At 52.2% G+C, this 115,343-nt stretch carries 99 protein-coding genes and 2 riboswitches (2 of these 101 only partly in view); of the genes, 55 read left to right on the top strand and 44 right to left on the bottom strand.

All coding sequences use genetic code 11. From position 1 onward, the window contains the following. The 4 genes from speE to G006_RS0114205 all read left to right on the top strand — a co-directional run. Positions 1–654: the 3' portion of a polyamine aminopropyltransferase gene (speE, locus tag G006_RS0114220; RefSeq protein WP_020483871.1), read on the top strand. 192 nt of this gene lie to the left of the window's left edge; the window shows 654 of its 846 coding nt (coding positions 193–846); its start codon lies beyond the left edge, outside the window; the stop codon is at positions 652–654. Positions 655–912: 258 nt separating this feature from the next. Next, positions 913–1,827 carry a GGDEF domain-containing protein gene (locus tag G006_RS0114215; protein ID WP_020483870.1) on the top strand — a complete coding sequence of 305 codons (915 nt, stop codon included), beginning with the start codon at positions 913–915 and terminating at the stop codon, positions 1,825–1,827. 161 nt (positions 1,828–1,988) lie between these two features. After that, positions 1,989–2,426 (top strand): exosortase system-associated protein, TIGR04073 family, encoded by a 438-nt coding sequence (locus G006_RS0114210; protein ID WP_020483869.1) that lies wholly within the window; start codon positions 1,989–1,991, stop codon positions 2,424–2,426. 35 nt (positions 2,427–2,461) lie between these two features. Then, positions 2,462–3,157, top strand: a complete 696-nt coding sequence (locus G006_RS0114205) for an OmpA family protein (RefSeq protein ID WP_020483868.1) — start codon at positions 2,462–2,464, stop codon at positions 3,155–3,157. Between the two features lie 82 nt (positions 3,158–3,239). Here the strand turns inward: G006_RS0114205 and G006_RS0114200 are convergent, their stop codons facing one another. From G006_RS0114200 to G006_RS0114175, 6 genes are all read right to left on the bottom strand, one after another. After that, positions 3,240–3,443 carry a hypothetical protein gene (locus G006_RS0114200; RefSeq protein WP_020483867.1) on the bottom strand — a complete coding sequence of 68 codons (204 nt, stop codon included), beginning with the start codon at positions 3,441–3,443 and terminating at the stop codon, positions 3,240–3,242. A 42-nt stretch (positions 3,444–3,485) separates the two neighbouring features. Next, on the bottom strand, positions 3,486–3,761 hold the full coding sequence (locus G006_RS0114195; protein ID WP_020483866.1) for a late competence development ComFB family protein: 276 nt from the start codon (positions 3,759–3,761) through the stop codon (positions 3,486–3,488). Positions 3,762–3,877: 116 nt separating this feature from the next. After that, on the bottom strand, positions 3,878–5,077 hold the full coding sequence (locus G006_RS0114190; protein WP_020483865.1) for an ABC transporter permease: 1,200 nt from the start codon (positions 5,075–5,077) through the stop codon (positions 3,878–3,880). Between the two features lies 1 nt (position 5,078). Continuing rightward, complete coding sequence (locus G006_RS0114185; RefSeq protein WP_020483864.1) at positions 5,079–6,284, bottom strand: ABC transporter permease; 1,206 nt, start codon at positions 6,282–6,284, stop codon at positions 5,079–5,081. 149 nt (positions 6,285–6,433) lie between these two features. Further along, on the bottom strand, positions 6,434–7,648 hold the full coding sequence (locus G006_RS0114180) for an amidohydrolase family protein (protein ID WP_051067717.1): 1,215 nt from the start codon (positions 7,646–7,648) through the stop codon (positions 6,434–6,436). A gap of 65 nt (positions 7,649–7,713) precedes the next feature. After that, positions 7,714–9,705 carry a TonB-dependent receptor gene (locus tag G006_RS0114175; protein ID WP_020483862.1) on the bottom strand — a complete coding sequence of 664 codons (1,992 nt, stop codon included), beginning with the start codon at positions 9,703–9,705 and terminating at the stop codon, positions 7,714–7,716. 298 nt (positions 9,706–10,003) lie between these two features. Here G006_RS0114175 and G006_RS0114170 point away from each other — a divergent pair, with 298 nt between their 5' ends. Next, positions 10,004–10,969: a helix-turn-helix transcriptional regulator gene (locus tag G006_RS0114170; protein ID WP_020483861.1), complete on the top strand. Its 966-nt coding sequence runs from the start codon at positions 10,004–10,006 to the stop codon at positions 10,967–10,969. A 148-nt stretch (positions 10,970–11,117) separates the two neighbouring features. Then, complete coding sequence (locus G006_RS0114165) at positions 11,118–12,032, top strand: DMT family transporter (protein ID WP_033193936.1); 915 nt, start codon at positions 11,118–11,120, stop codon at positions 12,030–12,032. 109 nt (positions 12,033–12,141) lie between these two features. Here the strand turns inward: G006_RS0114165 and G006_RS0114160 are convergent, their stop codons facing one another. The 6 genes from G006_RS0114160 to G006_RS0114135 form a co-directional block, all read right to left on the bottom strand. After that, entirely contained in the window at positions 12,142–13,041 is a 900-nt protein-coding gene (locus tag G006_RS0114160; protein WP_020483859.1) for a hypothetical protein, read from the bottom strand. Between the two features lie 65 nt (positions 13,042–13,106). Then, positions 13,107–13,517 carry a hypothetical protein gene (locus G006_RS25585; protein WP_020483858.1) on the bottom strand — a complete coding sequence of 137 codons (411 nt, stop codon included), beginning with the start codon at positions 13,515–13,517 and terminating at the stop codon, positions 13,107–13,109. A 114-nt stretch (positions 13,518–13,631) separates the two neighbouring features. Then, complete coding sequence (locus G006_RS0114150) at positions 13,632–14,303, bottom strand: ABC transporter ATP-binding protein (protein WP_020483857.1); 672 nt, start codon at positions 14,301–14,303, stop codon at positions 13,632–13,634. After that, entirely contained in the window at positions 14,300–15,436 is a 1,137-nt protein-coding gene (locus G006_RS0114145; RefSeq protein WP_020483856.1) for an efflux RND transporter periplasmic adaptor subunit, read from the bottom strand. Before G006_RS0114145 ends, G006_RS0114150 begins: the two co-directional genes overlap by 4 nt. A 239-nt stretch (positions 15,437–15,675) precedes the next feature. Further along, positions 15,676–16,131, bottom strand: coding sequence for a DNA polymerase III subunit chi (locus G006_RS0114140; protein ID WP_020483855.1), 456 nt, complete (start codon positions 16,129–16,131; stop codon positions 15,676–15,678). A 165-nt stretch (positions 16,132–16,296) separates the two neighbouring features. Further along, on the bottom strand, positions 16,297–17,781 hold the full coding sequence (locus tag G006_RS0114135) for a leucyl aminopeptidase (RefSeq protein ID WP_020483854.1): 1,485 nt from the start codon (positions 17,779–17,781) through the stop codon (positions 16,297–16,299). 91 nt (positions 17,782–17,872) lie between these two features. On the opposite strand from G006_RS0114135, the gene lptF reads away from it, so the two are divergent. Beyond that, a complete protein-coding gene (lptF, locus tag G006_RS0114130; protein WP_020483853.1) occupies positions 17,873–19,006 on the top strand; it encodes an LPS export ABC transporter permease LptF in 1,134 nt (377 codons plus the stop codon). Continuing rightward, a complete protein-coding gene (gene lptG, locus G006_RS0114125) occupies positions 19,006–20,073 on the top strand; it encodes an LPS export ABC transporter permease LptG (protein ID WP_026147061.1) in 1,068 nt (355 codons plus the stop codon). The genes lptF and lptG overlap by 1 nt, the downstream gene beginning before the upstream one ends. 78 nt (positions 20,074–20,151) lie before the next feature. Here lptG and G006_RS0114120 read toward each other — a convergent pair whose 3' ends face one another. From G006_RS0114120 to G006_RS0114110, 3 genes are read right to left on the bottom strand one after another with little or no spacing between them, the layout of a single operon-like run. Next, positions 20,152–20,538, bottom strand: a complete 387-nt coding sequence (locus tag G006_RS0114120) for a hypothetical protein (RefSeq protein WP_020483851.1) — start codon at positions 20,536–20,538, stop codon at positions 20,152–20,154. A 59-nt stretch (positions 20,539–20,597) separates the two neighbouring features. Beyond that, positions 20,598–21,062: an RDD family protein gene (locus tag G006_RS0114115; protein ID WP_020483850.1), complete on the bottom strand. Its 465-nt coding sequence runs from the start codon at positions 21,060–21,062 to the stop codon at positions 20,598–20,600. Then, a complete protein-coding gene (locus G006_RS0114110) occupies positions 21,063–21,242 on the bottom strand; it encodes a hypothetical protein (RefSeq protein ID WP_020483849.1) in 180 nt (59 codons plus the stop codon). 387 nt (positions 21,243–21,629) lie between these two features. On the opposite strand from G006_RS0114110, the gene pcnB reads away from it, so the two are divergent. The 5 genes from pcnB (at position 21,630) to panD (ending at position 25,511) form a co-directional block, all read left to right on the top strand. Continuing rightward, positions 21,630–22,880 (top strand): polynucleotide adenylyltransferase PcnB, encoded by a 1,251-nt coding sequence (pcnB, locus tag G006_RS0114105; protein ID WP_442785765.1) that lies wholly within the window; start codon positions 21,630–21,632, stop codon positions 22,878–22,880. Beyond that, positions 22,867–23,370, top strand: coding sequence for a 2-amino-4-hydroxy-6-hydroxymethyldihydropteridine diphosphokinase (gene folK, locus G006_RS0114100; protein ID WP_020483847.1), 504 nt, complete (start codon positions 22,867–22,869; stop codon positions 23,368–23,370). The genes pcnB and folK overlap by 14 nt, the downstream gene beginning before the upstream one ends. After that, complete coding sequence (gene panB / locus G006_RS0114095) at positions 23,367–24,176, top strand: 3-methyl-2-oxobutanoate hydroxymethyltransferase (protein ID WP_020483846.1); 810 nt, start codon at positions 23,367–23,369, stop codon at positions 24,174–24,176. Before folK ends, panB begins: the two co-directional genes overlap by 4 nt. 4 nt (positions 24,177–24,180) lie before the next feature. Next, positions 24,181–25,032, top strand: a complete 852-nt coding sequence (panC, locus tag G006_RS0114090; protein WP_020483845.1) for a pantoate--beta-alanine ligase — start codon at positions 24,181–24,183, stop codon at positions 25,030–25,032. A gap of 98 nt (positions 25,033–25,130) precedes the next feature. Further along, positions 25,131–25,511: an aspartate 1-decarboxylase gene (panD, locus tag G006_RS0114085; protein WP_020483844.1), complete on the top strand. Its 381-nt coding sequence runs from the start codon at positions 25,131–25,133 to the stop codon at positions 25,509–25,511. A 46-nt stretch (positions 25,512–25,557) separates the two neighbouring features. Here panD and fliW read toward each other — a convergent pair whose 3' ends face one another. Then, on the bottom strand, positions 25,558–26,016 hold the full coding sequence (fliW, locus tag G006_RS0114080; RefSeq protein ID WP_020483843.1) for a flagellar assembly protein FliW: 459 nt from the start codon (positions 26,014–26,016) through the stop codon (positions 25,558–25,560). Positions 26,017–26,154: 138 nt separating this feature from the next. Further along, positions 26,155–26,370, top strand: a riboswitch (cobalamin riboswitch). Between the two features lie 119 nt (positions 26,371–26,489). Between fliW and G006_RS0114070 the strand changes: the two genes are divergently transcribed. The 4 genes from G006_RS0114070 to cobD all read left to right on the top strand — a co-directional run bounded on the left by G006_RS0114070 (position 26,490) and on the right by cobD (position 30,949). Then, on the top strand, positions 26,490–28,313 hold the full coding sequence (locus tag G006_RS0114070) for a TonB-dependent receptor domain-containing protein (protein WP_020483841.1): 1,824 nt from the start codon (positions 26,490–26,492) through the stop codon (positions 28,311–28,313). Between the two features lie 19 nt (positions 28,314–28,332). Then, positions 28,333–28,908 carry a hypothetical protein gene (locus G006_RS0114065; protein ID WP_020483840.1) on the top strand — a complete coding sequence of 192 codons (576 nt, stop codon included), beginning with the start codon at positions 28,333–28,335 and terminating at the stop codon, positions 28,906–28,908. Positions 28,909–29,019: 111 nt separating this feature from the next. Then, positions 29,020–29,937, top strand: coding sequence for an adenosylcobinamide-phosphate synthase CbiB (gene cbiB / locus G006_RS0114060; RefSeq protein WP_020483839.1), 918 nt, complete (start codon positions 29,020–29,022; stop codon positions 29,935–29,937). Further along, the gene (gene cobD / locus G006_RS0114055; protein WP_020483838.1) at positions 29,930–30,949 is read left to right on the top strand and encodes a threonine-phosphate decarboxylase CobD; all 1,020 of its coding nucleotides are present in this window, start codon (positions 29,930–29,932) and stop codon (positions 30,947–30,949) included. The genes cbiB and cobD overlap by 8 nt, the downstream gene beginning before the upstream one ends. On the opposite strand, the gene G006_RS0114050 is transcribed toward cobD, so the two are convergent. Both G006_RS0114050 and G006_RS0114045 read right to left on the bottom strand, forming a co-directional pair. After that, positions 30,920–31,645 (bottom strand): hypothetical protein, encoded by a 726-nt coding sequence (locus tag G006_RS0114050; protein ID WP_020483837.1) that lies wholly within the window; start codon positions 31,643–31,645, stop codon positions 30,920–30,922. The genes cobD and G006_RS0114050 overlap by 30 nt on opposite strands. A 216-nt stretch (positions 31,646–31,861) precedes the next feature. Beyond that, positions 31,862–32,656, bottom strand: coding sequence for an RMD1 family protein (locus G006_RS0114045; protein WP_020483836.1), 795 nt, complete (start codon positions 32,654–32,656; stop codon positions 31,862–31,864). A 106-nt stretch (positions 32,657–32,762) separates the two neighbouring features. Here G006_RS0114045 and aroG point away from each other — a divergent pair, with 106 nt between their 5' ends. The 6 genes from aroG (at position 32,763) to trmB (ending at position 37,479) form a co-directional block, all read left to right on the top strand. Then, positions 32,763–33,842: a 3-deoxy-7-phosphoheptulonate synthase AroG gene (gene aroG, locus G006_RS0114040; protein ID WP_020483835.1), complete on the top strand. Its 1,080-nt coding sequence runs from the start codon at positions 32,763–32,765 to the stop codon at positions 33,840–33,842. A gap of 3 nt (positions 33,843–33,845) precedes the next feature. Beyond that, positions 33,846–34,823 carry a sulfur carrier protein ThiS gene (thiS, locus tag G006_RS0114035; RefSeq protein WP_020483834.1) on the top strand — a complete coding sequence of 326 codons (978 nt, stop codon included), beginning with the start codon at positions 33,846–33,848 and terminating at the stop codon, positions 34,821–34,823. Between the two features lie 511 nt (positions 34,824–35,334). After that, positions 35,335–35,526: a (2Fe-2S)-binding protein gene (locus tag G006_RS0114030; protein ID WP_020483833.1), complete on the top strand. Its 192-nt coding sequence runs from the start codon at positions 35,335–35,337 to the stop codon at positions 35,524–35,526. A gap of 13 nt (positions 35,527–35,539) precedes the next feature. Next, a complete protein-coding gene (locus G006_RS0114025; RefSeq protein WP_020483832.1) occupies positions 35,540–35,857 on the top strand; it encodes a hypothetical protein in 318 nt (105 codons plus the stop codon). A gap of 188 nt (positions 35,858–36,045) precedes the next feature. After that, complete coding sequence (locus G006_RS0114020) at positions 36,046–36,567, top strand: hypothetical protein (protein WP_020483831.1); 522 nt, start codon at positions 36,046–36,048, stop codon at positions 36,565–36,567. 222 nt (positions 36,568–36,789) lie between these two features. Continuing rightward, positions 36,790–37,479 carry a tRNA (guanosine(46)-N7)-methyltransferase TrmB gene (trmB, locus tag G006_RS0114015; protein ID WP_020483830.1) on the top strand — a complete coding sequence of 230 codons (690 nt, stop codon included), beginning with the start codon at positions 36,790–36,792 and terminating at the stop codon, positions 37,477–37,479. A gap of 4 nt (positions 37,480–37,483) precedes the next feature. Here trmB and G006_RS0114010 read toward each other — a convergent pair whose 3' ends face one another. From G006_RS0114010 to G006_RS0114000, 3 genes are read right to left on the bottom strand one after another with little or no spacing between them, the layout of a single operon-like run. Next, entirely contained in the window at positions 37,484–38,038 is a 555-nt protein-coding gene (locus G006_RS0114010) for a DUF2058 domain-containing protein (protein WP_020483829.1), read from the bottom strand. Between the two features lie 54 nt (positions 38,039–38,092). Further along, positions 38,093–39,271, bottom strand: coding sequence for a hypothetical protein (locus G006_RS0114005; RefSeq protein ID WP_235048859.1), 1,179 nt, complete (start codon positions 39,269–39,271; stop codon positions 38,093–38,095). Between the two features lie 45 nt (positions 39,272–39,316). Next, positions 39,317–40,162, bottom strand: coding sequence for an outer membrane protein assembly factor BamD (locus G006_RS0114000; RefSeq protein ID WP_020483827.1), 846 nt, complete (start codon positions 40,160–40,162; stop codon positions 39,317–39,319). 83 nt (positions 40,163–40,245) lie between these two features. Here G006_RS0114000 and rluD point away from each other — a divergent pair, with 83 nt between their 5' ends. The 3 genes from rluD to G006_RS0113985 are packed head-to-tail and all read left to right on the top strand — an operon-like array spanning position 40,246 to position 42,782. After that, a complete protein-coding gene (gene rluD, locus G006_RS0113995) occupies positions 40,246–41,199 on the top strand; it encodes a 23S rRNA pseudouridine(1911/1915/1917) synthase RluD (RefSeq protein WP_026147059.1) in 954 nt (317 codons plus the stop codon). Further along, entirely contained in the window at positions 41,180–41,905 is a 726-nt protein-coding gene (pgeF, locus tag G006_RS0113990; RefSeq protein WP_020483825.1) for a peptidoglycan editing factor PgeF, read from the top strand. The genes rluD and pgeF overlap by 20 nt, the downstream gene beginning before the upstream one ends. A gap of 1 nt (position 41,906) precedes the next feature. After that, positions 41,907–42,782 carry a ZIP family metal transporter gene (locus G006_RS0113985; RefSeq protein WP_020483824.1) on the top strand — a complete coding sequence of 292 codons (876 nt, stop codon included), beginning with the start codon at positions 41,907–41,909 and terminating at the stop codon, positions 42,780–42,782. 74 nt (positions 42,783–42,856) lie between these two features. On the opposite strand, the gene G006_RS25580 is transcribed toward G006_RS0113985, so the two are convergent. Further along, positions 42,857–43,489, bottom strand: coding sequence for a hypothetical protein (locus tag G006_RS25580; protein WP_152428865.1), 633 nt, complete (start codon positions 43,487–43,489; stop codon positions 42,857–42,859). A gap of 704 nt (positions 43,490–44,193) precedes the next feature. Between G006_RS25580 and G006_RS0113975 the strand changes: the two genes are divergently transcribed. The 3 genes from G006_RS0113975 (at position 44,194) to glgC (ending at position 48,230) form a co-directional block, all read left to right on the top strand. Further along, positions 44,194–46,086 (top strand): transketolase C-terminal domain-containing protein, encoded by a 1,893-nt coding sequence (locus G006_RS0113975; protein ID WP_020483822.1) that lies wholly within the window; start codon positions 44,194–44,196, stop codon positions 46,084–46,086. 303 nt (positions 46,087–46,389) lie between these two features. After that, positions 46,390–46,863 carry a hypothetical protein gene (locus G006_RS0113970; RefSeq protein WP_020483821.1) on the top strand — a complete coding sequence of 158 codons (474 nt, stop codon included), beginning with the start codon at positions 46,390–46,392 and terminating at the stop codon, positions 46,861–46,863. Between the two features lie 101 nt (positions 46,864–46,964). Then, positions 46,965–48,230, top strand: coding sequence for a glucose-1-phosphate adenylyltransferase (gene glgC, locus G006_RS0113965; protein ID WP_020483820.1), 1,266 nt, complete (start codon positions 46,965–46,967; stop codon positions 48,228–48,230). Positions 48,231–48,285: 55 nt separating this feature from the next. Here the strand turns inward: glgC and G006_RS0113960 are convergent, their stop codons facing one another. The 3 genes from G006_RS0113960 to G006_RS0113950 are packed head-to-tail and all read right to left on the bottom strand — an operon-like array spanning position 48,286 to position 51,069. Next, positions 48,286–48,873 carry a phosphoheptose isomerase gene (locus tag G006_RS0113960; RefSeq protein ID WP_020483819.1) on the bottom strand — a complete coding sequence of 196 codons (588 nt, stop codon included), beginning with the start codon at positions 48,871–48,873 and terminating at the stop codon, positions 48,286–48,288. Between the two features lie 5 nt (positions 48,874–48,878). Next, positions 48,879–49,247: a YraN family protein gene (locus G006_RS0113955; protein ID WP_020483818.1), complete on the bottom strand. Its 369-nt coding sequence runs from the start codon at positions 49,245–49,247 to the stop codon at positions 48,879–48,881. A gap of 1 nt (position 49,248) precedes the next feature. Then, the gene (locus G006_RS0113950; protein ID WP_020483817.1) at positions 49,249–51,069 is read right to left on the bottom strand and encodes a penicillin-binding protein activator; all 1,821 of its coding nucleotides are present in this window, start codon (positions 51,067–51,069) and stop codon (positions 49,249–49,251) included. Between the two features lie 21 nt (positions 51,070–51,090). On the opposite strand from G006_RS0113950, the gene rsmI reads away from it, so the two are divergent. Continuing rightward, positions 51,091–51,942, top strand: a complete 852-nt coding sequence (rsmI, locus tag G006_RS0113945; protein ID WP_033193935.1) for a 16S rRNA (cytidine(1402)-2'-O)-methyltransferase — start codon at positions 51,091–51,093, stop codon at positions 51,940–51,942. Positions 51,943–51,963: 21 nt separating this feature from the next. Here the strand turns inward: rsmI and G006_RS0113940 are convergent, their stop codons facing one another. Further along, positions 51,964–52,149, bottom strand: a complete 186-nt coding sequence (locus tag G006_RS0113940) for a YjfB family protein (RefSeq protein WP_020483815.1) — start codon at positions 52,147–52,149, stop codon at positions 51,964–51,966. A 363-nt stretch (positions 52,150–52,512) separates the two neighbouring features. Here G006_RS0113940 and G006_RS29175 point away from each other — a divergent pair, with 363 nt between their 5' ends. Continuing rightward, positions 52,513–53,538 (top strand): HD domain-containing phosphohydrolase, encoded by a 1,026-nt coding sequence (locus tag G006_RS29175; RefSeq protein WP_020483813.1) that lies wholly within the window; start codon positions 52,513–52,515, stop codon positions 53,536–53,538. Between the two features lie 117 nt (positions 53,539–53,655). After that, positions 53,656–57,783, top strand: coding sequence for a PAS domain-containing protein (locus G006_RS27145; protein WP_020483812.1), 4,128 nt, complete (start codon positions 53,656–53,658; stop codon positions 57,781–57,783). 85 nt (positions 57,784–57,868) lie between these two features. Here G006_RS27145 and G006_RS0113920 read toward each other — a convergent pair whose 3' ends face one another. After that, positions 57,869–58,114, bottom strand: coding sequence for a glutaredoxin family protein (locus tag G006_RS0113920; protein WP_020483811.1), 246 nt, complete (start codon positions 58,112–58,114; stop codon positions 57,869–57,871). Between the two features lie 11 nt (positions 58,115–58,125). Further along, a complete protein-coding gene (gene metH / locus G006_RS0113915) occupies positions 58,126–61,797 on the bottom strand; it encodes a methionine synthase (RefSeq protein ID WP_020483810.1) in 3,672 nt (1,223 codons plus the stop codon). A gap of 77 nt (positions 61,798–61,874) precedes the next feature. Between metH and G006_RS0113910 the strand changes: the two genes are divergently transcribed. Then, on the top strand, positions 61,875–62,066 hold the full coding sequence (locus tag G006_RS0113910; RefSeq protein WP_020483809.1) for a DUF2970 domain-containing protein: 192 nt from the start codon (positions 61,875–61,877) through the stop codon (positions 62,064–62,066). 54 nt (positions 62,067–62,120) lie between these two features. Here G006_RS0113910 and G006_RS0113905 read toward each other — a convergent pair whose 3' ends face one another. Then, positions 62,121–62,522: a hypothetical protein gene (locus tag G006_RS0113905; RefSeq protein ID WP_020483808.1), complete on the bottom strand. Its 402-nt coding sequence runs from the start codon at positions 62,520–62,522 to the stop codon at positions 62,121–62,123. 235 nt (positions 62,523–62,757) lie between these two features. Here G006_RS0113905 and G006_RS29375 point away from each other — a divergent pair, with 235 nt between their 5' ends. The 3 genes from G006_RS29375 (at position 62,758) to G006_RS28875 (ending at position 65,168) form a co-directional block, all read left to right on the top strand. Beyond that, the gene (locus G006_RS29375) at positions 62,758–62,886 is read left to right on the top strand and encodes a hypothetical protein (RefSeq protein ID WP_020483807.1); all 129 of its coding nucleotides are present in this window, start codon (positions 62,758–62,760) and stop codon (positions 62,884–62,886) included. A gap of 135 nt (positions 62,887–63,021) precedes the next feature. After that, positions 63,022–64,929 carry a DCC1-like thiol-disulfide oxidoreductase family protein gene (locus G006_RS0113895; protein WP_020483806.1) on the top strand — a complete coding sequence of 636 codons (1,908 nt, stop codon included), beginning with the start codon at positions 63,022–63,024 and terminating at the stop codon, positions 64,927–64,929. A 101-nt stretch (positions 64,930–65,030) separates the two neighbouring features. Next, positions 65,031–65,168 (top strand): hypothetical protein, encoded by a 138-nt coding sequence (locus G006_RS28875; protein WP_020483805.1) that lies wholly within the window; start codon positions 65,031–65,033, stop codon positions 65,166–65,168. 384 nt (positions 65,169–65,552) lie between these two features. Here the strand turns inward: G006_RS28875 and G006_RS0113885 are convergent, their stop codons facing one another. The 4 genes from G006_RS0113885 to glyQ are packed head-to-tail and all read right to left on the bottom strand — an operon-like array spanning position 65,553 to position 69,807. Then, positions 65,553–66,317 carry a lysophospholipid acyltransferase family protein gene (locus G006_RS0113885; RefSeq protein WP_033193934.1) on the bottom strand — a complete coding sequence of 255 codons (765 nt, stop codon included), beginning with the start codon at positions 66,315–66,317 and terminating at the stop codon, positions 65,553–65,555. Continuing rightward, on the bottom strand, positions 66,283–66,825 hold the full coding sequence (gene gmhB / locus G006_RS0113880; RefSeq protein ID WP_020483803.1) for a D-glycero-beta-D-manno-heptose 1,7-bisphosphate 7-phosphatase: 543 nt from the start codon (positions 66,823–66,825) through the stop codon (positions 66,283–66,285). Before gmhB ends, G006_RS0113885 begins: the two co-directional genes overlap by 35 nt. Further along, a complete protein-coding gene (gene glyS, locus G006_RS0113875; RefSeq protein ID WP_020483802.1) occupies positions 66,822–68,891 on the bottom strand; it encodes a glycine--tRNA ligase subunit beta in 2,070 nt (689 codons plus the stop codon). The genes gmhB and glyS overlap by 4 nt, the downstream gene beginning before the upstream one ends. A 1-nt stretch (position 68,892) precedes the next feature. Further along, entirely contained in the window at positions 68,893–69,807 is a 915-nt protein-coding gene (glyQ, locus tag G006_RS0113870) for a glycine--tRNA ligase subunit alpha (protein WP_020483801.1), read from the bottom strand. Positions 69,808–70,131: 324 nt separating this feature from the next. Here glyQ and G006_RS0113855 point away from each other — a divergent pair, with 324 nt between their 5' ends. The 16 genes from G006_RS0113855 to G006_RS0113775 all read left to right on the top strand — a co-directional run bounded on the left by G006_RS0113855 (position 70,132) and on the right by G006_RS0113775 (position 98,669). Continuing rightward, the gene (locus tag G006_RS0113855; RefSeq protein ID WP_020483798.1) at positions 70,132–72,297 is read left to right on the top strand and encodes a zeta toxin family protein; all 2,166 of its coding nucleotides are present in this window, start codon (positions 70,132–70,134) and stop codon (positions 72,295–72,297) included. A 132-nt stretch (positions 72,298–72,429) separates the two neighbouring features. Beyond that, on the top strand, positions 72,430–74,202 hold the full coding sequence (locus G006_RS29170) for a DUF1175 family protein (RefSeq protein WP_020483797.1): 1,773 nt from the start codon (positions 72,430–72,432) through the stop codon (positions 74,200–74,202). Continuing rightward, positions 74,172–75,851: a hypothetical protein gene (locus tag G006_RS0113845; protein WP_020483796.1), complete on the top strand. Its 1,680-nt coding sequence runs from the start codon at positions 74,172–74,174 to the stop codon at positions 75,849–75,851. Before G006_RS29170 ends, G006_RS0113845 begins: the two co-directional genes overlap by 31 nt. Positions 75,852–76,104: 253 nt before the next feature. Beyond that, positions 76,105–76,248, top strand: a complete 144-nt coding sequence (locus G006_RS28870) for a hypothetical protein (protein ID WP_200860436.1) — start codon at positions 76,105–76,107, stop codon at positions 76,246–76,248. A 26-nt stretch (positions 76,249–76,274) separates the two neighbouring features. Continuing rightward, positions 76,275–77,048, top strand: a complete 774-nt coding sequence (locus tag G006_RS27135) for a hypothetical protein (protein WP_020483794.1) — start codon at positions 76,275–76,277, stop codon at positions 77,046–77,048. 2 nt (positions 77,049–77,050) lie between these two features. After that, on the top strand, positions 77,051–80,380 hold the full coding sequence (locus G006_RS0113830) for a DEAD/DEAH box helicase (protein ID WP_020483793.1): 3,330 nt from the start codon (positions 77,051–77,053) through the stop codon (positions 80,378–80,380). After that, a complete protein-coding gene (locus G006_RS0113825; protein WP_020483792.1) occupies positions 80,381–81,418 on the top strand; it encodes a PDDEXK nuclease domain-containing protein in 1,038 nt (345 codons plus the stop codon). It abuts the gene before it with no gap. A gap of 201 nt (positions 81,419–81,619) precedes the next feature. Then, positions 81,620–86,503, top strand: coding sequence for an MG2 domain-containing protein (locus tag G006_RS0113820; RefSeq protein ID WP_020483791.1), 4,884 nt, complete (start codon positions 81,620–81,622; stop codon positions 86,501–86,503). 171 nt (positions 86,504–86,674) lie between these two features. Next, positions 86,675–87,502 carry a hypothetical protein gene (locus G006_RS0113815; RefSeq protein ID WP_020483790.1) on the top strand — a complete coding sequence of 276 codons (828 nt, stop codon included), beginning with the start codon at positions 86,675–86,677 and terminating at the stop codon, positions 87,500–87,502. A gap of 136 nt (positions 87,503–87,638) precedes the next feature. Continuing rightward, positions 87,639–88,889: a dicarboxylate/amino acid:cation symporter gene (locus G006_RS0113810; protein WP_020483789.1), complete on the top strand. Its 1,251-nt coding sequence runs from the start codon at positions 87,639–87,641 to the stop codon at positions 88,887–88,889. 161 nt (positions 88,890–89,050) lie between these two features. Further along, positions 89,051–89,566: an RNA polymerase sigma factor gene (locus G006_RS0113805; RefSeq protein WP_020483788.1), complete on the top strand. Its 516-nt coding sequence runs from the start codon at positions 89,051–89,053 to the stop codon at positions 89,564–89,566. 121 nt (positions 89,567–89,687) lie between these two features. Beyond that, positions 89,688–90,686, top strand: coding sequence for a FecR family protein (locus G006_RS0113795; protein ID WP_327036690.1), 999 nt, complete (start codon positions 89,688–89,690; stop codon positions 90,684–90,686). Positions 90,687–90,901: 215 nt separating this feature from the next. Beyond that, complete coding sequence (locus G006_RS0113790; RefSeq protein WP_020483785.1) at positions 90,902–93,418, top strand: TonB-dependent siderophore receptor; 2,517 nt, start codon at positions 90,902–90,904, stop codon at positions 93,416–93,418. A 144-nt stretch (positions 93,419–93,562) separates the two neighbouring features. Further along, positions 93,563–94,795 (top strand): PepSY-associated TM helix domain-containing protein, encoded by a 1,233-nt coding sequence (locus tag G006_RS0113785; protein ID WP_020483784.1) that lies wholly within the window; start codon positions 93,563–93,565, stop codon positions 94,793–94,795. A gap of 174 nt (positions 94,796–94,969) precedes the next feature. Further along, on the top strand, positions 94,970–97,747 hold the full coding sequence (gene polA, locus G006_RS0113780; RefSeq protein WP_020483783.1) for a DNA polymerase I: 2,778 nt from the start codon (positions 94,970–94,972) through the stop codon (positions 97,745–97,747). Between the two features lie 22 nt (positions 97,748–97,769). After that, on the top strand, positions 97,770–98,669 hold the full coding sequence (locus G006_RS0113775; RefSeq protein ID WP_020483782.1) for an MBL fold metallo-hydrolase: 900 nt from the start codon (positions 97,770–97,772) through the stop codon (positions 98,667–98,669). Between the two features lie 121 nt (positions 98,670–98,790). Here the strand turns inward: G006_RS0113775 and G006_RS0113770 are convergent, their stop codons facing one another. The 3 genes from G006_RS0113770 to G006_RS0113760 all read right to left on the bottom strand — a co-directional run bounded on the left by G006_RS0113770 (position 98,791) and on the right by G006_RS0113760 (position 102,808). Further along, positions 98,791–100,185 carry an amino acid permease gene (locus G006_RS0113770; protein WP_020483781.1) on the bottom strand — a complete coding sequence of 465 codons (1,395 nt, stop codon included), beginning with the start codon at positions 100,183–100,185 and terminating at the stop codon, positions 98,791–98,793. 13 nt (positions 100,186–100,198) lie between these two features. Continuing rightward, positions 100,199–100,957 (bottom strand): pentapeptide repeat-containing protein, encoded by a 759-nt coding sequence (locus G006_RS25560; RefSeq protein WP_020483780.1) that lies wholly within the window; start codon positions 100,955–100,957, stop codon positions 100,199–100,201. A 150-nt stretch (positions 100,958–101,107) separates the two neighbouring features. Beyond that, complete coding sequence (locus G006_RS0113760) at positions 101,108–102,808, bottom strand: hypothetical protein (RefSeq protein ID WP_020483779.1); 1,701 nt, start codon at positions 102,806–102,808, stop codon at positions 101,108–101,110. Between the two features lie 272 nt (positions 102,809–103,080). Here G006_RS0113760 and G006_RS0113755 point away from each other — a divergent pair, with 272 nt between their 5' ends. After that, positions 103,081–104,001 carry a glycosyltransferase family 2 protein gene (locus G006_RS0113755; protein ID WP_020483778.1) on the top strand — a complete coding sequence of 307 codons (921 nt, stop codon included), beginning with the start codon at positions 103,081–103,083 and terminating at the stop codon, positions 103,999–104,001. A 3-nt stretch (positions 104,002–104,004) separates the two neighbouring features. After that, entirely contained in the window at positions 104,005–104,730 is a 726-nt protein-coding gene (locus tag G006_RS0113750; protein ID WP_020483777.1) for a class I SAM-dependent methyltransferase, read from the top strand. A gap of 2 nt (positions 104,731–104,732) precedes the next feature. On the opposite strand, the gene G006_RS0113745 is transcribed toward G006_RS0113750, so the two are convergent. Then, the gene (locus tag G006_RS0113745) at positions 104,733–105,224 is read right to left on the bottom strand and encodes a GtrA family protein (RefSeq protein ID WP_020483776.1); all 492 of its coding nucleotides are present in this window, start codon (positions 105,222–105,224) and stop codon (positions 104,733–104,735) included. 304 nt (positions 105,225–105,528) lie between these two features. On the opposite strand from G006_RS0113745, the gene G006_RS0113740 reads away from it, so the two are divergent. Further along, on the top strand, positions 105,529–106,002 hold the full coding sequence (locus tag G006_RS0113740; protein ID WP_020483775.1) for a DciA family protein: 474 nt from the start codon (positions 105,529–105,531) through the stop codon (positions 106,000–106,002). 247 nt (positions 106,003–106,249) lie between these two features. Here G006_RS0113740 and G006_RS0113735 read toward each other — a convergent pair whose 3' ends face one another. From G006_RS0113735 to G006_RS0113705, 7 genes are all read right to left on the bottom strand, one after another. After that, positions 106,250–108,451, bottom strand: a complete 2,202-nt coding sequence (locus tag G006_RS0113735; protein ID WP_020483774.1) for a cytochrome-c peroxidase — start codon at positions 108,449–108,451, stop codon at positions 106,250–106,252. A gap of 215 nt (positions 108,452–108,666) precedes the next feature. Further along, on the bottom strand, positions 108,667–109,503 hold the full coding sequence (locus G006_RS28865; RefSeq protein WP_020483773.1) for a hypothetical protein: 837 nt from the start codon (positions 109,501–109,503) through the stop codon (positions 108,667–108,669). 195 nt (positions 109,504–109,698) lie between these two features. Further along, complete coding sequence (locus tag G006_RS28860) at positions 109,699–110,448, bottom strand: VPLPA-CTERM sorting domain-containing protein (RefSeq protein WP_020483772.1); 750 nt, start codon at positions 110,446–110,448, stop codon at positions 109,699–109,701. Between the two features lie 445 nt (positions 110,449–110,893). Next, positions 110,894–110,968: riboswitch (cyclic di-GMP riboswitch) on the bottom strand. Between the two features lie 421 nt (positions 110,969–111,389). Beyond that, positions 111,390–112,316 (bottom strand): UDP-3-O-acyl-N-acetylglucosamine deacetylase, encoded by a 927-nt coding sequence (gene lpxC / locus G006_RS0113720; RefSeq protein WP_020483771.1) that lies wholly within the window; start codon positions 112,314–112,316, stop codon positions 111,390–111,392. Between the two features lie 108 nt (positions 112,317–112,424). Next, positions 112,425–113,585 (bottom strand): cell division protein FtsZ, encoded by a 1,161-nt coding sequence (ftsZ, locus tag G006_RS0113715; protein WP_020483770.1) that lies wholly within the window; start codon positions 113,583–113,585, stop codon positions 112,425–112,427. A gap of 23 nt (positions 113,586–113,608) precedes the next feature. Next, on the bottom strand, positions 113,609–114,835 hold the full coding sequence (gene ftsA, locus G006_RS0113710) for a cell division protein FtsA (RefSeq protein ID WP_020483769.1): 1,227 nt from the start codon (positions 114,833–114,835) through the stop codon (positions 113,609–113,611). Positions 114,836–114,855: 20 nt separating this feature from the next. Further along, positions 114,856–115,343, bottom strand: partial view of a cell division protein FtsQ/DivIB gene (locus tag G006_RS0113705; protein ID WP_020483768.1) — the 3' portion only. It continues 256 nt past the right edge of the window; 488 of the gene's 744 nt are visible here — the last part of the coding sequence; its start codon lies off the right edge, out of view; it ends in the stop codon at positions 114,856–114,858.

The following is a 115,343-nucleotide window of genomic DNA, read 5'->3' as shown; positions in this document are numbered from 1 at the left end:
CACGAGATGATCAGCCACCCGGTGTTGTTCACCCATCCCAACCCGAAAAACGTGCTGATCATCGGCGGCGGCGACTGCGGCACCTTGCGCGAGGTGTTGAAACATCCCGGCGTTGAATCAGCTGTGCAAATCGACATCGACGAGCGCGTCACCCGCTTGGCGGAAATCTACTTTCCGGAATTGTGCGAGTCCAACAACGATCCGCGCGCCGACCTGAAATTCATCGACGGCATCAAATGGGTAAAAGACGCCGCGCCGAACAGCGTGGACATCATCATCGTCGACAGCACCGACCCGGTCGGCCCGGCCGAAGGCCTGTTCAGCGCCGATTTTTACAGAGATTGCTATAAAGCCTTGAGCGAAAACGGCATCGTGGTACAACAAAGCGAATCGGCCTTGCTGCATATGAAAATCCTGAAGGAAATGCGCGCAGAAATGCGGGCCGCCGGCTTTGAACACCAGCAGACCGTCTTCTTCCCGCAATGCATTTATCCGTCCGGCTGGTGGAGCGCGACGATGGCCAGTAAAACCGACCTGTCTTCGTTCCGCGAACAGGACGCGGCCAACAAGGGCTTCGAGACCGTTTATTACAACAGCGACATCCACAAAGCCAGTTTGGCGATGCCGGAGTTTTTCAAAAAAGCCTTCGTTTAAACCACAAGCGAGCCGAAGCGGATCCGCGCTTCGGCTACCGCCGAGCAACATTCCACGCCGCACACTACCCTCAAATCGCTTTTCTACCTTCAGCTCGACATCGCTAACCTTGATAGCTGTCCGACTATCTGAGACACTACATTTTGTAGGGTTGCGCCTACAGCCCTTACCCGCTCGACCACATAATCTTGCGGCTAGTCGAACAATCTAAAAAGCTTATTTCATTAATCACGCCAGGAGATGATTAGGAATCAACCGATGACCACGCCTCCTGACAAAACCCAGGTAATCTTGTCCAACACCTTAGTCGGCAAACTATCCGAAAACGGCCGCGACCTTTCGGAGCTCGAGCCGTATTTGGTGGTTTTATCCGGTAGCGAACAAGGCAAGCAATTCAAATTACACAATCATCAGCATGTGTTGGGCCGCGAACCGTCCGTGGATATTCTGATTCCCGATCCTAAGGTCTCCCGGCGCCACGGCAGGCTTTGGGTGCAAAGCCAGCATATCCTGCTCGAAGACTTAAACTCCACCAACGGCACTTACGTCAACGGCAAGCGCGTCGCAAAACATAAACTCGAATTACTCGACAGAATCCTGTTGGGCGACACCTACCTTAAAATCGATTACAAACGTTTCAACGAAGCCAAATCCGAACAGGCGCTTTACGCGGCAGCGAATCTGGATGCGATGACCAACATCCTTAACCGCAACGCCTTCATGCTGCGCGCGCAACAGGAGTTGTCTTTTTGTAAACGCAACGAAACCCGCTTGACGGTGATGATGTGCGACGCCGATCATTTCAAACGCACCAACGACAATTTCGGCCACCTCGCCGGCGATCAGGTACTGAAAGAATTGGCGAAAATTCTGAATGCGGAAATGCGCCAAGAGGACTTTCTGGCCCGTTATGGCGGCGAAGAATTCATCATGTTATTGCGGGATATTTCCAGCGATGCCGCAGCCACGTTGGCGGAACGCATCAGACATACGGTGATGCGGCATACGTTTCAATACCAAAATCAGCACATAGCTGCCACCATTTCGATTGGCGTCTGCTCGCGCCGGGTAGTCGCAGACACATCCCTGGAAGGGATTATTCAAGCGGCCGACGACGCCCTTTACCGCGCCAAGAAAAACGGCCGCAATCGCGTAGAAATCGACGCCCGATAAATTTGGCCTGCCAACCTGGCAATACAAACACCAAGCCTCATAAGGTATTTGCATTTATCCGCGCCGTGCGTTACTGTCCAACTTCCAGTGTTTTCGGCGTTCTGCTGCTATGCTTAGCACGTCAGTAGAATCAAATTTGTAACACCACGGGAGTATCCAACATGAATAAAAATAAATTCCTCACCACCTGTTTGCTGTCAGGTGCATTGTTAGCAAGCCAAACGGCAATTGCGGACGAAAACCACACGGGTTATTTGGCGGGTTTCACTTCCAGAGTTAGCCAAGGCTTTGCTAACACCGCCTTCAGTTTTATCGAAATCCCTAAAAACGTGACCAACATTACTCACGACCAAAACTTCCTGCTTGGCTCGACTTGGGGCGTGTTACGTGGCGTGGCGCACACCGTCAGCCGCACCGTGATAGGCGTGGCGGAGCTGATTACCTCGCCGATACCCACCGATGAATTTATCTCTCCGCCATACGTCTGGGACCGTTTTAGCGAGGATACCCGTTACTTCGGCCTGCATTTCCCCGGCTACTGGACCCATTTCGGCCCGCTGGATCACGGCTATTCCGACACGCTGGATCATGGCAAGTAACGCGGACGATACCGCTCGATTTAGAGGATAAGATCATGAAAAAAAAATACGTATACATCCCGCTTGCCGTTCTGGCCCTATCGTTAACTGCCTGCTCCACTCCGAAAAAAGACGTAGCAGGACTTAGTGCGGAAATTGATGCTGCATCCAAAGGTCATTACGGTCAAGCCTTGCTCCACGCGTCAGCGGCTGAACAAGACTTAAAAACGGCCAACCATGTGCTGAAACACTGGCAAAACGATTACTACTGGAACATCGACGAGAGTCTAAAAGCGCAAGAGGCTGCAAAATCAGCCGCTGCACACATTTTGGCCTCGGAAAAAGAGTATTGCCAATGGCTAACCGAGGTGCATTCACAAAATCACCACAACGTGGAAACCATTCATGAAACCGTAGCCTACTTCAAAACCGGTAGCCACGTGCCGTTCAAAACCAAGGAAGACACCATCGGCCACATTGGTCACTTTTTACACGACCACCCCGATGCCACAGCGACTGTAACAGCTTCGACCGACACAGTGGGCAAACCTGCTGCTAACCAAGCCTTATCGGAAAGACGAGCTAAATCCGTTAGCGAACTGCTGATTAAAAATGGCGCCAGAGCCTCGCAACTGGTCTCTAAAGCTATCGGCGAAGCTCACGGCCCCGATAATACGGCTGATCAAAGTCACCGCGTTGCCGTGGTTATTTCCGCGCACCCTGACTATCTCGACTGCCCTAAACTGAAGTAAGTCCAGCCCGCCCTGCACGCGCCAGCGGCAGGGTACTGGCGGCAGAGATTCAATAACATCGCTTATCGAATCTCTGCCCACCTTACATCTCATCTGCCTGCCGTTTCTGCCGGTCCGCACTTTCAAGAATCTGCTTTTCCGCGTCCCGGGCCTGATCCATGGGCTGCTTGATTGCATCCACAAGCGGCGGCTGGACTGCTTTAGGCGGGTTGGGTTTATCGGCCGGAGCCGAGTCGCAAGCCTGCAAACCGCAAGCCACTAGTAAAAAAATCAAAGCGTTTTTCATGGTTTTACAGAATCGGCGGATTCAGTGGCTAATGGCAAAAACTCAATCATTCCGGTGCTCGCGAGGCCGGCGCAAAACCTGCTGTATCGCCTGCTCCACCGCCATATCGACAGCACCGGCCATCTCCTGATATTGCTGCTCGCTGACATTAATACCTTTATCGATGGTGTTCCGCACATAACACGGCGGTAATTTATTCAGCGCCAGACAAGCCACGTCTTCCTGAAATGCTTGACTGAATGGCTCGTCGGCCTGCTCAGCAAGCTTCCAAAGCCGGTCTATCACCAATCGCTCGTAATAATTACTAATATTCAGCATAAAGGCCTCTTGAAAAACGTTGGCTACAAATGCTGATAAGCATAGCCCAGAATCCTTCGCGGCCTAGCCCATTCTCATGTTGACAGACTCAGGAAGAGCGGACGGGCTTTATGCGATCACTCCGCTCTCAACGCTTCCAGCGGATTCAATCTAGCGGCCTTGATGGCCGGCACCACGCCTGCCGCGATGCCGATAAACAAGGAAATCGCAAAGGCCGCAACGATGTAATTCCAGGCCAATTGCACCGGTAGCGCGGGAACGAAAGCGGCGGCGAGCTTTACCAGCGCCACGCCCAACAAAACACCTCCAGCCCCGCCGACCAAACTCAGCAACATCGCTTCGCCGAGAAACAGCTTAAACACCATCCCGCGCTCGGCGCCGATGGCCCGCAACAAACCTATCTCTGACACCCGTTCCGATACCGCAATGGTCATGATAGTGAGAATGCCGACCGAGCCCACCAGCAGCGAGATACTACCCAGCGCCGCCACCGCCAAGGTCAAGACACTCAATACCGAATCCATTTTTTCCAGCATCTGGTTCTGGGTAACAATCGTAAAATCTTCAGCACCGTGTCTGGCGATCAAGCGGCGTTTGATGGCTTGCTCCACCGTTTCCGCACTGGTCTCGCTGCTGTATAGCAAGTCGATTTCCATCAAACTCTGCCGATCGAACATCTCCATGGCCTTGCCGCTGGCGATGAACACCGTGTCGTCCAGGTCAAACCCCAACATCTGACCTTTGGCCTGCATCACGCCGATCACCCGAAACCGGTCACTGCCGATACGGATGCGCTGCCCCAAGGGGCTAGCGTTAGCAAATAATTCGGTGCGCATCTTACTGCCCAGCACCGCGAAAGCGCGCGGATTATCCAGGCCATCATTGGGCAGAAAGCGGCCGCTATCGACTTTCAACTGCCATACCTGCGGCAACGCGGCACCGACACCAAACACATTGGCCCGGCGCTGTTTAGCGCCGGCCTCGATCCTGGCATTGCCTTGTACCATGGGCATCGCCGCCAATACATGATCCAGATTTTCCAGACTCGCAGCGTCGGCGGTGGATAAAGGCCGCACCGTGCTGATGGTGGCGCCGGACAAACCGAAGGTAGTGGTTTTACCGGGATAGACCGCGATCAGATGCGTGCCGAATTGGGTAAATTCCGCCAACACGAAACTATGAATACCGCGGCCGATGGAGGTCAAAATCACCACGGCCGCAATGCCGATAATCAAACCCAACGCCGTCAGCAGGGAGCGTTGTTTATGGCTGCTGATGCTGCGCAGCGCCAGTTTCGATAAATCCAGCCAATTCATCTTAGCGCCTCGCCAAAGCCGCGACCGGGTCCAGCCGCGCCGCCTTACGGGCCGGCATTACCCCGAAAATCAAACCGGTGACCAGCGCCACCGCCAAGGCGGACAATCGGGCCCAAAGCGGCAAAGCGACCGGAAAATTCGGATACAGCCACTGCAATACCAAGATACCGAACTGGCCTATCACGCTGCCGACCACTGCGCCAGCCAGGGATAGCAGGGCCGCTTCGCATAAAAACCAGCGTTGCAACTGGCCTTGGGTGGCGCCCAAGGCTTTCAGCAAACCAATTTCCGCGGTGCGTTGGCTAACGCTGACCAGCATCACATTCATCACCAACACGCCCGCCACCGCCAGACTGACCGCTGCAATACCGGCCACGGTAAAAGTCAACGCGGTCAGGATTTTGTCGAAGGTATTCACCACGCTGTCCTGGGTAATCACCGTCACATCGTCCTCGCCTTCGTGGCGCAGCTTGATGATAGTGCGAACCTCTTCGACAGCCTTATACATCGCCGCTTCCGAATGCGCCTCAATTAAAATCCGAAACAAGGAATGGCTGTCGAACAAGGCTTGCGCGGACGCCACCGGCACGATGATTAATTCGTCAAAACCGGTGCCTATCGATTGGCCTTCCTTGGCTAACACGCCAATCACTCGAAACCGGCGGTCGTTGATGCGCAGCCACTGCCCCACCGCTTGCTGGTGCGCAAACAATTCCTCACTGATGGTTTTGCCGATCACGCACACCGAAATTTCCTTATCGGCGTCGGCTTCCGGCAGAAATTGGCCTTGGGCCATCGTCAAGTGCCGCACGCGCAACAAAGCGCGCGTAGAGCCCATCACATTGGTTTCCCGCTCCAGACCGCCGACCGACACCGGCGCCGAGCCGATGCTGACAGGCGCAATGGCCGCGACGTGCCGGCTGCGGAACAAGGCGGCAGCATCGTCCAGCGTCAAATCGCGCGGCGTTTCGCCGAATAGGGGTGGGTGACCGCCGGTGGTCTCGGTGCGGCCGGGCAGGACGATGACCAGATGCGTACCCAACGATTCGAATTCGTGGACCACATAATTGCGGGCGCTGTCGCCCAACGCAGTCAACACATTCACGGCAGCCACGCCTATGCTCATCGCCAAAATAATCAGCGCGGCGCGCAGGGGTTGTGTCCGGATGGCTTTGCCGGCCTGAAGGAGTAAGTCTTTACTGAGCATGGCGATTGGGTAACAAGCTTAGCCGGCAGTTTAGCCGGAACCGCCAACAATACCCAGCTAAAACGCACGCGCTCCATAGACCGCGGGATTAGAGCCTTGAGCTTAGGTTTTCCAGAAGCTGAGCGCAGCCCCTATAGAACCGGAACAGATCAATTTCCGAAGTAATTTATTATCAGCTTGCCGCCGGACATCACCAAATCAGGGTATTCCAACAACTTAATCTTTTGCGTCGGATCACCTTTTACCGCGATCAGATCGGCCGGCGCACCCGGCAATAAGGTGCCAAGCAAGGGTATATTCAGATACTGACCGGCTTTGGAGGTTGCGGTCCGTATCACATCCAACGGCGTCATGCCCGCCAGATGTTGCAGGTACAGCAATTCCTGGCCATCTATGCCCCAGGGAATGTCGGGATGAGCGATTTCCGCGCCATACAAAAACTCCGCACCTAACTCGGCTAAGCGCCTGACATTGCTGCTCACGCCCGGGCATTTGGACAGGGTATCGATGGTACTGACGATTCTGACTTGCTGTGCCACGGCTCGCTGCAATTGCGCATCCGGCAATGTGTCGCAGGGCGCGTGAGCCCATTCGGCGATGCCGGCATCCAAGGCCAATTGTGCGCCTTTAGACTCTGCAAGATGCGCCGCCACCCGGCGACCGAGTAGATGCGCTTCGTCAACGATGGCCGCCAACACAACCGGAGATAACATCGGCCAGCTATGAGGCTTATCGTGCGTGTTGGTGTGCGAGTGTTGGGATTGAGCGTGAGCGTGCCCGCCAGACCAGGGCGCGCCTGCTTCGCCACCCGGCTCCAACGCCACTTTGATCAGCATCGCCCCCCCGCTCACCAGTTTACGCACCGCTTGCCGCGCTTGTTCTGCATCGGCTACCGGCAAGGCAATATCGGATTCGCCCAGATTCGGTATCGGATAGCCTGCCGGCGCGGTGATAATCGGCCCGGACGTCATCAGCCTTAAACTGCCGTCGCCGCCATAGGGTTGATGCAGCGGCCCGCCGACATCGCGCACCGTGGTGATGCCATGGCGCAACACGGTATCGGCCGGGACATGTTGATAGCTTAAATGCGCGTGCAACTCGATAAAACCGGGCAGTAGGGTTGCATCGCCGAGATCGAGCCGGGGCGCATCGCTATCGTTAAAGGCTTCCCGGTCGTCTATCCTGGCAACCTTGCCTTCGCTGATCAGCACCGCTGCATCGTTTCGGAGCGTATAGCCATCGAAAACCCGCGCTGCCGCGATGAGCAACGGTTGGTCTTGGGCGAAGGCGACGCTGCCCGGCAAGGTCAGCACCAGCGCGGAAAGCAATTGGAGGCAGCGGTTGAAACTAGATTGAGATTTCATGGCTATTTCGCAAAAAGCAGTGCCGGCGAAAGCCGGCACTGTCGAGTTGATGGGGATTAAATCGCCTAGAAGCTAGCGGCAATACCGATTTGTCCCCAAATGCCCGGCATTTGATAACCTGGGCGATAGACGTAGCGTTTGTCGAACAAGTTTTCCACGCTAACAAAGACTTCGCCTTTTTTGCCTAACTCGGCAATAGGATAGGCCAGCCGGGTGTTTGCCACGGTAAAGGCTTCGACACGCTGGTTATTCACTTCGCCGACATTCCGGGCTCTGTTCAACGCCCAGGTTCTTGATTGGTATTGCAGGTCGAATGAAAAGCGCAGCGGACCGATGGGGCCGTTGATGCCGGCAGTTACCGCTTGTTCCGGGGTGTAGGGCAAATTCGGGATGCTGGGGTTGAGCAAAGTCAATCCGGCAAACATGCTCCAGTCCGCGATCAGCTCTTGTTTTACAGAAGCTTCCAAGCCGCGCATCCAGTACGAGCCGTAATTGAGATACGCACCCCGGGTTAAATCGAATACGTAGCGGTTCTTGACATTATCGATGAAAAAGCTCAAATCGATTTTTGTGCTTTTGAACGGCGAGGCTTTCAAACCCACTTCAGCATGATCGACGTTTTCAGGCGACAAGTTTTGCCAGCCGTCGGCTGAAAAATTCGGTAAAAAGCCGCCGGAAAACATATTTAACGGCACATTCGACAAGGCCCCAGAGTTAGCCGCCGCGTCAATGCCCGGGTAATTGACACCATTGGAGACGTTACCGAACACGGTTAAATCTTCGGAGACAAATGACAAACCGGCATGCGGCGAGGCTTTGGACTGGTAGTGGCTGTGATCGTAAAAACGTACGCCGATAGACGGTACCATCACCCAGTCTTTATTCAACACCACATCGTGATTCAACGCCACATAAGGACTGGTGAGCCTGAAAGTGGGGGTGGCAAATTGATAGACTTGGTTACCGGTTTGCGTGCCCAGGTTAGTCACTTTACCGTTCAGCCATTCATTGTCGATACCGGCTAGTAAGGTGCCGCCCTGCCACGGCGAAAACTGTTCTTTCCAGCGAAAGCCGTCCATGCTGTATTGGCTGAGCAGATTCGAGCGGTTGTCGGCAAAACCGGTGAAGTAAGTATTTTGACTCAACCAGTTACCGTCGCCGCCGTTATGGTAAAGGGTAAATTTGCCCTGCCAATCGCCGTGCTCATGACTGACACTGGCGGCGACCATGCCGGCAACCGTATCGTACTCGCCGATAGGCGGCGTTACTCCGTATTGTCCGGGATCGCCGGCTCTGTTATCCGCGTAAAGAAACGTCACATCCGAGCGCCATTGCGGATTTAGCTGGTAGCCGGCTTTTCCCATCACATTGCGCAATTCGCCATAGCCATTTTGGCGATGACCGTCCGATTTGGCATAGCCTTGCGCCAAGGAAAAATCGAAATCGCCGTATTTACCTTGCACATCCGCTTGCTCGGCAATCGTACCGAAAAAGCCGCCGGACAAGCGACCGCTACCGTGCAGGCCATCCTCGACCGCAGTTTTGGTTTGCAGGTTGATCGAGCCGAAATTGTTGCCGTTGATATGCGGTTGCGGACCCTTGTACACCGTAATCGATTGCATGCCATTGATGGGCAACAAATCCAACAAAGGATGGTTCCAGGTGGCCATATACATAGGAATATCGTCGATATAGGTTTTAATCTCGCTACCCGGACGGCCAGAGCCCTGACCGCGAATCGAAACTGCGCCGCCCTGGTCGCCGCCGAACGCGCCGACCGGGTTATAGCGCGAGATTTGCACACCGGGGGTTCTTTTCAATACGGATGCCAAATCCAGCGCATTCTGATCGCGGATTTGCTCTTCGGTCACGACTGCGGACACGCCGGAGAACTCGTCCACATGGTTTTCTTCGATAATGGGACTGGCGACTACCTCGGTGGAATCGAGCTCGTCAGTCTTTTCCTCCGCCATCACGGCGGCACTGGCTTGTAGTAGCGCCAAGGAAACCAAAAAGGGCTTGGGTAAATTCAGTAGGGGCAGCAAGGCGTATTTCATGATAATTCCAGTCAACATTCGGCAAATATAAAACCCGATCCACCGAACATTTATCGATTAATGTTCGAATATGGAAAGCGTTTATCACAGTGCTGATTTTAACGAATCACCCGCAGCCGCCTAAGCTCCTTTCATATGCTAAAAGTAATATTTTTTATGCTATAAGTAGCAACCGATCATGCCTATTTGTTCGATTATTTCATCCAAAAAACTCGACAGCCTATTTAATAACTATTAATTAAGCCAAATAACATAGTTTAAATAAAATTTTCTTATTGGTAACAACACAGAAATTACGATGACGAAAAAAACGGCGGGACGCTGGCGCATCAAAAACGACGAATTGCATTCCCAACAGCAAGGCAATTGCCTGACTGAGTATCTACCGCATGAAATGGGCAAAGGCCACTCGACTCTGTTTCCCCTAGATCAGGACCTGAACTATATCGAAACCCATTATCAGCCCAGTCAGGATTTAGCTATCCTGACCCGGATGGATCAGCATAACCCTCGTCTGGTCGTGACGTTGGGCATGCAAGGGCAGTCGCGATTCGTCGATGCGCAAGGCCGCGAAATTACTTTTAATGAAGGCTATACGTCGATAACTGCATTTAGCTCCAGTATTGGCGAGCGCCAATATCAAGCCAATAATCCGATGGCTCAAGTGCGATTTTCGATGAGTAAATCCTGGTTAACTAGATATTTCGGCGAAAATACCGCAACGCGATTTTTTAATAAGAATGGTATTAGTTTAATAAGCTATAAACCGATTTCGAACGCGGCATTAATTGCCACGCGACAGTTATTAAATTGCGATCCGGACAATCCGGTAAAACATCTGTTTATGCACGGCCAAGCCATGTCGATATTAGCCGCCGAAATGGGGCATCTATGGCAAGACAATCAGAAGAGCTCGCCGGTATTTTCGCAAAAAGACAAGGCCATAGCCCAAGCCGCGCGTAGTATTCTATTAAATGAATATAAAAACCCGCCGTCTGTTGCGGAATTATCAAAACGTGTCGGCACTAATCAATTTAAATTAAAGCAATTGTTTCATCACTTTTTTAATACTACGCCGTATGGCTTATTATTAGAGATTCGAATGAAAACCGCATATCAGTTATTGGAATCCAGCCGTTGCCAAATCGACATTGCCGCCGCCCACGTCGGATACAATCACGCCAGCAATTTCAGCAGCGCTTTTAGCAAATATTTCGGAATATCCCCCGGCAATATTGCCAAAAACCACACATCCAAACCTTAAGGGTTTAATATAGACGCGGCTCCGACTAAATTTGTGTGTCGGTAAGCCGGCGGGATCATAGATATTCTGGATTTGCAGGCCATCAGGCCGAGCCGACACACCTGATTATCGACCTACTTAGCCCTTACCTCTCTTAAACCAAGCATCAGTGCCCGCCGCCACTAATCAGCCGCAATCTATTCAAAAACCCAAACCTATCTTGCCGCCGTCTAACAGCCGCCTCGGCCTAATCTACATGCTGGTCGCTTGTGTGTTGTTTTCGGTTATGAACGCCGGCGCATATGCGATTGGCCTACTCGATCCCGGCTTGCCGCCCAGCATGATCAGCTTTATCCGCATCCTGGCCAATTTATTGATCCTGATAATCCCGGCGCTGATCGGCGGCCGACTGATCGGTCTGTTCGGCGACGCCCGCCCTTCGCTGTGGTTGCGCGGCTTGTTCGGTAGCACAGCCTTGATGCTGTCATTCTCCGCCATCGCCCGCATCGGTCCCGGCGAAAGCGCTTTTCTGACCGCCAGCAGCGGTGTGTTCGTGATGCTGTTAGGGCCACTGGTTCTGGGCCAAAAAAACTCGCTGCTGGTTTGGCTGGCGATTATTGGATCGTTTTGCGGAGTATCTTTGCTATTTGACCTGCACAATAGCCATAACCTGTTTGGTCAAGCCATGGCGTTGCTGGCCGGCCTGCTGTCGGCGCTGGCGTATTTGATGGTGGCGCGCGCCGGGCGCAGTAATACGCCGCAAACGGTGATTTTCTATTTTTGCCTCGTCGGCTTGGTGTTACACGGCTTTTATTTTGCGCGCTTTGGCTATCGCCTGCCGGGCTCGCCGCAAAGCTGGGGCTTATTACTCTTGGTAGGTCTGTCGGGCAGCGGCGCGCAACATTACATGACCCGGGCTTATCAAGCGGCGCCCGCGGCCTTGGTCAGCTCCATCGGTTATTTGGCCCCGGTATTAAGCCTGGCCTGGAGCGTCGTGCTGTTCGAACAAATTCCCGGCCAAACCGCCCTGGTCGGAGCCGCGCTGATTTTAGTGTTTGGCGTGATGTTGCCGTTTTTACGTTAAGCCAGACCAGCCAGGCATCTATTCTTGCTTTATGAAATACCGGGTTGCTTGCAACGCCTGACCATCGGCATGTTATTGCTGAATTGGCCGGCGCTTTCGAGACCAGACTTTAAGTCGCAACCTTGCAATAAGATGGAATCCAACTGCGCGCGATCATGTAGTCCGGCAATTCATTAAAATCAAACGCTTCGCCATGGGCGATCATTTTTTTAACATCAAACAGTACGCCGACTTCCGGAATATCCTGATAAAACATGATGTAAAACGGCTTAACCAGATAGCGGGCAATCTTAATACCCAATGGCCCGATGAAATTACGGCGCTGGCCGACATGGGCGACTTCGTCGATGGTGATTTCGTCCAACAAAGCTTTCAGACGATTCCGAACTTCCGGCTCGTCGGCCAATAACTCGTCGAATAACTGATACAGATGGCAATAGAAGCTGACGCCCATCAACTCCGTGACGAAGGCCGGCGTATCCATCAATACCCCCGGCAACTTGGGAAACTGTTCGTAGATCATTTCCTTAAACGGGGTCAACGGTTCCCAGACCACCCGCTCCAATCCGCAGGTTTTGAGCATTTCGTCGAACAAACGCCAATGGCAAAATTCTTCAGCCAGATGCACGCGAGAAATCTTATCTTCTACACTGTGCGAATTGGCCATATCCGGCACCACATCCCAAGCGCCTTTGATGCCCACCCATTCGTGCCGAGCAAATTTATATATACCGCAGAGTAACAAGGTCAGCTTGTCCAGGGATTTTGGCTCGTCCACCATCTTCACATAATTGCGATAAAACGCTTCCGGGTCCGCCAAGGGCTTGTGCAAGCGCACCGGATTATTTTGAAAATACGCCAATCGTTCGCGTTTTTTAGCCAAATCCCGGTCTGCTTCCAGCAACTCACCACCATGTTGTTGGGTAAACAGCCAATAATCGGCAAAATTTTCCTGCCGTTGCGCGTCGCTGGCGGGCGTAAAAATAGAACGATATTTGGCCTGAGTCACAAAAAATTTCCCAATCTGTGGATAAAGACGCAGATTCTAACGAATTAATGACTTAAGGGTGGATTTTAAAATTTTTCCGTCAAGGACATTGCCTGATCATTCGATTCCCGCTGCATTCCCAACCAAATCAACGCATCGTCGCGATTATTGAAAATCCGATAAACCCAATCGGCATCCCGCGGCATTGACAACATAACTTGGGTGGTTAGCTGGCTGATATGGCTATACACCACAAATGCCGCCGCTTTAATACCGAGCAAAGTGCCCATAGCGGTTTGCGAGGCAAAGTCATAGTGGTAGGCGTTTACTTTGTGAACCAGCAGCAGATAGGGCCTCTGCAAATGCGCCACGATCCAAGCATGATATTCGTCGACAAGAGCCAAGTTCAGTTCCACACCCTCATCGACAATAAACTCCGCCAAATCCTCATCCAGCTTGATGGCATTACAAAAACTTAATCTATATCGCTCCATCATCCCTCCTCGGCGCCACTGGCGCTTTAACTCTGCGGACAGTATCGCACAACCAGGAAGACTCTAACGACAAAGTTATCGCTACCAAGCATTTTCAGCACCGCCCAAACTGAAAAACTAAACCGAGCGATCTGCCAAAAGTCCATCGACAATTCGCAATTGCCGCTTAGCCCTGCCACCGATATTTTGATCGTGAGTGATGATGATCAAAGTCACGCCTTGCCGATTCAGATTTTCCAACAACTCGATAATGTCCTGACCTGATTTGCTGTCCAGATTACCGGTCGGCTCATCGGCCAGCAGGATACCGGGCTGCATGATCATTGCCCTGGCGATGGCTATACGTTGCAACTGGCCGCCGGACAATTGATTGGGCTTATGCTCTGCCCGATCCAGTAAATTAACCGAGGCCAACGCCTCTAGCACGCGTTGCTTGCGCTGCTTGCTATCGACCCCGGCCAAAATCATCGGCATTTCGATGTTTTCCGCTGCGGTGAGCCTGGGGATCAAATGAAAAAATTGAAACACGAAGCCGATATTGTCGCGGCGAATCCGCGCCAGCTCGTCGTCACTTTGCCGGGTGACATCGGTGCCGTTTAGTAAGTATTGGCCCGACGAGGGCTGGTCAAGCAGTGCGACAATGTTTAACAGCGTCGATTTACCTGATCCGGACGGCCCCATCACCGACACATATTCGCCGGGACCGATAGACAGGTCTATACCGTTCAAGGCCTGTACGGTCTGCTCGCCCACCTGAAATTCCCGGTGAATGCCGCTGAGTTGAATCATGGCTTGACGCGGACCGTGACGCCGGCTGCCACACCTTCCTTACCAACCGATGTCACGACTTGGTCGCCCGCCTTTAGCCCGGACAGTACTTCGGTGAAACTCCAGTTAGACAGGCCGGGCTGGAAGCTTTGTTCATGCAGCACATTATCTTTGTCTATCAACAACACGCGGTGATTGTCCAGAATCGCCTCGGCAGGCAAACGCAGCGTGCGGTCTTTTTGACTAAGTAACACTTCGATGTCGGCACTGTAACCCGGCAACAACTCCGCCAGATCTTTGGGATCGCGCAAAGTCACTTCCACTTCCACCGTGCGCGCCTGTTTTTCTTTTTCCAGCACATAGGGCGCGACCCGGGTGACGATGCCGGAACAGCGCTTATCCGGAAACGCATCCAGCGACACACAAGCAGTCATGCCGGTCTTGATACTGGCCGCATCGACTTCATCGATAGGCGCCGAGACAGTCAGACAACTAACATCCAGCAAATCGATAGGCGGCAAGGTCGGAATCCCCGGCGGCGATGGCGTGACGAACTCGCCCAATTCGGCATTCACCTCCGCCACTGTGCCATCGAACGGCGCTTTAACCAAAGTGCGCTGTACAGCCGCCTCGGCGACGCCCAATTGCGCCTCAGCCACTTCAATGGCTTGCAGCGCTGCCTTGCACCCGGCGCGTTGCGATTTGCCACCAGTCACCGACTTATCAACCTGCTCTACCGAAACCACATTTTTGTGTTTCTGCAATTCGGTCATCCGCGCCGCTTCCCGCTCCGCGCCGCCTGCCAACTGGCAAGCCTGTTCGGCACTGGCCCGGCTGGCATTGATTTGGGCTTTTTGCAAAACCACTTGAGCTTTCAAATCCTGATTCCACACTTCCAGCAACACCTGCCCCTGCTTAACCTTGTCGCCTTCCTTAACCAACAAACTCGCCACTTGCCCGCCCGTAGCCGGCGCCAGATAAGCACGCCGACAGGCTTTCACCGTCCCCACCCGCGTATTCGCCACCGTTGCCCGCATCTCGCCTTCCGCAAGGGTATAAACCTCCACATCAACCGGTTGCGGGCGGCGGCTGTAGAAAAATAGTGCGGCGATGGCTATAAGCAAGGCGGCAACAATCAGCGTTTTACTTTTCATGGAGAGAGTGGGCGGATAAGGGCTATACCGGTAGCCTACATTGACAATGCTTGATTGCCAAGCGGTGAACTACTTCCTCTGGTCGCTCAGTAGCTGGAATCGGGCCGCGTTGCTTGAGCGCCATTTTAAGCCGGATGTGTTGTGCAAGTTGGGACTCCGCTATTCTGAGCTTCGCTCTAGCTGGCTATAACCGTGAAAAAGCCTTACTTACGCTTTTGCTAGATCGCCACGTGCCCACCTTACATTTTGTGGGTAGCGATGGCCAGTTGGGCTTGCTGGTAATGCCGGTAACGCTGGCGGCCGGCCTGCTTACACTCTTCACTGTTATCCAGTATTTCCAGAATGCGTTCGGTCGGGGCCGCGGTCGGCGGGTAAAGACTCGACAGGTTGACGACGATTTTATGCCAACCGTCCGGGATGTTTTCACCGCCAATCAGAATGGTGCTGGCAAATGCCGGGATTTCACCGCGATAGATTTGGTGGGGAATAAAACTGCCGGCCCGAAACGTCCACAGCGCTTTATCGATTTGCTCGGCTTGTTCCACCGAGTCGGTCATAACATAGGGAAAGTGGCCGCTGCGGTAGATTTTCTCGATCAGTTTGCAGGCAAAATCCTGGCGTTGCTGTTGGTCGTGCGTCGCCAGCACGTAGAAGCTGACTTCGGGGAGGGCTGGCGAATGACTGGGTTCGGTCATGTCGGTTAAGTTCTGCGCTGAGTAAGGGGAGTTATGTTAATGCTGCTAATAAGGTACTTCCCTATCTGAAAAAAGGGGGATATTTTAGAAAATCTCCCCCCAGCCCCTCTTTTTCAAAGAGGGGGGTGACAAGGCGCCTTACTTTAATGCACTGCCCCGCCTTCATTAAACCGTAGCGCGATTCAACAGGTATTGCGCAACCAAGGGCACCGGCCGGCCGGTTGCGCCCTTATTGGCGCCGGTGCGCCAAGCGGTACCAGCGATATCGATATGCGCCCAGCGGAATTCTTCGGCAAATTTGGATAAAAACACCGCCGCCGTGATGCTGCCGCCGTCCGGGCCGCCGATGTTGGCCAGGTCGGCGAAATTGGATTTTAATTGCTCCTGGTATTCTTCCCAGATCGGCATGCGCCAAACCAAGTCGCAGGCGGTATCGCCGGCGCTAAGTAAATCGTTGCACAGTTTGTCGTCGTTGCCAAACAAACCGCTCGGTACCCGGCCCAAGGCGACGATAACGGCGCCGGTCAAGGTTGCCATGTCGATCACTACGTCGGGGTTGTATTTTTTGGCGTAGGTTAGCGTGTCGCACAAAATCAAGCGGCCTTCGGCGTCGGTGTTCAAGATTTCGATGGTTTTGCCGGACATGCTGGTCCAGATGTCGCCGGGTTTGTTGGCTGCGCCATCCGGCAGGTTTTCCGAGGCCGGAATCAGACCAACGATGTTCAGTTTCAGATTTAATGTTGTAGCCATGCGTATCAGTCCTAACACGCTAGCCCCGCCGCACATATCGTATTTCATTTCGTCCATGCCCAGACCCGGCTTCAAGGAAATGCCGCCGGCGTCGAACGTCAGGCCTTTGCCGATCAAGACGATGGGCTTGGCGTTGCTGTCGCCGCCTTGGTAATCCAGGCAAATCAATTTGGCCGGCTGGCGACTGCCGCGCGATACGGACAAGAACGAGCCCATGCCCAGCGCTTCCATGTCGCTTTCTTCCAAAATCTCGCAATTCAGTTTGTCGTGTTCACCGGCCAGAGCCAAGGCTTGTTCGGCCAGATGCGTGGGCGTGCAGATATTGCCGGGCAGATCGGCCAAGTGTTTGGCCAATTCCATGCCTTTAGCAATAGCGATGCCTTGTTGCAGACCGGTTTCGGCCAAGGCTTTTTGGCTGTCGTCGGCAACGACGGCTAAGCGTTGCAGCGGGTTTTTGTCGTCGACTTTTTTGGTGGCGCTGTATTGGTACAAGCCGTCGTTAAATACCTCGACGACTTGGCGGGCTTTCCATTGGCTGTCCGCGCCGTTGACGTCTATATCCAGCAGAGCGGTGCTGGCGGCGCTGACTTTGCTATCCTTGACGGTTTTGATGGCTGCGGCCAAGGCTTTACGGTATTGCTTGCGGGTGACTTTGCCGCGCTCCCCGAAGCCGAGCAACACGATGCGGGCGATATTGCCGTCGGGCAGGTTATTAATCAGCAGGGTTTCGGCGTTTTTGCCCTTGATGTCGCCGCGGCCGATTAATTTAGTCAGCAAGCCGCCGAATAGGCTGTCCAGCTGGATTGCCGCCGGGCTGAGTTGTTGATTTTCGTAGATTCCGACCAGCAGACAGTCGCTTTGCAGTTTGTCTAAGGGTGAGCTTTCTATAGAATAGTCCATGAGAGTAGTCTGTAAGTGTCTGGGATTGAGGGTTTGCGCCGGGTGCAGCGGTCTGTGGTTCGATTATACCTTAGAAATTAGGAGTGAGTTGTTGAGCATTGAGCGAGGATTACCCAGCGCGGGCCGGCCTTTCCGGCTGTTGACGGTGCTGGATAAAATGATAATCAAGGAGCTGTTTCAGACAGTCACCGCCGTATTGGTGGTATTGGTGGTGATCATCGTCAGCCGCAAATTTATCAAGGTGTTGGCGCAAGCTATCGAGGGCAATATCGCCAACGATACGGTGATGACCTTATTGGGTTTGAAAATCATCATCGCCACTACCACCTTCTTGCCGGCCGCGCTGTTCATGGCAGTGTTAATGGTGTTGGGCCGCATGTATCGCGAGCAGGAGATGGCGGCGATTTCGTCGGCCGGCGGCAGCGTGTTTACCATTTACCGGGCGATATTTATGCTGGTTGTGCCCTTAAGTCTGGCGGGTATGGCGCTATCGATGCTGGCTTCGCCGTGGGCGGAGGCCAAAACTGAGCAGTTGATGCATCAGGATAAACAAAATGCCGATATTCGCGGCATCGCCGCCGGCCGCTTCAGCGAGTACAGCGACGGCGAGTTGATTTTTTACACCGAAAACGTCGACGACGAAGGCCGGATGCATAAGGTGTTTGTGCAAAACAAACAAGGCGACAAAACCGGCGTGGTGAATGCCGAATACGGCTGGTTGAAAAATCTGCCCGGCGGTTTGTATCTGGTGTTGGAAAATGGCGAGCGAATTCAAGGGGTTCCCGGTAACAAGGATTTCACCATTGAGGCGTTTAAAGAATATGCCGTGTTGATCGAAAAAAAGGTCACCATTTTGAATTTGGGGCGCGAGGCCGCTGCCACCGAGAATTTATGGCTGTCGCCGGAATTGCGGGATGTCGCCGAATTGCAAGACCGTTTCAGCACACCGTTGGGGGTCATTTTATTGGCTTTTCTGGCGGTGCCCTTGGCCAAGCTGTCGCCGCGCGGCGGCATATACGGCAGTATGCTGGTGGCTTTTGGGATTTATTTCGTTTACGGCAATTTGCAACGGGTCAATCACAGTTGGGTGATCAGCGGGGCGTTACCGTCCTGGCTGGGATATTTCTGGGTGGATGCTTTATTACTGGTATTGGGTTTATTGATGTTGATGCGCTTGTATGGCTGGCAATGGTTGTCGCAAAGTCTTAAGGAGAAGCTGGCATGATCAACGTATTGACCATTTATATCGTCAAGGAAGTCGTCAAGGGGTCCCTGATTGCGGTGATATTGTTATTGACGCTGTTCAATCTGTTCAGCTTCAGCGATGAGTTAAAAGATTTGGGGCAAGGCGGTTACGGCTTGAAACAGATTTTGTGGTTTTTGACATTAACCTCGCCACGGGTGTTCTACGAGTTGGTGCCGTCGGCGGCTTTGCTGGGTAGCTTGTTCGTGGTGGGCTCGATGGCGAATAATCGCGAGATTGTCGCGATGCGCGGCGCGGGTTTATCAATCGCCTGGATCATCAGAACCATTATGCTGGCGGGTTTGTTGCTGGTGACTGTTGCCGTGCTGGTGGGCGAATTCGTGGCGCCGTCATGCGAACGCGCTGCGCAAGTGCTGAAAACCACCGCGCTGCACGACGGCGTAGTGATGCGTTCCCAATACGGGATGTGGCTGAGAGAGGGGAACAGCTTTATCAATGTCCGGAAAATTCTTGATGACGGCTCTCTGGCCGACGTGCGGATTTACGATGTCGACGATGCACACAAACTCAACCGCATCACGCAAGCCGAGCATGCGCAGTTTTTAGGCGATAAACAATGGCGTCTGGAAAGCGTCAAACAATCCGAAATCAATCGCCAGCAAATATTTGCCGGCACTCAAGCCGAACAGGCGTGGAAATCCAGCATCGACTCGGATTTGTTGAAAGTGGCCGTAGTCAAATCTGACAATCTGTCGCTTTACGATTTGTTCATGTACATCGACTTCCTGAAACAGAACAATCAAAAATCGCAAATTTACGAGTTGGCATTCTGGAGCCGTTTGATCAACCCGTTTGTGACCTTTGTGATGTTGATGGTGTCGGCGCCGTTCGTGATCGGTATCGGTCGCGGCACCAGTACCGGCGCGCGCATCATGATGGGGATCGTGATCGGGATGACCTTTAACATTTTCGACAGGATTGCCGGCCATGTCGGTCTGGTTTACGACATGAATCCGATGTTGATGGCAATGTTGCCCAGTGCGTTGGTATTTTGCGGCGCGCTGATCGCGGTTAGGCGGGGCAGCTAGCTGGAATTAGGCCCCCTCTGCGGAACGGAAAACGATTGCTTCCGTTCCGTGGAGAGTCGGCCAACCTTATGACTACCGTTATTTGCGAGTCATGAACAAATAAAGAAATTTACATTTCAACACCACATTTTTGTCGTCCATTTCCACGACAGCGCAATCTTCGTATTTTTCCCGGCCTGGCGTGATTTGTTTTTTGATCACACCATCCGCCACGCTATATTTGATCGGGATAGTCATTTCGCCAATCCCGCTCCGCGCATCTTCACCGGTAGTTATCAAAGTACCGTCTTTTTGAAATTCCCAAGTCACATGCAAAGGCTTCTTTTCGCGATCCAACGCAAGCGCTTCGTGAGTGACCTGCCATTTGCCTAGCAGCTTGGAATTGTCCTGTAGTTTGATCTCGGCACTGGCTGTAGATGTCGCGAACGCGGCAAACAGGGATAAAAGTATTGTTATTGTTTTCATTGTATGCTCCCGGGTGAGAGATTAATCGAGCGCCGAATATAGCATATCCGCTTTTGCCGTCAGCGCTTTTCTTCCTGAAAAACCAAGCGTGTTTTTGACAGATAATCGTGCCAGCATTGGCCGTTTTTATCGAATAGACACCAGAAAAATCCCAGACCTAAACAAGCCCAGGATAACAAGCCGCCAATAAAGCGGATGCCGGCTTGCTGCCAGTTGAGAGACTGGCCGTCCAAGGTGCTGACTTTGATTTTCCAGGCACGCAAGCCCAGGGTTTGGCCGCCGTGGGTCCAAAACCAGCCGTAAAACACAAAACTGATGATCAGCAGATAGAGCGGATAAAAAAACTGATCACTGGCGAATGCCTGGCCGGCGTTGAAGGGCAGAGCGATGGCTGTGGCGAAAAACCATATCGCCAACAGTAAGAAAGCGTCGTAACAGGCGGCTGCCAGCCGACGCAAAAAACCCGGCGCGGACGGTGAATCCGCGCCGGGTTTTGGGATACTTGATTTAGAGGATTGTCGCAATTATTTGTCGAAAATCGCCAGTTTTTGCCCCATATACATGCTCATGCCCACCAGCGCGCCGATCATGACAATGGAAAACAGAAAGGGCGGTCTATGGAAAACCAACAACGCGAAATCGGCGACGAATAGACTAGTAAATACAGGCTGGTCTACAAAACCCAGTAAAATTTTTTTAAACATACGCTCCACTCTCCGATATAAATTCCCCGTCGCCGGCCTAAGGGCGACAAGTACAGCCAATTTTTATGTTATTACACCAAAATATTCGGCGAATGGCGAAATTCTACATTTAACACAAGGGAATGTAAAAGAATGTGCTGGATTGAGCTTAAATCTGGCGAGGTGTTATGATAAGCCCGCTAGGACGTTCGCGCCCGAAGCCTCGAAAAATCTGGCACACGTCATTCTAAAATAAGGGATAAAGTCATTTTTAGTTTCTTCAAAAAAATCTTTTCACCGGTTGAGCAAGTTGCCGAACCGGTCAATGAGTCGGCGGGGTCGAGTGCCGTGAAGATTTATCCGCGTTCTGAGCATTGCATTTCCCGTGCGCAAATCAGTGAAAATGCCCTGAAAGTATTGCAACGCCTGAAAAAAGCCGATTACGAGGCCTACTTGGTTGGTGGCTGTGTCAGAGATTTGCTGTTGGGTCGGGAACCCAAAGATTTCGACGTCGCGACTAACGCCAGTCCGGAACAAATCAAGCAAGTATTTCGCAATTGTCGGATTATCGGCAGGCGCTTTCGCCTGGCGCATGTGTTTTTCGGGCGTGAAATCATTGAGGTGGCGACGTTTCGCGGCTCCGAGCAGGAAGAATCCGACCAGCATGTGGTGCATGAAGACGGTCGCTTACTGCGTGATAACGTGTTCGGTACGCTAGAGCAAGACGTCTGGCGGCGAGATTTCACCGTCAACGCGCTGTATTACAATATCCGCGATTTTTCCGTGGTCGATTATACCGGAGGCATGCAGGATCATGCCGCAGCGGTGATGCGCCTAATCGGCGACCCGGAAGTACGCTATAGAGAAGACCCTGTGCGGATGCTGCGCGCCATCCGTTTTGCCGTGAAGCTGGGCTTTACTTTACATCCAGACACCGAAAAACCGATTTACGCCCAAGCCGATTTGTTGAAGAGCATCCCTTCGGCGCGTCTTTACGACGAAGTCATCAAGTTGTTTCTGTCCGGCTACGGCCTGCAAACCTTCGAAATGCTCAGACATTACGGCTTGTTTGCGATTTTATTTCCGGATACCGACCGCTGCCTCGCCAGCGAAGACCACGATTTTCCGCGCTTGTTCTTGATCCGGGCCTTGGAAAATTCCGACACCCGCTTCAACGACGGCAAAACCCTGACGCCTTATTTTTTATTAGCTGCCTTGTTGTGGGAACCGCTGCAATTGGCTGCGCAAAGACGCATCGCCCACGGCGAAAACGAAACGCTGGCCTATCAGAACGCCGCCAACGAAGTGCTGACCAGACAAATCAAGGTCACTGCGTTACCTCGCCACATTACGCAATCCATGCGCGAAGTGTGGTTCTTGCAGAACAAGTTCTCCAGAACGGTTGGCCCCCGGCCTTATCGTTTGCTGGAGCAGCCCAAATTCAGAGCGGCGTACGACTTTTTGCGGCTACGTGCGGAAACCGGCGGCGCCGATCCGGAACTGGTTGAATGGTGGACAGGTTTTCAAGAAGCCGATGACGCGGAGCGGGAAAGGATGACCGCGCCGCCAAAATCCGGCGGCGGTAAACCCCGTAACCGAAAAACAGGCCGTTACCGTTCTCGAGGCAAACCAGCCCCCGCCGGCAATGACGCTAGCTAAGTCAGCTGCCGAGGCCTATATTGGCTTGGGCAGCAATCTCGAAGACTCTGTCAATCATGTCAATCGAGCCAGGCTGGAAATTTCGGCCTTGCCGGGCGTGGCCGAAATTGCCTTTTCTCCCTTGTACCGTAGCACACCGGTTGGCCCGCAAGATCAACCCGATTATGTCAATGCGGTAATGCGAATTTCTACCGAGTTGGAGCCCCTGGCTTTGCTCAAACAATTACAGCAAATTGAAAACCAGCATGGCCGGCTGCGTAGCGTGCGTTGGGGAGCTAGAACGCTGGATTTGGATGTATTGCTTTACGCGCAACAGAGCATTAATGAACCGGACCTGATTGTGCCGCATCCTGAGTTGTCCAAGCGCGCCTTTGTGCTGTACCCCTTGGCTGATGTGGCCAGCAGCGATTTGAAGATTCCGGGCCTGGATTCATTGTCGCAACTCTTGGCGGCTTGTCCGCCCGACGGCTTGCGGAAAATAACCGCATGAGTTTATATGCCGATACTTTAAAAATGCTGACGATCAGTGATCTGGCGGCAATGAAAAAAGCCGGCGAAAAAATCAGTTGTCTGACTGCTTATGACGCCAGTTTCAGCGCACTGCTAGACCGGGTCGGCATCGACGTATTGCTGATAGGCGATTCATTGGGCATGGTGATTCAAGGGCATGGCAGCACTTTGCCGGTCACGGTGAACGATATGGTGTATCACAGCCGTAGCGTGGCAATGGCCAGAAAGCGGGCTTTTATCGTTACCGATTTACCGTTTGCCAGTTATGCCACGCCGGAGCAAGCATTGCTTAATGCGGCAAGCTTGATGCAGGCTGGCGGTGCGCAAATGGTTAAACTTGAAGGCGCCAAGATCGACGTCATCCGCTTTCTAGCTGATCAAGGCATTCCGGTCTGCGGCCATCTGGGTCTGTTGCCGCAATCCGTAAATCGCTTAGGCGGTTATAGAGTGCAGGGGCGTGAAGAACAGCAAGCCCGGCAAATTGTTGCGGATGCGGAAAAAATCGAGCAAGCGGGCGCCGGTCTTTTAGTGTTGGAATGCGTGCCAGCGCAGCTAGCCGCCGAAATAAGTCAGCGGCTGAGTATTCCCACTATCGGCATCGGCGCTGGTGTTGATTGCGATGGCCAGGTGTTGGTGCTGTACGACATGCTGAATATCAGCACAGGCAAGCGGCCGCGCTTTTCCAAAGATTTTATGGCCGACGCCTCCAGCATAGAAGAGGCGGTGCGCCTGTATCATCAAGCGGTTAAATCCGCGCAGTTTCCAGCGTCCGAACACAGTTATTAAGCGTATGCAAATAGTCACCAGCGTCGCCGCGTTAAGAGAGGTAATCCGGCAATGGCGGCAAAACGGGCAAAGCGTCGGTTTCGTGCCGACCATGGGCAATCTGCATGCCGGGCATATCAAACTGGTTAGCACCGCGAGGCAAGAGGCCGATAAAGTGGTGGTCAGTATTTTCGTCAATCCCACCCAATTTGGGCCAAACGAAGATTTTGCCAGCTACCCGCGCACCGAACAGCAGGATCAGGAAAAACTGCTAGCCAGCGGTGCTGATTTACTGTTCTTGCCGTCGGTGACGGAAATGTATCCGCAAGCCACGCAAACCGGCATTTCAGTCAGCGGCTTGTCGGCCCTGCATTGCGGGGCCAGCCGGCCCGGGCATTTTGACGGAGTGGCATTGGTGGTTTGCAAGCTATTGAATATGGTGCAGCCCGATGTGCTGCTGCTGGGGGAGAAGGATTTTCAACAGCTGACGCTAATTCGGCAAATGGTTGCTGATTTGAATATACCGGTTACCGTCCAAGGCGTGGCAACGGTTCGGGAAGATGACGGTCTGGCGATGAGTTCTCGCAATGGCTATTTATCCGAACAACAAAGACAACAAGCGCCTAAGCTCTATCAAGCCTTGTGCGCAGCGCGCGATGATATTTTGGCAGGGTATGACGATTATCCGGCGGTGGCTGAACAGCAGCGGCAGAATCTGCAACAAGCCGGTTTTGCCGTCGATTATTTCAGTATCTGTCGTAGCGCGGATTTATTGCCTGCCTACGCTAGCGACTCTAATCTGCTGATTTTGGCTGCTGCCAGGCTGGGCAAGACGCGTCTAATCGATAACCTCTACTTTTCTAAAACAAGTATCTGACGTTACGGTTTTTTTGCCTATAAAAGCTAATGCTTAAATTTGATAGCGCTTCCAATTTCAGGCATAATCGCCGGCCCTAGTATTCGACCTTGTTTACCATGAACATAAACATGCTTAAAGCTAAGTTACACCGTGCGCGGGTAACGCATTCCGAGCTGGATTACGAAGGATCGTGTGCTATAGACGGCAAAATTTTGGATTTTTCCGGGATTAGGGAATACGAGCAAATCCATATTTATAACATTAACAATGGTCAGCGCTTCACCACATACGCGATTCGCGCCGAAGAAGGTTCCGGTGTGTTTTCGATTAACGGCGCAGCTGCAAGGTTGGCGTGTCCTGGCGATTTGATTATCGTCTGCGCGTTCGCTAGCCTAGATGAGAAGGAACTGAAGAACTACAAGCCGACTTTGGTGTATTTCGACGGCAACAATCATATTAGCCATTCCAGTCATTCCATTCCTGTTCAGGCCGCCTGATTTAAATAACCGCCGGCGGCTCAGTCTCCGGCGGTTATTTGCGTTTTTAAGCTTCCGATACGTCTATTTCGCTGACTTTCTCGGTCAGGGTGATGCTTTGCTCAATAGCCACCAATACTTTTTGCATGCCGATGCGTTTGTTGGCGTTGATCAATATCGGCGACTTGATTGAGCCTTTGATAGTCGGCTTGCCGTTATCCTGCTCGTTGTCCTTGTGCAGTAGAATTAAAATCACCAACTCGTCGCCCGGCTCTATTTGCAACAGCGCTTCTTCCGGATCGGTTACCGTAAAGTTGTAATTGATGTTGAAATTGGCCGGATGCGCCGCGGAAAAGGTTAGCTCCGCGTTATCGACCGATTGCAGCCAAAACACTATTTCGCTGCCTTCCTGATGAAATAACTTAAAGCGGGTCTGATCTTCGAAACCGGGTAGGCCGCGCGGAAAATTGATGATAGTGTCCGGATTGATGTCTTGGTTGCCTAACAATTTCGATTGAATTTCCATAGTCCCGCCCGTATTCGTTGAAGTCTAAGTTAACAGCATTAATCAATGCACCAATGTATAGCACGGAAAGGGGTATTTGCAATGCGGATTGTCGGTAACCGACCAGGTATTCTTGCTTTATCGCGGCCGACTCCCTACAATTGCGCGCTTCTTTCAGGTGTTTGCGCCGTTTTCGGCCAAGCTTAAACAGGAAGTCGGTGCGGCGGTTTTAACCGCCCATGCCGACGCTGCCCCCGCAACGGTAGATAAGTAAAGAGCTGCGTTTTTGCCACTGTGCGCTTTGCATGGGAAGGTCGTAGATCAGGCGTAAAGCCACTTATAAGCCCGGAGACTGGCCCGGAAGATCATTCGAGACAGCGGAGGGCTGTTTACGGAATGGTCTGAGTCCATGCCTAGCCTGCCTCCGTCTTTTTCGTTTTCCGTTTTTCCTCTGTCCTTTTTCACCCGGATGCGCGGCGGGCGCAGAGGACAATATGCAATCAATTTTATACAAATCTTTATTTCTGGCGAGTACGCCTTTTACGGTGTTGGCGGCGACTAGCGACGAGGCGATTAACCTTGCCGAGACAGTCGTCACGGCTACCCGCACCGAAACTCGGCAGAGCGAGTTGGCTACGGCGATGACGGTTTATACGCGCCAGGACATCGAGAAACTTCAGGTCAGAACCCTACCCGAGCTGCTGAAAGGTACGTCTGGTGTTGATATGGTGCAGAGTGGTGGTTACGGCAAGGATACCAACGTCTTTCTGCGCGGCACCAATGCCGATCATGTGCTGGTTCTGATCGACGGCATCAAGGCTGGTTCGGTTACTACCGGCACCAGTGCCTTTCAGTTTATTCCTATCGATCAAATTGAACGCGTGGAAATAACTCGCGGCCCCCAGTCGAGTTTGTATGGCTCGGAAGCAATTGGCGGGGTGATTCAAATATTTACCCGCAAGGGCGGCAACAGCGAACGGCCGAATATCGCGTTGGAAGCCGGTGGCGGCTCTTACGACACGTATAATGGTTCGGCGGCCGTCAACGGCAAATGGGGTAAGGCTTGGTATAGCTTGGGTGCCGCTCAATTGGGTAGCCAGGGCATCAATGCTTTGAGCGGTGTCAGCGTCGCGAGCGGCTATAATCCGGACCGCGACGGCTATAACAACACCAGTCTGAATGCCAAAGCCGGTTACCGCTTCGACAACGGCGCAGAACTGGAAGCATTTTTCCTGCGTGCCGAAGGCGAAACCGAGATAGACAACTCCATCAGTAGCACCACTGAGTTCGTCAATCAGACGTTGGGCGCGACCGCCAGCGCTAATTTCAGTGATATGTGGCGGTCCACATTACGCATAGGGCAAAGCGTGGACGATGCTGACCAGTTTCGGCATAACGGCCAATTTATCAGTCGTTTCAACACCACGCGCTGGAACGCCAGTTGGTTGAATGAATTGGCCTTGCATAAGGATCACCAATTAACGCTGGGCACCGACTACCGTTTTGATGAAATCGACAGCACCACGCGTTACGCAGAAACATCCCGCTACGATGTAGGCGCATTTGCCGAGCTGCATAGCCGGGTCTTCGATAAGCATTTTTTGAATGCTTCCGTGCGTTGGGACGAAAACCAGGCCTTCGGCGACAGCGTTACCGGCAATTTTGGCTGGCGGTTTAATTGGGATTACGGTCTCAGCGCTTTTGCCAGTTTCGGTAATGCCTTCAAGGCCCCGACTTTCAATCAGTTATACTTCCCCGGCTTCGGTAATGCCGGTTTGCGGCCGGAAAAATCCACCAGTTTCGAAGCCGGTTTTGCCGGACGTCACGATTGGGCAAATTGGGAACTGCGCGCTTATCACACCAATATCGAGGATTTGATTGTATTCAGTGGCACGCCATCCACCGCCAGAAATATCGGCAAGGCGCAGATAGACGGCATAGAAGCGGAAGTGTCCACGCCAATTTTCGGCTGGAACAACAAATTGAGCATGAACCTGATGACGCCCAAAGATAGACAGACCAACTTGCGTCTGCCGCGTCGGGTGACGGAAAGTTTGTCCTATGATGTCTCGCGCTCGTTCGGCGACTTCGATATTGGTGCTGCCGTGCTGGCTCAGGGCGAACGTTTCGATAATAGTACCAATACCGTGCGGTTGGGCAGCTTCATGACCGCCGATCTGCGCACCGCTTATCGCATCGACAAAAATTGGATGTTAAGCGCCAAACTGAATAATATGTTCGACAAACGCTATCAAACGGTTAACACCTATAACAGCTTCGGTAGAAATTTCTATTTTTCGATCCATTACAATTACTAAACCTTTTCTGGAGAACCCTATGAATCTGAATCAAACCCTGGCTGTCAAACCCGGCGCGGTAGCGCTGATGGCGTTGATGGCTGCCACCCGCTTTCACCATTTCGGTACGCCGTTTGCGTTGCCGGACGCTTCGCTGGCGGTGTTTTTTTTCGCCGGCTTATGGCTAGGGGGGCGCTATTTGTTCGCCTTTTTGCTAGCTGAAGCGGTGCTGATTGATTATTTGGCGATCACTAAACTCGGCGTCAGCGATTTTTGCGTGTCTAAAGCTTACGAGTTTCTGGTGTTTTCTTATGGCGCAATGTGGCTGGGTGGCAAATGGTGCCGACAATTCGCTGCGCTGTCAGTTGCCACAGTTGCACAACGTTTGATGGCTCTGGTAGCGGCTACCTCCATCGCGTTTTTGTTTTCCAACGGCAGCTTTTACTGGCTGTCCGGCCGCTATCCCAACGGCTCATTCACACAATATATTGAGCGCGTCGCGATGTATTATCCGCCTTACCTGACGAATACCTTGATCTATGGCGTGGTCATTTTCGCTCTGGTCAGTGCTGTAAAATCCTTGCTGGCCGCCAAAGCCACTCGCGAAGCTATCTAAGCATTCAACCCAGCGGGGCGATTTTCATCGCCCCGCAATCGAGATCGTGTCAATTTTGTTAACCCCAGCCGTTCTTCTAGTTTTGCAATACCTGCTTATCCCGCGCAAATCATGATTCTCACCATCAGCATTTTGCTGGCCGTAGCCATCGATTTTTGGCTGGGCGAGCCGAGGAACGAGTATCACCCGCTGGTGATGTTCGGTAAATGGGCGAGCACTGTGGAAATACGACTGTTAAACAACGAGCAAGCCGCTTTTCGCCAGCGCGTTAGCGGTTTTTTGGCAGTGGCGATAGTCTTAATGCCTGGTCTGCTATGGTTGCTGCTTTTGCCGAGTTGGCCGCTGCTGCAAATTGCTGTCGAGGTACTGGTTTTATATTTTTGTATCGCTGCCCGCAGCTTACAACAACATGCGCTGGCCGTTCATTCCGCCTTGTCGGATAGCGATTTACCCTTAGCGCGGCAACTGGTTGGCAGAATCGTTAGTCGTCAGACTGAAGCCATGACCGAAATCGATGTGCGGCGCGCAACCATCGAATCGGTGTTGGAAAACGGTGCCGATGCAGTATTTGCGCCCTTGTTCTGGTTCGTGTTGTTAGGCCCCTTCGGCGCCCTACTCTACCGTTTCAGCAACACCCTGGATGCCATGTGGGGCTACAAAAATCAACGATATGTAAATTTTGGTTGGGCAGCGGCGCGCTTCGACGATTTGCTGAATTGGCTGCCGGCGCGCTTGACGGCCTTGAGTTATGCCTTGATCGGCAATACCGCGCAGGCCATCAATGCGTGGCGGACGCAAGCGCGCTTATTGGATAGCCCTAACGCCGGGCCGGTGATGACCGCTGGCGGTGGCGCCTTGATGCTGCAACTGGGCGGGCCGGCTTGCTATCACGGACAAATAAAACAAAAACCCTGGTTCGGCGGCTCACAAGCGCCGGAAAACGACGATATTAAGCGCGCATGCAAACTGATGTACCGGACGCTGCTGTTGTGGCTGATCGTGATCGGCGCGGGAGATACCCTTGCTTGAGCACGGCGGACGCTTGCGGCTAGCCGCAAGCCAATATGGTATTGCTCTGACAGATTGGCTGGATTTGTCCACCGGTATCAATCCCAACGGTTGGCCCGTGCCGCCTATACCCGCCGAATGCTGGCAACGCCTGCCGGAAGATGATGACGAGTTACTTGCGGCGGCACGGGCTTACTACCAAAACGACTCCTTGCTGCCGGTAGCGGGGTCGCAAGCGGCGATTCAATCATTACCTTTGTTACGACCAAAATCGCGGGTTGGCGTACTGCATCCTGCCTATGCCGAGCATGCCGGCAGTTGGCAAAAAGCCGGGCATCAAGTTGTCAGAGTCGAGGCGGATGCAATTGACGACCGTCTGGAAGAGTTGGATGTGTTGATTCTGGTCAATCCCAATAACCCCACCGGCCGACTATGGAGCCGGCCACAGCTACTGAGTTGGCATGAAAGTCTTAGCCGGCGCGGCGGCTGGCTGCTGATCGACGAAGCATTTATAGACAGCCTGCCTGCTGAATACAGTCTAGCGCCATTAGCGGTGCGGCCTGGCTTGATCATATTGCGTTCGGTGGGTAAGTTTTTCGGCTTGGCCGGCATTCGTTGCGGCTTCGTGATTACCCAGCCGGATTTATTGGCGAAACTTGCGGAGTTGCTGGGGCCATGGACTATCAGTCATCCCGGCCGCTATGTCGCGGCGCTGGCGTTGGCCGATCAAAACTGGCAATCAGCCAATGCTGCATCATTAGCAATGCTAAGCCTGCGCCTGAGACAGCTTTTGACCGACTGCGGCTGGCCACCCGGCGGTGGATGCGATTTGTTTCAATGGGTGAAATGCGAACAGGCGGCTAAGCTACACGATCTATTGGCTGGGCAGGGTATTCTGACCCGCTTGTTTCAGGAGCCTGCAAGTCTGCGTTTCGGCTTACCGAAGGACGAGTCAGCCTGGCAACGCTTGGCACAGGCGCTGACTCATCCTGATATCAGGCAATTAAGCTGGTTTGCGCATCCGCAAACCTAATCCGGCGATAACGCTACCAAACAGCCAGACAGCGCCAGGTAACGGCACGGGGGTAAACACGTGAGTGTCGACAATGTCACTGGCGGTAATGACGCCGGCGCCCCGAAAGTCTTCGCTGTCGCCTAATTTTCGGTTAACTTCAAAAACCAAAAACTTCAAATTATCGGCAAATGCTAAGCCAAACAGGCTGGGCAGTTTAGTGGGATCAAGGTCTACCCCGCCCAGTAATAGCTGATCAAAAAAAGCTGTCACCGAAAATTCCGCACCGGATACCAACAGACCACTTTCTTCATCGTATTGGTTGCTCGCCGATTCCATATGGAGCGTCAGGATGTCATAAGTGCCCGGCATTACTTGGGTGGCGGTAAATCCCTGACTGTTTATCTGAGCTTCGCTGATAGGGGTGTTGTCGACGATATTTAGGACAGCATGGTCGTTATCGATCTCCAGCGCTTGTCCGTTAGCTAATATGGAAAGCGGAGCGCTTAGCGAGTAGCCCAAACGTAAACTGGCGGATTCGCTGCCTGACGCCGGAAAAACGTCGCTGGAGCTCGGTGACAAGGCATCAACGGTTACTTGCCCTGAAAAATTGCCGGTGCTGAAATTGACGAAATCGCCTGAAAAAGTAAATTCAAGAGCCGCAGTCGCGTTAGCCGAATACAAAAACGTCGCTAATAGGGCAGATAGTATTTTCATGGTTTGTCCTTAAAGTAAATTTAGTGATACGACTTCTTAGACTTAGCAGCAAGACTAAGTGGAGGCGCAGGGGATACCAATATTTTTGTGAGCGAGTTCAATCTCTGTGCCGATTATCGCGGCAGCCGGTCGATACCGTCAACCCTTGATTTTCCTGGGCAAGCGTTAGCTTGCTACAAACCAGTTGCCAAATTGGGACGCTGAGAGTCGGGCTAACTAAAAAAGCTTGTCCAAAATCGACATCACAATCTCCACGGCAATCAGCCAGATAATGATCCACTCCAAGGCCGAGGAATGCTGGTGTTTTTGTTCATCTGCCAGCATTTCCAGCAGCTCATGTATCGTCTCAAGCTTTTTTGACAATACGTCGGTGCGTTGCTGAATTTCCAGGTAATTGGCGGCCATCGAGTAAATATGCTGGTATTCCGGATGTTCCCAGAAAAATTCCGGGGTATCCAGCAAGTCGTAATTCAGGATGATGTCACTCTTCGTCAGGAACAGCTGGCCGCGGATCATGGCCATGGTTTTCCGGTTGAGTTTGATCTTGCCTTCCCGCGCCAGCGATTGCGGTAAATGGCTGGTGGCGCGGATCGTGTCGATGGCATGACCTTCGAAAGCCGCCAACTTGATCGATTGCGCCATCGCGTGCGACAGCGCCAACAGCACTTTGAAGTCGGCGGATTGGAGCTCCAAGTGATCATGCTGAAAACGGTCTTGCTCGCAGCCCACTTCGTAACTGAAATTGTCTTCCTGAGGTTCGGCGTCGGGTTTGATCGCGTAATCCAGCAACAAGTCCTGCAAGGCGCGCCGGTCATCGAGATTGAGGTTCCAACACACCATTACCCCGTAGGCGAACACAATCGCGCAGCCGGTTTTGTAATCGACCACCAGGGCGTTTCTGAACAGTTGGGCGCGGGTGGTATCCAGCAGTTTTTCCCGCAATTGCGCAAATTCGAACGATTGCGCCAGGCATACCGTCAGGCAGCGTTTAATGGGTCTGTCGTCTGTCATGTCCGGGTTGTCTCAGGTCGGTTTCGGCATTAGTTTGTAACACCGACAGGCAAAACGGTTAAAATAGCCAATTAATCCATCTACTGAAAGCGTATTGCTGAGTGTCATGCCAACTAACTATAACACCGATGATTTAAGAATTTGTGAAACCAAGGACGTGGTGGCGCCGATTCAGGTTCATGAAGAAATCCCGATGACCGAGCAGGCCGCAGCCACCATTCTGCATACCAGGGAAGCAATTCACAACATTCTGACCGGTGCCGACGACAGATTGCTGGTGATTATCGGCCCTTGCTCTATCCACGACCCGGCAGCGGCAGTGGAATACGCCGGGCGTTTGAAACTCATCATGGACGAATTGAAAGATGACCTGGTGATCGTCATGCGGGTTTACTTCGAAAAACCACGGACCACGGTGGGTTGGAAAGGCTTGATTAACGATCCCGACCTCAATTCCAGCTTCAACATCAACAAAGGCCTGCACATGGCCCGGCAGTTATTGTCGGATGTGAACAACCTGGGTGTGCCAGCCGCTACGGAATATCTGGACCTGATTACACCGCAGTATGTCTCCGATCTGATTTCCTGGGGCGCCATCGGTGCCCGCACCACCGAGAGCCAAGTGCATCGGGAACTGGCATCTGGATTATCCTGCCCGGTCGGCTTCAAAAACGCCACCGACGGCGGTATTAAAATTGCCATCGACGCGATCAACGCCGCGATGAGTCCGCATCACTTTTTATCTTTGACCAAGGAAGGCCGCTCGGCTATTTTCTCAACGCGCGGCAACGAAGACGCCCACATCATCCTGCGCGGCGGCAACAATAGACCGAACTACGACGAAGTTAGCGTCGAGCAAGTGGCTGAAGGCTTGGTCGAAGCAGGTCTTCGCCCCAATATCATGATCGATTTCAGCCACGCCAACAGCTCGAAAAAATACGAAAGGCAAATGCTGGTTGCACAAGATGTGGCCGGGCAAATCCGCGGCGGCGACACCCGCATCATCGGCGCGATGGTGGAAAGTCATCTGGTCGGTGGCCGTCAGGATGTCGAGGAAGGCAAACCGCTGACATACGGGCAAAGCATTACCGACGCCTGCTTGTGCTGGGAAGACAGCGCGGAATTGTTACATCACTTGGCCGGCGCCGTAGAACGCCGCCGTGCCGCGAAAACACACAAGGTTTAAAGCATGAAAATACAGGTCAATGGCGACAATCGCGAATATGGCGAGAACGCCACCGTTGCCGACGTAATTGCCGATTTAGGCTTAACCGGCAAACGCATCGCCGTGGAATTGAATAAAGAAATCCTGCCGTTTACTCAGCACGCGAGCCAGCGCTTGCAACACGATGACCGCCTGGAAATCGTCCAGGCCATCGGCGGCGGTCAAGACGACTATTTCACGCTGGCCGGCAAAAACTATCGGTCACGGCTGTTGGTCGGTTCCGGTAAATACAAGGATTTGGAAGAAACCCGCCTCGCCACCGAAGCTAGCGGCGCCGAAATCATCACTGTCGCGATTCGCCGCACCAACATCGGCCAAAATCCTGGCGAACCCAGCTTGCTAGACGTGATTTCACCGGATAAATACACCATCCTGCCAAACACCGCCGGCTGCTACACCGCCGACGATGCGGTACGCACCTGTCGCTTGGCGCGCGAATTGTTGGGTGGCCACAAACTGGTGAAACTGGAAGTGTTGGCCGATCAACTGACCTTGTTTCCTGATGTTGCAGAAACCTATGTTGCTGCTGAATTGCTGGTCAAGGAAGGCTTCGACGTGATGGTTTATACCAACGACGACCCAATTGCCGCCAAGCGTCTGGAAGAAATCGGCTGCGTGGCGGTAATGCCGCTGGCCGCGCCGATCGGTTCGGGCTTGGGCATCCGCAACCCCTACAACATTTTGACCATCGTCGAAAACGCCAAGGTGCCTATCTTGGTCGATGCTGGCGTCGGTACTGCATCCGATGCGGCTATGGCGATGGAACTGGGCTGTGATGGAGTATTGATGAACACTGCCATTGCCGCCGCCAAGAATCCAGTTTTGATGGCATCGGCGATGAGAAAAGGCATTGAAGCGGGCCGCGAAGCCTTCCTGGCTGGACGGATGCCGCGTAAACGTTTTGCTTCGGCCTCTTCGCCGATTGATGGGTTGTTTTTGTAAGCTCGTATTAGATTAGGTAATGTAGCAAACTATAAAATTTGTTCTAAAGTTGGTCCACTTAGCTTTTACTGTTTTTTTTGCAGAAACTTGGCTATTCCGAAAACGATGCTGAAAATGTTTCTAACAGAATTGGTTGGGGCGTTTTAGCTGGTTTTATGGCGTTGTTGGTTTTTGTGACAATCAAATACGGAACGTAGGTCGGGTAAGCGGAGACTCCGTGGAAATATCAGAGCGCTTAGTAATAAAACTTCTGATTTTAGCGATTACTCTTGGGGTCTATTTTTTATTAAATACTATAATCCCAAATTTGGATTTCGAGAGTTTACAAAAGAGAGTAATACTGATAGTTGCAGTAACTTCAATTGGATTTTTTATCTTTGTAACTTTTAAATACGGAATGTAGGTTGGGTTAATAATCCCATAGGGCTTGTTGAGCCAACATTTCAAGCCAAACATGTTGAGTGGAAACCGCCGTAACGGAACTTGCCTCGATACGCTAAATGCCTAGATTATGAACGCCGTTCAACCAAACACTGAGAACAATGTGCTTTGCTATTGCAGCGGCACCACCGAGCAGCAAATCAAAGCCCTGCTAGCCGAGGGTATCGTCGATCCCGAAAGAATCTCCCGCATCACCGGCGCTGCGTCGGGATGCGGTGGTTGCGAGTTCGAATTGCAGCAACTTATATTCGATCATACTTAAGAAGCATAAGGTAATGGCCTGTTGCGATGATCCCACCGAACCGAAAAAACTCGATCGCCGCGACTTGATCCGCTTACAGGAACAATACGGCGAATTGGTAAGGGATTTGTTTACCGAAGATCCGGAAAAGGTCGTTCTGAAGCTGTTAAACGACGCCAATACTTATTTGACGGAGTTGGCGGCCTTGCATGCCCATCATCCCTCTGTGCGCTTAAGGGCTATTGAGTTATTGGCACAACCTAGTGCATCGGTGTTGCAACAAATTCTTCAAAAAGAGCCGGATTCCCCGTTCGGTATGGCCGCTCAAGCCCGGCTAACGCAATTGAGGTAGATCATTCGCATACAAACTTCGTTGAATAGCTTGATACTTGTGTTATCTCAACTACATTAGTGAAGCGCTCAACGTAGACTGATCAAATGCTTGGTAGCATGCTATCGCGCAGTTCGCGCATGACTTGTCATGATAACCTGCAACAAGATCAGTCACCTCTCCCATCTTAAAGTCTTAAGGATTTCATCATGAAATTGTCGACAGTTACAATTGCGGTGCTAATGTCTCTAGTATCCGGAAATTTATATGCAGACCAATATATATGCAAAAATATTAGTGGGACAATACAGCCGTCCACTGTTGACCCGGATTGCAATATTCTAAAATTCAGGGATCGCCAGTTTCCCGATGTAACTTTTTTGGGACCCCTACCTCCCGGCGCGCCACCAGTTTGCTTTATCGGCACCTTAACCGCCACATTAGGCAAAAACCTGAAGCTGACCGGAACGGCATTCTCCGGGCTGTTTGCAAATGGACTGGGTCAATTAACCGGAGCGTCGGCAATTAAATTGAGTGCCGGGCCGGTTGATCTGGGGCGGGTTTTTACTAAAGATCTGATTTTTAATCCTGAAGGTGCGACGACAGAATTATTAACAATGGTTGGCGGCAGCAAAACCTTTAAAGACGGTCGGGGACAATTTGAAATTACCGGCAACATTCTTTATGAGAGCGCGCCATTTACCGGCCAGTTGTGTGTAGAGGACGACTGATTCGGTTTGTACAACTTAGATAAATACGTTTCTAATATGTGTTTTTCGGCAGCTTATCGTTGACGAAAAACACACTTTTTTGCTGACGGAATGCGGCACTAATTTGCTGCAATAGTTACAGGAAATGCTTTTCGCTTCCCTGGACATAGCGGATGTTTAAACTTCAGCTGATATACTCGGCAATCCATATTTAGTTTCACCCGTTTAACGGTCGCTATTCCGATGATTGAACCCCAAAAAATCGACCCTACCCGAATCAAAAGCTTCATCCGCCGCCAAGGCCGCGCTACCGCCGGCCAAAAGCTGGCACTGGAAAGCCATTGGGATAAGTATTGCCTGTCGCCGCAAGCCAGTTTTGATGCCGAGCAAGCCTTTGGGCGTCAAGCACCGCTGATTGTCGAAATCGGTTTCGGCAACGGCGACAGTCTGGCGGCAATGGCGGAGGCCAATCCGGATTTGAATTATTTAGGTATCGAAGTGCATCGGCCCGGCGTCGGCCATTTGATGATGTTGCTGGAACAGCGCGGCATTAACAACGTGCGGATTTATCATCACGACGCCATCGAGATTCTGGAACAAAAAATCGCCGACCATAGCCTGGCCGGCGTGCATCTGTTCTTCCCCGATCCCTGGCAAAAGCGCCGCCATCACAAACGCCGCATCGTCCGTCCCAGTTTCGTGGAATTGCTGAACAAAAAATTGCTGGCCGGCGGCTATTTTCACGCCGCCACCGATTGGGAGCATTACGCCAAAGATATGCTGGGGATTTTGTCGGCCGGCACCGGTTTGCAAAACAGCAGCTCCAGCAACGATTTCTGCGAGCGGCCTATTTATCGGCCCTTAACCAAGTTCGAAAACCGTGGTTTGGGTTTGGGTCACGGGGTTTGGGATTTGATTTTTCGCAAGGTTTAGCGCTTCACCACATCAAGTCGTCCGGAATCTGAAATTCTGCATACGGATCGTCGGCGGCCGCCACATCCTGCGTCGCTTCGTTCAACACTACAATACTAGCTTTATCCCGCGCCTGCACTTTACGGGCAACTTCCGCCGGCACAATCTCGTAATGTCCGTCTATTTTGGCGATGCCGGCCCGGCCGTTGATCAAGGCCTCCCGCACTTTTTCAGCCACGTACAGGGTTTTGACTTTGTTGTCGTCGGTGAAGTTGTAAGCCAAGCCGTTTACGTCCTGAGCGATACGGTTCATGTCGACGATTTGCTTGATTTGCGCGGCCAGGGCTTTCTGTTCCTCGGCTAGCTTGCGTTGTCGGTTCAACTCACGGTCGCGTTCCGCTTGCTGTTGACGCAATTGTTCGGCACTGAGTTTGACCTCATCGACGATTTCGACGCCGTTATTGCGTTCCAGCTTGGTTTGTTTGCGTTTCTCGGCTTTGACTTGTTTGAGTTTGGCGTCGTTACTGAGGCCGGATTTAAGCAATTGTTCTTGCAGGGATAGGGTTTGCGGTTTTTTCATGGCTGGCCAGCGGTTTAGCAAGGTTAAAATTCCAGGTCAGCATAGCACAAAGCATTACTGGCCCAGCATCTTGCCGGTGGCGTACTGCCACCAGCTTAGCGGCTTGGTCAACGGCACATTGCAACGGTCGTAACCTTGATATTCGATGCCGCGAAAAATGTCTTCACGCAGCCATTGATAGGCGGCTGGTGCACTTTGTTGCAAGCGTTCCGGGATCAGGATGTATTGCGCCACCAACTCGGCGAGTTTTTCCTGCGTGGTACCGTCGTAACGGCCTTCGTTCACTTCACCCAGATATTCGAAGGCCTCAAACCATTTCGACGGCCACAACGCCAATTTTGCCTCAGCAATGATTTTCATGATGTCATCGTCGTTGGACATCTTGTGGTATTTGTAGAAAAAATACAGATCGTCCTGGCCGTTCCAGAAATGAAAATTATCGATGGTGTGGGCGATTTCATGCACGACGATGGGCAAGCGAAAATCCACCAGATATTGCACGCCGATGTCGCGATAGGTCCCGCCTTCCTTGCCTTTGTCGAAAGCCTTGACGGTAAACACGATAAGGTTCTGGCCGCTGAACACCTGGGCCACGGTTTGCGAACGAAAGCCTATGCCAGGTATCAACGTCAAAGGGTGGGTGTGATCCTGCCAGATGCTGTTTTTGTAGTCTTCTTGAAACGCATCGCGTATCAGCTCCTGCATCACCGTCGGTTTATCGGCAATTTCCTGTTCCAGATTGTCTACCGGTTTGGCTTTGCTGATACTTTGCCGTAAAAAGGCCGGGATTTTGCGAATGGCTTTTTCGAACAAGCGCAGATGGTCTGCGTTGAAGCGCCGCACTTCGTAGCGATAGTCATCGCTGTGTTTGACCACAGTTTTGGTGTCGTAGAACAAGGCCAATGCCCGCCAGGCGGCTTCACGATCGTCCCAATATTTTTCCAGTACGCAGAGTTCGCCGGCGGTATTGTTGGCGCAGTCTTCGCGGTAATCGGCCAAATCGTCGAGATGGTCCTGATTTTTATGATCGGTCAGGACCGCCACCGCCTGTTTACGCAGGCCGGGATGGTCGGCTTCGTAAAAACGGATGATGTCTGCCAGCGCTGCGGTGGGAGTAAATTGTTGCTGGCTGGTAGCGCAAACCAACTCGGTGTTTTGCGACAGCGGGAAAAAGCGGTTTTGAAACAGCGGCGCCGGTTCGGCGGCGTTGACAGCGCCAGCATATAACAGCAACCATCTTAAGCAAGCGCGCCGCAAAACGCTCAAACGGCGCAAGTTTTATTTATCCAGGCCCATGGCGTCCCACACTTTTTGAATGGCGCCTTCATCCTTGTAATTGGCTTGCGGCGCACCGGCCGGGTAATTCAAGGTGTAAATCCGTTCAGCATCGGCGGCCAATTCGTCCATACCCAGCTGCCGATAGCCGTCCTGCATGATTTGCAAGGCAAACGGCACCGCCGGCGTGCGTTGATATTCCTTGATGATGTGATTGGCACGATTTACAGCGGCGACATAGGCTTTACGGCGCATGTAAAAGTCGGCGACATGGACTTCGTACATTGCCATATTGTTACGGAGTGCGATCATCCGCAGTTTGGCGTCGGCGACGTACTGGCTGTTGGGGTAGCGCCGAATCAGCTCTTGAAAATTATCGTAAGAATCCTTGGCGGGGCCGGGATCACGCTGTGACGAGTCAGTGGGCAGGAAGCGATCAATAAAGCCGATGCCGCGGTTGTAATTGATCAGGCCTTTCAAGTAATAGGCATAATCTACATTTGGGTTACGCGGATGGATTTTAATGAAGCGGTCGGCGGCGGCCAAGCCCGCTTCCGGATCGTCGTTTTTATAGTAAGCGTACGCAACATTTAATTGCGCCTGAGCCGCGTAATCGCCGAACGGATACCTCGATTCCAGGGCTTCGTAGAGGGTGACGGCTTTTTGGTAGTTTTTATTATCCAGCGCTTCCTTGGCTTTTTCATGAAACATCTTGTCATCCCAGCCGGCGTACTCTTCCTCTTTGCCGGCGGAAGAATCCTTGCTCATAAAGGCGTCCAGGGTCTCGCAGCCTTGCAGCATCCAAGCCAGACTGGCGATAAAAACGGTTTTTACTAAAACTAATCGCATACGTTTATCAACACGTTGTAATATTGCGGGTTTTTTGCAGCTTTTGGCGGCGTTCTGGCCGCGAGTATAACTTAAAAACGACTATGACGATATTGACGGCAAGGGTTCCAGAGGAACTGGCGGGTATGCGACTGGACCAGTGTCTGGCCGAAGTGTTTCCGGATTATTCGCGCAGCAAACTGCAAACCTGGATCAAAGCCGGGCGGGTGTTGGTGGATGGCGAGATCATGAAAGGCCGCGAGAAATTGGATGGTGGCGAAGAAATCGAGCTGGATGCCGAAGCCGAGCGCGTCATCGAATACGCGCCTCAGGAAATCCCGCTAGACATTATTTATGAAGACGATTCTTTACTCATCGTCAACAAACCAGCCGGCTTGGTCGTGCATCCCGCGGTCGGCAACTGGGACGGCACTTTAGTCAATGCCTTGCTCAATCACGTACCCAGTTTGGATACTCTGCCGCGCGCCGGTATTGTGCATCGCATCGACAAAGACACCAGCGGTCTGTTGATGGTGGCCAAAACCTTACAGGCTCATAATAGCCTGGTCGAGCAACTCCAGGAGCGCAGCATTCACCGTGAATATCTGGCGCTGGTAAAAGGCTGGATGACAGCCGGCGGCACCGTGGACGAGCCTATCGGCCGCCATCCGGTGGACCGTAAACGCAATGCGGTGGTGCGTCGCGGCGGAAAAGAAGCGATTACCCATTACCGCCTGGAACAGCGCTTTAAGCGCCATACTCTGATTCGCGTGAAGCTGGAAACCGGCCGCACGCATCAGATTAGAGTGCATATGACGCACATCAATTACCCGCTAGTGGGTGATCAAGTTTACGGCGGTCGCTTTCAAATGCCCGCCGATTGCAGTCCGGCACTGGCCGACGCCTTGCGCAATTTCAAGCGTCAGGCCCTGCATGCCGCCAAACTGGGTTTAGAGCATCCGGAAACCGGCGAGTACTGTGAATGGGAGCAACCCATCCCCGAAGATATGAAAAACCTATTGCATCTGCTGGCCGAAAATGAATTGGATCAAGCCTGATTGGCCGCTGCCGGCGCATGTACACGCCGCAGTCACCTTGCGCACAGGGGGCGTCAGCACTGGCGCTTACGCCAGTTTGAATCCGGCCAGCCACGTCAACGACGACCCGCAGCACGTTAAAACCAACCGCTACATCATCAAGGATATGCTGCAACTGCCGTCCGAACCGGTCTGGCTACAGCAAGTGCACGGCACACGCGTGGTAAACGCCGACGAAACCGAGGGCCTGGTGGAAGCGGACGCCAGCTTTGCCGATCAATCCGGCACGGTGTGCGCGATACTGACGGCGGATTGTCTACCGGTACTGTTCTGTGGAGACGAGGGCGAAGTGGTCGCCGCCGCCCACGCCGGCTGGCGCGGCTTGCAGGCCGGCATCATCGCCGAAACCCTATACGCGATGAGTTGTCAGGATGTGCATGTTTGGCTGGGGCCGGCGATAGGCCCGGACAATTTCGAAGTCGGCGACGAGGTGCGGGACGCTTTCATTAAAGACAACCCGATTACCGCGGTGGCATTTCGTGCCAGGCAGTCGGGCAAATGGCTGGCCGATATTTACCGCTTGGCGCGCATTAAACTGGCTGAGCTCGGAGTGGAACAAGTGTACGGCGGCGACCTCTGTACCGTCGCTGATCCTCATCGTTTTTACTCGTACCGCCGTGATGGCGCAACCACTGGCCGCATGGCCAGCCTGATCTGGAGAGACTAATTTGACTGTGTTGTTGTCGATTATCTTGTTTACCGCACTGGGTGGTGTGCTTAGCGTGCTGGCTGCTGCGGTCTTTTTATTGCTGCCGGAACACAAGCAAAAGCATGTGCTGCCGCACGGCATCAGCTTTGCGATTGGGGCTTTATTGACCGGCGCATTTTGCGGCTTGATCCCGCACGCTTTCGAAGAAGTGCCGGTCGAGGATATGTCTAGCCTCTCAGCGACGATTCTAGCCGGCATCCTGCTATTTTTTGTGTTGGAAAAACTACTGGTGTGGCGGCACTGCCATTCTCACGCCTGCGAAGCCCACGGCGAAGAATCGCACGACCACCAGCATCACGACCACGGCCATAGTCATTCTGTCCAACCCGCCGGCCACCGCCCTGCCGGCATGTTTATCATCCTTGGCGACAGCATCCATAATTTTGTCGATGGTGTGCTGATCGGCGCGGCGTTTCTAACCGACGTGCAGTTGGGTATCGTCACCAGTCTAGCGGTGGCGGCGCACGAAATTCCACAAGAAGTCGGCGACTTCGCCATATTGCTGCACAGCGGCTACAAACGCGGCGAGGCCTTGCTTTACAACGTTCTTGCCAGCTTGAGCACGGTGGTTGGCGGCGTGTTGGCGTATTTCAGCCTGGGTGACCTACATCAGATCTTGCCTTACTTTTTAACCTTGGCGGCCTCCAGTTTTATTTATATCGCGGTTGCCGATTTGATCCCGTCTTTGCATCAGAAGACCGACATCAAAACCTCATTGCAACAGATTGGTTTTATTTTGGCTGGGGTGGTGTTGATTTTGGTGATGCAGAGCATAGCGCATCGGTTTGAAGGCAAAATTGACGAGGGTAGAGTGGAGCAAACAGGTATTGTTTGATCCAGGCTTTATAAGGTCACGATTCAGCTATCTCTTCGCCGTGCGGACAAAACTTAGACTGCCAGTGCCGTGACTTAGTAATCATAAGCGTCATCTCGCAATCGGCGGCTAATTTGATAAATGTTCTCGGTATCGAATACATTCGTATAAGCGGCGGCTTGCCCTTCATGCTTGATATTGCAGCGCCGTTCGCCTTTACGCTTTTCGAGTATGTCTGTCGATACCGGCTTTTGCGTTAAGCGTCTGTCGTTTTTGTGCGAACGAATAAAATATTCTCTGACTTCGACGATTTTATTTTTGAAGCGCTTGCCATGCAGTTTTTTGATGGCAAGTTTACCGGCTTTTTCATCGTCAATAAAAATACGGCCGTGAAACGACAGCACATTGGTCTTGATATTTTTAAGACAAAAGATGTCCGTTTTCAGAATATTGCCAAGCTTGAAGGGAAGTAACAGACAAAACTTGAGGGCGGGGGCGACAAAATCCCCCAACTCGCTTTCTTGCGTAATAGACGGGATATTTTTAATAATCAATATCATAAAGACGCTCTGGTAGTACTTAGCTGTATCCCACGGATGTTTAATAAGGTTTGGGCCAACACTCACTGCCCTTAATGCGGGAACCATGAAAATCAAGTTGCCGGACTGCCCCCCCTTGCCCGTAAGTTGATTGGCTTTGACCGTCTTGCTTGTCCTATATAGCGTCAACCAGTCGTTTTACTTTAGGTGCTGGAAACATAGTCCACGTTTCGGATAAATACAACTAATGTGACCTTTCCTTTTGGACAAACCACGTGCGCCGTTTTGCGATGCCTTGCCGCCCCCTTGTCTTGGGCTAAAGTCATCTTTGAACTTACCTATTGGAGCTAGAACGAAGCTAATGGTTCCGAGGCCGCGCTTTTATCCCGCCGATGAGCTGTTTGATATTTTTCCGCTTGCGATTTGGGGTTGTGTATAGGCGAGGCGTGTTTCGGCAACACACTACAATCCATTCAATTTGTCCCGCAAAGCCGCGCTGCCGCAAAAAATAAAATAAATTTTTTGCAGCTTATAATCCCCAGATAGTAGAAACGGCTTGAATAACTAATTGATTTTCCATAGAACGTATTCTGTTACTTGTCTCACAGCTATACAGGCTATCCGTTTCAATTTATATACAGATTAGTAGGTATTTAATAAGTCTTGCAAAGCCCGTTTTAATGGGTGTAAGGTTCGATATGACGGCATGAAAAACAAATTTAAGACTACAAAATAGCAACGGCTTGTGTAAAAAAGCAGCGTTATTGTAGTTAATTAGCAACGGATATTTGCCGGGGCTAAATATTATCTTTGTTCTATGTCGCGTTTAAAAATGACAGCGTAACAACTAGATGCGCGTCTATAAAAATAATGTCCTCACCATGAGATTAGTTATGTCCAAATTTCCAATCGATCTTGGCGCTTATCAGCGCATCAGCTTAGATCCAAAAAACCCAACCTTGACCGATGCACAACGTGCCAGCCTGAAAGCCAACATTCAGTTGTGCCGTGATGCGATTGTCTATTTCACAGCCAACGGTGCAGCTCGCGGTGTAGGCGGTCATACCGGCGGTCCATACGATACCGTGCCGGAAGTCATGATCATGGATGCACTATTCCATAGTTCCAATGATTTTGTGCCTGTCTTCTTTGATGAAGCCGGTCACCGTGTCGCCACCCAGTATTTGATGTCCACCCTGAACGGCGATTTACCGGCAGAACGCTTGATCGAATACCGTGCCGCGCATTCGCATTTGCCGGGCCACCCGGAATTGGATTTCACTCCCGGAGTGAAATTCAGCTCTGGTCGTTTGGGCCACATGTGGCCGTATGTCAACGGCGTAGCCATCGCCAACCCGGCCAAAACCGTTTTCTGCTTGGGTTCGGACGGCTCGCAACAGGAAGGTAACGACGCCGAAGCCGCGCGTCTGGCTGTGGCGCAAGGCCTGAACGTTAAACTGATCATCGACGACAACAACGTCACCATCGCCGGCCACCCATCCGAGTATTTGAAAGGCTGTAGCACCGCCAAAACCTTGGCCGGTCAAGGCGTCACTGTGCTGGAAGGCGACGGCGAAGATCTGGACGATTTGTACAAACGCATTATCACCGCCATTAACACTCCAGGTCCGGTTGCGGTCATCAACCACCGCCCGATGTGCCCTGGCATTGTCGGTTTGGAAGGCTCGACCCACGGTCACGACGTTGTGTCGGTGAAAGTGGCGCTGGAATATCTTGAATCGCACGGCCAACAAGCCGCTGCCGATGCGTTGCGCGAAGTCAAAGCACCGAAAAACGACGCGGTATTTTTGGGTTCCAGCGACAAATGGGATGCGAACCGCAACGTCTTCGGTGATGCTTGCGTTGAAGTGCTGGGACGCTTGAGCGAAGCGGAACGGGTTGCCAAAGTGCGGGTAGTGGACAGTGACTTGGAAGGCTCTTGCGGGCTGTTCAAGATCCATAAAGCCTTCCCGGAAGTGTTTATCTCCTCCGGCATCATGGAGCGTGGTAATTTCTCCGCTGCAGCCGGTTTTGGTATGGAAGCGGGCAAACAAGGTATTTTCGGCACCTTCAGCGCATTCTTGGAAATGCTGATGTCCGAAATCACCATGGCCAGGTTGAACAAATCCAACGTGCTGAGCCACTTCTCGCATTCCGGTATCGACGACATGGCCGACAACACCTGCCATTTCGGTTTGAACAACATGTTCGCCGATAACGGTTTGAGCGACGGCTACGAAACCAAACTGTATTTCCCTGCAGATCCCTTGCAAATGAAAGCGTGCGTGGAAAAAGTCTTCTTCGATCCGGGCTTGCGTTTTATCTTCTCCACCCGTTCCAAAGTGCCGACCATTCTGGATAGCAACGGCAACGAGTTCTTCGGCGGCGATTATAAATTCGTGCCCGGCAAAGACGAGGTCATTCGCGAAGGTACGGCGGGTTATATCGTCAGTTTCGGCGAAGCCTTGTATCGGGCCCTGGATGCCGTCGAACGTCTGAAACAACAAGGCGTCGATGTAGGCTTGATCAACAAACCGACCTTGAACGTCGTTGATGAAGACATGCTGGCCAAAATCGGCAAGTCACCGAAAGTGATGGTGGTTGAGTCCTTCAACCGCAAAACTGGTTTGGGCAGCCGCATGGGTACTTGGTTGCTGGAGCGTGGCTACACACCAAAATACGCTTATATTGCGACGCATAAAGAAGGTTGCGGCGGTTTGTGGGAGCAATTCCCGCATCAAGGTATTGACCCGGCTGGCATCATGGCCAGCTTTTTAAAGGGTTAATCCTCCCTCTCGACTTGGGGCGCAAGGAAGCGCCCATATTTTTCTGCTGCGGTTTGGGAGCAACAGCCATTTGAAATCAGCAATTGCCGCCAAGCAAATTCGCAGTAAAACACTCAGCTCTCACCGGGACCGAGCCATGCCGACATTCCTTATTTCTAAACAGCCGGACTCTAGGCATGCTGTGCTTGCCTATTCAATTACGGAGCAATCGCACTCAAGTTAAAGATTTCAATCAATCCCGACAAACAAAAACCGGATTCAAATCATTTCGACTGATTAACACAGTCCTACTCCAGGTAAACCATGCAAAAACGAATTATCGGTGACAGTCGGCTCGACACAGCCTGTTTAATGACAGAGCAGTTGAATTTAGATGCACTTGTTGACGTTGAAGTCTCGTCCGAGGATCAGGAGCACCCTATCGAAGCAGCGCTACTGCCTGGCTTTAGCGGCGGGTGGAGGGCCGGAATGCCGGGATCGCAAGTTATCCGGTTACTGTTTAAGCAGGCCCAGCCTGTGCAATGTATTCAACTGGATTTTTTGGAATCGGCTATAGCCAGAACACAAGAATACGTCCTTCGTATTTCTGCGGATAACGGACAGCCGTTGCGCGAAATCGTCCGCCAACAATGGCATTTTAATCCGCAAGGGTGCACAGCGGAGTCGGAACAACACGTTGTCGACTTGTCCGCGGTAAGTATTATCGAACTACATATCACTCCGGATATTAGCAACTCAAGCGCGTTTGCTTCGCTTGAAAAAATGCGTGTATTTTGAGTTTTCGCCGGTAATTTTTAGGTTTGAAAAAGCCTTGGGAAAACTTGATATACCCTATAAAACCTATTCGGCCAGCAGTTTATTTTTCTAAAGATTTAACCATGTCAGCGCCCACACACAATATCCATCAATTAACCAAAAATACTATTGCTTTAATTCTTGCCGGCGGACGCGGTTCGCGCTTAATGAATATGACGGATTGGCGCGCCAAGCCCGCCGTGCCTTTTGGCGGCAAGTTTCGGATTATCGATTTTCCGTTATCCAATTGCGTGAATTCCGGTATCCGTAAAATCGGCGTGATGACGCAATACAAAGCCGATTCGCTGATTCGGCATATCCAAAAAGGCTGGGGGTTCATGCGCGGCGAATTCGGCGAATATGTCGACATCATGCCGGCCCAACAACGTATAGACGAGACCTCCTGGTATAAAGGCACCGCCGACGCCGTCTTACAAAATATCGATATTCTGCGGGCCCGCCAACCCCAGCATATTTTAATTCTGGCCGGTGATCATATTTATAAAATGGATTATGCGGCCATGTTAATCGACCACGTCGAAAAAAATGCCGATTTAACCATAGGCTGTTTGGAAGTATCCTTAAAAGACGCCTCCGCTTTTGGCGTGATGGATGTGGATGCCAATCGCCGCGTTCGGGCCTTTGTCGAAAAACCGGCCAATCCACCCGTGATGCCGGGTAGAACCAACACCGCATTGGCCTCCATGGGTATTTATATCTTTAACGCCGATTTTTTATGGCAACAATTAATTAAAGACTCCCACACTGAAAATTCCACCAACGATTTTGGTAAAGATATTATTCCCGCCGTCATTGACGATCATATTGTTAATGCCTATCCCTTTTTGGATTTACAAAGCGGCCAACAAAGCTATTGGCGCGATGTCGGGACAATAGACGCCTATTGGGCTTCCAATTTGGAGCTAATCGGCGTCAAACCGGATTTGAATTTATACGATACGTCCTGGCCGATATGGACCTATCAAGAACAAACGCCGCCGGCTAAATTTGTGTTCGACGACAACGGCCGGCGCGGCCTAGCCGTGGATTCGATGATTGCCGGCGGCTCCATTATTTCCGGCGCAACCATTCAGCATTCCATGGTGTTCTCCAATGTCACAGTAAACGAATCAGCGCTTATCAAAGACAGCATTCTGTTGCCGCAAGTATGCATAGGCCAAAATTGCCGGATTACCAAAGCCATCGTTGAAAAAGGTTGCGAGGTGCCGGCAGGCACGGTGATTGGCGAGAATCTTGACGACGACAAAAACAGATTTTATGTCAGCGACGGCGGGGTAGTGCTGGTGACTGCCGAAATGTTGGGGCAAAAACTACATTACGTCAGGTAACAAAGTATGCAAAGCGCCCGTTTATCCGATTGAGTGACAACGGGCGCCTGGGGCCTTAGCCACCAAATAATTGATGATCGATCAAATCGCATAGACAATGCGAGATCAACAAATGCACTTCCTGAATGCGGGCGGTGGAATAAGACGGTACGCGGATTTCGATATCGGCTTCGTTCAGCGCGCCAGCCAATACACCGCCGTCTTTGCCGCTTAGCGCGATGACCGTCATGTCGCGGTCATGGGCAACCTTAACGGCTTTGATAATATTGCCGGAGTTACCGCTACTGGTGTAGACCAGCAAGATGTCGCCAGCCTGTCCTAGCGCGCGTAACTGCTTCGCAAAGATTTCGTCGTAATGGTAGTCGTTGGCGATAGAGGTGATGGTTGAGGTATCGGTGCTCAACGCAATCGCCGGCAAAGCGGGACGTTCCCGTTCGAATCGATTCAACATTTCCGAAGAAAAATGCTGCGCATCGCCCGCCGAACCGCCGTTGCCGCACGTCAGCACTTTTTTATCATTTACCAGCGCTTCGACGATTTTTTGCGAGGCGAACTCGATCAGCTCGCACAGGCTGGCCATCGCATCCTGTTTGGTTTGAATGCTGTCGGAAAAGTGGGCGATGATGCGGTCTTGTAAACTCATAGTACTCAGGTTTGAAAAGCGTTTTTGATCCATTCCAGACGGTTGTCGCCGGATACAGCAACTACGTCGAAGCGAATCGAGACGTTGCTCAGGTTGTTGATTATGACATAGTGTTGTGTGGCAGCGACGATGCGCGCCTGTTTTTGCCGAGTGATACTGGCTAGCGCACCGCCGAATTGCTCGGATTTTCGAAAGCGTACTTCCACAATCACCAGCGCCGCGCCGTCTTTCATCACCAAATCCAGCTCGCCCATTTTGCAGCGGAAGTTGCTGCACACCCATTCCAGGCCTTGCTTTTGCAAATAGGCCGAGGCTAATTGTTCGGCACTATCGCCCTTTTGCAAGTGGGCTGGCTTGGCTCTGCCGAATAACATACTATTCGACAAATCCCGAGGCGACCGGCACACCACCTTTAAATTGAGCACAAACCAGTTTTCGGGTAACGCGATTCTCGTTGTTTAAAGACAAGCGACCAGTTGCGCCGGCGTAAGACGATCCGGCCAACTGCGGTAATTGGCCGATGATGTTATAGGCATCTATGCCCAAAGCAACTAGTTTAACCTGGCTATCGCTGAGACTTTGCCAGGTATTCTGCACGGCTTGTTGGCTGAGCGCGCCAGTATAGGCGTCGGCAAACACCCAGGGCAGATCGCAGAAATTAATCTTACCTAATTCGCTGTCGCGAACCGGATTTTGCCGACCACTGTAGATATTCGGCATCGCATAAACCGATAATTCGCTACTTTGCGAGTACTTTAATTGCGGCGCCAACTCACGAGCCAATTCCGGGCTTGCACTAACGAACAAGGCCAATGATTGTTTCTGGCCGTTCACGCTGACGCTGGTGCTGAGTAAGCTTTTTACAATGGCTGCAAAATCGTGTTGTTTCGGATCGTAGCTCTCCACCCCAACCACAGCTCCGCCAACTGCTTGCCATGCCGACATTAGATAATGGCGCACGCGTTGGCCTTGGGTGGTGTCCGGTGTCAACAGCACGGCGTTCTGTTGGCCGTCACGCTTGGCTTTTTGCACCAATTGTTCCGCGTCGTCTATCGGACTGAGGCCGAATTGATACAGATTGGTTTTGCTTAGGTTTTCCACATGGTTCAGCGCTAGCACCGGCACGGTTAATTCGGCGGATTGAGCCAGGCTTTGGATCTGTTCCTTCACCAAAGGCCCTATTACCTGTTTGGCGCCGTCACTAACCGCTTGTCGATAGACATTGGCTATATCGTCTTTTTCGCTGTCGTAATACTTTAGCGGCATTTGCGGCGCGGCGCTGGCGGCCAGACGATGGGCTACCGTTAATCCTTCCCTGATAGCTTTAGCCGCGCTGGCATAAGAGCCCGAACTGGGCAACAGCACCGCAATCGTAGCTCCCGGGGCTGGCGGTTGCGCTGGCTGTTCCTGTTCTTGGGCCGCTTGCTGATTGACAGGAGGTGGATTCAGATAGGCTTGTAGATAATCGGCGTTGGCCGGATGACCGGGAAACATTTGCCGCCATTGCTGGATTTGTCCAGCTGTGTCGAAACCGGCCACGTTGCGTTGCTTAAGAATTTTAGCCAAGGCCATCCAGCCGCTCAGTTCGTCAACGATAGGTGACGGACCGCTAAGGGTTTCCAGAGGCAACACACTAAGCGCATCAAGGATGGCGATAATGTTTTGTTTTTGCTGATCGGGTTTTTGCAACAGTCGGCCCAATTTTAGGCGCGCCCTGACGCTGGGCAATACGTCGCCCAACAGAGCATGCACGAAGGCCACGGATTGGTAATACGCGATTTGATCGGCATCGGTCAGTATGGCGGGCCGCACACCCTCCAGCTTTTTCAAGGCTTGTTCCGCATCCCCCATACTCAACGCTACTTGAGCTTGGAGCAATTTATATTTGCTGAACAGCTCCGGTGGTAACTGTTCGGCGTTGATCTTATCCAAGGCTTTTTGCGCGGCTTGACTATCGCCGGCTTGCAGGCGGGTGTCGGCATCCAACAGATGCAGGCTGTTTTGATTATCGGCCATCCGGTAACTGCGCGGTGGTTCGGCTGGTTTGGTTTTCCGGGCGCTGGGTTGCGGGCGCACTTCCAATTGAGTCTTGTTTTTGACCGGTTGTTCGCTGCAAGCCGCTAGCAACAACAGGCCGAAAAACCAGCAGCTTAAAACACGACGCGGCATAATGACGGCAAATTTGCGATCAGACATAGCATAGGGCCTGAAGAATAAATGTACGGAAAATTATACGTGGTTGCCACGCCAATAGGTAATCTGGGCGATTTCAGCTTTCGGGCGGTGGACGTCTTAAAGCAGGTGGATTTGATTGCCGCCGAAGATACCCGCCACGTCAAGATGTTGCTGCAACATTACGGTATCAATAAGCCGCTGCAATCGCTGCATCAACATAATGAAGACCATGCTTCGCAAGGCCTGGTAGATAAAATTCGCGATGGCCAGTCGGTGGCCTTGGTGTCCGATGCCGGTACGCCGATGATCAGCGACCCCGGCTTTCCGCTGGTCAAATTGGCCAGGCGACAAGGTGTGGAGGTGTGTCCGATACCCGGCGCCTGTGCGCTGATCGCCGCCTTGTCTGTGGCGGGTTTGCCGACCAGCCGTTTCAGTTTCGAAGGTTTTTTGCCGCGCACCGGCTCGCCGCGGCGCCGCTTTTTCGAAAGTAAACTCGCTGATGTTTCCACATGGGCCTTTTACGAATCCAGCCACCGCATCCAGGCCGCGCTGGAAGACATGCTCACGGTATTTCCGGCCGAGCATCAAATCGTCGTGGCCCGCGAGATCACCAAATTGCATGAAACGATTGTCGGCGACGAACTGGCCAAAGTATTAGAAAAAGTACAGACCGACGAAAACATGCGCAAGGGTGAATTCGTAGTGTTGGTAGCTGGTCGCGAGCATGTTGAGCAAGATGATGAATTAACCGACGAGCAGCGGCGGATTTTGGGCATATTGCTCACAGAATGTTCTACCAAAACCGCCGCCGCACTGGCGGCAGAGATTACCGGCCAGCGCAAAAAAACCTTGTATCAGGCGGCTTTGGCGATGCAGGACAAGCAAGGCGGCTAAGTTTCGCCAACCTTGTGCCGCTCAAACCCGGACATCGATCCCGTTACTGGGTACACTGGCCGACTCCAATAACTTCAAGGCGTTCTGCCCTTGTTGCTCCTGCATTTCCTTGGCTTTAACCAGCATGGCCACTTCAACTTGCTGAGCGGTTTTTTGGGTGGACATTTGCGTCGCCAGTGCGGCGATGGAAGAGACGGAATCAAGCATGACGTGGCCTCGTCGGGTTGGTTTAGGAAAGCAGTCGCCTTAAGGCAACGTGCAGGCATGCTAGGTTATCGAACAGCAAGCCGATAACTTTAGAGTATTTACAAAAATAGCCGCATACCGGCAGTTTCAATAAACTTACCCGCGTCCTGCCGGGTCGTGGGGCGTAAACTATAATGTCCTACGGAGTCGGCTAGACCGGCGCCATTCAGAATCGGGCGGCGTCCAAAACGGTTCCAAATGAATCCACCTTCCGGCGCGGCGCACGAGATTGCTTCAGCCCCGGAAAACATTGGTATATTTTGCTGAAAACTGCGTTTGGCAGGGTATCCTGAAAGCGTTGCGGCAAACCGATCAAAGAATTTTATGACACATAAAGGCAAGATTCTCGCCGTTGACGACACCCCGGCGTCCTTAAAATTATTAACGGATATTCTGAAGGACGAAGGCTACGAAGTTCGCTCGGCGATCAGTGGGCAATTGGCGTTGAATTCCGCGTTGAAGAATCCACCGGAACTGGTGCTGTTGGACATTCGCATGCCGGAGATGGATGGCTTCGAAGTTTGTCGACAACTGAAGGCTAACCCGAATACTTGCGATGTGCCGGTCATCTTCGTCAGCGCGATCATGGATACCGACGAAAAAGTGCGCGGCTTTGACTTGGGCGCAGTGGATTTCGTCACCAAGCCCTATCAGCGCGACGAATTATTGGTTAGGGTGCGCACTCATTTGGAGTTTGACCGCCTGCGCAACCATCTGGAGGAACAGGTGGAAGAGCGAACCCGTAAACTCATGGAAAGCGAGAAAAAGTTGCGCGCCGGCATGCTGGATTTCGTCACGGCGATTGCGGCCACTATCGAAGCGCGCGACCCCTACACCGCTGGCCATCAGCGCCGCGTTGCCCACCTCGCCACCGCCATCGCTCGCGGCTTGCAATTGCCGGAAGAGCGGATAGAGGGGCTGACCTTGGCGAGCGTGGTACACGATATAGGCAAAATTCGGATTCCCGCCGAAATACTTTGCAAGCCCGGACGGCTGGACGATTTGGAATTCAGCCTGATCAAGCGACACGCCGAAACTGGCTACGACATCCTCAAATCCATCAATTTCCCCTGGCCAATCGCGCAAATCGTCTTGCAACATCACGAACGCCCCAACGGCAGTGGTTACCCGTGCGGCCTTAAAAAAGGAGAGATTTTACTGGAAGCGGAGATTCTGGCGGTTGCCGATGTGGTGGAAGCGATGAAGTCTCATCGCCCCTACCGCGCCGGTTTGGGCTTGGATGTCGCTTTACAGGAAATTTCCGACAATCGCGGTGTGTTGTATAACTCCGAGGTAGTCGAGATTTGTTTAAAGCTCTTTCGGGAACGGGATTACAGCCTGCCTGCTTGATCGGCTCCTTACGCGTTTAGCCGCGCGCTTTGGCGAATGGAAGGAATACGATGAGACCGTTTGCCCGAAACTACCTCAGGGCAGCCCGTAAACCACAACAGTCTTGTGAGTTCAGCTATGTCAGGTCAGCTTGATTTTCCAAACAATATCTCCAGGCGGCTGGTTGCCGGGGCGGTACTTCTTAATCTGTTGGTTATCGTCACCGTGGGATTTGCGCTGTATCGCAGCTTCGACAAATATCAACAGCGCGCCGAAATCACGACGCAGAACCTGGCCAAGGTTATCGCGCAAAACTTAGATAGCCTTATCGAAAAGGTCGACTTAGGCGTGTTGGTGGCTGTGGAGGAAATCCAGCGGCAACAGGCTTTGGGGAGCGTTGATGCCGAGGCGCTGTCGGTTTTTATGCAGCGCTTACAATCGCGTTTGCCATGGGTTATCGGGCTTAGGGCTACCGACGAGCAGGGTTGGCTAGTCTATGGCGTGGATGTGCCTAAAGATACGCGGCTCAGCATGGCGGATCGACTCTATTTTTCTAGTTTGCGCGATAATCCGGCGCTTGGGCTATTTATCAATAAACCGGTGATGTCTTATGTCAATAAGGTTTGGGTGCTTAATTTTGCGCGCCGCCTTAACCGTGCCGACGGCAGTTTTGCCGGCGTGGTTTTTGCCAATGTTTCATTGGATAACCTGGGAAAAGCGATTTCCAACGTTGATATTGGCAGTCGCGGGGCGATTAACCTGAGAGATGCGGACATGGGCTTGATCGTTCGTCATCCCGTCCATGCAGAGCCCGGCAGCGTGATTGGTGATAAAACCATTTCGCCGGAATTTCGCCGGATGCTCGCATCCGGACACACCTCGGGTGTCTTTCACACGCCTCTCAGCTTCGACAATACCGCCAGGGTGGTATCTTTCCGCAAACTGGACGCCTACCCGCTATGGGTGAGCGTCGGCCTGGCTAGGGACGATTTTCTGGCGGAGTGGTGGAATGAAGTCCTGGAAATGGCCGGACTGGTTCTTCTGTTTGCCTTGATTTCGGTTAGTAGCGCCCGGTTCATCGTCGGTGCGTGGCGAAAGCAATTGCAGGTTGCCGCCAAGTTGGCGGCCGAAGAGGAAAAGTTCCATACCGTCGCGGACTACACCTTCGACTGGGAATATTGGGAAGGCGACGATCAGCAGATTTTGTATATGACACCTTCCAGCTTACGGGTTACCGGTTATGCGGCCGAGGAGTTCATCGCCGATGCCGGGTTATTGCCGAGCATCATACATGCCGACGACCGGCACTTAATGACCGATCATCGCCACGATGTCGAGCATTTACGCCTCGCTGAAGTAGACTTTCGCATTGTCCGCCGCGATGGTGAAATACGCTGGATCTCGCATTGTTGCCAGGCCGTGTTCGGGGCGGACAATAACTACCGAGGCCGGCGCATCACTAATCGCGACATTACAGAACGCCACCTATTCGCCACTGAAATCAATCGGCTGGCGCAAGCGGCGGATCAGAATCCGACCGGCATCCAGATTACCGACCTTCAGGGCATATTGACCTATACCAACCACGCTTACACGCGCATTACCGGTTATACATTCGGCGAGGCTTACAAAATGACGCCTCGCGCATTATTGTCCAGTGAAATAACTGCCGACGAATACCAAGCCTGCCAGGCAAAATTGGCAGCAGGCAAACTATGGAAATCCTCGCTGACCAATCGCCACAAAAACGGCGAGTTGCGCTGGGAACAGATCACCGCGTCACCGATTTACGACGAAGCCTATCAGGTTTGCAATTATCTTTATTTACGCACGGACATCACCGAAGCCAAGCGAACGGAAGCGGCCTTATACAAGCTCAATCGCGAGTTGCGCGCTATCAGCAATTGCAATCAGGCCTTGCTGCGTAATGACGACGAACCAAGCCTGCTCAAAGAAATCTGCCGTATCGTCTGCGATGAGGCCGAATATCGCATGGCGTGGGTCGGCTACTTGGAAAATGGCTATCCCAAAACAATACGCCCGGTGGCCTGGGCCGGTTTTGAAGACGGCTACCTGGCAGCCACCGATCACAGTTGCGGAGATGTGGCGGGTGCACACAGTCCTGCGGCGGCCGCCATTTGCAGCGGCGAAAAAGTCTATGTTCAGGATGTCTGCACCGATACGCTGATGGCTTCGGCACGAGACGCCGCATTGCTACGCGGCTATCGCTCGGTTATTGCCTTGCCTTTGGCCGATCAAAACGCGGATATTTTCGGCGCGCTGACGATTTATTCAGCAGAACAAAACGCGATCACGGCAGCGGAGATTCGTTTGTTAGAGGAGTTGGCCGGAGATTTGGCCTTTGGCATTTCCGTGCTCCGCGATAAGGCTGAGCGCTTACGCACGGAGGAACATTTACGCGACTCGGAGGAGCGGTTGCGGTTGACATTGGAAGCCGCCCAGGTTGGGATTTGGGACTGGGATGTAAAAAACGACCAATGGTATGCTTCGCCGACCTATTACACGATGCTCGGTTATCCTGCTCGGACCGGCATGGCTGATCGGCGCGAATGGTTCGAAAGCGTTCATCCGGAAGATCAAGCGGAAGTCAGCGACAACATGAGCGGCGTGTTGTCCCCGGATTTCACGGAATATCAATATCAAGCGCGCATGCGCCACGCCGACGGTAATTATCGTTGGCAGTATGTGCGCGGTTTCGGTATTCAGCGCGATTCGGACGGTAAGGTCATTCGCATGCTGGGTATTCGCATGGACATCAATGATCGCAAGCAAAACGAGGAAGAATTACGGCGCTATAAAGAACACCTCGAAGATGAAATCCAGCAACGTACCGCCGACTTGATAGTAGCGCGCGATGCGGCAGAAGCGGCAAATAGGGCCAAGAGCGTATTCCTGGCCAATATGAGCCACGAATTGCGTACCCCGCTGAACGCAATTCTCGGTTTCTCGAAATTGATGCGGAAAAATCCCCAACTGTCGGACGAGCAAAGGCAAAACCTGGATATTATCAATCGTAGTGGCGAGCATTTATTGGCTTTGATTAACGATGTATTGGAAATGGCTAAAATCGAAGTAGGCCGTCTGCATCTGGAAAACGCGCCTTTCGATTTGGGCAATATGGTGCGCGATATTACCGATATGATGAGTGTCCGCGCCGCCGAAAAAGGCCTGAGGCTATTGATAGACCAGGCATCGCAGTTCCCGCGTTTCATTGTCGGCGACGAAGCCCGCTTGCGGCAAGTGCTGATTAATCTGGTGGGCAATGCCATTAAATTTACGCAGCAAGGCGGTGTTACCTTGCGCCTAGGCACCCGTAAAAATCGCATTTCGCATCTACAGATCGAGGTCGAAGATTCCGGTGCGGGGATCCCGGCGGCTGATCAGCAACGTATTTTCGAACCGTTCGTACAACTAGGCGAGCAAAGGGATAGCCAAGGCACCGGGTTGGGATTGACCATTACCCGCCAGTTTGTGGAACTGATGGGTGGTACGCTTACCTTGGAAAGCCACCCCGATCAAGGCGCTTTATTTAGAATAGATTTGCCGCTCGCTGAGGTGAATCAGGCGGATATTGCTGACCGCAGCTTCGATAAAGCAGAAGCCGGTGCCGTCATCGGCTTAGTTGAGGGGCAAAAAGATTACCGCATATTAGTCGTTGAAGATCAGCCTGAAAATCAGTTATTGCTAGCCAAGTTGATGGAATCGGTCGGGTTTTCCTGCAAGGTGGCCGGCAACGGTGCGGAAGGCATAGCGCTATTTCAAACCTGGCAACCGCACTTTATCTGGATGGATAGGCAAATGCCGGTAATGGACGGCTTGGAGGCTACGAAAAGAATCCGTGAATTGCCGGGCGGGCGGGAGGTCGTCATTGTTGCCGTCACAGCCTCGGCATTCCTGGAGCAGCGTAGCGAACTACTGGAAGCCGGTATGAACGACTTTGTGCGCAAGCCTTATCGCTTCAGCGAAATCTATGACTGTCTGGCTAAGCACTTGGGCGTGCGTTATGTCTACGAGGGCATTCCAGAACAAAACCGGCCAGTCGCGCTATTAACGCCGGATATGTTAACCGGCTTGCCGGCATCGGCACGCGAGGAATTGAAAAATGCACTGGAGAGTCTGGAGCCGGAACGTATAGCAAATGCGATAGCTCTAGCAACGCCGCAGGATCCTGAATTGCGCAAAACCCTGGCCTATTTGGCTGATAACTTTGACTATCCGGCCATTCTGAGGGCTTTGCCCAGCTGATTTTATCGTTCGCCGCTTTGCGTTGCGACGTTCCGGCAGTTGCGATTTGACTACCGCTAAACCGATACTGCGTCCGGCGTGCTGGCTAGTATTCGACTGTATCGATGGCGGTGCTAAACGCTTTTAATTGTAGGCTATCGAATGGCCAATTCAGTTGATTTTGGCTTTGGGCGTGCCACAACACAGGAATCAACACACCATACTCCACCTGCCATTGCTCGTTGTCCATAATGTCCCTGCTGGTAAAATCCAGCCCGGCGGCTACCAATAACGCTTCCGCCTCTTCGCACAAATGACAGCCTTCAGTGCCGAACAGGATAAAATCCGTCATTACTTTAGCGGTTAATGGTTTAAATGCGCCGCCAACCAACGTTCTGCCACTTCGATCTTCAGGCCTTTGCGCCGCGCGTAGTCCTCTAACTGATCCTGATCGATCTTACCGACGTTGAAATACTGCGAGTCCGGATGCGAGAAATACCAACCGCTAACCGCCGCAGTCGGATACATTGCGAAGTTTTCGGTTAGTTCGATAGTGGTGTTTTCAGTGACATTCAGCAATTCGAACAACTTGGCTTTTTCGGTGTGGTCCGGGCAGGCCGGATAGCCTGGCGCTGGACGGATACCTTGATACGCTTCCTCGATTAGGGCATGGTTGTCGTGTTGTTCATCTTCGGCATAGCCCCAGTAATCGCGGCGTACAGCTTGGTGCATGTATTCCGCAAAGGCTTCGGCTAGACGGTCGGCTAACGCTTTCAGCATAATCGAACTGTAGTCATCATGATCTTTTTCGAACTCGGCCAGTTTGGTTTCGATGCCGATACCGGACGTCACCGCGAAACCTCCCAGATAGTCGGCAATGCCGCTACCGATCGGAGCGATGAAATCGGAAAGACAGTAGTTTGGCCGACCCGGCGCCTTGACGTTTTGCTGGCGCAAATGGTGCAGCGTTTCGCGTGGCTGGCTGCGGGTGTCGTCGGTATACAGCACGATGTCGTCGCCGTCGCTGTTGGCCGGGAAGAAGCCTATGACGGCCTTGGCTGTCAACCATTGCTCGCGAATCAGGTGTTTCAGCATCTCCTGAGCGTCTTCGAATAGCTTGGTGGCTTCGACGCCAACCACGTGATCGCTAAGAATGGCCGGATAGCTGCCGGACAATTCCCAAGTCTGGAAGAACGGCGTCCAGTCGATGTACCAAACCAGCGTATCCAGCGGGAAATTATCGACTACTTTGGTGCCGAGGAACTTAGGTTTAACCGGCTGATGGCTGGCGTAATTGAATTTGTTCTGCCGGGCTTTTTCCAGATTATGTTGTGGATTCTTAGCGTGTCGCCCCTTGTGACGCTCGCGCACCACTTCATACTCGGCACGGGTTTTTTCCACGAAATCGGCTTTTAAATCGTCGCTGAGCAGGGAGCTGACCACGCCGACACTGCGCGATGCATCGGTGACATAGACGGTCGGCGACTGGTAGTGCGGTTCGATTTTTACGGCGGTATGCGCGCGCGAAGTCGTCGCGCCGCCTATCATCAATGGAATCGTGAACCCTTGCCGCTGCATTTCCTTGGCGACATGCACCATTTCATCCAGCGACGGCGTGATCAGGCCGCTGAGGCCGATCACATCGACATTTTGCTCGCGGGCAGTTTTCAGAATCGTCTCGGCTGGCACCATCACGCCCAAATCGATGACTTCATAATTATTGCATTGCAATACCACGCCGACGATGTTTTTGCCGATGTCGTGTACGTCACCCTTGACGGTGGCCATCAGCACTTTGCCGTTGGTTTGCCGTTCGCTGCCGTCGACCTCGGCATCCATGAACGGCATCAGATAGGCAACGGCTTTTTTCATGACCCGCGCCGATTTCACCACTTGCGGCAGGAACATCTTGCCTTCGCCGAACAAATCGCCGACCACGTTCATGCCGTCCATCAAGGGGCCTTCGATGACGTGCAGCGGCTTTTCGGCTTCGAGCCTTGCCGCTTCGGTATCTTCTTCGATGTAATCGGCGATGCCTTTGACCAGCGCGTGTTCCAAACGCTTGCTGACCGGCCACTCGCGCCATTCCAGTGTTTCCACCTTGGCCGCCTGGCCACTACCGCGATATTTCTCGGCGATTTCCAGCAGCTTTTCGGTGCCTTCCGGAGTGCGATTCAGGATCACGTCTTCCACTGTATCGCGCAGCTCGGCGGGAATATCGGCATAAATCGCCAGCTGACCGGCGTTGACGATACCCATGTCCATGCCGGCTTGTACGGCGTGGTATAGGAAAACCGCGTGGATCGCTTCGCGCACCAGGTTGTTGCCGCGGAACGAGAACGACACGTTGGATACACCACCGGAGATTAATGCGTGCGGCAAAGTCTGCTTGATGATGCGGGTGGCTTCGATGAAATCGACGCCGTAATTGTTGTGTTCCTCAATGCCAGTGGCGACTGCAAAGATATTAGGGTCGAAGATGATGTCTTCCGGTGGGAAGCCGATTTGTTCGGTCAATATTTTGTAGGCGCGGGTGCAGATTTCCACCTTGCGCGCCATGGTATCGGCTTGGCCTTGTTCATCGAAGGCCATCACGATGACAGCGGCACCATAACGCCGCACCAGCTTGGCGTGCTTGATAAACGCTTCTTCGCCTTCCTTGATGGAGATCGAGTTAACGACGCCCTTACCCTGGATGCATTTCAGACCGGCTTCCAGAATTTCCCATTTCGAGGAATCCAGCATGATCGGTACTTTTGCGATATCCGGCTCGGCTGCCAACAGATTCAAAAAGCGCACCATTGCGGCTTTCGAATCCAGCATGCCTTCGTCCATGTTGATGTCGATAATCTGTGCGCCGTTTTCCACCTGCTGCTTGGCAACTTCCAAGGCTTCTTCGTAGCGTTCTTCGATGATCATTTTCTTGAAGATCGCCGAACCGGTGACGTTGGTGCGCTCGCCGACGTTAACGAACAAAGTCTCCGGACCGATGCTCATCGCTTCCAGCCCAGCCAGATGGCAACGTTTTTCCAGTTCCGGAATCCGGCGCGGCGGATATTTGTGCAGCGCGGCGACGATGGCACGGATGGTGTCTGGCGAGGTGCCGCAACAACCGCCGATGATGTTCAGATAGCCGCTGGCGGCCCAGTCGGCCAATTCGGCGGCCATTTGCTCCGGCGTTTCGTCGTATTCGCCGAATTCGTTCGGCAAGCCGGCATTAGGATGAGCGGAAACGTAGGTGTCGGCGATATTGGACAGTTCTTCTATGTACTGGCGCAGTTCCTGGGCACCCAACGCACAGTTAAAGCCAATCGAGATCGGTTGCACGTGCTTCAAGGAATACCAGAATGCGGCAGCGGTTTGTCCGGACAGCGTGCGGCCGGAGGCGTCGGTGATTGTGCCGGAGATCATCACCGGCAGTTTGTAGCCGAGTCTGTCGAAAGTCTGTTCGACCGCGAAAATCGCCGCTTTGGCATTCAGCGTATCGAATACGGTTTCGATCAGGATGATGTCGGCACCGCCGTCGATCAGGCCTTGAGTCGCTTCGCTGTATGCGGCGACCAGATCATCAAACGTGACGTTACGGAAGCCCGGATCATTGACATCCGGGGACATGGATGAGGTGCGATTGGTGGGTCCCAGTACACCGGCGACGAAGCGCGGTTTGTCGGGCGTTAGCGCACTGACTTCCTCGGCGGCCTGTTTGGCAACGCGGGCTGAGGCGACGTTAATCTCGTAAGCCAGATCCTCCATCCGATAATCCGCCATCGCAATACGGGTGGAGTTGAAAGTATTGGTTTCCAAAATATCCGAACCGGCATCCAGATAAGCGCGGTGAATGGCCTTGATTACCTCCGGCTGAGTAATCGATAATAAATCGTTGTTACCCTTAAGATCGACAGGCCAGTCGGCGAAGCGAGCGCCGCGATAGTCCTTCTCCTCCAATTTGTAGCTCTGTATCATGGTGCCCATCGCACCGTCCAGAAACAAAATCCGCTGAGATAATAACTGGTGTAATCTTTGTGTGCTGTTCATACTGCCTGATGGTCGCAAGGGTGAATGTACGGGTGGGCTAGTCCGTATTGTTATCAAACCAATTTTTGAGGGAAATCATGTCTAAACCCAGTCTATTGCATGTCGTAAAAAGCGTAATTGCCGCCGTGATCGGCGTGCAAAGCAATAAGAACAGAGAGGTTGATTTTCAGCATGGCTCTTTGCCTGCCTATATTGTCGTCGGGCTGATTGTGACTGTGTTGTTTATTTTAACGATAGTCAGCATCGTATCCGCAGTTACCGGCGGCTGAGGAATTTCAGTCGATAACGAAGCCCAAGCGGCCTTGGGCTTCGGAGTCAGCCTTTTAGTTGCTGGAGGTTTTGAAGCTGTTTTTGATGCTGACGAACAACTCTTTGATACCGCTGAACAGATTGGCCGGAGTCAACGCTTGTTTCAAAATAAACTGACAACGAATCAAAGCCACGGCCAGTACGCCGGCAAACGGCGGCAGTAATTCGAAGAAAACCGGCATGAACCAGCCGCCTGCGCCTTCCTGGGTTTTTCTATCGCCGACGCTGGTCAGGTCGCGATCATATTCGCCGCCGACATCTTTACCGTCCAAACCGTCGATGATCATGATGTTGATGTTGTAGAACATCACCTGAATGACCAAGAACACTATTGCACAGCCGGCTACCCACATCAGAACATTACCCGTTTTGGCTTTTATCAGGGTTTGATAAACCCAGATTGCCGTCAAAATCATTATTACGCCACCAATCATCTCTATTCCCCTTGTAACTGTTAACTATTTTTATAATTCTCAAAAATCTGGTTGAGAGGGCATACTACCATAATCCGCCTGGATGGCAATTACGGTCGGATGTTTCCCCGATAGCCATGAATCGCTTGACTTTGAAGGTGGCTAAAGTAACATATGAAGCTCGACCGCCAAAGACATGGCACATTTTATAACAACTAACTAAAGGTAGGAGGCACCCATGGGAGCGATCTTAGATTTAACAGAAATGCTGAAAGAACCGTCGGGCATGATTGGAGCGCTGGTTATCATCGCTGCAGGATACTTCTTTGTAAAATGGGTTTTTGCTGAGCCTAAAGACGAAGAGTAAGCTACACCCCTCGCTTACAAAGCTTTTCTGGAAAAAGCGGCTACGGATAGATCCCGTAGCCGCTTTTTTTTTTGCCTGAAGCATGCCTAGTTTAAATACCTTATAATCCGTGGCCTTTTGACCTGCCGACCCGCTATGTACAAACTGTTAGTTCAGAAAATAAATGTTCTTTATTCCAAAAAAGTACCCGCTACCGGCGTAGGCCTTTTCAGACTATTGTTCGGGTTGGTGACACTGCAGGAAGTGTTCTTTCTGCTGTATTTCAACCACTTGATATTCGATCCCATCCCGTTCATGGACGTCGAATTTCCGATGATTCCGTTCTTCCTGTGGCTGTGGGCGGTGGTGGCGTTTTGCTTGGTCATCGGCTACCGCTGCCAGACGGCCAGTATTGCAAATTACATTTTTTGGTTGCTGTTCGTCAATTTCACGCCGATGCAGCGCGATTTCGACGGCGGCTTTGATTTGTTCATGATCGGCGCCAATTTTTTTCTGATCTTCATGCCGATGGATCAGGCTTTCTCTGTGGATAGCCTCAGAAAAAAATTGCTGCGCCCGTTTGTGCATTATTCTCAATACCAGGCTCCAGAAGTGTCTGCATTGACCTATTATCTGCCGGTCGCGATTTGTCTGGGATTTTTATACTTTGATTCGGCGATCCACAAGATGTTTGCCGAACATTGGCGCAACGGCTTGGGTGCCTGGTTACCGTCTTCGATACCGTATTACATGTCAGCACTGGATTTGTCGTGGCTGTTAAATATCGAGATTCTGCAGAAAATCATCGGCTATACCATTATCGTGTTCCAGTTTACTTTCCTGTTGTTTTTCCATCGCCGCCAGTTTAGACGGCTGTACTTTCTGATCGGAATTTCCTTACATCTGGGCATTACCCTATCCTTCAATATCTACCCGTTCGGAATGGGGATGCTGATTTTCTACGCCTTGGTGATGCCATTTGCCTGGTATAGAAAAATTGGTGGGTTTCTACGCGCCAAACAGCCATTATTGACGGTGTTTTACGACCAACAATGCCCATTGTGCAATCGCACGGTTTTGACGCTGAATCATTTCGACGTTTTGCACGGTGTCGATTTCAAACCCGCACAAGTGTTTGCAATCGATTATCCGGCCCTAGCCGAGTTGGGCGAAGAGCGGCTACTGACTGATTTGTACGCGGTGGATAGTGACGGGCGGGTTTATGCCGGCGTTGATACTTACGCGCAGATTTTAATCTCGATGCGTTATACAGCGATTATAGGCTGGGCCATGAAGCTACCACTGCTTTATCAGTGGATATGCGGGCGTTATCGGGCAATTGCCGATTCGCGTGCGCGGCTGGTGTGCGATGTGAGTTGTCTGCCTACATCAGCCGAAAGCCTGCCGCCGAGCTTTTATGAACGAATTTTCGAGGCGGAGCATGCACTACCCGCCAGAAGTCGCGTACACAAAATCAGCAAAGTGTTGCTGGTATTGATCTTGTTTCAGTTCAACAGCAGCTTTCACTATGGCTTGTTGTACCGCTTGCATGTCGATACCCGCCAGTCGCCGATAACCAGCATGCTGGCGGATATGAGCAATGCTGTTTTAATGATGTCTCACACGTTTTTAGGTATCACTCCGCATGCCTTGTATTTGCACGACCATTTCGAAGGCTACGACCGTTTACTGGCCATTACCTACTTGGATGCCAACGGCGAAGAGCAATGGTTACCGTTTGTTGATCGGCAAGGCCGCCTGTTGGCGCCGAATTGGGGACGGGTGCATTCCATGTGGGCCAACATTGCGGTAACGCCGAATATCGACGAGCTGCGTTTGAAAAAATTCATCATGAAAGTTACGGCGTTCTGGGGAAAAAAGACCGGTTTAGAGTTGGATAGCACACAATTTATCGTCAAAATGAAGAGAATTCGAGCACCGTTTGAGTGGGAAAAAGACCTCAGGAACAGCAACTTGGCCGGAGAATGGCAAGCAATAGGCTCCGTACAGTGGGCAGGAAAGGACATAAAGATCAATCTGCCGAAAGACATCGATATTTTGTAAACATCTAGGGTATTGCATACTCGGTTTTGTCATGCTATAAATTTTGCGTGCTTGAATTTGAGTACACACAAAAATAAAAAACCTTTAAATCGGAGGATGTTATGAAAAAAGTATTTTCTGTCTTGGCTATGGTGATGATGATTGTAAGCTTGAGCGGTTGCATGGACGACCCAGACCAAGGCAATCCAAAACCAAAAGGCTATGGTTCACCTAGCCAACAAGGTTCAGGGGTTAAATAATCCTAGCCCTGGCAGGATATTCCTTCCTGAGTAAGGCCCACGCGAGTGGGCCTTATATTCCAGATTTTTTTCCTCCAAACAGATTTAGTTTGCGCCAAACTGCTTAGGCATGTTTAAATCTCGCCGTGCTTAATTTTTTGTTTAGATTCAGTACACGAAAAAATATAAAAAACTTTTATTTGGAGGATGTTATGAAAAAAGTATTATCTCTTTTAGCTATGACCCTGATGATTGTTGGCCTGAGCGGTTGCATGGACGATCCAGATGCGTCAAAACAAAAAGTTTCTAGCTCTACTTCTGTAGCGCTTTAATCTTTAAGCTTGAAAAAAAGGCCCGCGAAAGCGGGCCTTTTTTGTGGGTCAAGTTTTAATATCCTATTTCGATTTACCCCTCAGTTCGTTCCTCGTCGATTTCCTGCATCGCTTTATTGATCCATGCCTCGGCCTCTGCATTTATATCTTTCGATTTTTTATCGATGCTGCTAATGGCCGGCCCAATCTTCACCCTAATTACCCCTGGATATTTCAAAAAGCTGTTGCGTGGCCAATAGTCGCCGGCATTGTGCGCTAAGGGGATCACCGGAAAACCGGATTTTTGCGCCAGCATGGAGCCACCGGCGTTAAATTTTTTATGCGCTCCCGGCGCCACTCTGGTTCCTTCAGGAAACACCACCACAAACAAGCCTTCCTGCAAGCGCTGAATGCCTTGATCGATCAGCATTTTTAGCGCTTCTTTCTGATTTTGCCGGTCTATGGCGATGGGTTTTAATGTAGCTAGCGCCCAGCCGCCGAATGGAATTTGCAGCAACGATTTTTTCAGAACCGCGGTTTGCGGAGAAATAAATTGCCGCAAGGCCACCGTTTCCCAGGCCGACTGATGTTTGCTGAGAATAATCGCCGCGCTATCGCGCGGAATGTTTTCCAGCCCTTCCACTTTATAACTTAAGCCGCAACACAACTTCAGCATATACAGCAGGCAGTTGATCCAAATATCGGCGATTTTATAGCGCATCGGAAACGGCAGAAAAAATCCGCCCAAGATGGCTACTCCGACAATCAGCGTCGAGAATACTATGTATATGAACAACAATGTCGAGCCTAAATAGACTCTGAAATCAGCGTGTCGAGACGATGTGTGTGGCTGCGTCATAAAGATTATCGAAAATAGGAACGTTGAGGTGGGGATTATCAATAGCGGTTTTTTCGCCTTTCCCGGTTCTGACCAAAATCGGTTTGGCGCCGGCTGACTCGGCGGCCTGAATATCGCGCAAGGAGTCGCCAATTGCAAAAGTCCGACTCAAGTCCGCTTCCATTTCGGCGGCAAAACGCAGAAACAGTCCGTCCAGGGGCTTGCGGCAGTCGCAGATGTCGTTTGGGCCGTGTGGGCAAAAATAAATGGCTTCTATGCGTCCGCCAGCCTCAGCTGTCAAGCGCAGCATTTTGGCGTGTATCGCCTCCAACATCGCCAAATCGAACAAGCCTCTGGCAATCCCCGACTGATTGCTGATCACCACGACTTTGTAACCGTGCCGATTCAACAGCGCGATGGCTTCCAGGCTGCCGGCTAGCGGCAGCCATTCTTCGGGAGATTTGATAAAGTCGTCGGAATCGACATTGATAGTGCCGTCCCGATCCAGAATAACGTAACGCTCGGTCACGATTGCAATTTGGATATATCGGCAATTTTCAGGAATTGATTGGACAATTTGGCCAGCAATGCCAAACGGCTGTTGCGCAACGCTTCGTCGTCGGTATTGACCATTACCTTATCGAAAAACGCATCGACGCTATCGCGCAACTGCGCCAAACGGCTCAACGCCAGCGGATAATTCTGCTCTGCCAGCAAGGGCAAAATGTCGGTTTCCGATTGCTCGGCTGCCGCCAATAAGTTTTTCTCGGCCGCTTCGACCAGGGCGCCAATGGTCTCCGTAGGCGCTTGATCCGATTTTTTCAAAATATTGATGATGCGCTTGTTGGCCGCGGCCAGGCTTTCCGCTTCCGGCAAGGCTCTAAAGCTTTGCACGGCGCGAATACGCAGCATAAAATCCAAGGGGCTGGTCGGATTGACAGCCAGTACCGCTTCGAATTCGTGGCTAGTGTAGCCCTGATCCAGACAATACCCTTTTAAGCGGTCGAACAGAAAGCCGATCACTTTCTGCCGGGTTTCGACTTTATTAAAGTCGTGACTGAATTGATCCAGCGCCGCATCCAGCAGCTCCACAACATCCAAGGCGATACCGTTTTCGATCAGCACCCGCAAGATGCCCAGCGTGGCTCGACGCAAGGCATAAGGATCTTTATCGCCGGTTGGGATCAAGCCGGCGCTGAAAATACCGGCCAGGGTGTCTATTTTTTCCGCCAGCGCCAACACCTGGCCGATTTGGCCGCTCGGGGTCGCGCCGCCGGATTGCTTGGGATAATAATGTTCTTCCAAGGCCAGCGCCACGTCGGCATGCTCACCGTCGGCCGCCGCGTAATAACGGCCCATCGTACCTTGCAGGTTAGCAAATTCGCCGACCATATTGGTCATCAAATCGGTTTTAGCCAACAGTGCGGCGCGCTTCGCTAATTCGACATCGGCGCCCAACTTCTCGGCGATCAAGGCCGCCAAGCTGGCGACGCGTTCGGTTTTATCGAACAAAGTGCCCAGATCTTTTTGAAAGACGATGCTTTTCAGGCTCTCAACCCGCTCGGCCAGCGACTGTTTCCTATCCTGTTTCCAGAAAAACTCTGCGTCAACCAAGCGTGGCAACACCACGCGCTCGTTACCTTGACGAATGGAGTCAGGGTTAGAGCTCTCGATATTGGCGAAAGTAATGAAATGCGGTAACAGCCGGCCCGCCGCATTCTTCACTGGGAAATATTTTTGGTTAGACTGCATGGTAGTGATCAACACTTCCTGCGGCAATTCCAGAAAACGCGCGTCGAAATTACCGACTACCGGCACCGGCCATTCGTTGAGCGCTGCCACTTCTTCCAACAAATCGTCTTCGATATGGGCAATACCGCCAACATTGTTAGCCGCCTGATTCGCCGCATCGCGGATGATGGTCATGCGTTCTTCGAAGTCGGCCAGCACCTTGCCATGCTGTTTCAGAATATCCAGATATTCGTGCGGACTGCCAATGCTCAAATCCAGTGGCGAATGAAAGCGGTGGCCACGGGTGACGCGACCGGTAGTGCGACCGAGAATATCGGTAATCAGAATTTCGGAACCAAACAGCAAAACGGCCCAATGCACCGGCCGGGCAAATTCAGCGTCGAAACCGCCCCAACGCATACGTTTGGCAATCGGCAGATTGGCCAGGCTTTTGCGGATAATGTCAGGGATCAACTCGGCAGTGGCTTGGCCTTTCACTGCTTGTTTATAGATTAACCAAGCACCTTTGTCGGTTTCCAGCTTTTCCAATTCGTCAAAGCTGGCGCCACAACTGGCGGCAAAACCCAGTGCCGCCTTGCTCGGTGAACCGTCGGGACCGTACGCCGCCTGAATTGCCGGGCCGCGTTTTTCCACGACCTTGTCGGCCTGAAATGTTTGTAGATCGTCGATCAATACCGCCAACCGGCGCGGCGTAGCGTAAGCCCGGCCTTGATCGTAGCTCAAGCCGGCTTCCTGCAAGCCGGCCAGAATGTTGTCCAGCAAGGCTTGACTGAGTTTTTTCAACGACTTCGGGGGCAACTCCTCGCAGCCTAGTTCGAACAATAAATGATTGGTCTCGGTCATGTTACGCTCCCTGTCTAGCGAGAATCGGAAAGCCCAACGCTTCCCGGCGGTTGTAATAGGCTTCGGCGACCGACTTGGCCATGTTGCGTACCCGTAATATGTAACGTTGGCGCTCGGTAACCGAGATGGCGTGACGGGCATCGAGCAGGTTAAAGGAGTGGGAAGCTTTCAACACCATTTCGTAAGCAGGCAGCGGCAGGTTTTTTTCCAGCAGCATCAGGCATTCGCGCTCGTAGGTATCAAAGCATTGGAACAGGAATTCGACATTGGCGTGATCGAAGTTGAACTCCGACATTTCCACTTCATTTTGATGGAACACGTCGCCATAGGTCACCACGCCTTGCGGGCCACGGGTCCAGACCAAATCGTAGACGCTTTCCACACCTTGCAGATACATCGCGATCCGCTCCAGGCCATAGGTAATCTCTCCACTTACCGGCCGGCATTCCAGGCCGCCGACTTGTTGAAAGTAGGTAAATTGGGTGACTTCCATACCGTTAAGCCACACTTCCCAACCCAGCCCCCAGGCGCCCAGCGTTGGCGACTCCCAATTGTCTTCCACAAAACGAATGTCGTGTTCCAACAAATCCAGGCCCAAATGCCGCAAAGACCCCAGATACAATTCCTGGATATTATCCGGCGACGGCTTCATGATTACCTGAAACTGGTAATAGTGCTGCAAGCGGTTGGGGTTTTCACCGTAACGGCCATCGGTCGGACGGCGCGAAGGTTGCACGTAAGCGCTGTTCCATGGCTCCGGACCGATGGCGCGCAAGAAAGTGGCGGGGTGGAAAGTGCCGGCGCCGACTTCCTGATCCAAAGGCTGCAATAACACACAACCCTGATTCGACCAGTATTCCTGCAAGGTCAGAATCAGGCCCTGAAAAGTAGAGACATCGTTTTTGCTATTCGACACGTCGGGAGCCACTTGATAGATAAAAAATGAGTTTATTGTACCTGAAAAGCGCTCGCCAGACAGGCGTCAAGGGGCTTTAAAGAATCCTGCCCAAGCCCGCTAACATCGCTACAGGCAAGCAGAATCATCTGTGCATCGATGTACCGAATCCCCACTAGCGTCGTCATACGCCGGATCGCCATACCGCAACGCAACGGACTTACTCAGCTGCCAACAATAGCGGTTCTCCGTTGAAAGACATTCAGCCAATATTCCTTCTCCGTCAATAACCAGTTAAGATCTTTCTCCCAGAAAATAATAACTATAAAAATAAGAGGGTGGATCATGCAAAACCCCTGCCGGCACATTCCCGGTTACCGACCGCTAAAACGCCTGCGTACCGCGTTAGCTATTGCTCAAGGTGCCGGATTATTGTCGACCTTGCTGCAAGAACTCGAAATCACTGTCTCGCACGACCAGACCAAGCGCGTCACTTATATGACCGGCTTATACTCGCGCATTCATCGCGAGATGTTCAGCGACTGGAAGGAGCAGCCCACAGTCACGCACCGGCCCGGCACGATGCCGGATGCCGATAAGCGCAAGCAGTTTCGCGTGGCTATCGAGAGATTGGTGTTGGATGGCGACAGCAACTCCGACACGGCGATTTTCGATAACAACGGCTTTGTCATCCACAGTGAGGACATCGCGGAACGACTGGCCAGCTTTTACCATTCTCTGCGGGTGATTCGGCCTTTTGGCTACGGCAATCGCATGACACTGGATTTTTTCATCTCCACGCTCGGTAATTTGCCGGCCTTCAAGGCCGTGTACGAACAAGGTATCGACTTTCGCCGTCTCACTGCCGATGATGCTTTGGTGCTGCACGATCACGGTAGCCAACATCGGGCGTTGAGCCGCGCCTTTGCCCACGCCCTGGATCCGCGACGGATTAAAAGTCTGCACAACCAAGCCAACCGCTACGGCAAATGGCCGGAAAATAAACGCTTTTTGCTGGGTATTCCGTTTCTGTCGCACATCACCGCCGACAGCGTTGAATGTTTGGTGACGGTGACCGGCGGCCTGGTGCCGCTGAGCAGTATTACCGCCGAACAACTGATTGCCGGCCAGCATTTTGCCGACAATCCTTTGAGCGTGTCCGAGCACATCATCGGCTATCTGCCGGGTACTGAAGATTTGCGCGCCCCGGGCAAACTTGAGATCGACGCAATCCCGATTCGTGAAGACGGCGTTGCGCCCTTGTTCTGCTTGGATGTCAACATGCTCACCGGCCTGCGTTCCCCCAGCCAAGCCGAATTGATGGATTTATTGAAGCAATGCGCAGGCGAGCAAGCCAATCTATTTTTATTGGCGGACAACGAAGCCCTGAAACAAAAAATGCTGGTCGCCGCCCGTAACGAAGTGCGCTTGCGGCGCACCGTGGAAATTGCCTACGAGCGTTTAGCCAAGATCACCCGCATTTTAATCGCGGCCAGGGACGCGATTTTTGCCGGTAAAACTCCGGTGGACCAACCGCATTTTCTGATGAGCATGGGCGGCGCCGGTGCCGGCAAAACCGCGGTCGAGGAAATCGCCACGGCGCTGTGCGGCGACAATTTTGTCATTGCCTCTCTGGATGAATTCAGAAAGCTCAGCGATCTATACCGCTTGCTGACCGCCGCAAATCACCACAGCGACGACTACGTTTACGTCGAACCCTTCGCCAACCGTCTGCGCGATTTGGTGGCGCAACAAGCTCGCGAGCTGCGGATCAATATACTCTACGATGGCACCGGTATTCCCTATTCGCCGCGCTATTCAACCGCGATTAAACACTTCCAGGCCGCCGGCTTTCGCACTCAGATTGCCGCGGTCGATGCCTTTTTGGTCAAGCCGGTGGGTCGTGAATTGGAATTGTCGCGCTCCGGCGTGATCGGCAGCGTCAAATCGCGCTTTGAAGCGACGGGTCGCGCCTTGCCGTGGGTGGTAACCATCGATAAACACATTCGTTCGCCGCAAGAGTTTCTCAATGCCTTGGAGGACAAGGCGGTAGCGAAAATCTCCTTGTTTGCCAACGATGGTGAGCGCGACCGGCACTATTTGGTCGCGGAAAGCTTTTTGTGCAGCGATACGGAACTGGAACAACTGCAACAGCAGCAACTGGCCGGCAACTTGGTCGCGCATCTACAGCAATTGATTCGCCAGCACCCGGATTCGGTGTTGAAAAACCTAGCCGGCGCTTGCGATGTGCAACTCTCAGCGCTGATTGCCCGCAATCCGGATTTAAGCGAAGACAATGTGGGGTATTTAATCTACAAAGGCAGTGAAACTAATCGCGTATTACTGGTTTATCACCTCAGACGCATGATCGATTTTGTGGAAAAACGCCAACTCAACCCCAACGCCTCCGGCGAGGAAGGCTTGTTACATAAACCGGTGGCGCTGGCGTTTCATGTCGATCCGCAAGCCAAGGATGCGTCGATTACCCGCTTGCAGGGCAGCGTCGAATGAATAAATAGACTCGCAAAATTTTGGGCCACGACAAATCAGATTCTGAGAAGCGGTCCAGCAGATTTGCCGTTAGCCGATTTGCTTGCTACATTTCCAACACTTACTAAATCCGGTAGCCCGATGGAGGCCTTGATGCGGACACCCCTCTTGTTCGATATCCGCTGGTTGGGCGGTATTGCCGCCGTGCTGTTGGCTTTATCGGCTCAAAGCCGCGCTGCGCCTAGCGACGACCCGGACATTCTGGCCAGACGCGGCCAGCAACACCCGGCATCGACCAGTCCCGCCGAGCCTCCGCAGCTGACGCTTAGCAAGCCGGCTGGCGGCTGGACCAGCGGCTTGCAGATTACCGTGGCCGGCACTTGTTCCGACCCAAGCGCCGATCCAATCGTCGTCAATATCAACGGCGTGCGTTACTACGTGCGCAATGCCAACGGCAGCTTTTCCCGTGCATTTCCGGCCGCCAAGGGCAAAAATACCGTGATCGCCGAATGCGCCAACAGCGCCGGCCTCGCCAAGGCGTCCACCACAGTCGATGCGGTGATTTCTTCGATAGGTTTGAAAGTGGTGCTAACCAGTGATAGCGACGGCGTCTACACCGATTTGCATATCTACGAGCCGGACAGCAGTCACGTCTATTGGGCAGATACCAATTCCAACAGCGGAGGCATCTTTTTCTTAAATCAAAACGGCGACAACTTCGATCAGCCCGGCTACGGACCTTATCTGTATGTGCATCCGGCCCCGCCGCTCGGCGTGTTCCGCATCGACACGAACTACTGGCCGGGTGGTGCGGTGCAGCATACCCTTGCGAACCTGGATATCATTCTCGACGAAGGTTTGCCCTCCGAGAGTCGGCGCCGGGTGCAAAAACCGCTGGCCAGGCCCGGCGAAACCAAAACCCTGGCGTATGTAGTGATCCAAGGCAATCGCCAGCCGGCGAAAATCTATGTGCCGGGGCAGGATGCCGAACGGGATATGCCAATAGAAGTAAAGGAATACATCAAACACGAACCCAAGCGGGAAGGTGAAGCCGAGGACAGCGCGGCAGAATTGGGTTACCTGGAGCCTTCTGCATCGGGAAATAACGCAACTCCCTCTGTTGCTGCAGAAGGGCTTGCCGCACAAGCTAAAATAGAACCCTCTCCCCCCGGGAGAGGGCAGGGTGAGGGTTTGCAAATAAAAGCCTTACCTCATTTGATCTCCCTCACCCCAACCCTCTCCCGAGGGGAGAGGGGGCTGTCACAGCAGCCTAAAGACGGCGGTGGTGTGGAGCATTTAAACAGGCAAACTTACTTGCCGGCACAAGATGCCGAAGCTCTGCGCAAAGTCGTCACCGACGTAGCCTTGCTGCAAGCCCGCAAACTTAGCCCGCTCTGGGAACCCAAGCAACGCGACTGCGCCGGTCTGGTGAGATTTGCTTACCGCACCGCGCTGGAACCACGCGATGCGACCCGCACCGCCAAACTCGGTGTGCCGCCTAAACTGAAATTGCCGCCTTTATCCGAGCAGGCTCGCAAAACCATGCCGGACTATCCGCAAATCTGGCAAACCGGCTTGAATAACGGTCAACCGCGCTACGGCCATTTCGCCGACGCGGAAACCCTGATTGGCTACAACTTTCGCTTGAAATCCCGCGACTTGGCGTCTGCGCAAAGCGGCGATCTGTTGGTTTATCAAAAACCCCTGGTCAACGACGAACCCTATCACCTGATGCTGTTCGCCGCTGGCCATCCGGAAAATCTGGCGGTGTACCACAACGGCGCCCAGGGCGCCGACGCTCAAGTGCGCGTGGTCAGCGTCGCCGAATTATTGCAATCGCCCGATCCGGTGTGGGTCCCCCGCGCTGAAAACCCCTATTTCCTTGGAGTGTACGAATGGAACCGCTTAGCCCCGCAAAACGCCTGACCGTGATTGCCTCGGCGGCGGTGCTGACCGCTACCGTTGGCATCGTTGCTTATCAGGATTATTCCCGGCAACCCTTGAGCCGCTTGATGCGCACGGGGTTGCCCTTGCTGGATTTGACCGTGAAATTGCGCGATTCGGCTAATAACAACTTGGACGCCGGAACTTCCCTGGTCGGCAGCAACGACGAGGTGCCCGCCGGCGACGACCATTGCCCGACCTTGACCGGCGGCGATGTCGGCTCAAGCACCACGATGGACGCCACCGTACAGCGCCCGGCCGATTGTCCGAAGCAGGCGACCTGGTATGTAAAGAAACATCCGGTAGCTTTTACCTTGAACTTCAATGAGGGCGAAGCGTTTTTAAACTGGTGGGATGCGCAGCCGCAAGTCCAAAGCTTGCTCGGCAATCGCTTTGTGCAAGGTTTGTTTTTCGGTTTGTTGCAAAGCCTGAAAGTCAAAGCCGAGCAACTCAATTTGGAAGGCCTGCAAGGCGAGTTTCTAGCGCAACTGCTGCGCGATGCCGTCGCCGCCAATGCCGAGCTGCATTTCGACATGGCCCATGCCAGCCAGGGCTGGGTCATCAGCTACTCGCGCAGCGACAGCCAGTTTGCCGATCAAGCCATGCCCGCCTTGGCCGGCATCTTGGCAACCAGCGGCTATCGTCTCAACAAACTGCCGGAACCTATCCTGGAAGCCCGGATTGGTTTGCAAAAACTGTTTTTTACCCAGTTCCGCGAGCGGATTTATCTGGCGCAAAGCCTGGAAGCGTTATTGAACGTGATCGACAGCATCGCCCCGCAAAGCCGCCGTAGCGCTGCACCCTTGAGTTTAACGCTGCGATCCGAAGCCTTTATCGATAATTTGCTGCCGGTGCTGACCGGCGCGGCGACGTATCCGCTGCAATGGGATTTTGCGTTGAAAGACGGCCAACTGGGTACCTTGAATCTGCCGGCGGCGGCTTGGCAAAGCCAGTTACACGGACAATTGTTTGAAGGCGTTTTAGCCAGCATCCCGCATGATGCCTTTGCCGGCGTCGCTGCCAGCCTGGCCTTATCGCCTGATTTAACGACAGAAGACTGGCAAACACTGGCGGCCAACGGCCCCTCTACCCAGCCGCCCGGTGCGGAACCGGCAGGCGTGGGTTTGGTTTGGGATTTCACCGCCGACAGCCCGACCGGCGCGGTGGGCATCATCGTCGCCAATCCCCAACAGCCGCAAGCCAGCGCCGCGTATGCGCAATATTTAAAAAACCCGGACTTGGGCGCGGAATGCGCCGGCGGCAGTTTGTTCCTGGCGGCCAGCTCGGAAAGTCTGTTGACGCGGATGAAAGACGCCTGCAACAAGCAGTCCTTAAGCCCCTTGGATTGGCAACGCGGCATCGAAAAACCACGCTGGCAATCCGCGCAACTGACCGCTTTCGTCAACCCCGGCGCGGCGGTGCGCGAACTAATCTTGGCTGGCGGCGCCGGTAATGCGCAGGAAGCCAATGAATTTGCCCCGCGCTGGCAACAAGACTATGAAGCCGCCAAGGCCGCCATGCGGCAGGAGGGGGATAAATTGTTTTATGGCTTACCGATTTTGAGTTATGCCGGGCGGGTTGAGAATGCTTCTGCAGGGGCAAAGCTGGAAGGGAAGTTAGTATCCCAATAGAATTATGTTCCGTAATATAGACGGTTAAGCTTCAACCCAATAAGGTTGTCGATAAATACTCAGGAAGAACACTTTGAATGCCGGAAATAAGCCCGTGTCAACCCGGTACCAACGACGCCATCGTTCGGGAATTCATGAATAAATGCCGGAAAGACGTGCGCGGACTGCGCCGCATAAACCATCATCATCACCGTCAGCCAAATGCCTTTACGAAAGCCTCAATTGACTCTATCCGGAATTGCAGCGGCAAAACATGGCGGAAATCATCGATAGCCACATGGAGCGTGCCGATGCCACGCTGGACGATTTCAAATACAACCTGCCGCGTCGCTATTTCCGTAGACATGCTCTACATAGGTGCCTAAATGCTTACAGCTTCAGACATGCCGTTTACTAAACTAGGATTGGATAAGGGAGTATTTTTTGCTTTCTCTCAATGAAATCGATGACGATTATTGCCAGGGAATAGAGTTTGATATTACCGATATCGACTCATTAGCCAAGACAATTGCTTTAGTTCTTATTCAAGAATACGACATGGCTCGTAATTTAGTGACTGGAAATACTTTTTCAGAGGACACTGCCCAATTTGACCAAGACGAAATTGAAGATATCATCCAACGTCGCCTCCACCCGACAGTTATTTACCATCGCGATGGGTTCCTGTTTCAACTGATGATGTGGCTCGCTGCCCATCTTGACTTGCAAGACGACGATCTTGTGGCGCTTCCACACTCGCAGGGTTCTGCGAAAGGTCAGGACAGCATCGTTGTCCATCGTTCGACCGATGCGGTAGTTGCTTTAACGATCTGCGAAGATAAGGCAACAGAGAATCCTCGCGATATGGTTCGAGATGAGGTTTGGCCTGAAATTAAGGAGTATGAACAGGGGGGACGACGGGACGAACTGCGCTCAAACATAATTGCAACTCTAGGCACTGGTGGTATTTCCAGTACCGAGGCTCAAAATCTAATTCGCGGTATCTCTTGGAATGGTAAACGCCGTTATCGTGTGCGTGTTACCGTTGAACCTAATAAGCGTACATCTAAGTTATTCAAAGGCTTCGAGGAAATTGTCAAAGGCGACAATGAAATGCGTAGGGGCGAAACTACAACGTTGCCGTCAATGCGGGACTGGATGACAACCTTTGCCGAAAAAACTGAAATCGAACTTCGTAAGTTTGCCCAAGGAGCTTAGCGATGTTTGATGCTGAAACAACCAGTTTCATCCAATTCGCTGTTCCTCTTGAAGGCTTGGATTTAGAAAAACTTCCTCAACAACTTACGCAAGCCTATGCAAGCGTAGTCTCTGCTCGCCTTGGTGCAGTGAAAATTGGTACTGAAGAAATACCTGCTAATTGGCAGAGCATGATTTTCGAACTACGGCGCATAGCTGAAACTTACGAAGGTCTTACGATATTCCTGCCCGAGGATGATAATCATCGCCCATCCTGCGCTTTTGTAGCTGGATCGGCTCATTTCACGCTGAATCAAGCTGAGCGCATACAGGTAAAACTTTTAGAAAATCAGCAATCGTTACCTTCGTTGTCTCCATATTCAGTAGCTCCTGAAGTCGCTGCGGCGTTACTTTTCCTAATTGGCGGACATCAAGCTGATGCCGCAGAAACAGCCAAGGCATTCAATAAGGAAAATACTAGTCCTGTATGTGAACAATTGCTCGATTTTATAGCTGCGCTTGCATCTGGAAACGGGCAAAGTCTTCGCCAAATTGCCAATATGCCGCTGGTCACAGTGCAGAGAATCGATAGAGATTATTTGGATGTAGCTGCCGATGTTATATGGCAATCGCTTGCCCGTGCTGTTCAAATGATTGCAAAAACAGTCCTTGGATTGGCGGCGGAAAATCCTATTGTAGTAATCCACGATGTTATTCAGCGGTTATCGAGTGCTAATCAATCATTGTATATTGGAAATACAACAGTAAGACTCCAGCTTCAGTTAGCAGGTCCATACCATCTTGCCAAGCTTCTTTCTGGAGCGACTGAAGCGTTGCTTAACTCTGCCGTTACCGCAACAAATCCACCAACTGGTACTGATGGTGCGACATGGTCAAATCTCACAAGCCACCTCGCTGCTCAACGGCCGTTTCTTTGGCGTAATCACATAAAAGCCATCGATGAGGGATTTCTTGAAAGCGGCACTTCATTTGTACTTACTTTTCCTACGGGGGCAGGCAAGACGACGATTACCGAACTTCGAATCGCTACTGAATTGATAAGAGGGAGAACGGTTGTCTACTTGGCACCAACAAGAGCGCTCGTCGATCAAGTGGCTAATGAAATTTCCCGTACCGTTCGGCCTATAGCTCGTGATGTCGTGCTAGGAAGATTTCTCGAAGATTTTGGGGAATTAGCCGAAGGAAAAGTATTTGTCCAAACGCCAGAACAATGCTTGGCCTATCTGACGCATGATCCAGATGGTCATAGCAATATTGGTTTGATTGTTGTTGATGAGTGCCATCAGCTCTGCGAACGTCCAAATGCCGATGGTTCGTCTCGTCTTCCTGGGCGTCGGGCTGTCGATGCCATGTGGGCATTATTGTCGCTACTTCAGCGTTCTCCAACTTCCGACATCATTTTAATTTCCGCCATGGTCCGCAATGGTGGTGAACTGGGGCAGTGGCTTGAAACCATAACGCAGAGACCGGCAAGGGTGCTTGATCTCGGATGGAAGCCAACACGTCAAGTGCGAGGTGTGGTGGCTTACGAAGATACTCAAGTGTCTTCACTCAAAGCGGAGCTTAAAAGAAGGCAGTTAACAAAACCGGGTAAAAAGCCAGGAGTCGCGGACAAAAGGGGCATTACGGCTACTCCTGTCGGGCTCTTTTGCCATACACAGGTTTGGAATACGGCAAGTACTTTTGCAAAATTTCCTTTGCTTCCGGAAAGCGTGTCGCTAGGTGTAAATAATTACTGGGGACTTTCAGCAAATAAAAACGAGATAGGAGGAAAGCTTCTTGGAGCAACGGCGCTTGCCGGAATGCGCCCTATAGTGTTCAGCCAAAATATTGATTGGACGAGTACGATTGCCGAGCACGGAGCCGCCGAATTGGAAAAGGTGGGCATAGGTCCAGTCATGTTACAGCCGAATGAAGAAGCCCTATTCATTGCGGCTTCGATAGAATTAGGCGACACCAACTTGGTGGAGCGTCCAGTCCTACAGCGAGTTGGTTTACACCATGGCTTGCTTCTATTGCCTGAACGGCTTGCTATGGAGTCGGCGTTTCGTCGAAACGATGGATTGCTAGCTCTGGTTGCCACGCCAACAGTCGCACAAGGGATTAATCTGCCTGCAGAAGCAGTCATCATTGCGGGCGATGATCGGTGGACGGCTGACGGTTCGGAAACATTAGCCGTTCATGAGCTTCTCAATGCTGCAGGCCGAGCCGGAAGGGCTGGACATTATGCTCATGGGATCGTTATAGACCTTCCCGGTAAAGTCTTTTCGGTTGGTCGAAACAGTAGCGGTCAGATCACATTTCCCGATGGATTAGAACATGTGATGAAGTTGTTTGGATCACCTGACCAATGTTTAGATATTGTTGACCCTATAACCCAAGTGATTGATCGGATTGCAACGGCCGGTGTTGATTCAGATGTTGGTGAATATTTAGTCCGTAAGATTGGTGGAGTTGATGACAATACTCTCCGGAAATTACTCGGCGCTACATTAGGAAATGCTTTGCGTTCAGAACGTGACCAAAGGTTAGAAGCGCAAGCTTTGCTACTCAAAACAGTAGCCGCAGAAATAGATAACGCGGCTAATACGAACCAACTTGATACTGAAGCTTGGATTGAACTGGCCACCCAAGCCGGACTATCGCCCGTAACCCTCGCAACCCTGGCAGCTTCTTTACCTGAGGTAGATGCTTTTGATGTTTGGTCCTTCAAGAATTTGCTTGATTATCATATTCAGCTTCTACTCGGATACCCAGGAATGTTATTTGGCTTTGTTGATCCTCAATCCTCTGATCTCAGTCGAATAATGCCAAGACGCAGTCAGACCATAAATGGGCAAACTGTGTATATAGAAGATGTTCGTGCATGGGAGCAGCGTTGGCAGAATGCTCTACAAGATGTACTGCCACAGTGGCTATCGGGTCAACCGCTAAATGTGATTGGAAATTTTCTTCACGCCCACCGGGGGGCAAAAGGGCACGTAAAAGCGATACAGTTGGGACGTCGATTTGCGCTCCAGGCTGCTGGCGGCTTAGGCTATGGCGTTTCATTAGTCGCCCAAGTATTTGAGCGTAAGTACTCCGAAAAGGCCTCACCAACATTATTATCCTGGCTTCGATTAATTGCAGGCTGTGCGAGGGAAGGTTTTGACGACCCAGATAAATTACTCCTCTTCTGGTACCTACGACGCCTGGCACCGGGCCTTTACCCTCGGGTACGAATCCATCAAATTTTCAACGAAATTGTTATCGGGCAACTTCCATCTTGGCAAGACGAACCGGATATCGAAGCTCGTAGGCGCTTGATTCGCAACTTGATGGGCGAGGTTTGAATGAGCCCCGATTCCATTTCCCTGATCGACACTCCAAACGGCTACGCCGCCTGGCTAACCGAACTCAAAACCCGTATCCATTCCACCCAGCAACGCGCGGCATTATCCGTCAACCGTGAATTGATTCTGCTGTATTGGCAAATCGGCCGCGACATACTGGAGCGGCAAGCGCAACAAGGCTGGGGGGCCAAGGTAATCGAACGGCTTGCACACGATTTGCGCACCGCGTTTCCGGATATGAAAGGCTTTTCTCGTGCCAATTTGATGTACATGCGCGCTTTCGCGGAAGCTTGGCCTGACGTCGAAATTGTCCAACAGCTTGTTGGACGATTACCCTGGGGCCACAACTTGGTGTTACTCAGCAAATTAAAAGATATGGATAGTCGCAAACGCTATGCCGAAAGAGCTATCGAAAATGGTTGGTCGCGTAATGTGTTGAACATCCACATCGAAACCCGTTTACTGGAACGGGAAGGCAATGCGGTCACTAATTTCGAAGTCAATTTACCAAAGCCCCATTCGGATTTGGCCCGCGAATCCTTGAAAGACCCTTACCTGTTCGATTTTCTCGGCATCGGCCAGGAAGCCGACGAGCGGGAAATCGAAAACGCGCTAGTTCAGCATATCACCCGTTTTCTGATCGAACTTGGCGCCGGTTTTGCCTTTGTCGGCCGGCAATACCATCTGGAAATAGGCGGTGACGATTTCTTCATCGACCTGCTGTTTTATCACCTGAAATTACGTTGTTATGTGGTGGTGGAACTCAAGACCGGTGCCTTCAGGCCGGAGCACGCCGGGCAATTGAGTTTTTACCTGACGGCGGTAGACGCACAACTCAAATCAGAGCACGACGGCCCAACCATCGGTTTACTGTTGTGTAAAACCCAAAACCGGGTCGTGGCCGAATACGCTTTGCGCGATACCAACAAGCCGATCGGCGTGGCGGAGTATCAAATAGTGGACGCATTGCCGGCGGAACTGGAATCCAATTTACCTAGCATCGAACAGATAGAACAGGAGTTGGGGGAATTAACGTAAAAAAAATCAACGCAAGCCGTGCCACGAATTTATATCGGCTTGAGCTGGCGAATCCAGTGTATTCATCCGGTCGGAATTGATGATGAGTGTTTATTTCCGTCCATAAGCGGCTATTCTACAGCGAGCAACGAGCACCATGAGCGTCTCGGGTTAGGCAAAGGAATCCAGTACATTAAAAATCATTAAACGGGAGACGGGCACATGCACAATTTTATGAGCGCACTCGCGCGTAAATCTTTGGCAATACTTGCTACTGGCGGGTTGTTGCTGTTGTTAATCGCGCCATCTTGTGTTCTCGCCGGCAGCCCATTTTATTTAACCGCCGAACGCAGTTTCACCAACACCGAAGCCCCCAATATCCGCCTCGATTACACCCTCACCGACCAACCCATGCTGATCCGGGTGCTAAAAGCCAATAACCTGGAAAGCTTTCTGGATGGCCAGTTCAACGTCAGCCGCAGTTACGAGCAACCGGTCAGCGAGCTGAATCCTGGCCACTATTTCGCGAAGGGTCTGAACAATGCGCAATCGCCGTTGAAGTTGTTGCGCGGCATGCTAGATGTCGAGTTTCGCAAGTCTTTGAAAGAAACCAATTTCAGCGGCTCGGTGCTCACCGTCACAGAAAAGCCGCTGGTGTCGGTGCCGCAGCAGGTTTTAGTCGCGCCGCCCAAAGGGTTTACGGTGGTGAAAGAGAGCTATCTGGATTTGCTGCGCAACGGTCAGCAAACTCACGATCTGGGCTGGTGGTTTAACGAAGATACGTGGAGCGAGCATCGCTACAAGGTTAGACAAGTGGCGCTCGACCCATTGCCGGACGGGATTTATTTGCTGCAAGCGGTGCAAGGCAAGAACGAAGCGCAATGTCTGATCCAGGTCAGCAGCCTGGCGGTGCAGGTCAAGCAATCCAGCGAGCAACTGCTGGTGCGGGCCATGAACCGCGATTTACAACCGCTGGCTGGCGCCAAAGTCAGTTACCGCGATGGCCGTGGCCGCTGGCAAACCTTGCCGGCCAGCACCAACGCCGCCGGCGAACTGAGCTTTAACAGTCCGGATGGGGTGTTGGACGGCAAATTGTTGGTGCGAGTGGATGCGCCGGCTGCCAAGCCTGGCGAAGCGGCGCGCACCGCGCTGACGGCTACCGATTTTCTGCCGACGCAAGCCAAGGACGACGCGGTATTCGTGATGACCGACCGGCCTATCTTCAAGCCCGGCGAGACTTTTTATTACAAAGGCATCGTGCGCAATTTACAGGATGGACAGTTGCGGATTCCGGCGTTTCAATCCAAACAAACCGATGTGTCGCTGATTCGCGCCGACGGCAATGCTACCGGCTTGCAAGGCCAAACTCAGCTTACCGATTTCGGTTCGTTTTCCGGCAGTTTCGATCTCGATCCCAGCCAGACGCCGGGCTTGTATCGCTTGTTGGCAGAGATCGACCACAAAGCCTACGGTGGCGAGTTTCGGGTGCGCGATTACATCAAGCCCACGTTTTACCTGGAATGGCTGGACCGCAGCCCGATCGTGCAGGCCGGTCAGCCGTTTAAATTAAAATTCCGCGCCAAACGCTACAGCGGAGGCGTGCCGCAGAACGTCAAATTCGAAGTGTTTCTGTACCGGAAAAAGTTCGAAGCCCCACAATTTGTCACCGAAGCCGGCGCGGGTTTAGCCGCCGGCAATGACTATTTCGGCCAGGTCAAATCCGCCGCACCATTGACTCAACCGCAACGGTTGTACAGCTCTATCGAAGAGCGCCAGGCCGTCGATGCCAGCAACCCTTGGGAAACCGCCGCCAAGCTGGATGAAAGTGGCGACGGCAGTTTCGAGTTTACCGTGCCGGCCGCCGACCAGGAAAAGCCGGATCAGGAATGGATTTATTCTTTAATGGTGCGAGCTCAGGACGCGGCCGGCGGCAATGCGATTTTGACCGACAGCATCTACGCCACCTTATCCGAAGCGCAACCGGCTGTGCGCTTTAACAAAACCGTGGCGGCGGTTGGCGATCAGGATTTGCAATTGCTGTTGCAATCCAGCTATGCCGACGGCAAACCGGCCGCCAAAGCCGGCGGCGTGATCGATGTGATGCTGGAACAACCCGGCAGCGACAAACGCAGCCTGGTGAAACTGGATTTCGCGACCGACGAGCGCGGTCAGCAAAAGCTCACCATCCCGGCCTTGAAAGAATTTGGCCGGCTCACCGCTGTGGCGCGCTTGGAAAGTCTGGATGGCCGTAACTTGAACCATCCGGCCAGTTCCCAACCCAGCACCTTAATCGTCGCCGGCAGCGGCGGTGAAGCGGTAGCCGATAATCCGGAACTGGAGCTGTACACGCCGACCACCATCCTCAGCCCCGGCGAGCAAGCCAGGGTGTTTGCCTTATTGCCCAAGGCCTGGGGCAATAATGAGAGCGGCGCGATTTGGGAAACCGTGGCCGGCGCGCGTTTGTTCGACAGCCGCAGCGCGTCAGCCCAAGGCCGCAGCCGCTGGTTTGAAGTGACCGCCAAACCCGAATACGGCACCGGTTTTTACCACACCGTGACCGTGCCGGTGGCCGGCGGCAAGTATAAGGAACAAACCCTGGGCTTTAGAATCGTGCCGTGGGAAAAGCGATTGCAGATTGCTATCGAACCGGAAAAAGCCGAAACCGAGCCGCTGAAACCCATCAAAATCAAGCTGCAAGTCAAACGCGCCGATGGCAGCCCGGCAGCGAATACCGAAATCGCGGTGTCCATCGTTGACCGTGCCGTGTATGCGGTGCAAGCCGAATTCCGTCCCGGCATTTTCGACTTTTTTTATCCGCTGCAACGCAGCAATTTAGCGACTTTCTATTCCGACGATCTGCAAGGCTACGGCTACGCAGACTTGCTGCGCAAACCCAATTTCTCGCTCAGCGCGTTGAAGAGCCAAAGCAAATTGGCGAAAAAAGCCATGCGCGATACCGCCGGCTGGTTTCCGCATGTGGTCACCGACGCGAAAGGCAATGCCACTATCGACGTCGATATGCCGGCCAATGTCACCGAATGGCTGGTCACGGCGGTCGCCAGCGATAAGGAGGGCCGCATCGGCGAAACCACCGGCCAGTTCCGCAGCGTCACCGATGTAGCGGTGGACATGGTCGGCCCGCAATTTTTGCGGCAGGGCGACGAGGTGGACGTGGCAGTCAAATTGACCAATCACTTGGCCCAGCCAGTGAAATTGACCGGTAGCATCAGCTTGCCGGACACCTTGCCGTTGCAAAGCGGCGAAACCGCACCCCAAGCCGAATTGGCTGCGAAAGCTGAGCAACTGTGGCCGTTACGTTTAAGCGCCAACAATCGGCAAGGTGCGCCGGCACTGAAGGTGGAGTTGACTGCGCCGGCTGGGGTGCGGGTAGGCGGTGCCGAAGAGTTCGAAATTCCGTTAAAAGCCGCCGCGCTGCCGCAGGTTTATAGCAGCGTTCAGCAGGACAAGCTGCTGCGCGTCGATTTGCCCGCGCAATTCCAGCCTCGGCAAGTAACGGTACGGGTCAATTCCGGTCTGCTCGGGGCCGCCCTCCAAGCGGCCTCCATGCTGGTGCAATATCCTTACGGTTGCACCGAGCAGTTGGCGCACAGCACCGTGCCGAATCTGGTGTTGCTGGATTTGATCGAGCGCGCCGGCCTTAAACCCGAGCAATTGGGGCCGCTGAAAAACACCTTGCAACGCGCCAAGCAGAACGCGGCCTCGGGTGTGCGTAAACTGATTCAAAATCAAAAAGCCGATGGCGGTTTTGCTTTGTGGCCCAGCGATAGCGAAGCCACGGTGCCGGTGACCTTGATTGCCCTGCAAGCCTTGAAATACGCCAACGACTTGCAAGTAGAAGGCGTGAATAACGCCTATTTCAAAGGCATGGATTGGCTGAACAATCACGCCGAGAGCAACGCCGCGGCGGATAGTTTCGTGTTGAGCGGCTTCGCGACGGTTGGTTATGCTTACAACGCACCGTGGCAGCAGCAGGCTGATTTTGTCGAAAAACTGCTTGCCAATGTCCATGCCGAGGCGAGTGATCTGATAGCCGCGCTTCGTATCGTCAAGGCTTACGAAAATCAAAACTGGCATAGCTTTAACCAGCAATTCAAAGACCGGCCACAGCTGAAAACTGATTTGATAAAGCGCTTGCAACTGGCACTGGACGCGCTTGATCCAGCGAACTATCAGCAACAGCGCGGCGAGTTGTATAACAGCTTGGGCTTTGGGTTTGGTATGCCCAGCCTGATTTCGGCAGGTTTGGGCGCGTTAAACGATGCGCAGGCCTTGCCGCCGGCATTGGAAGCCAAACTGAAACGCTGGCTGTTGCAAACCCAGCAAAACGGCTACTGGCAATCGACTTACGATACCGCGCAGGTGATCTTCAACAGCCGCGAATTGTTATCTAAGGAAGCAGCGGCAGCGGCCAAGCAGAACGCCCGCAGCATTTCGGTCAGCAGCAAAGACGGTTTTGCGCTGGGCGCATTGCAACGCATCCCCGGCGGTTATCTGGGCAGCTTCAACCGCTTTGGCGATAGCCCGGATCTTAGCGAAATTCATCTGGCTGAGCTCAATGCCGACGAAATCGCCAACACCACAGTCGCTGTTGAAGTGCCGTATCAAGCCGTCGCCGCTCGTGCCGCCGGTCTGGAGGTGCAACGCAGCTTCCGCCGCATCACCGCGAAGGGCAGCGAGTTGATCAACATGAGCCAAGCCTTGACACCCGGCGATGTGGTGGTCAGCGAGGTGCGCGTTAAACGAAGCGCCGGTGCCGGTCGGCCAGCGCCCGGTAGCGAGTATGTGGTCATCGAAGACGGTATCCCCAGTTTGGCGGAAGGCCAGGAAAACGATGAAACCTTTTTGGCCGACGCCAAAATCCAGCCTAAGGATGACAGCTACTGGGCCAACATCAAGGAAACCCAACGCTACCCGGACCGCATCGTCCGTGTTGCCAAATTGCAAGCTGGCGGCGAACTGACCTTATATCAAGTTTGGCGCGTCGCCAGAGCCGGCAACGCCGCGATTCCGCCGGCGACTGGTTTTGATATGTATAACGAGGCGGTGCAGGGGAATAGTTTGGCGGGAAGGGTGGGTGTTAAATAATGCGGGTGCCGTTAGGCGATCCGCCTTTCGCATTTAGGGTTGGTAGGATGGGTAGAGGCGGAAGCCGAAACCCATCTGGTTTGTTGTGGTGTTATTTGAAGGGTTTCGCTGTCGCTCAACCCATCCTATGCGCTGCTTGGCTTCGGTATTATTCTCAAATAAAAAATAACCATGGATACAGATTCTAAAAAAATACAATTTAAAAATGTCATATCAGAAACGTTGTTTCTTTCATTAATTCCCATAATATCCTATGCGATAGCGGCAGCATATGAAGTTGGATACAATACATATTTCAATATACCGCTCGAGTTAATATCAGTATCTGCATTTAATATTTTCAGCTCGATAGTCGCATCTTTGTCTTTTTTAATTATTTTTATTGGAATTTTTCAAGGGCTATTTTTAATGTTTGGCAAGATTGATGTTGCCAAACATCCGGTAGAAGAGATCGTGTTTTTTAGGCTTATCCCAATGTATTTTTTGCTACTAATATCCTTGATTTCTTTCGGATTTAAGCAATGGAAAGATGTTGTTCCAATTATCTTTATTTGTCTTATTGATACTTTAGTGTATCTAATTCTGCCGGTGTTTCGAAAAGACAAGAGCATTAGCTACGTCGAGCAGATAAAGCATGAAAATGAACAAGAGAAGCAAAAGTTTAAAGGTAGCTCAAATATCGTTCAGAACATATTAAATTCTTATGGGATCAAATACCATAACATCGGAATACTAGTGTTTTTAGTCTATACACTGATCCTTTCAGCTTATGGGTTTGGCAAAAGAACAGCAATTGAGCAGGATTCTTTTTTTGTCAGCAAAACTAATCCAAATATTGCCTACTTAAGGTTCTATAATGACAAAATAATTAGTGCAGTGTACTCAGTTGATGACAATACGATAACTTCATTGATGGTCGAATCCTCTCCGCCGGATAACGGTATTCAAATAATAAAACGAAAAATTGGGGTATTGAAACCACTTGATCCAATCCGATAAGCCACTATATCGATATAATCGTGATGCAACCAATGCATTATCAACCGATGAATAAAGCCTAGCGGCGATAAATCAAGCAAAGTCTCCGCAAAACCCCTAAGATCAAGCCATCCCTGCTGACTTGTTCAATAACCCCATGAAAAATCATCACAAATTGCTACTGAGTTTAGTGCTGGGTGCTTGCGCCGGTTTGATCTGTCATGGCTATGCCGACAGAGAGGCATTGCAGATTTTCAACCGCTACTTGATGGAGCCCATCGGCCAAATCTTTTTGCGGCTGATTTTCATGATCGTGGTGCCGATGGTGATGAGCGGTTTGATGCTCGGTGTGTATCAACTCAGTAATCATCATGGTTTGGCGCGGGTGGCCCAGCGTACTTTGTTTTTTACCCTATTGGCCAGTTCGGCGTCGGTGGCGGTGGGGGTTTCACTGGTCAATCTGGCGCAGCCTGGGGTGGGGCTGGATATTTCGCAGATGTTGGGCGATAACGGCGGCGTGAATAAAATCCAGCAAAACGTCGCCCAAGCGAAGCCGGTGGTGCAATCCTTGTTAGAGATCATCCCGAAAAATCCGTTCGCCAGCGCTACCCAGGCTCTGGAAGGCGAGATGCTGTCGTTGATGTTTTTCTCGTTGGCCTTTGGTGCGGCACTGGCGGCGACTAATGGCGACAAGCCCTCGCGCTGGGTCGGCTTATTGGAAGAAACCTATGCAGCCTGTCTGCTGGTCGTCGATACTGCGATGAAGCTGGCGCCGATTGCGGTATTTGCGCTGGTGTTTCAATCGACCTTCAAATTCGGGCATCACATTTTGTTTTCCTTGGGGTTTTACGTACTGGTGGTGGTGAGCGGGCTGCTGCTACAGCAAATGGTGGTCTACAGCATGCTGCTGCGCTTTTTCACCCGGATCAAGCCGCTGAGTTTTTTTCGGCAATGCCGGGATGTCTATCTCTACGCCTTCGCCACCGCCTCTTCCAACGCCACCTTGCCGCGCTCGCTGGAACTAGCGGAACAGGATTTAAAGCTGCGGCCGGAAGTGGCGCGCTTTGTGTTGACGATAGGCTCCACCGCCAATCAGAACGGCACGGCATTGTTCGAAGGCATCACCGTGTTATTTCTGGCGCAGGTCTACGGCGTGGATTTGTCGCTGGGGCAGCAGGTACAGGTGGTGTTGATGTCTATCCTGGCCGGCATCGGCACCGCTGGCGTGCCGGGCGGCTCGTTGCCATTGATCATGATTTTGACGCAACAAGTCGGGATTCCGCCCGAAGGCATGGGCTTGATTTTGGGCGTGGATCGTTTCCTGGATATGTGCCGCACCACTTTAAATGTTAGCGGCGATTTGGTGATTGCAGCCTTGGTCGACCAACCCGAACAGCAGCGAACCTAACAAAATAACTATGTCATATCGCGCATAATATCAGTCATATGCCTTAGTTTTTAGCCCCAATTCAACGACCCCGGCTACCCGAGCACCCCATATTGCCGGCATTTCGCCTCTATGGCATGTGGCTTGCTGAAAAAAGGGTTCTTGCATGAATTCGATTTGGCATGACTCAACCACACAACACCGCCACCAGTCAGGAATTGGCCGATTTTTTTCACGCCAGCCACCCGCAACTGCAAAAATATCTGTATTGGCAGGTCCGCTCGCGGGAAGTGGCCGAGGAACTGGCGCAGGAAACCTATCTACGGTTTTTGAAACAAGAGCCACGACACATTCTGGATCTGAATGCCTTCATGTTTACCATCGCCGCCAATCTGGCGCGTGACCATCTGCGCGGTATCAAACGCGAGCAACATCGCGAGATGGTGCCGCTGGATACCGACATCGCCGACTCGAAACCCCACACGGAAGACATCGTCGCCAGGCAATATCTGGGAGAACAATTGCAACAAGCCATCGCCAGCTTGCCGGACAGAACCAGGGAAATTTTTCTGTTATACCGCGCCGACGAACTGAGCTACAAACAGATCGCCGCGCGACTGGATATTTCCGAGCGCACCGTCGAATATCATCTGCGCCAAGCGCTGCTGCTGTGCCGAAGTTTTTTGACCAATACTTGAGCGCTGTATAAACAGCACTCGGCGCAGCCGCCCCACATTCAAGCATCCCATGCTAACGATATACCTGGTCGAACCGGCTCGGGCTTTGCTTTACAATCGCGCTCAACCGAGCTTTTAGCCGCTGACTACCCGGAGTCCCGCCATTAACCCGATTGCATCCTCTTCCGACAGCATCTTTACCGAAGCCAATGCCTGGTTTTTTCGGCTGCGCGCGGACGATGTCGATGCTGCTGAGCGAGAGCGGTTTGCCGGGTGGCTGGCCGCCAGCCCCTTGCATGCCGAGGCCTGGGACACGGTGCAAGCGTTGTTCGCGGATTTGGAAGCCCCCGCCAAGGCCGTTCGCCGGCAAGCCGAAGCACCCTTAACCGCCAACTCGGCAACCACCACCAAGCATCCTCGAGGCCGGCGAACCGCTGGCGTAGCGGCCGCCGTGGCGGCTTGTGTGGGCTTGATCGCCGTGCTCCTGCAACCGGCACTCGTGCAAAACCTGCAAAGCGATTATCACACCGCCACCGGCGAACAGCGCCTAGTGACGTTGACCGACGGCTCCCGGATGCTGTTGAATACCGACAGCGCGGTCGGCATCGAAATGACCCCCGCTCAACGCCGGGTTACGCTGCTGCGCGGTGAAGCGTTTTTCGAAGTGGCACACGCGCCGCAACGGCCTTTTTGGGTGGTGGCCGGCGACGCCCGCGCCCGAGTCACCGGCACCGCGTTCAGCGTCGGCCGCCGTTCGGAAGATGTTGCGGTCACTGTCGCCGAGGGCCGGGTGGAAACCAGCACCGAAAGCCATCCCGACCAGATCACGCCCTTGACGCCCGGCGAGTCGGCGCATTATCGAGGCGCCCGGCTCTCCGCCAAGCAAACGGCCGACATACCGCGCGAATTGGCCTGGCGCCAAGGGCAAATGGTCTTCGTGCAAGCGCCGCTGGCCGAGGTGGTGGCGCAAATCAATCGTTATCGCCCTGGCCGTTTGATCATCACAGACCGGCAGTTGGAGAATCGGCCGATCACGGCGGTGTTTAATATCGGCAAGTTGGACGATGCGGTATCCGCACTGGAACAAACCTTTGGGATTCGGGCCCGGCGCATTGCCGATTATTGGGTGTTGCTGGGATAAAAAGTTCTGCCGTAGGCGCAGAATCACGCACATCTACAATAAGTGCCGATCAACGGAGGTTTTCCTGTCTATCGCAGATAATTTCGATCATGCCTATCCGCCTTGAATAATTTTTTCAGTTCTCCCCAGGGATTTTTCACAAGCTATCGTCCTTGATGGTTAATGGGCCGAATTGCCCAGCAACCCTGACGACGATTTATCTTGCGGAGATATAAATGCCTGATCAACGACCTATCGCCACCCGCTTGCCACGGCGCAAGTCCAAAACACCTGCGCGGCTGCCCGGCGGCCTGTTGCTACTTTCGCTGGCGGCATCCCATGCCGCGCACGCTGTAGAACCGGCCTCGACAGCCCAGGCAGAACAAACGGCCGACTACCGGATTCGCTCGCAGACTCTGGACAAGGCCTTGGTGGAGTTTTCGCTGAAATCCGGCATTCAAGTGGTGGCCGACGGTAAATTGACCACCGGTGTTATCTCTCCTGGCGTATCCGGCCAATATGCGCCGGAGCAGGCTTTACGGAAATTGCTGGCGGGTACGGGCGTGGCGGTGCAATCCAGCCGCAACGGCACGGTGACTTTGGAAAAAGCCGCCGCATCCGAGCCGCAGTCTGGTGCCAATACCTTGCCGACGGTGACGGTGGCAGGTACGGCTGCGTATGATCTCACCGATCCTTATAGCCGCGACTACAATCGTCCCATCGCCAGTACCGCGACCAAAACCGATACCCCCATCATTGAAACGCCGATGTCGATCCAAGTGATCCCGCGCGCGGTGCTGGACGATCAACAAGCGATTTCGGTCGGCGATGCGTTGAAAAACGTCAGCGGCGTGCAATCGGGGGGCTATAGTTTTTACGACAATGCTACGATCCGCGGCTTCGATGCCGGGCAAAGTACTTATCGTAACGGGCTGCGCCAACCTTATATTACCCATCTGGAAACGGCCAATCTGGATCGGGTGGAGGTCCTGAAAGGGCCGGCATCGATCTTATTCGGCCGCATCGAGCCCGGCGGCTTGGTCAACCTGGCTCCCAAGCGTCCGCTCGACACGCCTTATTATTCCGTACAACAACAATTCGGCTCTTACGACCTCTACCGCACCACGGTCGATGCGACGGGACCGCTATTGGCGGATAAATCGCTGTTGTACCGGATGAATATCGCATACAAAGACAACGATACCTTTCGCGATTTCGCGCATCAGGAGCATGTATTCGTAGCACCTTCGTTAAGTTGGCGTCCTAACGACCGTTTCGAAACCAATCTCGACATCGAATATCAGCACGATACCTGGGTGGAAGACGGCAGCGATAGCGGCATACCGGCTATCGGCAATCGTCCGGCCAATCTTCCGATCAATCGCTATCTGGGCGATGCGGTGTTCAATCGCCAAAACCCGAATACTCAGGATAAGGTGCTGTTGGGTTTCGATTGGTCGTATCAGTTCAACCAAGACTGGAAACTGAAAAACCGCTTCCAATACATCGACGCGCAATACCATCAATCGATACTCTGGGCGGATAGCCTGGCGGATGACAATCAAACGCTTTCTCGCGGCTTGTGGCATACCCCCATACACCGGATGACTTACAGTACCAATCTGGATTTGACCGGCAAGTTCGACACCGGATTTGCACACCATGACGTACTGGTCGGCTTCGATTTAAATCGTTTTAACAGTCAGGACGGCGGCGGATTTTCGGGCTATGCCGATACTTATACGGACCTGGACATCAATATCAACAACCCGGCGTACGGCGTCGATCTGTCGGCGCTGGCCGGCGCGAAGAACTTTTACTATAAATCCCAAGATAACTGGTACGGCGTCTATTTTCAGGACCAAATTACGCTGTGGGACAAACTGCATATTCTGGGCGGCGGCCGCCACGACTGGGCGGAAAATGGTAGCGGCGAATCGTCGAATTCGCATGCCGCAATCTCGATGAAAAATACCCGTAGCGAATTTTTCAGCCCTCGCGTCGGCATTCTCTATCAACCTTGGCAGTGGCTGGCGCTATACGGCAATTACGTCGAATCGATCGGCAGCAATAACGGTGGGCTTTCCGCCTCCGGCCAACCATTCGGACCGCAGACTGCGACACAATTCGAAGGCGGCATCAAAACCGAGTTTTTCGATGGCCGGCTGAGTTCGACGTTGGCGTATTACCATATAACCAAACAAAATTCGCTGGCCACCGACCCGAATAACCCCCTATACAGCGTTGCCGTCGGCGAAGCCCGCAGCCGCGGCGTGGAGCTCGACATAACCGGCAGGGTGACCGAGAACTTAAGTTTGATAGGCACCTATGCCTATACCGATACCAAAGTCACCAAGGACAGCGGCACGGTCTACGATGCCGACTTCAATCCCATAGGCACCAATGCCGGCAATACCGGCCACCAACTTGCATCGGTGCCGCGTCATTCCGGAAGCCTCTGGGCAAAATACGATATCGACGGTGGATTTTTGCGAGGTTTGAACTTTGGCACGGGCGTTTATGTTCGCGGTCAGCGGCAAGGCGACAACGCCAACAGCTTTCAATTGCCCGGTTATGCGCGTTGGGATGCCAGCATTAGTTACAGTTTCAAACACGGTGGCACCAAAATCACCCCGCAACTCAATGTCTACAACTTACTCGACAAAACCTATTACGACCATTCCAGCAATCGGCTGAATATTCGCCCCGGCGAACCGTTGACGTTTTTAGGTTCGGTGCGGGTGGAGTTTTGATTCCAAACGCAATAGCGGATCGGGGCTTCCAACTCCGATCCTAAGGTTTCTTTGACTAGGCCGGTGGGAATTTCGCTGACTCATACGTCTTATCCGATGATGGCCGGTACTTTGCCGGCTTGACTTGGAAATCCTGGAGCCGTTATGAAAATTCGTCCCTTTTGGGTATTGGTGCACCGTTATGCCGGTCTGGCGATGACGGTGTTTTTGATCATCGTCGGCCTCACCGGCAGTCTGTTGGCGTTTTATAGCGAACTGGAGCATTTGATCAGTCCGCAGCTATCGGCGCCAGCATCGTCTTTACCGCGCTTGAGCCCGTCGTTGCTAAAAGCCAAGGCCGAACTGTTGGTTCCGCAGGGCAGTATCAATTCGATCTGGCTGGAACACGATGCCGCGCATCTCGATGTGGCGCCGCGTATCGATCCGGCTAGCGGTAAGCCTTACGAACTTGGCTTTACGCAACTGATTCTGAATCCCTACACCGGCGAAGAACTGGGCCGCCGCACTTGGGGCGCGATTTCCGAAGGCTGGATCAACCTGATGCCCTTCGTCTACAAGTTGCATTATGCGCTGGCGCTGGAAGAAATCGGTGGCTGGATCTTGGGCATTACCGCCTTAGTGTGGACGCTGGATTGTTTTGTGGGGTTTTATCTAACCCTGCCGGTAAGCAAAAAATCCAAAGTTGCTGCGCTGCGCGGCGAACAACGTTCGTTCTGGCGGCGCTGGGCGCCGGCCTGGCTCATCAAGTGGCACGGTTCAGGTTTTCGGGTAAATTTCGATCTGCATCGGGCCGGCGGATTGTGGCTATGGGCCATGTTATTGGTGTTTGCCTGGTCCAGTGTGTATATGAATCTATCCGATACGGTTTACGCGCCGGTCACCCGTGCGGTATTCACCGATTATCACGAACCGTGGATCGATTTTCCCGATCTGGACAAACCGCTTGAGCAACCGCCTGTCGCTTGGACAGATGCTTACCGCATCGCCGTTGATTTGATGGATCAGGCAGCCCGCCAACAAGGGTTTACTATCGAATCTCAGCAAGGCTTCCGTTACAATCCAGCCAAGGGCTTTTATGTGTATAACGTACGCAGTAGCGCGGACGTCGAGGAAAAGCACGGCAGTACCCGAATGGTCATTGATGCCAGCTCCGGCGCTCAGAAACTGCTGATACTGCCCACCGGCCAATATGCCGGCAATACCGTCACCAGCTGGCTGGCGGCCTTGCACATGGGCGATGTGTTTGGCATGCCGTATCGGATTTTCGTCTGCGTGCTGGGTTTGGCGATAGTGATGTTATCGGTGACCGGTGTCGTGATCTGGCTGAAAAAGCGTAGGGCGAGACTGCACAAAGCGGTTTTGCGGGAAGGATCTTAAAAGGTCCATTGGGTATTTTTAGACTATGTTGAGAGTATTAACCAGTCAGATATCCGATTTCAATTGAACTGGTCAAACGTCATTCGCCAGCGGTAAGCTGGTAATAACACACTTGCAGGCATCAGTGCAGCCCTGTATTGTTGCGAGAACCCTACTGTTGCTTGTTGACTCTACATGTCCGATTCCGCTCCAAACAAACTGATCCTGGTCGACGGTTCGTCGTTTCTGTTTCGCGCCTTTCACGCGGTGCCGCCGTTGAGCAATGCCCAGGGCGAACCGACTAACGCCGTTTACGGCGTGTCCAACATGCTGCGCAAGCTGATCAACGATTACAACACGCCCTATATCACGGTGGTATTCGATGCGCCGGGCAAGACCTTCAGGCATGATTTATACGATCAATACAAAGCGCATCGGCCACCGATGCCGGACGACTTGCGGGTGCAGATTGCCCCCTTGCACGATTTAATCCGCTCGCTGGGCTTGCCTTTGATTATTGAACGCGGCGTGGAGGCCGACGATGTGCTGGGCAGTCTGGCGCAAAATGCCGCGCGCCAGGGTTTTGAGGTGATCATTTCCACCGGCGATAAGGATATGGCGCAGCTGGTGAACGAGCAAATCACCCTGGAAAACACCATGACCAACACTCGCATGGATATTCAGGGCGTGCAGGACAAGTTCGGCGTGATGCCGGAGCAAATCATCGATTATCTGGCCCTGATGGGCGACGCGGTGGACAACATCCCCGGCGTGCCGAAAGTGGGACCGAAAACCGCCGCCAAGTGGTTGCAGGAATACGGCACGCTGGACAACTTGATCGCCCGCGCCGACGAGATCAAAGGCAAGATCGGCGATAACTTGCGTGAGGCCTTGGGCCAGTTACCGCTGTCTCGCGAACTAACCACCATCAAATGCGACGTGGCTTTGCATTACAGCCTGGACGATTTGAAGCGCAAGGAGCCGGACATGGCCGCGCTGAAAAATCAATTGGGGCATTTGGGCTTTAGCAGTTGGTTGAAAACCTTGAACGGCGATGGCTCAACCCCCTCTCCAGCGGGAGAGGGAGGGGTGAGGGGAAATCAAAGTAGCCCCCCCTCATTTCAGCCTTTACCCGCGGAGGAGAATGAGCCGAAGGCCGCGCTTACCAGAAACTACCAAACCATCCTCACCCAAACCGATTTCGATACCTGGCTGGATAAGTTACAAAAAGCGGAGCTGTTTGCCTTCGATACCGAAACCACCAGCTTGAATTACAGCGACGCACAAATCGTCGGCGTCTCGTTTGCGGTCGATGCCGGCCAGGCTGCCTATCTACCCGTGGCGCACGATTATCCCGATGCGCCAGTTCAGCTCGACCGGCAAGCCGTATTGGACGCCTTGAAACCCTTACTGGAAGACCCAAACAAAGCCAAGTTGGGCCAAAACCTGAAATACGACACGCATGTGTTGGTCAATCACGGCATCGCGTTGCGCGGCATCCAACACGACACCATGCTGGAATCGTATGTGCTGAACAGCACCGCGACCAAGCATAATATGGACGACCTGGCCAAGCATTACCTGGGCGTGGAGACCATCCATTTCGAAGACGTGGCCGGCAAGGGTGCCAAGCAGATCGGCTTTGCCGACGTGGCTATCGAACAGGCCAGCGAATACGCCGCCGAGGATGCCGACATCACCTTGCGCCTGCATCAAACCTTGTCCGCGCAACTGCAGCAGCACCCTAGTTTGTGGGCCTTGTATAACGAGATTGAAGTACCGCTGATCAGCGTATTGGCGCGCATCGAAGAAAACGGCGTGCTGATCGACAGCGCGATGCTGGCCCAGCAAAGCCTGGAGCTGGCAAACCGGATGATAGGCATCGAGCAGCAAGCCCACGATCTGGCCGGCTCGGCGTTTAACCTCGGTTCGCCCAAACAGATTCAGGAAATCTTGTACGACCGCCTGAACCTGCCGGTGCTAAAGAAAACCCCGAAAGGCCAACCGTCCACCGATGAATCGGTGTTGCAGGAACTGGCCGTAGATTACGCTTTGCCCAAGCTGATTCTGGATTTTCGTAGCATGAGCAAGCTAAAATCCACTTACACCGATAAATTGCCGCAACAGGTCAACGACCGCACCGGCCGGGTGCATACCTCCTATCATCAGGCAGTGGCAGCAACCGGGCGCTTGTCATCGTCAGACCCTAATCTGCAAAACATTCCGATCCGTAGCGAAGAGGGCCGCAAGATCCGGCAGGCCTTTATCGCCCCGCCCGGCTATAAAATCGTCGCCGCCGACTATTCGCAGATTGAATTGCGGATCATGGCCCATCTCTCCGGCGATGCCGGCTTACTGGCAGCGTTTTCGCAAGGGGTGGACGTGCATAGCGCCACGGCGGCGGAAGTGTTCGAAGTGGAGCTGGATCAGGTTACTCACGATTTACGCCGCTCGGCCAAGGCCATCAATTTTGGCTTGATCTACGGCATGTCGGCGTTTGGTTTGGCGCAGCAGTTGGGCTTGCCGCGCAATCAGGCTCAGGCCTATATCGATCTGTACTTCAGCCGTTATCCCGGCGTGAAGCAATATATGGACAACACCCGGGAACTGGCTAAGCAACAAGGTTATGTGGAAACCATCTTCGGACGCCGTCTGTATTTACCGGAGATTAATTCCCGCAACGCCGCTATGCGTCAATATGCCGAGCGCACTGCCATCAATGCGCCGATGCAAGGCACCGCGGCCGACATCATCAAACGGGCGATGCTAGCTTGCGACACCTGGATCGGCACGGATAATTCGGATGTGAAAATGATCATGCAAGTGCATGACGAACTGGTGTTCGAAGTGGCGGAAGTGCGCTTGGCGGAACAGATGGAAACTATCCGCGGCATTATGTCCAGTGCCGCTGAGCTGCATGTGCCATTGCTGGTGGAAGTGGGCAGCGGCGAAAACTGGGACGAAGCACATTGAGCGTTGCGGAGGCTGATAGGCCATGAAATTCAAGTTCTGGGGAGTGCGCGGCTCAATCGCCACGCCGGGGCCGAGCACTGTTAAATATGGCGGCAACACCACCTGTATCGAGGTGACCAGTAGCGCCGGCGATTTAATTATTCTGGATGCCGGCACCGGTATCCACGCGCTGGCGCAGAGCTTGCCCAAACATCCGCTGACCGCTCACATCCTGATTACCCATACCCATTGGGACCATATTCAGGGCTTGCCGTTTTTTCTGCCGATGTTCAAGGCCGGCAATATCATCAACATCTACGGCGGCCTGGAGCCCTTGACTCATCAAGGCATCGAGCGGGCGATGCATGTGCAATTGCAGCACAGCTATTTCCCGATCAGCGAAGCCCAGTTAAAAGCCGAGGTGCGTTATTTCACACTAAAAGCCAATGCGCCTATTACCGTGGGCAGTGTGCGCGTAACACCAACAGTGCTGAATCACCCGGTATATAACTTTGGTTATCGCCTCGACGACGTCGACGGCAGCTCCCTGTTTTTTACCGGCGATTACGAACCGCAACTTAATCCCTATCAGGCCGATCATCCCGGCTACCCGGCCATGCGGGAACTGATCGAGCAAAAACACGAGGAAGTGATAGCGGCTATGGCCGGTGTCGATGCGTTAATTATGGACAGCTCCTACACCGACGCCGAATATGCCAACCGGCATGGTTGGGGCCACGGCACTTACCGCTCGGCGATGAATTTCGCGGCGCAAGCGGGCGCTAAGCGCTTGTTTTTGACGCATCATGAGCCGACGCGGAGCGATGCTGATTTGGAGGCGATTTTTGAATCGCTTTTGCAAGCTGGGGCGAGTGATGTTTCGGTTTGTTTGGCTCGGGAGGGGGAGGGGTTTGAGTTGTTGGACTCTGGGGCTTCTAAATAAGTTTGTTCTGATTTTACGGTAGTGTTTTGTGTCGCTGGCGCGACGGTTTGATTTGGAGATTTAAGCCCGCCATCCATGGCTCTGGATGCCCGCATCCCGGCGAGCATGACGCCATCCAAAGCTAAGAAGATCTAAGCTGACTATGCTTCACCCCATACCCAAAATAAATCAAAAACCCAATCAACAGCCAAACAAATAACCGAATCCAAGTATCAATCGGCAATCCCGCCATCAGGCTCAAACACACTAAAATCCCGCCAATCGGCACATAAGGCACGGCCGGGCATTTGAAATGGCGTTCCATTTCCGGATGGCTGTTGCGCAAGATCCAGACGCCGCCACAGACCAATACAAACGCAAACAAGGTGCCGATGCTGACCAGTTCGCCGAGTTTTTCGATAGGCATGAAGCCGGCCAGCAAAGACACGGCGACGCCGACCAGGATGGTGGATAAATGCGGGGTTTGAAATTTGGGATGCACTTGCGCGAACAGCGGCGGCAGTAGTTGGTCTTTGGCCATAGAGAAGAATATGCGGCTTTGGCCCATCAGCAACACCAGCATCACTGAGGTCAAGCCGGCAATGGCGGCGATTTTAATAATCGGCGACAGCCAACTCATGCCGACGTGATCGACTGCCAGCGCAATTGGGGCGGGGACGTTCAGTTCGGTGTAAGGAATGATGCCGGTCAACACGCCGGCCACCAGAATGTATAACAGCGTACAGACGGCCAGCGAGGCAATAATACCGATGGGCACGTCACGTTGCGGATTGATGGCTTCTTGGGCGGCGGTGGAGACCGCATCAAAGCCGATATAGGCAAAGAAAATCACCCCGGCGCCCGTCAATACGCCGCCGAAACCGAACGGTGTGAAGTTGGCCCAGTTTTCGGTTTGGATATGCCCGGAGCCGGCGACGATGAATACCACGATCACCGACAGCTTGATCAACACCATCACGAAATTGAAGATCGCCGATTGGCGGATGCCGATTACCAGTAAGCCGGTCAGTAGCAATATAATGCTCACAGCGGGTAAGTTGATGAAGCCGGCCTCCGGATTGGCCAGATAAGCAGTGGTCAGATAGGTGGGTAAATGTACGCCAAAATTTTCCAGAAAACTGGTGAGATAGCCGGCCCAGCCTATCGCTACGGTGCTGCTGGCCAGGGCGTATTCCAGGATCAAATCCCAGCCGATGATCCAGGCCATTAGCTCGCCCATCGTCGCGTAAGCGTAACTGTAAGCGCTACCGGACACCGGAATCATCGCCGCCAGTTCGCTGTAACACATCGCGGCCAGGCCGCATGCGATGCCGGCCAATATGAACGACACCACGATGGCCGGACCGGCGTATTTAGCCGCGGCGATGCCGGTCAAGACGAAGATGCCGGCGCCGATCACCGCGCCTATGCCCAGTATGGTTAAATCTTTGGCGGTGAGGGTTTGCTTTAAGCCGTGCTGAACATCGGTCAAGGCTTCGACGGATTTGCGTTGCAGTAATTGTTTGGGGATTTGCATGAAGTGGTCTCGATTATTTGGAAGGGGCTGGCTTTACTGAATCGGGCAGGTTTTGGGCGCCGTCAAAGCGGGTGCCGGTAGTCACCGCCTCGGTGAAAATCGCGTCGTGCAATTTGGCTTGCGAGAAATTGGCATTGGTCAGATTGGCGCCGGTCAGGTTCGCGCCATCCATCTCGGCGGAATACAGGTCGGCGTTTTGCAAGTTGGCGTTATTCAGTTTGGCGTGTTTCAACATGGCTCGGCCGAGCTGGGCATTGCTGAGGTTGGCGCCGGTCAGATTGGCGCCTTTCAAGCTGGCGCGCATCAAGCCCATCGATTGGTTTTTCATGTCCGCCGCCCATTGCACGTTACTGAGATTGGCGTGGCTCAAATTGGCACCGTCCATGATTGCTACCACTCGGCTGCCGCTCATGTCGGCGTTGCTGAGGTCGGCGTGCATCAGGCTGACTCCGAATATGCTGGTGTTGGCTAGATTCGCGGCGCTGAGCTTGATATTGGTCATCACCGTTAAATCCAGCGTCAGGCCTTGCAGGTTACTTTTATTCAGATTGGAACGCCGTAAATCGGCGCCCCATAAATCAGCGTTGCGAAAATCCAGATTGGACAAGTCCAGGTCGGTCAAATCCTTACGACGCAAGTCGGCGGGATGTTGCTTGTCGGCTTTGGTCAGCATTTGCTCGACTTGGGCGCGAGTCAGTTCGGCGGCGCTAGCGGACGTGAAGTCGATCACAATCAGTAGGGCTAAAACATTAAATTTAAGCGAACATCTCATGGTGGCTCCTGAGTCGTTTAAGGAAGGTGGCGTTTGTCGAGAATGCTTGAAATAGACTTCACTGTGACAAATTTTGTATTGATTAGTTTTTGAATCCGCCCAGTTTAATAGGAGACAATATTTTGCGTATTTTAGTTGCCGATCAATATTTTAAGATTTATCGGATTTTAAAAACACAATAATATTATTTTTCGAGGCAGTCACCACAAATCCTTGTGGAATAAGTGATTTTGCTATACTTTCCTTCCAGTCGCCGGCATCGAGTACTCTTACGGTTTCGTTATTGGGTAAAATGACAAGATAGAAAGGGCGTCCTGGTAAAGTGTTGTTGGCCATTTCTCCAATAACCAATGCCGTTTCTTGTAGTTTTCTAGCATCGAAATCGAAACTTCTAATAGGTAACAGTGTTAAACGTCTTAATAGGCCCCCAACATTTGATATAACCAGTGCATTTTTGGGAATGCTGTCGATGATCCCGATAATCTCTGGGTCTTGGGTAATTTTAAAGTTAATTTCCTCAGTTATTATTTTGTATTTTCCTGTTATTGCGCGAGCTGCGGTTGCTATATCGGAAGGCTGATTTAGCGCGGCAAGCACTTCTTGTGTCTTTTGAATGTCATTGCGCATATGGTTTAAATGGCTAAAAAGGATCAAGCCGCCAAGTACCGCTGAAAAAATATTGCGAAAACGATTTTGCTCAAAATTAAAGGTAATTAGAGCCAAAGGGTATAAAACCCAGGTAAACGGGAATACGTGTCTTATCAGGTTGCCGGGATCCAGGCCGTGACGAGTATGGGCAATAATCAACATGCCGCTGGATGCTAATAAAAATAAAACGGCAAATAATATAAAGAATTTGGTTTCTAAGGTGTATTTAACCCATTGCTTCCAAGTTAAATACAGTCCCGATAAAGATACAGGTAGAAAAACCAATAAAATCAACCAAAAGTCCCAAGCTATTTTGGCGATAGTCCTCGAGCCGATGAAGTCAAATAGCAAAGCCTCAATTAGTACGCGTACCGAGGTAAGATAAGTTGAAAAATAGCCTTGGTCGATTCGGTATGGCAGTATTTGATTGAAAACCGAAAGATTGCGTAGGTGAAGGGCAATTAAAACAGGTGCAGATCCAATAAAAAACCATAATAACAAGGTAAGAGCTTTTTCGGTTTTTATCGACCCCAATATTCGTAAAGTTACGAAGGTAAAGAATAGAGCGGCGAAATAAGCCAAGCAAGCGTTACGTACGGAATAGGCAACGCCCGCGACAAAGCCGGCACAGAGTATTGCGGCAATGAGTTTTCGATCAAGGTCTCTATTAAGGTTTCTAATGACTATGCCAATTGAAAGCAGAATTATCGCGGTATATAGGGCTTCCGTAAATGGGCCGGAGCCGAATAAATAATAACAGGGGGACGTGACGGACAGGATGGCGCAGAAAATTGAAAATCGAAGCCCAATTAGTGGCTTTAGTAGAAAAACAAGTATAGCTGGTGTCAGCGCCCAGGAGATGTACGATATCCATAAATCCGCTTTTGTTGGTATTAATCCAAAAAGCGATACCAAGTAAATTAGGAGGCCGAAGCCTGGAGGTTGATAGATATTCGGCTCATAATCGACGGTTGGATTGCCGGCGGCCCATGGAGTTCTAGTTAGTCCTCGGCCATGAATAAAGTTTAGAGCCTCCTCGAAGTAAGTGTCGTTGCTAAGAAAGAATTTCATAGAGCTTATAAACTCAATGAAATAATAAATAACTAGCGAACTAAAAAGGATTATAAGAAGATAAGTTAATAAAGCGGAGAAGAGGCGGTGCTTAAGTTGATGAAGCGAAAACATCTTAAATCCATTCGTCATGATCTCTCCTCGAGTCCTAGAACGGGGCTGGCATTGATGCGCATGTGTTTATTTACCTGATCAATAATGTTTTCGGGGCGTTCAACTGAGGGTCGTTGGAATTCCAGTTGTGCGATTGTTGCCAGCGCGATATTCTGGCGGTCCATGTTGCTTTGAAGCTGGTGTTGAACCGGGTTAAAGCTTAAAATCTATGCGCATTCTATTTCCTTATCCATAGATTTTAAAGGAAAATATTGCCACCAATTTTGGTCAATTTTTGTAAGGTGAAATGCATGCTGTCGATAATCATCCCGGCCTATAACGAAGAAGAAGTATTAGATGAGTTTCATCGCCGAATCACTGGAGTACTCGAAGGCGTAGGCTTGCCTTATGAATTGGTTTTTGTTAATGACGGTAGTTGTGATGGTACATTAACATTACTGGAAAATATGAGTCGTCAAGATGAAAGGGTGGTTGTTATCGATTTAAGCCGCAATTTCGGTAAAGAAATTGCAGTTTCGGCGGGTATTGACTTTGCCAGGGGCGAGGCAATAGTAATTATCGACGCTGACTTGCAAGATCCGCCTGAACTGATTCCAGCGCTTGTTCAGCAATGGCGGAATGGCTATGACAATATTTACGCGCGAAGAATAAGCCGCGATGGCGAATCCATGCTTAAAAAAGCGACCTCATTTTTATTTTACCGGTTTATTCGGAGAATGACTCAAATAGATATTCCGGCGGATACTGGAGACTTCCGCTTATTAAGCCGGCGAGCGGTTGATGCCTTGAGGCAATTGCCGGAAAGAAACCGTTTTATGAAGGGCTTATATGCATGGATAGGCTACCCGGCCATTGCCGTCGATTATAGAAGAGATCCTCGTTATGCGGGCGAAACAAAATGGAATTATTGGAAATTATGGAATTTCGCGCTGGAAGGTATAACCTCGTTTACGGAAGTCCCGCTGAAATTGGCTAGTTATATCGGCGGATTGGTGGCCTTTATGGCGTTCTGTTATGGTGCTTATATTATTGTAGATACTATCGTTTTTGGGAATGACGTGGCCGGTTATCCATCGTTAATCGTTACTATTTTGTTTTTGGGCGGGATTCAGCTTATTTTTATCGGTATTTTAGGCGAATATCTTGGACGAGCATTTTCCGAGACGAAACGGCGGCCGCTTTACTTTGTCAATAAAATAATTAAAAAATAATTTATGGATATAAAAGAAGAAGATATATTGGGCGAGTCTGTTCATAGCCATTGGTATTACGTGTCCAAAGGGAACGTTATTCGATATCTTTTGAAGTCGGTGGCAGGGAAAAGCGTTCTTGATGTTGGGGCAGGTTCCGGTGTGTTTTCTAAATCGTTGATAGATCATGGCCTAGTCGAAAATGCGCGATGTGTCGATACGGGATATGACGTGGATGAGAAATTGGAAAACTATAAAGGGAAATGCATCCGTTTTGTCAAGTCGGTGGAGAACGCCGATGAGCCGTTGGTTCTAATGATCGATGTGCTAGAACATGTTGATGATGACCTGGCGGTATTAAAATATTATTCCGATCAGATTCCCTCCGGAAGTCATGTATTGATTTCCGTTCCGGCTTTTAACTTTCTGTGGTCGGGACATGATGTTTTTTTGGAACATAAACGGCGTTATACGCTCGCGAAATTAGAGCGTCTGGTTAATAATGCTGGGCTGGAAGTGGTGAAGGGGCGCTATTTCTTCGGACTTTTATTTCCGGTTGTCGCGTCGGTGCGTTTGATAAAAAGAGCATTGTTGAATGCTGGGCAGTTGTCGGCAAAAAGCGATTTAACAAAGCCCAATAACTTCGTTAATTTCTTGCTCATAGCTATCCATGCGATAGAGTTGAAAGTGCTGTTTTCGGTAAATAGAGTGGCCGGCTTAACCGCATTTTGCCTGGCAAAAAAACCATAAGCTTATGTAAATGCCCACTTTTTGTTAATAATAAAAGTGGTGGCGGGTACCACCGTAGACATAAACAATGCGGCGTAGTTGTAGGACAATAATAATTGGTCGACGATAATGTAAACGGCGCTGGTATTTAGCCCCAGACCTATCAATGCCACGACCATGAACTTAGCCATTTTTTTTGCCCAGTGACTGTCGCCGCTATTTCTAAATGTCCAATGATATTGGCCTAAGAAAGATATTAAAAACGCTACGCTAAAAGCGATAAAATTTGCTTGTAACGCTTTGGCAAAATGCGTTTCCATCATGAAAATAAATAAGCCGGTATGGGTTGCGGTTGCCAAACCGCCTACTATTGCAAAGTTAAAAACTTGCCATGCGGTTTTTCTGAACCGTTGGTCGGCGACGATATTTTTTTTAGCCGGGCGGTTACTGCCGGGTAATAAGTGTTTCTTATGTGAATATTTTTTTTTATGTCGCGAATTTCTATTATTACGCATTTTGAGAGTCGGCCAAAAAACATTAATACAGTCGTCTAAATTGAGAATGCTGTGGTAAGTCGTGAGAAATGGTTTAACAGGTTGTTGATTTTCTATATTTGGTGTCAGTTTTACACGGCGTCGCAATATGTAGTCAATTTTTACCCGGTTAACGTTCCCACAACTGATTTTCAACAGCCTGTTAAAGCAGACAATTGGTTGTTAAATAAAATGCCCAATAAAAACGACATATTATGCCTAAGTTTAGTCTAACAATGGTACTTTTAGTGCTTGCCTTGAATATTGGCATTACGGCGAATTGCCAATGACCAATATGAAAAACTCGGAAAAACCATTCAGGCCGGTGCTGGATTTCGGAAGTCGGTCGTTGGCGTGGTGTTTAAATCAAGTCACCGCACAGCAGGTTTTGTTGGGTATCGTAAAAAGTGCGTTGCCCACAGCCTTAGCGGAGCACGCCGTACATTGCGTGGCGTCCGGTTCGCAGCTGCTGTTGTACTGCGATTCGGCCAGCTGGGCATCGCAAATACGGTTTTTCAATCGAGCGATTTTAGACAAGTTGCATGGCGCAGGGCATCCCTATATTGTCCGATTGCAAGTGCGCATCGTTCCGCCGATAGCCGAGTCGGTTCAGCCGAAACGTGTGCCGTGTTTACCGTCGGTTGAAAATATCGGTTTGATTTGCGATCAAGCGCAGCGAGGTGATGAGCTAGACGTGTTGGGCGCCGCTCTGGCGCGCTTGGGGGCAACACTTAACAAGCGATTGATGGAAGGCAGGTAGTTAGATTGCTTGTTAGATATGGGCTCACCCTAAAAAACATACGGCTGCTTTGGCCGCAGTTGTCGGATGTTACTATCAAACTGGAATAAGCTCAGAGGGAGCGCCCTGAGGGACTGATTGGGGCTAGTAGTCAGGGGCTGCACTTGCAGCCTGGAGTTTTGAGATAAAGACCCCGATGATTTTAATCTCGCCGTTTTCAGAAGTCACCGGCCAACGCCGGTGACTGTGGACTGAAATTTAAGCCTCGCTATGGTGCCAAATATTCTTCGAAAGGCTGTATCGGCGATGAGTTGCCTTGCGCGCCAACCGCTTCAATGGTCAGGAATTGATCTTTAGCCAGAACACTGGCCAGCGGATTTCCGCCGCTTACCGACTGTTCTACACCAACATGGCCGTGGGGTATTTTGATTTCGGGATGATCGAAGGGCGCTTTTTCGTACCGGACTCTGTCATCCGTCAGGGTTTTCAGGAAGGCGATCAAGTCGGCTCGGTTTTGTGCATCCAGTTGTAAATTGGGCTGCGGAAACACCCGAGTAACTTGCTTGCTGTCGTAGGCGAAGTTCCCGCCTCGCGAATAAAACTCTATCGCTTGTTCCAGCGTGGCCATGCTGCCGTTGTGCATGTAAGGTCCGGTTAACTCGATATTTCGTAGCGACGGTATTTTAAATGTCGAATCGACGGCGGCAACCATTTTCTTGCTGTTGGGCTTGTTCAACTCCGCTAAAGCGGCAGCTGTGGTGGGCAAAAAGGCATTGCTGGCCGGTAGAAAACAGTTTTCAGTACTTTGCGGCTGGGGTCTTATGCCGTCGGTAATCGTAAACAAACTGGGCAGTGAATAAGGCAGCTTCAGATTTAGGGCAAGCGCCTCCTGAAAATCGCAGGCTCGAACTTTGCTGACATCCTCTTCCAACACGCCGGCGCTATTCCCTGCCAGATACTGTAAATATTGCCGGCTGAACGATAGCGGGTTGCCGAAGTCGTCCACGCCGCCTACGCCAATGTCAGCCGCTGCCTCGGTTACCCCGGTGGAGGAGAAGCCGGTATCGAAAAACGCCGTGACTGGCGCGTTTTGGATAAACAAAGGGATGCGATTCACCACATTGGCGGATGCGCTGATGTAGAAGGCCGGCTCGCCAAACGCTTCCGGATGGGTTTTAGCAATGGCTGCGTTGGCGTTGATCGATGCGGCGCTGAAGTTGGGGCCCAGATGGCAGAGTGCGCACTGGTTTTTTCTGAATTGTTTTAAGCCGTTCAATTCCGAAGCGCTTAGCTCTATGGGTTGATTGCCGGCGTCGCGGGCGCTGTTGTCGAAGGGCGATTCATCCGAAATCAATGTGCTTTCATACAGTTGGATGGCCAGACCGAAAAACATCCCAAAGTTGGCTTCGGTCTGATTGTAAGGCGCTAGCCCTTTGGCTACCGGAATTGGCGTGCTACCGTTGAACGACCAGTATTTGGGATTGAATGCCTGCATGATCAGCAGCTTATACATGGTGTTCATGCCTGGTTTCGTATTCAGGCTGTAAGGTCCTAATACACTATCTTCAGGATGCACTTTCTGGTTTTGCAAAGGGCGGCGTAACAGCAGTTTTCTGCCGAGCTCCATCAAGGTCCGGTTGCGGCAGGCCATCTCGGTGGTGTTTTGCGGTGGAGCGACCGCTAATGACGCCAACGAGGAATTGAGCAAATGCAGGCGTTGTTTGCTGAGCGTCGTGGCGTTCTGTTTTACCCAGACGCCGGCGTTGGGATCGCGGTCGCCCCAGGGGCTGCTGCCGTTAAACACATTGTTGGCGCGACCGTCCCAAAAATTGCGATGATTAAACACCGCATTGATGACGCTGGGCGCGTTGCGCGACGTGACTTTGCGGGTGCCGACGGCGCCGGCGTGAAATAGACTATCGGCGCTGCGGCTGCACGAGTCGTTAGGGGCGGTGTAGCGGTCTACTGCTCTGAAATCCCCGCCGAAAGTACCGGACGAACCGACTACATTGTCGGTGTCGTAGAGGATCGTGGAATGTTCCTGTAGTGGGTCTTCTCGTTGATGTAACGGAAAGTCCCCTGCGCTGAGGGTATGATTCGGTCCCAACGACGCACCAGTCATGGCATTGCTGAATTCTTGGTTGCTTAAAGGGCTGGATTGGCCGCCCGGTGCAAGCTGATTTTTTACCCTGCCGTCGGCGCCGGCGTGAAAGTGGCAAGATGCGCAGGCCATAGCGTCGCTGCCAACGTTAGTATCCCAGAACAGCGCCTTGCCCAAGACAATCGCGGCATTCTTGTTGACGACAATAGGGTCCGGGCCGTCCAGTAATCCGGGGACGGACGGAACGGGCAAATGCTTCAGGCTTATCGGCATGGGCCCTAGCGCCAATTCGAACGCGGCTGCATTGAAACTGAGCAGCGCAGTTCCGGCTAAGACAATCGCTAATAGGCTATGACGAAACAATGTCATGGTGAAACTCCACTGAGAAATGGTTAAGTGGCAAAAAATACTGCCCAAACCGCTTAAAACGGGCGGGCGTGAACGAAAAAAGGCCGATAAACCACAGCGAGTAATTTATCGGCCATCCTTATTCCTTTAGCGAAGTCTCTCGCCAAATTCCTTATTTACACGAACACCGGCTTAAGTCTTTTGGGTTTAAGCGCTTCCTTGTGTGTTGGTAACGCTTAAGCGTTGCGTTTGCCCCGGCCTATGCCCAAAAAACCGGCCAGCGCGCTACCGAACAACCAAACAGCCGAAGGCACGGGTACCGCGGCAGGTGGGGTGTATGTAGAGGCGGCCGCCGACGCGGAAATGTTCAAGGAGATACCGGCGCTGGAGCCGAGGACGTCCGCGCCGCCGACGAACACTGCATACCAGCCGGCCTGCAAATCGTTCAGCGTCAAGGTAGCGTATCTTTTGGTGTTGGCAAACGCAGGGTTACCGGTGACACCTGTCGAGCCGGATACGCCGGTTTCATAGAGGTCGTCGATACTGACATCGTGTGCACCGGAGTCGATGACGCCGCCGAACGAGTTAACGTAGTTTTTGCTGGAGGAACTGACGTAGCCCAGCGTTTCGACAATACCGTCCGCGCCTGTTGCCCAGATGATGCCTGGATCCCCGGCTTGGCCGACCGAGTTGAATTTATGGATTTGGCCGGTTAGCTCTGCCGGTGTATCGACGCCGACTGTTTCCCCCGAATAAGCCACATTGGTTCTGAAGATTGAAAACGCCGGAAAGTTTGCGGCAGACGAACGCGCGTCTACTGTCACGGATTGGGCTGATGAGCTTAGATAGAAATTGGTAAATGCGCCTTGCATGCCCCAGCCATCGTTGGAAAGCGCCGGATTGCCCGCGAAGCCCAGATTGCTGGAATTAAAACTAGGGTTTGAGATGCTAGTACCCAACTCAAGGGTGTTATCGGCACCTGTCCAAGCCGCCGCAGCTGGTTGAGCCATGGCAAGGGTTAACGCCGCGGAAGATAGGGTGATTTTGAAAATGTGTTGTAAATTGATGTTCATTTTTGAGTGTCTCCAATATCCACCACATCGCGGTTTACGATTGTGGTAGATTTAAGTTGCTGTTTAATTTGGATTCGTCTGAGGTGTTTCGGGCCTGGCAGCCAAAAGTGGACGATTCCAAAGTTTTAATATGCATTGCGAGGGGTGAGTCGATAGCTGATGTCGGTTTACCTACTCGCTCTTACTCGCTGTGGTTTATGCGGTGCGGCGTTTGCCGAATACGCCTAATCCCGCTAACGCAGAACCAAACAACCAAACGGCCCCTGGAACCGGTACTGCACTAACGCCTTCTCCGGTTATGGTCAAAGGCAGGTTGGCTCCGGTGACGTAGTCGGTAGCAGTAAGGGTTATTTGATAGTCAAAATGATCCTGACCTGTGGCGCCAGTTACGGGGTTGAGGCCAGTTGCACCAGTGATAACGTCGCCCTTGTTGAAACCCAGCACGGCTTCTTCAATGGTGAGAGAGTAATCTCCAAAAGCAATAATGTAATTGCCTACGTCCAAAGCAGTCGCCAGATAGGAGTCTCGGCTCAACAAGCTGCCGTCGGCCCATCCGCCGGTATTGCCAGGTATGGTGTAGGCTGGACTGTCGTCGCCGCTGACTATTTCCGTAGTGAGTGAGACCGTGTCCTGAAAAATGCGGAATTGGCTATCCGCCAGGGTTAGTTCGCCGTCGCCGTTGATATCGACATAGGCGCCGGGATGTGCGCCCCAGCCCGCTGCGTAGCCTTCATTCGCCAGGACATCGATGACAACATTGGCAGCCGATGACAACGAAAACGAATAGAAATCGATTGTGGTACCGGCGCCGTGAACCGGGTCGACGGTCTTATAGATGGTTCCGTTTACGACCTCGGCCTGTGCGCTGCTTAGGCCTAAAAGTGAAATAGCAAGTGTTGCAGCCACCTTTTTTAAGGTTTGGGCATTTCTAGTGTTAACAGACATAATTCAATTCCTTTAAATAGAGTAAGACGTAGATTTTTACCGGTAGTCTCTACCGGCGACATTCAAGGTTTCGTATTTCCCTTTACGAGTTGTTGTCTAACGCACATGTGCCCGCTGCCGCGATGCCAGGCTCTTACCGTTCGATCCTGTTCGTACGGTAAGGGCCTAGGGCTGGCCGTTTGACCAACGGCTTCCCGCGCAATTTGAACGGTCTTAAAACCGCTAAGTATTTCAATATTCCCGGATTGATCATGCCGCGCTATGTTTGCGAGGGAAGCAGTCCAAAGAGTTTGAAATACCGGGCTAGTTTGCACAGTGTGTTAAACAATGGGTTCAGACTAATCAGGTGATATAACAAACTATTCCTGACCAGTGAGCGACTGCTAGGGGATAGTTGTCGTCGTTTCCATATCGACCCGCTAATCCCTTCTCTTGCCTGCTCAAAAGAGGTAGCTCGACTATCTGAATCAGATCCGCAGCTTTCCGGCCCCGCCTTGCGACGAGTGTGGCGACTTGTTGGCTGCGCCCAGAGGGTGCAGCATTAATAGCTAAGCAAAATATGCGCCAAAATAACGCTAAGCGTGGGTGGTCAGCTTTTTTGTATGAATATTTATATATAAAACAAGGGGATAAATGGTTTGCTTTGAGATGGTGGGGCTGCAATAAGCGTGGCTGTTTTCCGGGACTCCAGCTGGCTTTAATACTAGGGGATGAGTTATTTCACGTATTTTGAGTTATATCCCTTACTTTTTGCAGGGATAGACTTTGCCATGGGGATGAGCAGATGAATTAGAGCCAGCCTAGAGAGTCGGCCATTTCTGAAAGGGCCATGGCTGCTCATTTAGGGCAATATTAGCTGGAAAATTCTTTAAAAATTGGCTGGAAGGGACGGGGAGGCTTGGGCCTCCGCCGTTTATTCAGGGTATCTGGCGGGGTTGGTCTTAGCCGGTAGCTCTAGCCGAAGTTTGAGCGGAATGCATGAAGGATATAGGGGCTTCTTCGGCATTTTCGAAAGTCACCATTTCCCAGGCGTCTTTGTCGTTCATTAAGCTTAGCAACAACTTGTTGTTCAACGCGTGGCCGGATTTGAAGCCTTGATATTCGCCAATCAGGCTATAGCCCAGCAAATATAAGTCGCCGATGGCGTCGAGAATTTTGTGTTTCACAAATTCGTCTGCGTAGCGCAGACCGTCTTCGTTCAACACTTTATCGTCGTCCACCACAATGGCGTTATCCAGGCTGCCGCCTAGCGCCAGATTGTTCTCGCGTAAAAACTCGATGTCCTTCATAAAACCAAAGGTTCGGGCCCGGCTGACTTCCTTCACAAACGTAGTCGAAGAAAAGTCCATCACAGCGGTTTTTAGATGTTCGGAAAACGCCGGATGTTCGAAATCGATGGTAAAGGTGACTTTAAAGCCATCGAACGGTTCGAACGCGGCCCATTTATCGCCGTCTTCCACGCGGATTGCGCGTTTGATACGGATATATTGTTTGGGTACGTCCTGCTCGACCACGCCAGCCGATTGCAACAAAAACACAAATGGTCCGGCGCTGCCGTCCATGATCGGTACTTCCGCGGCGCTGACATCGACAATCGCGTTGTCTATGCCTAAGCCGGCCAAAGCCGACAGCAAATGTTCGACCGTGGAAACTTTTACGCCGTCACGAACCAAAGTCGTGGATAGCTTGGTTTCGCCGACATTTTCAGGGCGCGCGGCAATCATCACCGGAGTTTCCAAATCCACGCGGCGAAAACGGATGCCGGTATCGGGATCTGAGGGGTGCAGGGTCAGATAGACCTTATCGCCGGTATGCAAACCGACGCCGGTGGCTCTGATGGTGTTTTTTAAAGTACGCTGTTTAATCATGAAATGCCGACAAATAGGTAAAACAAAGTCGGGGAGTCTATCACAGATTATGCGATAGCTCCCCCCGAACTTGGCTCAGCTGCCTCATAGACTTGCCGCAAGCGGCCCTTAGTCTGCTTGGCGTCTCAAGAAGGCCGGTACGTCCAAGTAATCCAGGTCCACATCGTTTCTAGGTTGCGCGCCAAAGCGAGATTCCCGGGCCGATTCCTGTTTTTGCTGACGCACGATGGTCGGTTTGTCCAATTGATCGTAATTGATCTCGCCGGCCGCGACTTTTTTCACCAAGCTGATTGGCGAAGCGGCTTGCTTGGCTTTTTCGCCCATGCCGGTGGCGACGACGGTGACTTTAATTTCCTGACCCATAGCTGGATTGACCGCCATACCGATTTTCATGTCGGCGTCTTCGGAAGCAAATGCGTGCATGATGCTGCCGATTTCGTCGAATTCGTTCAAGCCCAGGTCGCCGTTAGAGGTGACGTTCACCAGAATGCCGCGAGCACCTTGCAGATTGTTGTCATCCAACAAAGGGCAGGCAATCGCTTTTTCAGCTGCCAAACGCGCGCGGTTTTCGCCGCTGGCGACGCCAGTACCCATGATCGCGCTGCCCATATTGGACATGACGGTTTTCACGTCGGCAAAGTCAACGTTCATCAGACCAGGGTGAGTGATTAGCTCGGTAATACCTTGCACCGCATCGCGCAACACGTCGTTAGCCGCGCGGAATGCTTCCACCAGCGATTTATTGTTGCCCAAAGTTGGCAGCAATTTTTGGTTTGGAATGATGATCAATGAATCGACCAGTTTTTCCAGTTCGCGCAAACCGGCATCGGCGACGCCCTTTTTCTTGGAACCTTCAAAATCGAAAGGTTTGGATACGACGGCTACGGTCAGTACGCCCAGTTCTTTGGCAACTTCGGCAAATACCGCGATAGCACCGGTACCGGTACCGCCGCCCATGCCGGCAGTCAAAAATACCATGTCGGCGCCAGCGATCACTTCGCGGATGCGGTCGCGATTTTCTTCGGCAGCTGCTCTGCCTACTTCAGGACGAGTGCCTGCTCCCAGGCCTTTGGTTAGTTCTACACCCAGTTGCACAATGGACTCTACGCTCATTTCCCGCAGGGCTTGGGCATCGGTGTTGGCGCAGATAAATTGCACGCCGTCGATACCATCTTCCACCATATGGTTAACCGCGTTGCCGCCACCGCCACCGACGCCGATGACCTTGATAACCGCGGTGCCGCTACTATCCAATAATTCATATTTCATTTTCACACCCTCCAGACAAAAAATTAAAAATTTCCTTGAAACCAGCTTTTGATTTTTGACAACAGATCCGCGCCATCATCGTTCATGCCTAACGCCCGGCCGTGATGATCCTTGCCATAAAGCAACAAACCCACCGCGGTCGAATAAATCGGGTTTTCCGCCACATCGGTCAATCCGGATACATGCAGCGGCACACCCATGCGAACCGGCATATGGAAAATTTCCTCCGCCAATTCGACCAATCCTCTTACTTGCGAACTGCCTCCGGTAATTACCATGCCGGCCGCAATTAAATCTTCATACCCACTTCTTCTTAACTCTGCTTGTACCAGCAGCATTAATTCTTCGTAACGCGGCTCGACAATTTCCGCCAGGTTTTGCGCGGAGATCTTGCGCGGCTCACGGTCGCCGATGCTGGGGACCGCGATGGTTTGTTGCGGATCGGCCAATTGCGTCAACGCGCAAGCGTATTGGCGTTTGATTTCCTCCGCGTTTTTGGTCGGCGTCCGCAGCGCCACGGCGATGTCGTTGGTGACTTGATCGCCGGCGATGGGAATCACCGCTGTATGCTTGATCGCACCTTCCGAGAAAATCGCAATATCGGTGGTGCCGCCGCCAATGTCGATCAGACACACCCCCAAGTCTTTTTCGTCGTCGGTCAACACGGCCGCGCACGAAGCCAGTTGTTCCAACACGATGTCGTCCACATCCAGCCCGCATTTGCGGATGCATTTGACGATGTTCTGTTCGGCACTGACGCTGCTGGTGACCATGTGCACCTTGGCTTCCAAACGAATGCCTGACATGCCGATCGGCTCCTTGATACCTTCCTGTTGGTCGATCACAAACTCCTGCGGCAGGATGTGCAGGATCTTCTGATCGGCCGGAATCGCCACCGCCCGCGCCGAATCGATCACTCGGTCGATATCGTGCTGAGTAACTTCCTTTTCCTTGATCGCCACTATGCCGTGCGAATTCAGGCTTTTGATATGGCTGCCGGCGATACCGGCAAACACCGATTTGATCTGGCAACCCGCCATCAATTCGGCTTCCTCAATCGCCCGTTGGATGGAATGCACGGTCGATTCCAGATTGACCACGATGCCTTTTTTCAGGCCCTTGGACGGTGCGGTGCCGATACCGATCACTTCGATTTCGTCGCCACCCCGGTATTCACCGACGATAGCCGCGACTTTCGACGTGCCTATATCAAGCCCCACTAATAAATTTCGATCTGTCTTTTTGGCCATTGTTTATGCTCGGTAAGCGTTTAAATCAGGTTTTTATTTTTTTCCACGATTGCTTTCCAATCGATGTTGGTGACTTCCGGTTTCCAGGTCACCGCAAAGCCGTTCGGGTAACGGGTATCCACGCTCGCTATCATGGCCAGCTGTTCCTCTCCCAATAAATCCATGGTTCTTAGAAAGCGCTGCATATTTTCCAGCGGCGCCTTTCTGCCCAACTGCATTTCCATGCCGCTGGCTAACTTGATCCGCCAGGCTCGTCGTTCGTTGACGTGAAACTCGGCGAGCTGCATCGATTTATCCTTCAAGACGATGTACACGCCTTTCATGATCTCCAGCAGCTTCTTTTCCTGGCCGTCCGGGCCGGTAATCAGCGGTAAATTTTTAAATTCGTCGATATTGTCCGGCACCAACAAATCGCCTTGCTTGTTCAGCAGCGCCGATTTCCCCCAACGCACTACCGGTTTTTGCTCGGTAATTCTTATATGCACCGCATCCGGCCACACCCGCTTGA

Source organism: Methylomonas sp. MK1 (genome assembly GCF_000365425.1).
GTDB lineage: Bacteria > Pseudomonadota > Gammaproteobacteria > Methylococcales > Methylomonadaceae > Methylomonas.
The sequence above is the reverse complement of the archived record's forward strand: the minus strand, read 5'-3'. Positions and strand labels throughout refer to the sequence as shown.

Coding starts and splice junctions, on each gene's coding strand:
- G006_RS0114205 (WP_020483868.1), top strand. CDS start 2,462: ATGAAAAAAAAATACGTATACATCCCGCTTGCCGTTCTGGCCCTATCG.
- G006_RS25560 (WP_020483780.1), bottom strand. CDS start 100,957: ATGAGATGTTCGCTTAAATTTAATGTTTTAGCCCTACTGATTGTGATC.
- G006_RS27145 (WP_020483812.1), top strand. CDS start 53,656: ATGTCAGGTCAGCTTGATTTTCCAAACAATATCTCCAGGCGGCTGGTT.
- aroG (WP_020483835.1), top strand. CDS start 32,763: ATGCCAACTAACTATAACACCGATGATTTAAGAATTTGTGAAACCAAG.
- ftsA (WP_020483769.1), bottom strand. CDS start 114,835: ATGGCCAAAAAGACAGATCGAAATTTATTAGTGGGGCTTGATATAGGC.
- G006_RS0113955 (WP_020483818.1), bottom strand. CDS start 49,247: ATGTTATTCGGCAGAGCCAAGCCAGCCCACTTGCAAAAGGGCGATAGT.
- rluD (WP_026147059.1), top strand. CDS start 40,246: ATGACGATATTGACGGCAAGGGTTCCAGAGGAACTGGCGGGTATGCGA.
- G006_RS29375 (WP_020483807.1), top strand. CDS start 62,758: ATGGGAGCGATCTTAGATTTAACAGAAATGCTGAAAGAACCGTCGGGC.
- G006_RS0114120 (WP_020483851.1), bottom strand. CDS start 20,538: ATGAAAACAATAACAATACTTTTATCCCTGTTTGCCGCGTTCGCGACA.
- thiS (WP_020483834.1), top strand. CDS start 33,846: ATGAAAATACAGGTCAATGGCGACAATCGCGAATATGGCGAGAACGCC.
- polA (WP_020483783.1), top strand. CDS start 94,970: ATGTCCGATTCCGCTCCAAACAAACTGATCCTGGTCGACGGTTCGTCG.
- G006_RS0114030 (WP_020483833.1), top strand. CDS start 35,335: ATGAACGCCGTTCAACCAAACACTGAGAACAATGTGCTTTGCTATTGC.
- fliW (WP_020483843.1), bottom strand. CDS start 26,016: ATGGAAATTCAATCGAAATTGTTAGGCAACCAAGACATCAATCCGGAC.
- G006_RS28860 (WP_020483772.1), bottom strand. CDS start 110,448: ATGTCTGTTAACACTAGAAATGCCCAAACCTTAAAAAAGGTGGCTGCA.
- G006_RS0113810 (WP_020483789.1), top strand. CDS start 87,639: ATGAAAAATCATCACAAATTGCTACTGAGTTTAGTGCTGGGTGCTTGC.
- cbiB (WP_020483839.1), top strand. CDS start 29,020: ATGATTCTCACCATCAGCATTTTGCTGGCCGTAGCCATCGATTTTTGG.
- G006_RS0113740 (WP_020483775.1), top strand. CDS start 105,529: ATGACCAATATGAAAAACTCGGAAAAACCATTCAGGCCGGTGCTGGAT.
- G006_RS0114185 (WP_020483864.1), bottom strand. CDS start 6,284: ATGCTCAGTAAAGACTTACTCCTTCAGGCCGGCAAAGCCATCCGGACA.
- G006_RS0113825 (WP_020483792.1), top strand. CDS start 80,381: ATGAGCCCCGATTCCATTTCCCTGATCGACACTCCAAACGGCTACGCC.
- G006_RS0113735 (WP_020483774.1), bottom strand. CDS start 108,451: ATGACATTGTTTCGTCATAGCCTATTAGCGATTGTCTTAGCCGGAACT.
- G006_RS0113755 (WP_020483778.1), top strand. CDS start 103,081: ATGCTGTCGATAATCATCCCGGCCTATAACGAAGAAGAAGTATTAGAT.
- G006_RS0114195 (WP_020483866.1), bottom strand. CDS start 3,761: ATGCTGAATATTAGTAATTATTACGAGCGATTGGTGATAGACCGGCTT.
- G006_RS0113790 (WP_020483785.1), top strand. CDS start 90,902: ATGCCTGATCAACGACCTATCGCCACCCGCTTGCCACGGCGCAAGTCC.
- G006_RS0114050 (WP_020483837.1), bottom strand. CDS start 31,645: ATGAAAATACTATCTGCCCTATTAGCGACGTTTTTGTATTCGGCTAAC.
- G006_RS0114000 (WP_020483827.1), bottom strand. CDS start 40,162: ATGCGATTAGTTTTAGTAAAAACCGTTTTTATCGCCAGTCTGGCTTGG.
- G006_RS0114180 (WP_051067717.1), bottom strand. CDS start 7,648: ATGAAATCTCAATCTAGTTTCAACCGCTGCCTCCAATTGCTTTCCGCG.
- G006_RS0113905 (WP_020483808.1), bottom strand. CDS start 62,522: ATGATTTTGACGGCAATCTGGGTTTATCAAACCCTGATAAAAGCCAAA.
- G006_RS0114150 (WP_020483857.1), bottom strand. CDS start 14,303: ATGATTCAACTCAGCGGCATTCACCGGGAATTTCAGGTGGGCGAGCAG.
- G006_RS0113830 (WP_020483793.1), top strand. CDS start 77,051: ATGTTTGATGCTGAAACAACCAGTTTCATCCAATTCGCTGTTCCTCTT.
- G006_RS0113950 (WP_020483817.1), bottom strand. CDS start 51,069: ATGTCTGATCGCAAATTTGCCGTCATTATGCCGCGTCGTGTTTTAAGC.
- G006_RS0114175 (WP_020483862.1), bottom strand. CDS start 9,705: ATGAAATACGCCTTGCTGCCCCTACTGAATTTACCCAAGCCCTTTTTG.
- G006_RS29175 (WP_020483813.1), top strand. CDS start 52,513: ATGACACATAAAGGCAAGATTCTCGCCGTTGACGACACCCCGGCGTCC.
- G006_RS0113805 (WP_020483788.1), top strand. CDS start 89,051: ATGACTCAACCACACAACACCGCCACCAGTCAGGAATTGGCCGATTTT.
- metH (WP_020483810.1), bottom strand. CDS start 61,797: ATGAACAGCACACAAAGATTACACCAGTTATTATCTCAGCGGATTTTG.
- G006_RS0114070 (WP_020483841.1), top strand. CDS start 26,490: ATGCAATCAATTTTATACAAATCTTTATTTCTGGCGAGTACGCCTTTT.
- G006_RS0113855 (WP_020483798.1), top strand. CDS start 70,132: ATGCAAAACCCCTGCCGGCACATTCCCGGTTACCGACCGCTAAAACGC.
- G006_RS0113970 (WP_020483821.1), top strand. CDS start 46,390: ATGCAAAAACGAATTATCGGTGACAGTCGGCTCGACACAGCCTGTTTA.
- G006_RS0113775 (WP_020483782.1), top strand. CDS start 97,770: ATGAAATTCAAGTTCTGGGGAGTGCGCGGCTCAATCGCCACGCCGGGG.
- ftsZ (WP_020483770.1), bottom strand. CDS start 113,585: ATGAAATATGAATTATTGGATAGTAGCGGCACCGCGGTTATCAAGGTC.
- G006_RS0113785 (WP_020483784.1), top strand. CDS start 93,563: ATGAAAATTCGTCCCTTTTGGGTATTGGTGCACCGTTATGCCGGTCTG.
- G006_RS0113770 (WP_020483781.1), bottom strand. CDS start 100,185: ATGCAAATCCCCAAACAATTACTGCAACGCAAATCCGTCGAAGCCTTG.
- G006_RS0113760 (WP_020483779.1), bottom strand. CDS start 102,808: ATGACGAATGGATTTAAGATGTTTTCGCTTCATCAACTTAAGCACCGC.
- G006_RS28865 (WP_020483773.1), bottom strand. CDS start 109,503: ATGAACATCAATTTACAACACATTTTCAAAATCACCCTATCTTCCGCG.
- G006_RS0114020 (WP_020483831.1), top strand. CDS start 36,046: ATGAAATTGTCGACAGTTACAATTGCGGTGCTAATGTCTCTAGTATCC.
- G006_RS0113885 (WP_033193934.1), bottom strand. CDS start 66,317: ATGACGCAGCCACACACATCGTCTCGACACGCTGATTTCAGAGTCTAT.
- rsmI (WP_033193935.1), top strand. CDS start 51,091: ATGTACGGAAAATTATACGTGGTTGCCACGCCAATAGGTAATCTGGGC.
- panD (WP_020483844.1), top strand. CDS start 25,131: ATGAACATAAACATGCTTAAAGCTAAGTTACACCGTGCGCGGGTAACG.
- G006_RS0113750 (WP_020483777.1), top strand. CDS start 104,005: ATGGATATAAAAGAAGAAGATATATTGGGCGAGTCTGTTCATAGCCAT.
- G006_RS0114045 (WP_020483836.1), bottom strand. CDS start 32,656: ATGACAGACGACAGACCCATTAAACGCTGCCTGACGGTATGCCTGGCG.
- G006_RS0114010 (WP_020483829.1), bottom strand. CDS start 38,038: ATGAAAAAACCGCAAACCCTATCCCTGCAAGAACAATTGCTTAAATCC.
- G006_RS0113910 (WP_020483809.1), top strand. CDS start 61,875: ATGTCTAAACCCAGTCTATTGCATGTCGTAAAAAGCGTAATTGCCGCC.
- G006_RS29170 (WP_020483797.1), top strand. CDS start 72,430: ATGCGGACACCCCTCTTGTTCGATATCCGCTGGTTGGGCGGTATTGCC.
- G006_RS0113920 (WP_020483811.1), bottom strand. CDS start 58,114: ATGACGGATTTTATCCTGTTCGGCACTGAAGGCTGTCATTTGTGCGAA.
- G006_RS0114025 (WP_020483832.1), top strand. CDS start 35,540: ATGGCCTGTTGCGATGATCCCACCGAACCGAAAAAACTCGATCGCCGC.
- G006_RS0113745 (WP_020483776.1), bottom strand. CDS start 105,224: ATGCGTAATAATAGAAATTCGCGACATAAAAAAAAATATTCACATAAG.
- G006_RS0114200 (WP_020483867.1), bottom strand. CDS start 3,443: ATGAAAAACGCTTTGATTTTTTTACTAGTGGCTTGCGGTTTGCAGGCT.
- lpxC (WP_020483771.1), bottom strand. CDS start 112,316: ATGATTAAACAGCGTACTTTAAAAAACACCATCAGAGCCACCGGCGTC.
- G006_RS0113895 (WP_020483806.1), top strand. CDS start 63,022: ATGTACAAACTGTTAGTTCAGAAAATAAATGTTCTTTATTCCAAAAAA.
- G006_RS28870 (WP_200860436.1), top strand. CDS start 76,105: ATGGCGGAAATCATCGATAGCCACATGGAGCGTGCCGATGCCACGCTG.
- panB (WP_020483846.1), top strand. CDS start 23,367: ATGAGTTTATATGCCGATACTTTAAAAATGCTGACGATCAGTGATCTG.
- G006_RS0114145 (WP_020483856.1), bottom strand. CDS start 15,436: ATGAAAAGTAAAACGCTGATTGTTGCCGCCTTGCTTATAGCCATCGCC.
- G006_RS0114170 (WP_020483861.1), top strand. CDS start 10,004: ATGACGAAAAAAACGGCGGGACGCTGGCGCATCAAAAACGACGAATTG.
- G006_RS0113845 (WP_020483796.1), top strand. CDS start 74,172: ATGGAACCGCTTAGCCCCGCAAAACGCCTGACCGTGATTGCCTCGGCG.
- glgC (WP_020483820.1), top strand. CDS start 46,965: ATGTCAGCGCCCACACACAATATCCATCAATTAACCAAAAATACTATT.
- G006_RS25585 (WP_020483858.1), bottom strand. CDS start 13,517: ATGATGGAGCGATATAGATTAAGTTTTTGTAATGCCATCAAGCTGGAT.
- pgeF (WP_020483825.1), top strand. CDS start 41,180: ATGAATTGGATCAAGCCTGATTGGCCGCTGCCGGCGCATGTACACGCC.
- G006_RS0114065 (WP_020483840.1), top strand. CDS start 28,333: ATGAATCTGAATCAAACCCTGGCTGTCAAACCCGGCGCGGTAGCGCTG.
- G006_RS0113940 (WP_020483815.1), bottom strand. CDS start 52,149: ATGCTTGATTCCGTCTCTTCCATCGCCGCACTGGCGACGCAAATGTCC.
- G006_RS0114210 (WP_020483869.1), top strand. CDS start 1,989: ATGAATAAAAATAAATTCCTCACCACCTGTTTGCTGTCAGGTGCATTG.
- panC (WP_020483845.1), top strand. CDS start 24,181: ATGCAAATAGTCACCAGCGTCGCCGCGTTAAGAGAGGTAATCCGGCAA.
- G006_RS0113815 (WP_020483790.1), top strand. CDS start 86,675: ATGGATACAGATTCTAAAAAAATACAATTTAAAAATGTCATATCAGAA.
- G006_RS0114110 (WP_020483849.1), bottom strand. CDS start 21,242: ATGTTTAAAAAAATTTTACTGGGTTTTGTAGACCAGCCTGTATTTACT.
- G006_RS0114135 (WP_020483854.1), bottom strand. CDS start 17,781: ATGGACTATTCTATAGAAAGCTCACCCTTAGACAAACTGCAAAGCGAC.
- G006_RS0114140 (WP_020483855.1), bottom strand. CDS start 16,131: ATGACCGAACCCAGTCATTCGCCAGCCCTCCCCGAAGTCAGCTTCTAC.
- G006_RS0114190 (WP_020483865.1), bottom strand. CDS start 5,077: ATGAATTGGCTGGATTTATCGAAACTGGCGCTGCGCAGCATCAGCAGC.
- G006_RS0113960 (WP_020483819.1), bottom strand. CDS start 48,873: ATGAGTTTACAAGACCGCATCATCGCCCACTTTTCCGACAGCATTCAA.
- glyS (WP_020483802.1), bottom strand. CDS start 68,891: ATGACCGAGACCAATCATTTATTGTTCGAACTAGGCTGCGAGGAGTTG.
- G006_RS28875 (WP_020483805.1), top strand. CDS start 65,031: ATGAAAAAAGTATTTTCTGTCTTGGCTATGGTGATGATGATTGTAAGC.
- trmB (WP_020483830.1), top strand. CDS start 36,790: ATGATTGAACCCCAAAAAATCGACCCTACCCGAATCAAAAGCTTCATC.
- G006_RS0114215 (WP_020483870.1), top strand. CDS start 913: ATGACCACGCCTCCTGACAAAACCCAGGTAATCTTGTCCAACACCTTA.
- G006_RS0113975 (WP_020483822.1), top strand. CDS start 44,194: ATGTCCAAATTTCCAATCGATCTTGGCGCTTATCAGCGCATCAGCTTA.
- G006_RS0113820 (WP_020483791.1), top strand. CDS start 81,620: ATGCACAATTTTATGAGCGCACTCGCGCGTAAATCTTTGGCAATACTT.
- folK (WP_020483847.1), top strand. CDS start 22,867: ATGACGCTAGCTAAGTCAGCTGCCGAGGCCTATATTGGCTTGGGCAGC.